This is a genomic window from Janibacter sp. Y6 (genome assembly GCF_040900765.1).
GTDB classification, from domain to species: domain Bacteria; phylum Actinomycetota; class Actinomycetes; order Actinomycetales; family Dermatophilaceae; genus Marihabitans; species Marihabitans melonis.
Window position 1 is genome coordinate 285,928 of record NZ_JAKLYZ010000001.1, and the last position, 112,731, is coordinate 398,658.

General features: G+C 73.7%; 102 protein-coding genes, 5 tRNA genes and 2 pseudogenes (1 of these 109 only partly in view). 42 read left to right on the forward strand and 67 right to left on the reverse strand.

Going from position 1 to position 112,731, the window contains the following annotated elements; genetic code table 11:
• The 6 genes and pseudogenes from L6241_RS01365 to L6241_RS01390 form a co-directional block, all read left to right on the forward strand.
• Positions 1–351, forward strand: partial view of a MalY/PatB family protein gene (locus L6241_RS01365; protein WP_368244462.1) — the 3' end only. It extends 792 nt beyond the left edge of the window; only the last 351 of its 1,143 coding nucleotides appear in the window; its start codon lies off the left edge, out of view; its stop codon occupies positions 349–351.
• Between the two features lie 255 nt (positions 352–606).
• Complete coding sequence (locus L6241_RS01370; RefSeq protein ID WP_068275687.1) at positions 607–696, forward strand: potassium-transporting ATPase subunit F; 90 nt, start codon at positions 607–609, stop codon at positions 694–696.
• A pseudogene (locus tag L6241_RS01375) lies at positions 696–1,403 on the forward strand (potassium-transporting ATPase subunit KdpA); the annotation flags it as partial. The gene L6241_RS01370 and the pseudogene L6241_RS01375, both read left to right, overlap by 1 nt.
• A gap of 11 nt (positions 1,404–1,414) precedes the next feature.
• Positions 1,415–2,314, forward strand: a complete 900-nt coding sequence (locus tag L6241_RS01380) for a sensor histidine kinase (protein ID WP_368244463.1) — start codon at positions 1,415–1,417, stop codon at positions 2,312–2,314.
• Positions 2,311–3,000 carry a response regulator gene (locus tag L6241_RS01385; RefSeq protein ID WP_368244464.1) on the forward strand — a complete coding sequence of 230 codons (690 nt, stop codon included), beginning with the start codon at positions 2,311–2,313 and terminating at the stop codon, positions 2,998–3,000. Before L6241_RS01380 ends, L6241_RS01385 begins: the two co-directional genes overlap by 4 nt.
• A gap of 101 nt (positions 3,001–3,101) precedes the next feature.
• On the forward strand, positions 3,102–3,350 hold the full coding sequence (locus tag L6241_RS01390) for a DUF3775 domain-containing protein (RefSeq protein ID WP_123091809.1): 249 nt from the start codon (positions 3,102–3,104) through the stop codon (positions 3,348–3,350).
• Between the two features lie 26 nt (positions 3,351–3,376).
• Here the strand turns inward: L6241_RS01390 and L6241_RS01395 are convergent, their stop codons facing one another.
• Entirely contained in the window at positions 3,377–3,952 is a 576-nt protein-coding gene (locus tag L6241_RS01395) for a TetR/AcrR family transcriptional regulator (RefSeq protein WP_368244465.1), read from the reverse strand.
• Between L6241_RS01395 and L6241_RS01400 the strand changes: the two genes are divergently transcribed.
• Entirely contained in the window at positions 3,923–5,107 is a 1,185-nt protein-coding gene (locus L6241_RS01400) for a YbfB/YjiJ family MFS transporter (RefSeq protein ID WP_368245129.1), read from the forward strand. The two genes, L6241_RS01395 and L6241_RS01400, sit on opposite strands and share 30 nt — an antisense overlap.
• A gap of 75 nt (positions 5,108–5,182) precedes the next feature.
• Here the strand turns inward: L6241_RS01400 and L6241_RS01405 are convergent.
• From L6241_RS01405 to ald, 10 genes are all read right to left on the reverse strand, one after another.
• Positions 5,183–5,256: transfer RNA gene (locus tag L6241_RS01405), tRNA-Pro, on the reverse strand.
• Between the two features lie 131 nt (positions 5,257–5,387).
• Positions 5,388–6,869 carry a ribosome biogenesis GTPase Der gene (gene der / locus L6241_RS01410; protein WP_368244466.1) on the reverse strand — a complete coding sequence of 494 codons (1,482 nt, stop codon included), beginning with the start codon at positions 6,867–6,869 and terminating at the stop codon, positions 5,388–5,390.
• 117 nt (positions 6,870–6,986) lie between these two features.
• Positions 6,987–7,679 carry a (d)CMP kinase gene (gene cmk, locus L6241_RS01415; RefSeq protein ID WP_368244467.1) on the reverse strand — a complete coding sequence of 231 codons (693 nt, stop codon included), beginning with the start codon at positions 7,677–7,679 and terminating at the stop codon, positions 6,987–6,989.
• A gap of 22 nt (positions 7,680–7,701) precedes the next feature.
• Positions 7,702–8,829, reverse strand: coding sequence for a prephenate dehydrogenase (locus tag L6241_RS01420; protein WP_368244468.1), 1,128 nt, complete (start codon positions 8,827–8,829; stop codon positions 7,702–7,704).
• Entirely contained in the window at positions 8,826–9,776 is a 951-nt protein-coding gene (locus L6241_RS01425) for a pseudouridine synthase (RefSeq protein WP_368244469.1), read from the reverse strand. Before L6241_RS01425 ends, L6241_RS01420 begins: the two co-directional genes overlap by 4 nt.
• On the reverse strand, positions 9,773–10,399 hold the full coding sequence (gene scpB / locus L6241_RS01430; RefSeq protein ID WP_068275644.1) for an SMC-Scp complex subunit ScpB: 627 nt from the start codon (positions 10,397–10,399) through the stop codon (positions 9,773–9,775). The genes L6241_RS01425 and scpB overlap by 4 nt, the downstream gene beginning before the upstream one ends.
• Complete coding sequence (locus tag L6241_RS01435; RefSeq protein ID WP_368244470.1) at positions 10,396–11,409, reverse strand: ScpA family protein; 1,014 nt, start codon at positions 11,407–11,409, stop codon at positions 10,396–10,398. The genes scpB and L6241_RS01435 overlap by 4 nt, the downstream gene beginning before the upstream one ends.
• A gap of 4 nt (positions 11,410–11,413) precedes the next feature.
• Positions 11,414–12,289, reverse strand: coding sequence for a ParA family protein (locus tag L6241_RS01440; RefSeq protein WP_368244471.1), 876 nt, complete (start codon positions 12,287–12,289; stop codon positions 11,414–11,416).
• Between the two features lie 145 nt (positions 12,290–12,434).
• Positions 12,435–13,346 carry a site-specific tyrosine recombinase XerD gene (xerD, locus tag L6241_RS01445; protein WP_368244472.1) on the reverse strand — a complete coding sequence of 304 codons (912 nt, stop codon included), beginning with the start codon at positions 13,344–13,346 and terminating at the stop codon, positions 12,435–12,437.
• Between the two features lie 32 nt (positions 13,347–13,378).
• On the reverse strand, positions 13,379–14,494 hold the full coding sequence (gene ald / locus L6241_RS01450; protein ID WP_368244473.1) for an alanine dehydrogenase: 1,116 nt from the start codon (positions 14,492–14,494) through the stop codon (positions 13,379–13,381).
• 82 nt (positions 14,495–14,576) lie between these two features.
• Between ald and L6241_RS01455 the strand changes: the two genes are divergently transcribed.
• Both L6241_RS01455 and L6241_RS01460 read left to right on the forward strand, forming a co-directional pair.
• Positions 14,577–15,284: a hypothetical protein gene (locus tag L6241_RS01455; RefSeq protein ID WP_368244474.1), complete on the forward strand. Its 708-nt coding sequence runs from the start codon at positions 14,577–14,579 to the stop codon at positions 15,282–15,284.
• Between the two features lie 268 nt (positions 15,285–15,552).
• Complete coding sequence (locus L6241_RS01460; RefSeq protein ID WP_368244475.1) at positions 15,553–16,185, forward strand: helix-turn-helix domain-containing protein; 633 nt, start codon at positions 15,553–15,555, stop codon at positions 16,183–16,185.
• Here L6241_RS01460 and hisS read toward each other — a convergent pair.
• Positions 16,130–17,485 (reverse strand): histidine--tRNA ligase, encoded by a 1,356-nt coding sequence (gene hisS / locus L6241_RS01465; protein ID WP_368245130.1) that lies wholly within the window; start codon positions 17,483–17,485, stop codon positions 16,130–16,132. The two genes, L6241_RS01460 and hisS, sit on opposite strands and share 56 nt — an antisense overlap.
• Before the next feature lie 2 nt (positions 17,486–17,487).
• Positions 17,488–18,192 carry an MBL fold metallo-hydrolase gene (locus L6241_RS01470; protein WP_368244476.1) on the reverse strand — a complete coding sequence of 235 codons (705 nt, stop codon included), beginning with the start codon at positions 18,190–18,192 and terminating at the stop codon, positions 17,488–17,490.
• Between the two features lie 48 nt (positions 18,193–18,240).
• Here L6241_RS01470 and L6241_RS01475 point away from each other — a divergent pair, with 48 nt between their 5' ends.
• Positions 18,241–19,650, forward strand: a complete 1,410-nt coding sequence (locus L6241_RS01475; RefSeq protein WP_229298970.1) for a DUF349 domain-containing protein — start codon at positions 18,241–18,243, stop codon at positions 19,648–19,650.
• Positions 19,651–19,655: 5 nt separating this feature from the next.
• On the opposite strand, the gene L6241_RS01480 is transcribed toward L6241_RS01475, so the two are convergent.
• The 9 genes from L6241_RS01480 to L6241_RS01520 form a co-directional block, all read right to left on the reverse strand.
• Complete coding sequence (locus tag L6241_RS01480; protein ID WP_368244477.1) at positions 19,656–21,977, reverse strand: bifunctional (p)ppGpp synthetase/guanosine-3',5'-bis(diphosphate) 3'-pyrophosphohydrolase; 2,322 nt, start codon at positions 21,975–21,977, stop codon at positions 19,656–19,658.
• 9 nt (positions 21,978–21,986) lie between these two features.
• Positions 21,987–22,538, reverse strand: coding sequence for an adenine phosphoribosyltransferase (locus tag L6241_RS01485; protein ID WP_229298972.1), 552 nt, complete (start codon positions 22,536–22,538; stop codon positions 21,987–21,989).
• Positions 22,535–23,758, reverse strand: a complete 1,224-nt coding sequence (secF, locus tag L6241_RS01490) for a protein translocase subunit SecF (protein ID WP_368244478.1) — start codon at positions 23,756–23,758, stop codon at positions 22,535–22,537. The genes L6241_RS01485 and secF overlap by 4 nt, the downstream gene beginning before the upstream one ends.
• Complete coding sequence (secD, locus tag L6241_RS01495) at positions 23,755–25,713, reverse strand: protein translocase subunit SecD (RefSeq protein ID WP_368245132.1); 1,959 nt, start codon at positions 25,711–25,713, stop codon at positions 23,755–23,757. The genes secF and secD overlap by 4 nt, the downstream gene beginning before the upstream one ends.
• Complete coding sequence (gene yajC, locus L6241_RS01500) at positions 25,713–26,102, reverse strand: preprotein translocase subunit YajC (protein ID WP_368244479.1); 390 nt, start codon at positions 26,100–26,102, stop codon at positions 25,713–25,715. The genes secD and yajC overlap by 1 nt, the downstream gene beginning before the upstream one ends.
• A 144-nt stretch (positions 26,103–26,246) precedes the next feature.
• Positions 26,247–27,416, reverse strand: coding sequence for a Holliday junction branch migration DNA helicase RuvB (ruvB, locus tag L6241_RS01505; protein ID WP_368244480.1), 1,170 nt, complete (start codon positions 27,414–27,416; stop codon positions 26,247–26,249).
• Positions 27,413–28,009 carry a Holliday junction branch migration protein RuvA gene (gene ruvA / locus L6241_RS01510; protein WP_368244481.1) on the reverse strand — a complete coding sequence of 199 codons (597 nt, stop codon included), beginning with the start codon at positions 28,007–28,009 and terminating at the stop codon, positions 27,413–27,415. Before ruvA ends, ruvB begins: the two co-directional genes overlap by 4 nt.
• Entirely contained in the window at positions 28,006–28,569 is a 564-nt protein-coding gene (gene ruvC, locus L6241_RS01515) for a crossover junction endodeoxyribonuclease RuvC (RefSeq protein ID WP_368244482.1), read from the reverse strand. The genes ruvA and ruvC overlap by 4 nt, the downstream gene beginning before the upstream one ends.
• A 113-nt stretch (positions 28,570–28,682) precedes the next feature.
• Positions 28,683–29,459 carry a YebC/PmpR family DNA-binding transcriptional regulator gene (locus L6241_RS01520; RefSeq protein ID WP_123091832.1) on the reverse strand — a complete coding sequence of 259 codons (777 nt, stop codon included), beginning with the start codon at positions 29,457–29,459 and terminating at the stop codon, positions 28,683–28,685.
• A gap of 93 nt (positions 29,460–29,552) precedes the next feature.
• Between L6241_RS01520 and L6241_RS01525 the strand changes: the two genes are divergently transcribed.
• Positions 29,553–30,071: a GNAT family N-acetyltransferase gene (locus L6241_RS01525; protein WP_368244483.1), complete on the forward strand. Its 519-nt coding sequence runs from the start codon at positions 29,553–29,555 to the stop codon at positions 30,069–30,071.
• A gap of 19 nt (positions 30,072–30,090) precedes the next feature.
• Here L6241_RS01525 and L6241_RS01530 read toward each other — a convergent pair whose 3' ends face one another.
• Positions 30,091–31,464: a hypothetical protein gene (locus tag L6241_RS01530; protein WP_368244484.1), complete on the reverse strand. Its 1,374-nt coding sequence runs from the start codon at positions 31,462–31,464 to the stop codon at positions 30,091–30,093.
• Positions 31,465–31,589: 125 nt separating this feature from the next.
• On the opposite strand from L6241_RS01530, the gene fdhD reads away from it, so the two are divergent.
• Positions 31,590–32,423 carry a formate dehydrogenase accessory sulfurtransferase FdhD gene (fdhD, locus tag L6241_RS01535; protein ID WP_368244485.1) on the forward strand — a complete coding sequence of 278 codons (834 nt, stop codon included), beginning with the start codon at positions 31,590–31,592 and terminating at the stop codon, positions 32,421–32,423.
• 50 nt (positions 32,424–32,473) lie between these two features.
• Here fdhD and L6241_RS01540 read toward each other — a convergent pair whose 3' ends face one another.
• The 4 genes from L6241_RS01540 to pgsA are packed head-to-tail and all read right to left on the reverse strand — an operon-like array spanning position 32,474 to position 35,779.
• Entirely contained in the window at positions 32,474–33,046 is a 573-nt protein-coding gene (locus tag L6241_RS01540; protein WP_191681819.1) for a hypothetical protein, read from the reverse strand.
• Positions 33,043–34,194: a glycosyltransferase family 4 protein gene (locus L6241_RS01545; RefSeq protein ID WP_368244486.1), complete on the reverse strand. Its 1,152-nt coding sequence runs from the start codon at positions 34,192–34,194 to the stop codon at positions 33,043–33,045. The genes L6241_RS01540 and L6241_RS01545 overlap by 4 nt, the downstream gene beginning before the upstream one ends.
• Entirely contained in the window at positions 34,191–35,141 is a 951-nt protein-coding gene (locus L6241_RS01550) for a phosphatidylinositol mannoside acyltransferase (protein WP_368244487.1), read from the reverse strand. The genes L6241_RS01545 and L6241_RS01550 overlap by 4 nt, the downstream gene beginning before the upstream one ends.
• 5 nt (positions 35,142–35,146) lie before the next feature.
• A complete protein-coding gene (pgsA, locus tag L6241_RS01555; RefSeq protein ID WP_123091838.1) occupies positions 35,147–35,779 on the reverse strand; it encodes a phosphatidylinositol phosphate synthase in 633 nt (210 codons plus the stop codon).
• 94 nt (positions 35,780–35,873) lie between these two features.
• Between pgsA and L6241_RS01560 the strand changes: the two genes are divergently transcribed.
• Positions 35,874–36,332 carry a hypothetical protein gene (locus L6241_RS01560; RefSeq protein ID WP_191564253.1) on the forward strand — a complete coding sequence of 153 codons (459 nt, stop codon included), beginning with the start codon at positions 35,874–35,876 and terminating at the stop codon, positions 36,330–36,332.
• Entirely contained in the window at positions 36,329–37,210 is an 882-nt protein-coding gene (locus L6241_RS01565; RefSeq protein WP_240341651.1) for a hypothetical protein, read from the forward strand. Before L6241_RS01560 ends, L6241_RS01565 begins: the two co-directional genes overlap by 4 nt.
• On the opposite strand, the gene L6241_RS01570 is transcribed toward L6241_RS01565, so the two are convergent.
• The 6 genes from L6241_RS01570 to L6241_RS01595 all read right to left on the reverse strand — a co-directional run bounded on the left by L6241_RS01570 (position 37,128) and on the right by L6241_RS01595 (position 43,466).
• A complete protein-coding gene (locus tag L6241_RS01570; protein WP_068275577.1) occupies positions 37,128–37,685 on the reverse strand; it encodes an HIT domain-containing protein in 558 nt (185 codons plus the stop codon). The two genes, L6241_RS01565 and L6241_RS01570, sit on opposite strands and share 83 nt — an antisense overlap.
• A gap of 33 nt (positions 37,686–37,718) precedes the next feature.
• The gene (locus L6241_RS01575; RefSeq protein ID WP_368244488.1) at positions 37,719–38,174 is read right to left on the reverse strand and encodes a GNAT family N-acetyltransferase; all 456 of its coding nucleotides are present in this window, start codon (positions 38,172–38,174) and stop codon (positions 37,719–37,721) included.
• Between the two features lie 113 nt (positions 38,175–38,287).
• Positions 38,288–40,282 carry a threonine--tRNA ligase gene (thrS, locus tag L6241_RS01580; RefSeq protein WP_368244489.1) on the reverse strand — a complete coding sequence of 665 codons (1,995 nt, stop codon included), beginning with the start codon at positions 40,280–40,282 and terminating at the stop codon, positions 38,288–38,290.
• Positions 40,283–40,400: 118 nt separating this feature from the next.
• On the reverse strand, positions 40,401–41,390 hold the full coding sequence (locus L6241_RS01585; RefSeq protein WP_368244490.1) for a phosphotransferase enzyme family protein: 990 nt from the start codon (positions 41,388–41,390) through the stop codon (positions 40,401–40,403).
• A complete protein-coding gene (locus L6241_RS01590) occupies positions 41,387–42,616 on the reverse strand; it encodes an aromatic acid exporter family protein (protein WP_368244491.1) in 1,230 nt (409 codons plus the stop codon). The genes L6241_RS01585 and L6241_RS01590 overlap by 4 nt, the downstream gene beginning before the upstream one ends.
• A gap of 82 nt (positions 42,617–42,698) precedes the next feature.
• Positions 42,699–43,466 carry an aspartate/glutamate racemase family protein gene (locus L6241_RS01595; protein ID WP_368244492.1) on the reverse strand — a complete coding sequence of 256 codons (768 nt, stop codon included), beginning with the start codon at positions 43,464–43,466 and terminating at the stop codon, positions 42,699–42,701.
• Positions 43,467–43,542: 76 nt separating this feature from the next.
• Here L6241_RS01595 and L6241_RS01600 point away from each other — a divergent pair, with 76 nt between their 5' ends.
• Positions 43,543–44,475 carry a LysR family transcriptional regulator gene (locus tag L6241_RS01600; RefSeq protein ID WP_368244493.1) on the forward strand — a complete coding sequence of 311 codons (933 nt, stop codon included), beginning with the start codon at positions 43,543–43,545 and terminating at the stop codon, positions 44,473–44,475.
• Here L6241_RS01600 and map read toward each other — a convergent pair.
• From map to L6241_RS01620, 4 genes are all read right to left on the reverse strand, one after another.
• Positions 44,456–45,229 (reverse strand): type I methionyl aminopeptidase, encoded by a 774-nt coding sequence (gene map, locus L6241_RS01605; protein WP_368244494.1) that lies wholly within the window; start codon positions 45,227–45,229, stop codon positions 44,456–44,458. The two genes, L6241_RS01600 and map, sit on opposite strands and share 20 nt — an antisense overlap.
• Positions 45,230–45,447: 218 nt before the next feature.
• A complete protein-coding gene (locus L6241_RS01610; protein WP_368244495.1) occupies positions 45,448–46,299 on the reverse strand; it encodes a MaoC/PaaZ C-terminal domain-containing protein in 852 nt (283 codons plus the stop codon).
• Positions 46,299–47,636: a 3-oxoacyl-ACP reductase gene (locus L6241_RS01615; protein ID WP_368244496.1), complete on the reverse strand. Its 1,338-nt coding sequence runs from the start codon at positions 47,634–47,636 to the stop codon at positions 46,299–46,301. Before L6241_RS01615 ends, L6241_RS01610 begins: the two co-directional genes overlap by 1 nt.
• Before the next feature lie 61 nt (positions 47,637–47,697).
• Positions 47,698–48,993, reverse strand: coding sequence for an acetyl-CoA C-acetyltransferase (locus L6241_RS01620; RefSeq protein ID WP_229298989.1), 1,296 nt, complete (start codon positions 48,991–48,993; stop codon positions 47,698–47,700).
• Between the two features lie 118 nt (positions 48,994–49,111).
• On the opposite strand from L6241_RS01620, the gene L6241_RS01625 reads away from it, so the two are divergent.
• Complete coding sequence (locus L6241_RS01625) at positions 49,112–49,795, forward strand: TetR/AcrR family transcriptional regulator (protein WP_068275547.1); 684 nt, start codon at positions 49,112–49,114, stop codon at positions 49,793–49,795.
• 31 nt (positions 49,796–49,826) lie between these two features.
• Positions 49,827–51,749 (forward strand): acyl-CoA dehydrogenase, encoded by a 1,923-nt coding sequence (locus L6241_RS01630; protein ID WP_368244497.1) that lies wholly within the window; start codon positions 49,827–49,829, stop codon positions 51,747–51,749.
• A 46-nt stretch (positions 51,750–51,795) separates the two neighbouring features.
• Here the strand turns inward: L6241_RS01630 and L6241_RS01635 are convergent, their stop codons facing one another.
• Positions 51,796–52,542 carry a flavodoxin family protein gene (locus L6241_RS01635; RefSeq protein ID WP_201467088.1) on the reverse strand — a complete coding sequence of 249 codons (747 nt, stop codon included), beginning with the start codon at positions 52,540–52,542 and terminating at the stop codon, positions 51,796–51,798.
• Between the two features lie 107 nt (positions 52,543–52,649).
• On the opposite strand from L6241_RS01635, the gene L6241_RS01640 reads away from it, so the two are divergent.
• Entirely contained in the window at positions 52,650–53,831 is a 1,182-nt protein-coding gene (locus L6241_RS01640) for a MarP family serine protease (protein WP_368244498.1), read from the forward strand.
• Positions 53,832–53,838: 7 nt separating this feature from the next.
• On the opposite strand, the gene L6241_RS01645 is transcribed toward L6241_RS01640, so the two are convergent.
• Positions 53,839–54,207, reverse strand: coding sequence for a winged helix-turn-helix transcriptional regulator (locus L6241_RS01645; protein ID WP_368244499.1), 369 nt, complete (start codon positions 54,205–54,207; stop codon positions 53,839–53,841).
• 230 nt (positions 54,208–54,437) lie between these two features.
• On the opposite strand from L6241_RS01645, the gene L6241_RS01650 reads away from it, so the two are divergent.
• The gene (locus L6241_RS01650) at positions 54,438–55,088 is read left to right on the forward strand and encodes an NAD(P)-dependent oxidoreductase (protein ID WP_368244500.1); all 651 of its coding nucleotides are present in this window, start codon (positions 54,438–54,440) and stop codon (positions 55,086–55,088) included.
• Between the two features lie 85 nt (positions 55,089–55,173).
• On the opposite strand, the gene L6241_RS01655 is transcribed toward L6241_RS01650, so the two are convergent.
• Complete coding sequence (locus tag L6241_RS01655; RefSeq protein WP_123091854.1) at positions 55,174–55,407, reverse strand: superinfection immunity protein; 234 nt, start codon at positions 55,405–55,407, stop codon at positions 55,174–55,176.
• A gap of 38 nt (positions 55,408–55,445) precedes the next feature.
• A complete protein-coding gene (locus L6241_RS01660) occupies positions 55,446–56,153 on the reverse strand; it encodes a response regulator (RefSeq protein WP_368244501.1) in 708 nt (235 codons plus the stop codon).
• Positions 56,154–56,201: 48 nt separating this feature from the next.
• Between L6241_RS01660 and L6241_RS01665 the strand changes: the two genes are divergently transcribed.
• Genes L6241_RS01665 through L6241_RS01680 form a run of 4 tightly spaced genes read left to right on the forward strand, consistent with a single transcriptional unit; the run spans position 56,202 to position 61,340 of the window.
• Positions 56,202–57,518: an NAD(P)/FAD-dependent oxidoreductase gene (locus L6241_RS01665; protein WP_368244502.1), complete on the forward strand. Its 1,317-nt coding sequence runs from the start codon at positions 56,202–56,204 to the stop codon at positions 57,516–57,518.
• Between the two features lie 42 nt (positions 57,519–57,560).
• Positions 57,561–58,787 carry an MFS transporter gene (locus L6241_RS01670; protein ID WP_368244503.1) on the forward strand — a complete coding sequence of 409 codons (1,227 nt, stop codon included), beginning with the start codon at positions 57,561–57,563 and terminating at the stop codon, positions 58,785–58,787.
• Positions 58,788–58,818: 31 nt separating this feature from the next.
• A complete protein-coding gene (locus tag L6241_RS01675; protein WP_368244504.1) occupies positions 58,819–59,751 on the forward strand; it encodes an ATP-binding cassette domain-containing protein in 933 nt (310 codons plus the stop codon).
• On the forward strand, positions 59,748–61,340 hold the full coding sequence (locus L6241_RS01680; RefSeq protein WP_368244505.1) for an ABC transporter permease: 1,593 nt from the start codon (positions 59,748–59,750) through the stop codon (positions 61,338–61,340). Before L6241_RS01675 ends, L6241_RS01680 begins: the two co-directional genes overlap by 4 nt.
• Positions 61,341–61,344: 4 nt before the next feature.
• On the opposite strand, the gene L6241_RS01685 is transcribed toward L6241_RS01680, so the two are convergent.
• Positions 61,345–61,950: a GNAT family N-acetyltransferase gene (locus L6241_RS01685; protein WP_368244506.1), complete on the reverse strand. Its 606-nt coding sequence runs from the start codon at positions 61,948–61,950 to the stop codon at positions 61,345–61,347.
• Between the two features lie 242 nt (positions 61,951–62,192).
• Positions 62,193–63,485 (reverse strand): DUF222 domain-containing protein, encoded by a 1,293-nt coding sequence (locus L6241_RS01690; RefSeq protein WP_368244507.1) that lies wholly within the window; start codon positions 63,483–63,485, stop codon positions 62,193–62,195.
• Between the two features lie 99 nt (positions 63,486–63,584).
• Between L6241_RS01690 and L6241_RS01695 the strand changes: the two are divergent.
• A pseudogene (locus L6241_RS01695) lies at positions 63,585–64,062 on the forward strand (N-acetyltransferase family protein).
• A gap of 345 nt (positions 64,063–64,407) precedes the next feature.
• On the opposite strand, the gene L6241_RS01700 reads toward L6241_RS01695, so the two are convergent.
• The 4 genes from L6241_RS01700 to L6241_RS01715 all read right to left on the reverse strand — a co-directional run bounded on the left by L6241_RS01700 (position 64,408) and on the right by L6241_RS01715 (position 66,980).
• Positions 64,408–64,481, reverse strand: a tRNA-Val gene (locus L6241_RS01700).
• 71 nt (positions 64,482–64,552) lie between these two features.
• Positions 64,553–65,119 (reverse strand): PGPGW domain-containing protein, encoded by a 567-nt coding sequence (locus L6241_RS01705; protein ID WP_368245133.1) that lies wholly within the window; start codon positions 65,117–65,119, stop codon positions 64,553–64,555.
• A 5-nt stretch (positions 65,120–65,124) separates the two neighbouring features.
• Positions 65,125–65,973 (reverse strand): aminotransferase class IV, encoded by an 849-nt coding sequence (locus tag L6241_RS01710; RefSeq protein ID WP_123091864.1) that lies wholly within the window; start codon positions 65,971–65,973, stop codon positions 65,125–65,127.
• The gene (locus L6241_RS01715; RefSeq protein ID WP_368244508.1) at positions 65,970–66,980 is read right to left on the reverse strand and encodes a chorismate-binding protein; all 1,011 of its coding nucleotides are present in this window, start codon (positions 66,978–66,980) and stop codon (positions 65,970–65,972) included. Before L6241_RS01715 ends, L6241_RS01710 begins: the two co-directional genes overlap by 4 nt.
• An 85-nt stretch (positions 66,981–67,065) precedes the next feature.
• Between L6241_RS01715 and L6241_RS01720 the strand changes: the two genes are divergently transcribed.
• The 3 genes from L6241_RS01720 to L6241_RS01730 are packed head-to-tail and all read left to right on the forward strand — an operon-like array spanning position 67,066 to position 70,324.
• Positions 67,066–68,079 (forward strand): TIGR03885 family FMN-dependent LLM class oxidoreductase, encoded by a 1,014-nt coding sequence (locus L6241_RS01720; protein WP_368244509.1) that lies wholly within the window; start codon positions 67,066–67,068, stop codon positions 68,077–68,079.
• On the forward strand, positions 68,076–69,761 hold the full coding sequence (locus L6241_RS01725; RefSeq protein WP_368244510.1) for an alpha-amylase family protein: 1,686 nt from the start codon (positions 68,076–68,078) through the stop codon (positions 69,759–69,761). The genes L6241_RS01720 and L6241_RS01725 overlap by 4 nt, the downstream gene beginning before the upstream one ends.
• The gene (locus L6241_RS01730) at positions 69,761–70,324 is read left to right on the forward strand and encodes a DUF6328 family protein (RefSeq protein WP_368244511.1); all 564 of its coding nucleotides are present in this window, start codon (positions 69,761–69,763) and stop codon (positions 70,322–70,324) included. Before L6241_RS01725 ends, L6241_RS01730 begins: the two co-directional genes overlap by 1 nt.
• 4 nt (positions 70,325–70,328) lie before the next feature.
• Here L6241_RS01730 and L6241_RS01735 read toward each other — a convergent pair whose 3' ends face one another.
• Positions 70,329–70,811, reverse strand: a complete 483-nt coding sequence (locus L6241_RS01735) for a hypothetical protein (RefSeq protein ID WP_368244512.1) — start codon at positions 70,809–70,811, stop codon at positions 70,329–70,331.
• Between the two features lie 89 nt (positions 70,812–70,900).
• Positions 70,901–71,986 carry a LuxR C-terminal-related transcriptional regulator gene (locus L6241_RS01740; protein ID WP_368244513.1) on the reverse strand — a complete coding sequence of 362 codons (1,086 nt, stop codon included), beginning with the start codon at positions 71,984–71,986 and terminating at the stop codon, positions 70,901–70,903.
• A gap of 211 nt (positions 71,987–72,197) precedes the next feature.
• Here L6241_RS01740 and L6241_RS01745 point away from each other — a divergent pair, with 211 nt between their 5' ends.
• Positions 72,198–73,367 carry a ScyD/ScyE family protein gene (locus L6241_RS01745; RefSeq protein ID WP_368244514.1) on the forward strand — a complete coding sequence of 390 codons (1,170 nt, stop codon included), beginning with the start codon at positions 72,198–72,200 and terminating at the stop codon, positions 73,365–73,367.
• Between the two features lie 84 nt (positions 73,368–73,451).
• On the opposite strand, the gene L6241_RS01750 is transcribed toward L6241_RS01745, so the two are convergent.
• From L6241_RS01750 to L6241_RS01765, 4 genes are all read right to left on the reverse strand, one after another.
• Positions 73,452–73,523 (reverse strand) — tRNA-Val (locus tag L6241_RS01750).
• Positions 73,524–73,547: 24 nt separating this feature from the next.
• Positions 73,548–73,618, reverse strand: a tRNA-Cys gene (locus L6241_RS01755).
• A 22-nt stretch (positions 73,619–73,640) separates the two neighbouring features.
• Positions 73,641–73,713, reverse strand: a tRNA-Gly gene (locus tag L6241_RS01760).
• 104 nt (positions 73,714–73,817) lie between these two features.
• A complete protein-coding gene (locus L6241_RS01765; RefSeq protein ID WP_123091989.1) occupies positions 73,818–74,726 on the reverse strand; it encodes a YihY/virulence factor BrkB family protein in 909 nt (302 codons plus the stop codon).
• A 176-nt stretch (positions 74,727–74,902) separates the two neighbouring features.
• Here L6241_RS01765 and L6241_RS01770 point away from each other — a divergent pair, with 176 nt between their 5' ends.
• Positions 74,903–76,561, forward strand: coding sequence for an acyl-CoA dehydrogenase family protein (locus tag L6241_RS01770; RefSeq protein WP_368244515.1), 1,659 nt, complete (start codon positions 74,903–74,905; stop codon positions 76,559–76,561).
• Between the two features lie 32 nt (positions 76,562–76,593).
• On the opposite strand, the gene L6241_RS01775 is transcribed toward L6241_RS01770, so the two are convergent.
• Positions 76,594–77,589, reverse strand: coding sequence for a polyphosphate kinase 2 family protein (locus L6241_RS01775; RefSeq protein WP_252974119.1), 996 nt, complete (start codon positions 77,587–77,589; stop codon positions 76,594–76,596).
• A 51-nt stretch (positions 77,590–77,640) separates the two neighbouring features.
• Here L6241_RS01775 and L6241_RS01780 point away from each other — a divergent pair, with 51 nt between their 5' ends.
• Positions 77,641–78,315, forward strand: a complete 675-nt coding sequence (locus L6241_RS01780; protein WP_123091874.1) for a dihydrofolate reductase family protein — start codon at positions 77,641–77,643, stop codon at positions 78,313–78,315.
• 70 nt (positions 78,316–78,385) lie between these two features.
• Here the strand turns inward: L6241_RS01780 and L6241_RS01785 are convergent, their stop codons facing one another.
• Positions 78,386–79,552 (reverse strand): S9 family peptidase, encoded by a 1,167-nt coding sequence (locus L6241_RS01785; RefSeq protein WP_191563813.1) that lies wholly within the window; start codon positions 79,550–79,552, stop codon positions 78,386–78,388.
• A 30-nt stretch (positions 79,553–79,582) separates the two neighbouring features.
• Here L6241_RS01785 and L6241_RS01790 point away from each other — a divergent pair, with 30 nt between their 5' ends.
• Positions 79,583–80,641: an ATP-dependent DNA ligase gene (locus tag L6241_RS01790; protein WP_368244516.1), complete on the forward strand. Its 1,059-nt coding sequence runs from the start codon at positions 79,583–79,585 to the stop codon at positions 80,639–80,641.
• On the opposite strand, the gene L6241_RS01795 is transcribed toward L6241_RS01790, so the two are convergent.
• The gene (locus L6241_RS01795; protein ID WP_191563810.1) at positions 80,638–81,720 is read right to left on the reverse strand and encodes a DNA polymerase domain-containing protein; all 1,083 of its coding nucleotides are present in this window, start codon (positions 81,718–81,720) and stop codon (positions 80,638–80,640) included. The two genes, L6241_RS01790 and L6241_RS01795, sit on opposite strands and share 4 nt — an antisense overlap.
• 163 nt (positions 81,721–81,883) lie before the next feature.
• Between L6241_RS01795 and L6241_RS01800 the strand changes: the two genes are divergently transcribed.
• On the forward strand, positions 81,884–84,337 hold the full coding sequence (locus L6241_RS01800) for a lamin tail domain-containing protein (protein ID WP_368244517.1): 2,454 nt from the start codon (positions 81,884–81,886) through the stop codon (positions 84,335–84,337).
• Positions 84,338–84,437: 100 nt separating this feature from the next.
• A complete protein-coding gene (gene msrB / locus L6241_RS01805) occupies positions 84,438–84,866 on the forward strand; it encodes a peptide-methionine (R)-S-oxide reductase MsrB (RefSeq protein WP_123091990.1) in 429 nt (142 codons plus the stop codon).
• A 106-nt stretch (positions 84,867–84,972) separates the two neighbouring features.
• On the opposite strand, the gene L6241_RS01810 is transcribed toward msrB, so the two are convergent.
• From L6241_RS01810 to hemG, 3 genes are all read right to left on the reverse strand, one after another.
• Positions 84,973–85,884 carry a type IV toxin-antitoxin system AbiEi family antitoxin domain-containing protein gene (locus L6241_RS01810; RefSeq protein WP_368244518.1) on the reverse strand — a complete coding sequence of 304 codons (912 nt, stop codon included), beginning with the start codon at positions 85,882–85,884 and terminating at the stop codon, positions 84,973–84,975.
• A 197-nt stretch (positions 85,885–86,081) separates the two neighbouring features.
• Positions 86,082–86,798: a hydrogen peroxide-dependent heme synthase gene (gene hemQ / locus L6241_RS01815; protein ID WP_368244519.1), complete on the reverse strand. Its 717-nt coding sequence runs from the start codon at positions 86,796–86,798 to the stop codon at positions 86,082–86,084.
• Complete coding sequence (gene hemG / locus L6241_RS01820) at positions 86,795–88,246, reverse strand: protoporphyrinogen oxidase (RefSeq protein ID WP_368244520.1); 1,452 nt, start codon at positions 88,244–88,246, stop codon at positions 86,795–86,797. The genes hemQ and hemG overlap by 4 nt, the downstream gene beginning before the upstream one ends.
• A gap of 128 nt (positions 88,247–88,374) precedes the next feature.
• Here hemG and L6241_RS01825 point away from each other — a divergent pair, with 128 nt between their 5' ends.
• Positions 88,375–89,370: a DUF4349 domain-containing protein gene (locus L6241_RS01825; protein WP_368244521.1), complete on the forward strand. Its 996-nt coding sequence runs from the start codon at positions 88,375–88,377 to the stop codon at positions 89,368–89,370.
• Here L6241_RS01825 and hemE read toward each other — a convergent pair.
• Together hemE and L6241_RS01835 are read right to left on the reverse strand one after the other, a co-directional pair.
• A complete protein-coding gene (gene hemE / locus L6241_RS01830) occupies positions 89,318–90,382 on the reverse strand; it encodes a uroporphyrinogen decarboxylase (protein WP_191563827.1) in 1,065 nt (354 codons plus the stop codon). The two genes, L6241_RS01825 and hemE, sit on opposite strands and share 53 nt — an antisense overlap.
• A 122-nt stretch (positions 90,383–90,504) precedes the next feature.
• A complete protein-coding gene (locus tag L6241_RS01835) occupies positions 90,505–91,341 on the reverse strand; it encodes an EamA family transporter (RefSeq protein ID WP_368244522.1) in 837 nt (278 codons plus the stop codon).
• Between the two features lie 102 nt (positions 91,342–91,443).
• On the opposite strand from L6241_RS01835, the gene L6241_RS01840 reads away from it, so the two are divergent.
• The 3 genes from L6241_RS01840 (at position 91,444) to L6241_RS01850 (ending at position 94,872) form a co-directional block, all read left to right on the forward strand.
• The gene (locus L6241_RS01840) at positions 91,444–92,910 is read left to right on the forward strand and encodes a hypothetical protein (protein ID WP_368244523.1); all 1,467 of its coding nucleotides are present in this window, start codon (positions 91,444–91,446) and stop codon (positions 92,908–92,910) included.
• 112 nt (positions 92,911–93,022) lie between these two features.
• A complete protein-coding gene (locus tag L6241_RS01845) occupies positions 93,023–93,604 on the forward strand; it encodes a DUF3000 domain-containing protein (RefSeq protein ID WP_068275439.1) in 582 nt (193 codons plus the stop codon).
• Positions 93,601–94,872 carry an HRDC domain-containing protein gene (locus L6241_RS01850; RefSeq protein ID WP_191563802.1) on the forward strand — a complete coding sequence of 424 codons (1,272 nt, stop codon included), beginning with the start codon at positions 93,601–93,603 and terminating at the stop codon, positions 94,870–94,872. Before L6241_RS01845 ends, L6241_RS01850 begins: the two co-directional genes overlap by 4 nt.
• 261 nt (positions 94,873–95,133) lie before the next feature.
• On the opposite strand, the gene L6241_RS01855 is transcribed toward L6241_RS01850, so the two are convergent.
• The gene (locus L6241_RS01855; protein WP_368244524.1) at positions 95,134–95,823 is read right to left on the reverse strand and encodes an alpha/beta hydrolase; all 690 of its coding nucleotides are present in this window, start codon (positions 95,821–95,823) and stop codon (positions 95,134–95,136) included.
• Between the two features lie 466 nt (positions 95,824–96,289).
• Between L6241_RS01855 and L6241_RS01860 the strand changes: the two genes are divergently transcribed.
• Both L6241_RS01860 and L6241_RS01865 read left to right on the forward strand, forming a co-directional pair.
• On the forward strand, positions 96,290–97,513 hold the full coding sequence (locus L6241_RS01860) for a thiolase family protein (protein ID WP_191564874.1): 1,224 nt from the start codon (positions 96,290–96,292) through the stop codon (positions 97,511–97,513).
• Between the two features lie 3 nt (positions 97,514–97,516).
• On the forward strand, positions 97,517–99,634 hold the full coding sequence (locus tag L6241_RS01865) for a 3-hydroxyacyl-CoA dehydrogenase NAD-binding domain-containing protein (protein ID WP_368244525.1): 2,118 nt from the start codon (positions 97,517–97,519) through the stop codon (positions 99,632–99,634).
• A 114-nt stretch (positions 99,635–99,748) separates the two neighbouring features.
• Here the strand turns inward: L6241_RS01865 and L6241_RS01870 are convergent, their stop codons facing one another.
• The gene (locus tag L6241_RS01870) at positions 99,749–101,596 is read right to left on the reverse strand and encodes an ABC transporter ATP-binding protein (protein ID WP_123091897.1); all 1,848 of its coding nucleotides are present in this window, start codon (positions 101,594–101,596) and stop codon (positions 99,749–99,751) included.
• Positions 101,597–101,706: 110 nt separating this feature from the next.
• Here L6241_RS01870 and L6241_RS01875 point away from each other — a divergent pair, with 110 nt between their 5' ends.
• From L6241_RS01875 to L6241_RS01885, 3 genes are all read left to right on the forward strand, one after another.
• Positions 101,707–103,569, forward strand: a complete 1,863-nt coding sequence (locus tag L6241_RS01875; protein WP_368244526.1) for a Na+/H+ antiporter — start codon at positions 101,707–101,709, stop codon at positions 103,567–103,569.
• 624 nt (positions 103,570–104,193) lie between these two features.
• A complete protein-coding gene (locus L6241_RS01880) occupies positions 104,194–104,853 on the forward strand; it encodes an NAD(P)/FAD-dependent oxidoreductase (RefSeq protein WP_368244527.1) in 660 nt (219 codons plus the stop codon).
• Between the two features lie 26 nt (positions 104,854–104,879).
• Positions 104,880–106,418 (forward strand): UDP-N-acetylglucosamine 1-carboxyvinyltransferase, encoded by a 1,539-nt coding sequence (locus L6241_RS01885; RefSeq protein WP_068276537.1) that lies wholly within the window; start codon positions 104,880–104,882, stop codon positions 106,416–106,418.
• A 91-nt stretch (positions 106,419–106,509) separates the two neighbouring features.
• Here the strand turns inward: L6241_RS01885 and dxs are convergent, their stop codons facing one another.
• The 4 genes from dxs to L6241_RS01905 form a co-directional block, all read right to left on the reverse strand.
• Entirely contained in the window at positions 106,510–108,372 is a 1,863-nt protein-coding gene (gene dxs / locus L6241_RS01890; RefSeq protein WP_368244528.1) for a 1-deoxy-D-xylulose-5-phosphate synthase, read from the reverse strand.
• Between the two features lie 117 nt (positions 108,373–108,489).
• Positions 108,490–108,858 (reverse strand): hypothetical protein, encoded by a 369-nt coding sequence (locus L6241_RS01895; protein WP_368244529.1) that lies wholly within the window; start codon positions 108,856–108,858, stop codon positions 108,490–108,492.
• A gap of 129 nt (positions 108,859–108,987) precedes the next feature.
• Entirely contained in the window at positions 108,988–109,713 is a 726-nt protein-coding gene (locus tag L6241_RS01900; protein ID WP_368244530.1) for an SDR family oxidoreductase, read from the reverse strand.
• An 84-nt stretch (positions 109,714–109,797) separates the two neighbouring features.
• On the reverse strand, positions 109,798–112,608 hold the full coding sequence (locus L6241_RS01905) for an aconitate hydratase (protein WP_368244531.1): 2,811 nt from the start codon (positions 112,606–112,608) through the stop codon (positions 109,798–109,800).
• Positions 112,609–112,731 lie beyond the last annotated feature (123 nt).

Below are 112,731 nucleotides of genomic sequence, written 5' to 3' on the forward strand. Positions count from 1 at the left end.
GCCGTCCTCGCCCACGTCGCCGCCCTCGACGACGGCCAGGACTGGCTCGGCGCGCTCGTCGACGACCTCGACGCCAACCGCGCGCTGCTCGGCGACCTCCTCGCGCAGCACCTCCCGCAGGTCACGTGGCGCCCGATGGAGGCGACCTACCTCGCGTGGCTCGACTGCTCGGCGCTGGGCTGGCCTGACCCCTCGGGGGTCTTCCTCGAGCAGGGCCGGGTGGCGCTCAACCGCGGCCGCGACTTCGGGCGGGGCGGCGCCGACCACGTGCGGCTCAACCTCGCCACCTCCCCCGAGGTCCTCGTCGAGGCGGTCGAGCGGATGGGGCGGGCTGCCGCGTCCGCGGGCTGACGCCGGTGGTGTGAGCAGGCCGTGAGCACGGCCCGGGGTCCATCGCCCCGGGCCGTATGGATGTCGTGAGGACGGGCGCGCAGGGGCGGCCCGCAGGCGTTGCATCGCAGGTGCGCCCGACCGGCGCCCGCCCGCCCCCGGCGAGCGGTCTCCCTTCGCCATCGGAGTCCTCACGGTGCTCGACCTCATCTACCTGGCGGCCGCGGTCGCCCTCTTCGCCCTCGTGGGCCTGCTCGCCCGGGCGGTGGAGCGGCTGTGATCGTCGTCGAGCTGCTCGCCGTCGTGCTCGGGGTCGCCGCGCTCGGCTACCTCCTGCTCGCCCTGCTCGCACCGGAGCGCTTCTGATGCAGGGCTGGCTCCTCCTCGCCTCCGTCGCGACCCTCGTCGTGGTCCTCGGCCTCCTCCACCGCCCCGTCGGCGACCACCTCGCTCGCACGTACACGAGCGAGCACGACTGGCGCGTCGAGCGCGCGGTCTACCGGGTCCTCGGCGTCGACCCCCGGCAGGGGCAGACCTGGCAGGCCTACCTGCGGGCCGTCCTCGCCTTCTCGCTCGTCGGGGTCCTCGGCCTGCACCTGCTGCTGCGCTCGCAGCAGTGGCTGCCGCTCTCGGAGGGGGCGACGACCCTCGACCCCGCGGTCGCGATGAACACGGCGATCTCCTTCGTGACGAACACGAACTGGCAGGCCTACTCGGGAGAGACGCTGTCGCCGACGATCCAGCTGCTCGGCCTCGTCGTGCAGAACTTCGTCTCCGCCGCCACGGGCATGGCGGTCGCGGTCGCGCTCGTGCGCGGCCTGGCCGGCGACCGGGTGAGCACCGTCGGCAACTTCTGGGTCGACCTCGTGCGCTCGTGCCTTCGGGTGCTGCTCCCGCTGGCCGTCGTCGGGGCCCTCGTCCTCGTCGCCGGCGGGGTGGTGCAGAACCTCGCGGGCTTCACCGACGTGACGACGCTGACCGGGGGTGCGCAGTCGGTCCCCGGCGGGCCGGTGGCATCGCAGGAGGCGATCAAGCTGCTCGGCACCAACGGCGGCGGGTACTACAACGCCTCGCGGGCGAGGAGGTGCTCGCGAGCGCGGGAGAGGTCGACCTCGCCGGCGCCGCACCCGTGAGCACCCTCGACCTCGCGCCGGGCACGACCCTCGAGCTCACCGGCGAGGTGGCCGCGAGCGAGCGACGGCTGCTCGGCGTCGTCGCCGCCCAGCTCACCGCGGCCCTCGAGCACCAGCGCCTCACCGAGACCGCCCGCGAGATCGAGCCCATCGCCGCCTCGGACCGGGTCCGCGGCGCCCTGCTGTCGGCCCTCAGCCACGACCTGCGCCGCCCGCTCGCAGCGGCTACCGCCGCGGTCGGCGGGGTGCGGGCAGCAGGGCCGGACCTGCGCGAGGAGGACCGCCGCGAGCTGCTCGACACCGCCGAGGAGAGCCTGGCCGCGCTGTCGGCGCTCATGTCCGACCTGCTCGACGTCAGCCGGCTCAGCTCGGGCGTGCTCACCATCGCGACAACGCCCACCGACCCGGCCGAGGCGATCGCGCCAGCGCTCGACGAGCTCGGTCTCGGCCCCGCGCAGGTGCGCCTCGCCCTGGCCCACGACGAGGTCGAGGTGCTCGCCGACCCCGTGCTCCTCCAGCGGGTCGTCGTCAACCTCCTCACCAACGCGGATCGGCACTCACCGCCGGACGAGCCCGTGCTCGTGTCGACGAGCACCTTCGGCGGGCGGCTGGAGATCCGCGTCGCCGACCGCGGCCCGGGCATCGCGCAGGACCGGCGCGACGAGGTCTTCCTGCCCTTCCAGCGGCTCGGCGACACCGACAACACGACGGGCCTCGGGCTCGGTCTGGCGCTCTCGCGCGGCTTCGTCGAGGGCATGCACGGCCGGCTCACGCCGGAGGACACGCCCGGCGGAGGCCTCACCATGGTCGTCTCGCTCCCCGTCCACGACCCCTCGCAGGAGGCCCGGTGAAGATCCTCGTCGCCGACGACGACCCGCAGATCCTGCGGGCGCTGCGCATCACCCTCACGGCGAAGGGGTACGACGTCGTCACCGCGCTCGACGGCGCCCAGGCGGTCGCCGCGGCCGTCGACCAGCAGCCCGATCTCGTCCTGCTCGACCTCGGGATGCCCCGGCTCGACGGGGTCGAGGTCATCCATGCCATCCGGGGGTGGTCGCAGGCCCCGATCCTCGTCGTCTCCGGCCGGGCCGGCTCGGCCGACAAGGTCGAGGCGCTCGACGCGGGCGCCGACGACTACGTCACCAAGCCCTTCGCCGTCGACGAGCTGCTCGCCCGGGTGCGCGCCCTCACCCGGCGCGTCCCCCAGGCCGCCGAGACCCCGGCGGTGCGCCTCGGCGAGGTGACGGTCGACCTCGCGGCCCGCAGCGTCGTGCGCGAAGGGGAGGGCGGCCGTCAGCACGTCCGCCTCACCCCCACCGAGTGGCAGGTCCTCGAGATCCTCGTGCGCAACCGCGGCCGCCTCGTCACCCGGCAGACCCTGCTGACGAGCATCTGGGGCAGCGAGCACGTCGCCGACACCGGGTACCTGCGCCTGTACGTCTCGCAGCTGCGCAAGAAGCTCGAGCCCGACCCGGCGCACCCGCGCCACCTGCTCACCGAGGCCGGCATGGGGTACCGCCTCGAGCTCGACGGCTGAGCACGGGTTCCGGCCCCCCCTGACGCCCCGCTGCGCCGCCGCACGCCCGTAGGGTCGGCAGCCCCGGGGCCACCGGGGCACCCGACCCGAAGGAGACAGACGTGAGCGAGTACAGCGCGGAAGAGCTCGACGCCGCACGCGAGGCCGCCCAGAACGCCGTGGACACCGCGACCTCCTGGGACTACAGCGCCGGTGAGACGAAGATCGCCGACAAGCTGCGCGAGGGGCTGGACGAGGCGCAGGTCGAGGTCGAGCCCGCCGAGCTCGAGCGGCTCGTCGCCGAGATCGATGCCCTGTCCACCGACGAGAGCGCCGGTCCCCCGACCGTGCGCGCCGCCACGCCGCGCTGACGGCCGTGCCCTGACCCCTCGAGGGGTCAGGCCGACGACGGGTCGACGAGCTCTGCGACGAGCTCGCCGGCCCGTCGCTGCATCCACGGGTCCACCCCACGGTGAGCCACTCCCCCTTCGAGGAGGAGGAAGACGTGCTCGGCCAGGCCGGCCGGGTCGTCCCCGCCGAGACCCTCCTCGCGCAGCAGCCGCTCGAGGAGCTCGCGCACGGCCCGCTTGTGCTCGCGCACGACGTCGAGACCGGGGTGGTCCGCGGGCAGCTCGGCCGCGGCGTTGAGGAACCCGCAGCCGCGGTCGACCGGGAGCGGGTCGTGCGCGTAGGCCTCGACGACGGCGAGCACCCGGGGGGCGTCGGCATCGGCCAGCCGCTCCTGCAGGCGCCCCCACCACTGCTCGTGGCGACCCCGCAGGTAGGCGACGACGAGCGCGTCCTTGGACCCGAAGCGGTCGTAGAGGGTGCGCTTGGTGACGCCCGACTCCGCGGCGATCGTGTCGACCCCGACGGCGTGGATCCCGCGCCGGTAGAAGAGCTCTGAGGCGGTCTGAAGGATCCGGCGGGCGCCCGGTGTCAGATCTGCGCTCGGGCTCGTCGTGGGTGCCATCGCTCCCCCTTCGTCGCTGGCCGGCCGTCCTCTCCTCGACCCCACCATCTCACAGACCGGTATAGTGTCGGGGTCTGCTACGGGTTGGCCCGCTTCGCCTACGGGCTCTTCGTGCCGGCCTTCCGCGAGGACTTCGACCTCGGACCCACGGCCACCGGAGCCGTCGCGTCCGGCTCCTACGTCGCGTACTGCCTCGCCGTGGTCGCCGCGACGGTGCTCACCCCGCGCCTCGGTGCCCGCGGGGTGGCCGTGGCCGCCGGGACGGTCGCCACGGCCGGGACGGCACTCGTCGCGCTGGCCCCGACCTCGGCGGTCCTCGGCGCCGGGGTGCTGCTCGCCGGCGCGAGCACGGGCGTCGCCTCTCCCCCGCTGGCCCACGCCGTCGCCCGCACCGTCCGCGCGGCGCGGCGCGATCGCACGCAGGCAGTCGTCAACGCCGGTACGGGGCTGGGTGTCGCCGTGGCCGGCCCCGTCGCGCTCGTCGCGCAGGACAGCTGGCGGGCTGCGTGGGCGGTCTTCGCCCTCCTCGCCGCGGCGACGACCTTCTGGGCGGCCCGGGTCGTCCCGCCGGCGCGCGACGACAGCGCGTCGGTGCCCTCCCTCCTCCCCCGCCCGCTCCTGCCGGTCGGGGCCGGACGACTGCTCCTCGGCGCTGCCGTCATGGGCCTGGCGAGCGCGGCGGTGTGGACCTTCGGGCTCGACCTCCTCGTGACTGAGGGCGGCACGGGCCCGACGACCGCCCGTCTCGCCTGGGTGCTGCTCGGCGCCCTCGGGGTGCTCGGCGCGGCCGCCGGCGACGTCGAGGCCCGGCTGGGCCCGGCGAGGGCGTGGACCACGACGACGGTCGCGCTGGCGGGCGCCACCGCCGTCCTCGCGCTCGCCCCCGGCACGCCCGCACTCACCCACCCCGCCGCCGCCGTCTTCGGGGGCTCCTACATCGCGATGTCCGGCCTGCTCCTCCTGGGCGGCACTCGGGTGTACTCCGACGAGCCGTCCGCGGGCGTCGGCATCGCCTTCCTCGTGCTCGCGCTCGGCCAGGCGACCGGCTCGCTCGCCCTCGGCGCGCTCGCCTCGGGCACGGGGCTGCGCACCGCCGTCCTCGTGGCCGCCGGGGTCGGGCTCATCGGCGCCCTCGCGCCGCCGCGGACGTCCTGAGATCGCGCCCGGGGACACGACGAGGCCCGGTGGACCATGTGGTCCACCGGGCCTCGTCTCGTGCTCTGCACGCCGTCGGGATGACAGGATTTGAACCTGCGACCCCTTGACCCCCAGTCAAGTGCGCTACCAAGCTGCGCCACATCCCGGTGTGCTGTGAAGCCGCCCCGTCGCCGGAGCGAAGTCACTCTAACTCAGCCGTCCCGCGTCTTCGTAATCGGCCCGGGTCGGGTCGCGGGCCGGCCCCCTTCGCCCGTGACGACGGGGGCCGCGGACCGGCTCAGCGCTCGCGACGACGACGCTCGCGCACCCGCACGGAGATCTCGACGGGCGTGCCCTCGAAGCCGAACTCCTCGCGCAGCCGGCGCTCGAGGAAGCGGCGGTACCCGGCCTCGATGAAGCCGGACGCAAAGACGACGAAGCGCGGCGGACGGGTCGAGGCCTGCGTCGCGAAGAGGATGCGGGGCTGCTTGCCCCCGCGCACCGGGTGCGGGTGCCCGGAGACGATCTCGCCCATGACGGCGTTGAGCCGACCGGTCGGCACGCGGGTGTCCCACGACGTCAGCGCGACGTCGAGGGCCGGCACGAGCTTGTCGACGTGGCGGCCGGTGCGCGCCGAGAGGTTGACGCGTGGCGCCCACTGCACCTGGACGAGCTCGCGCTCGATCTCCCGCTCGAGGTAGTAGCGCCGCTCCTCGTCGAGCAGGTCCCACTTGTTGTAGGCGATGACGAGCGCACGGCCGGTCTCGACGACCTGGCTGATGACGCGCAGGTCCTGCTCGGCGATGGCCTCCTCGGCGTCGATGAGCACGACGGCGACCTCGGCCTTCTCGAGCGCGGTCTGCGTGCGCAGCGAGGCGTAGAAGTCGGCGCCCCTCGTCTGGTGGACGCGGCGTCGGATGCCGGCGGTGTCGACGAAGCGCCAGGTGCGCCCGCCGAGCTCGACGAGCTCGTCGACCGGGTCGCGGGTCGTGCCCGCGACGTTGTCGACGACGACGCGCTCCTCGCCGGCGAGCTTGTTGAGCAGCGAGGACTTGCCGACGTTCGGGCGGCCGACGAGGGCGACGCGCCGGGGACCGCCGACCGGCATCGGCTCGGCGACCATCGAGCGGTCCGGGAGCACCTCGAGGACGGCGTCGAGGGCGTCACCGCTGCCGCGGCCGTGCAGGGCGGAGACGGGCCAGGGCTGACCGAGACCGAGGTTCCACAGCGCGGCGGCCTCGCCCTCCATGCGCATGTCGTCGACCTTGTTGGCGACGAGGACGACGGGCTTGCCGGCGCGGCGCAGCAGGCGCACGACGGCCTCGTCGTCGTCGGTCGCGCCGACGGTCGCGTCGACGACGAAGAGGACGACGTCGGCCATGTCGATGGCGACCTCGGCCTGCTCGGCGACCTTGAGGTGGATGCCGGTGGCGGTGGCCTCCCAGCCGCCGGTGTCGATCATCGTGAAGCGGCGCCCGGACCACTCGCCCTCGTAGGCGACGCGGTCACGGGTGACGCCGGGCACGTCCTCGACGACGGCCTCGCGGCGGCGCAGGATGCGGTTGACGAGGGTCGACTTGCCGACGTTCGGGCGGCCGACGATCGCGACGACGGGCAGCTCGCCCTCGTAGAGCTCGTCGGGCTGCTCCTGGAAGCCGTCGACGAGCGCCTGGTCCTCGGGCGTGAGCTCGAAGTCCTCGAGCCCCGCACGCAGCACGCGCTCGACGCCCTCGTCGTCGGCGGCGCCGAGGTCGGCGGGCTTCGGGCTCTGGCTGTCCACGGGCATCTCCTGGCGGGTCGAGGCGAAGGGGGCGGACCGGCCGGGTCGGCCCGTGTCCACCCCCATTGTCGCAGCCCCGTGGACCCCGGCGGTCCGCCCGGGCGCGTCGGCGCCCGGTCAGCCCGCGGAGCGCACCGCGTCGACGGCGGCGATCGCGGCCGCCACGCTCTCCTCGAAGGTCATCTCGCTGGTGTCCAGCGTGAGCACGCCGTCGGCGGCGACGAGGAACTGCGAGACCGACGAGTCGTCGCGGTCGCGCCGCACGACCTCGTCGCGGGTCGCCTCGAGGGCCTGCTCGTCGGCCGCGCCGTGCAGCTCGACGGTGCGGCGGCGCAGCCGGGCCTCCTCGCTCGCCGTGAGGAGCAGGCGCACGTCGGCGTCGGGGGCGACGACGGTCGTCACGTCGCGCCCCTCGGCGACGACGCTGCCCTGCTCGTCGCCGATGACGGTGATGAGGTCACGCTGCTGCTCCTGGAGCGCGACCCGGACCCCGGGGTTGGTCGCGACGGCCGAGACCTGCGCGCTGATCTGCGAGGTGCGGATCGCCTCGGTGACGTCGTCATCACCGACGAGGACCCCGGGCTCGGCCGGGTCGGCGCTCATGGCGAGCGGCAGCTCCTGGGCTGCCGCCGCGACGGCGTCGAGGTCATCGAGGTCGACCCCGGTCTCCAGGCACCACCAGGTGAGGGCGCGGTACATCGCCCCGGTGTCGAGGTAGCCGCCCCCGAGATGGGCGGCGACGGCCCGGGAGACGCTGGACTTGCCGGACCCGGAGGGACCGTCGACGGCGACGACGAAGGGGGCGCTCATGGGTGTCGATCCTAGGCGGGGCTCAGGAGTGCAGCTGCCAGCCCCGGGCGAGCAGGGCGTCCTCGAGCGGGCCGGCGGCGGCCGGCACGACGGAGACCTCGGCGACGCCGAAGGGCAGGCCGAGGCCGTGGTCGAGGCGCAGGTCCTCGAGGTTGATGCCCGCCTCGCCGATGTCGGCGAAGAGCCGCGCGAGCTCGCCGGGCCGGTCGTCAACGACGACGCTGACGAGCGTGTAGGCCGTCGGCGCGGCGCCGTGCTTGCCCGGGATCCGGGAGTGGCCCGCGTTGCCGTCGGCAATGGCGCGCGCGAGGACGGCGCGGGCACCCGGCGCGTCCTCGTCGAGGCCGTGCTCGAGGTCCCCGAGCGCGCCGATGACGCCGTCGAGCTCGTCGCGCAGGCTGGTGAGCACGGCCCGCACGGAGCCGGCGTTGCCGGCGAGGATTTGGGTCCACAGCCCGGGGTCGCTCGCCGCGATCCGGGTGACGTCGCGCACGCCCTGGCCGGCCAGGCCGACCGCGTGCTCGCTCAGCGGCTCGAGGCGGGCGGCGACGAGGCTCGCGGCGAGCTGGGGCACGTGCGAGACGGCGGCGACGGCGGCGTCGTGCTCGTCGGGCGTGAGCCGGCTGACGACCGACCCGACGGCCCGGGCGACGCGCTCGACGCGCTCGACCGCGGCGGGCTCGGTGCCCTCGTCGGCGCAGACGACCCAGGCCCGGCCCTCGAAGAGGTCGGGTCGCGCGGCGATGGCCCCGCTGCGCTCGCGCCCGGCCATCGGGTGCGAGCCGACGTAGCGCTCCAGGGGTGCGCCGAGACGCACGAGGTCGTGCCGGATGACGCCCTTGACCGAGGCGACGTCGGTGACCGTCGCCCTCGGCCAGCGGCGCAGGGCGTCGGCGACCACCGTCGGGGTGATGTCGGGCGGTGTCGCGACGACGACGAGGTCGGGCTCGGGGTGGCCGTCGTCGACGTAGCCCAGGCGCGGCCCGAGCCGGCCCGCGCCGAGATCCCGGGCGAGGGTCATCGCCGTCACCGACTGGTCCTGCAGGACCGGCTCGGCGCCGGCCCGGCGCAGGGCGAGACCGATCGACGCACCGATGAGACCGGTGCCGACGATCCAGACCTGCGGGAGCGCCTCGGCGCCGCTGCTCACAAGCCGACCGCCTTGTACAGCTGGCCGATCTCGCGCCGGCTGAGCGCCCGCCAGCGGCCGGACTTCGTCTGCCCGAGCTCGACGGGGCCGACCTGCACCCGGGTGAGGGTGAGCACGGGGTGCCCGACCTCCTCCATGAGCCGGCGCACGATGTGGTTGCGGCCCTCGTGCAGGACGATCTCGACGACCGCCTTGCCCGGGGTCGAGGCGACGACGGAGAAGGAGTCGACCTTCACCGGTCCGTCCTCGAGCTGCACGCCGGCGCGCAGCGTCTTGCCGAGGTCGCGGGGCACGGGGCCGGACACCTGGGCGACGTAGGTCTTGAGCACCCCGTAGCGGGGGTGCTGCAGGCGGTGGGCGAGGTCGCCGTCGTTGGTGAGGAGCAGCAGGCCCTCGGTGTCTGCGTCGAGCCGGCCGACGTGGAAGAGGCGCTCGGGGCGCTCCGCGACGTAGTCGCCCACCGAGGGACGGCCGAGGTCGTCCGACATCGTCGTGACGACGCCGAGGGGCTTGTTGAAGGCGAGGTAGACCCGGCTCTCGTCGAGCTGGACCCGCTCCCCGTCGACGTGGACGGTCTGGCTCGAGGGGTCGACGCGGATGCCGAGCTCGGTGACGACCTGGCCGTCCACCTGCACCCGGCCCGCTGCGATGAGCTCCTCGCAGGCGCGCCGCGAGCCGACGCCGGCCCCGGCGAGCAGCTTCTGCAGGCGCACGCCGTCGGGCGCGTGGACGTCGACCTCAGGTGCAGATCGAGGCTGCGGAGCGATCGTCGGCTGGCCCTGGCGCGAGCGCCCGGTCGTGCCGCGGTTGCCGCCGTCGGGTCGCCCACGGCGCGGGCCGCCACCCTGGCGCGAGCCCCCCTGACCACCCGGTCGGGAGCCCCCGGGGCCGCCCTGACGTCGGCCGCCGCCTCCGCCACCGCGGCGCTGTGCGTCGGCGGGGCTCATGCCCGGCCCTGCTCTGCGAGCTCGTCGATCATGTCTGCCTCCGGCAGGTAGGGAGCGATGGGCGGCAGGTCGTCGAGCGACTGCAGCCCCATCCGCTCGAGGAATGAGTCGGTGGTGCCGTACAGGGTCGAGCCGGACTCGCCGTCGTGGCTGACCTCGGTGATGAGCCCACGGGTGAGCAGGGTGCGCACGACGCCGTCGACGCTCACCCCGCGCACCGCGCTGATCCGGGCACGGGAGATGGGCTGGCGGTAGGCGATGACGGCGAGCGTCTCCAGCGAGGCCTGGGTGAGCCGGGCCTGCTGCCCGTCGAGGACGAAGCGCTCGACGACCGACGCGTACGCGGGGTGCGAGTACAGGCGCCAGCCGCCGGCGACGGAGCGGATCGTCCACCCGCGGGTGCCGTCGGCGAGCTCTGCCTCGATCTCGGCGAGGGCGTCGCGCACCGTCTCGACGGTCACCTCGAGGGCGGAGGCGAGGGCGACCTCGCTCACCGGCTCCTCGACGACCATGAGGACCGCCTCGACGGCCCCCTTCGCCCCACCGGGCAGCTCGTCGACGTCGAGGGCGAGCTGGCCGCCCTCGTCGGGTGCGTCCGGGGGGATCTCGTCGGTCGTGCTCATCGCGGGTCTCCTGCCTCGACGGGCCGAGGGCCGGCGTCGTCCTGCTCGGGGATGGTGCCGTCCGGGGTCTCCTCGGTGGTCGCACCGGCTGGGCTCTCCTGCGCGGCGGGCCGCTCGAGGTCGGCCTCGTCGAACTCGTCGCTCACCTGCACGTCGCCGTCCTGGGCGCCGACCCAGCGCACCGTGAGCTCGCCGAGCGCCTCGGGCTGTTCGAAGGTCACCGCCTGCTCGCGGAAGAGCTCGAGCAGGGCGAGGAAGCGGGCGACGACGACGAGCGTGGAGTCGGCGTCGCGCACGAGGGTGCGGAAGGACGCCGATCCGTGCTCTCGCAGCCGCTCGGCGACGATGCCCGCCTGCTCGACGACGCTCACCGTCGGCGCGTGGAGGTGGGCCAGGCCGACCGTCGGCTCCTCGCGCGGGGTGAGCGCACGGGCGGCGATCATCGCCAGCTGCTCGGGGGTGATCGTGATGACGAGCTCGGGCAGCAGACTGGCGAGCTGGGGCTCCAGCCCGGCCTGACGGGGCGTCATCCGCGCGCTGCGGCTCAGCTCGGCGGCGAAGCGACCGGCGACCTCGTTGAAGGCGCGGTACTGCAGCAGCCGGGCGAAGAGCAGGTCACGGGCCTCGATGAGCGCGAGGTCCTCCTCGTCGTCCTCGCGGCTCGTCGGCAGCAGCCGGGCGGCCTTGAGGTCGAGCAGGGTCGCGGCGACGAGGAGGAACTCCGAGGTCTGGCCGAGGTCGAGCTCGGCCTGGTTCTCGCGGATCGCCCGCAGGTGCATCATGAACTCGTCGGTGACCTTGGCCAGCGCGATCTCGGTGATGTCGAGCTGGTGCTTGCTGATGAGCCCGAGGAGGAGGTCGAAAGGACCCTCGTAGTTCTCGAGGTGGACGGTGAAGGCCTGCGAGGCGGCCCGCCGGGTGATCACTCCCCCCGGGACGGCCTCGGTCTCGGCGGGGACCGCCGCGGGCGGGTCGAGCAGCGCCGGGTCGAGTGCCGGGAGCTCGGTCATCGGCTCAGGCAGCCCCACCGCGGGCGATGAGCTCGCGGGCGAGCTGGCGGTAGGCGTTGGCGCCGTTGTGCGCCGTCGCGTACGTCGTGATCGGCTCCGCGGCGAGCGTGGCGTCGGGGAACTTCACGGTGCGCGAGATGACCGTGTGGAAGACGCGCTCGCTGAAGTGGTCGACGACGCTGCTGACGACCTCGCGGCTGTGCAGGGTCCGGCCGTCGTACATCGTCGCGAGGATGCCGTCGATCTCCAGGCGCGGGTTGAGCCGGTCCTGGATCTTCTCGATGGTCTCGACGAGCAGGGCGACGCCGCGCATCGCGAAGTACTCGGTCTCGAGCGGGATGATGACGCCGTGCGCCGCCGTCAGGGCGTTGACGGTGAGCAGCCCGAGGCTGGGCTGGCAGTCGATGAGCACGACGTCGTAGTCATCGAGGACGGGGCGCAGGACCCGGGCGAGGATCTGCTCGCGGGCGACCTCGCCGACGAGCTGCACCTCGGCCGCGGAGAGGTCGATGTTCGCCGGGACGACGTCGAGGCCCTGGACGTTCGTGCGCTGGATGACCTCGCGGATGTCGTGGCGCCGCTCGACGAGGAGGTTGTAGATCGTCACGTCGAGGGTGTGGGTCGGCACGCCGAGACCCACGGACAGCGCGCCCTGGGGGTCGAAGTCGACGAGGAGGACCTTGCGACCGAGCTCGGCGAGCGCGGCGCCGAGGTTGATCGTCGTCGTCGTCTTGCCGACGCCGCCCTTCTGGTTGCACATCGCGATGATGCGCGCCGGGCCGTGCGCGGTCAGCGGAGCGGGGTCCGGGAAGTCGGGGAGAGGTCGACCCGTGGGGCCGACCTGGACCGTGCCGTGCTCGAGCTCGAGCGGCGGCGTCACCTCTGGTGCCACGTGCTGATCACTCCATCGCCGTACGTCGGTCAGCCTCACGCTGATCGAGGCGACCCTACCAGCGGCGCCGGTGGGTCTCCTGGTCGGCGAGCGCCGGGGCCTTCCGTCCGCTCCGGCGCGGGAGAGCTGCGTGTCACCGGGCGCGGGGGTGGCTCTGCGCGTAGACCTCGCGGAGCTGCTGCACCGTGACCATCGTGTAGATCTGGGTCGTCGTCACCGAGGCGTGGCCGAGCAGCTCCTGGACGACCCGGACGTCGGCGCCCCCGTCGAGCAGGTGGGTGGCGAAGGAGTGGCGCAGGGTGTGCGGCGAGATCTCTCCCCGCAGCCGGGCCCGGCCGGCGGTCGCGCTGATGATCGCCCACGCGCTCTGCCGCGACAGCCGGGTGCCGCGGCGGTTGAGGAAGAGGGCGGGGCCACCGCGCCCCTTCGCCAGCATCTCGGGACGCCCGCGGACGAGCCACGCCGCGACCGCCTCGGTGGCGTAGCTGCCGAGCGGCACGACGCGTTCCTTGCTCCCCTTGCCGAAGAGCCGGACCGCCCCGGCCTCGAGGTCGACGTCGTCGACGTCGAGCCCGACCGCCTCGGAGATCCGAGCACCGCTGCCGTAGAGCACCTCGAGCAGGGCGCGGTCGCGCAGCGAGGACGAGCTGTCCCCCGGTCCGGTGGCGTCGATGAGCGCCGAGACCTCGGCGACGGAGATGGCCTTCGGCAGACGCGACGGGGGCCGCGGCGGTGCGACGTCGGCGGCCGGGTCGTCCACGGCGAGCCCCTCGAGCGCGAGGAAGCGGTGCAGCCCGCGCACGGCCACGAGGGTGCGTGCCGCCGAGGTCGCCGCGAGCGGCGGGTGCTCCTCGCTCCCCCGGCGCAGGTCGGCGAGGAAGGACGCGACGTGCTCCTCGCGCACCTCGTCGGGCGCGGTGACGCCCGCCGACTCGAGATGGCGCACGTAGCGCTGCGCGTCGCGGCGGTACGCGGCGAGGGTGTGCCGGCTGACACCGCGCTCGACGTCGAGGTGGGTCAGCCAGGTGCGCACCGCCCGCGCCATCGGAGTGGTCTCGGGCGGTGCTGACGACTGGGTCAGGCGAGGACCTCCGAGACGGGGGTGCACGCCATGTCGAAGGCGTCGGCGACGCCCTGGTAGATCACGGCACCGGCATGGGTGTTGAGACCGGCCGCGAGCGCCGGGTCGGCCCGCATCGCGTCGCGCCAGCCGTGGTCGGCGAGCGCGGCGGCGTAGGACAGGGTCGCGTTGGTCAGCGCCCAGGTCGACGTCGAGGGGACGGCGCCGGGCATGTTGGCCACGCAGTAGTACAGCGAGTCGTGGACCTCGAAGGTGGGGTCGGCGTGGGTCGTCGGGCGGCTGCCCTCGAAGCACCCGCCCTGGTCGATCGCGACGTCGACGAGGACCGAGCCGGGCTTCATCTGGCTGACCATCTCGTCGGTGACGAGCTTGGGGGCCTTCGCCCCGGGGATGAGCACCGTGCCGATGACGAGGTCGGCCCCGAGCACCTGCTCGCGGACGCTGAGCGCCGAGGAGGCGATCTGGTGCACGCGGTTGTCGTAGCGCCAGAAGCTCATCCGCAGCTTGTCGAGGTCGGTGTCGAGCAGGGTGACGTCGGCCCCCATGCCCAGGGCGATGTTCGCGGCGTTCTGGCCGGCGACACCGGCGCCGAGGACGACGACCTTGGCGTTGGCAACACCACCGACGCCACCGAGCAGGACCCCGCGGCCGCCGTGGGCGCGCATGAGCGCCGAGGCCCCGACCTGCGGGGCGAGGCAGCCGGCGACCTCGGACATCGGGTAGAGCAGGGGCAGCATCCCCGAGCGCAGCTGGACGGTCTCGTAGGCGACGGCGGTGACCCCCTTCGCGACGAGCTCGTCGGTGAGCGGCTGGTCGGCCGCGAGGTGGAGGTAGGTGAAGAGCAGCAGGCCCTCGCGCAGGCGGTGGTACTCCTCGGCGACGGGCTCCTTGACCTTCATCACCATGTCGGAGGCGCCCCAGAGCTCGTCCGCGTCGGCGATGATCGTCGCGCCCTGCGCGACGTAGTCCTCGTCGGGCAGCCCCGACCCGAGCCCCGCACCGGACTCGACGAGCACCTCGTGCCCTGCCGCAACCAGCTCGTGGACGCCGACCGGGGTGATCCCCACCCGGTACTCGTTGTTCTTGACCTCGCGGGGGATGCCGATCTTCACGGGATGTGAGCCCTTCGTCGTCGGTGAAGCCGGCAGGACGCCGTTGTCCGCCGGCGCGGCCGTGGCCGCAGGGTGGGATTCTATGCACGGCGCGCGGTGCTCCGTGCACGGCCCGACGCTCCTCGTCCCCCTTCGCCCCTCACCCGCCCCGGGAGCCCCGATGAAGCTCTACGCCGACCTGCCGGCCCGCCGCACCGCCCAGGTCGTCTCCGACCTGCTGATGATCGCGTGGGTGTGGGGCTGGGTCTGGGCCGGCCGCACCGTGCACGACGTGACGATGCGTCTCGCGGAGCCCGGACGACGGCTCGAGGGCGCCGGCTCGGGCTTCCGCGAGAAGATGACGAGCGCCGGCAACGGCGTCGACGACCTGCCGCTCGTCGACGACAAGGTCGCCACGCCCTTCCGCGAGGCGGCCGGCGCCGGAACGGACATCGAGTCCGCGGGACGCGACCTCGTCGACGCCGTCGAGCGCCTGTCCACCGCGCTCGGGCTCGTCACCGCCGTCGTCCCGATCGTCCTCGTCCTGCTCGTGTGGGGCACCCTGCGCTACCGCTTCGTGCGGCACGCGACGGCCGCCCAGCGCTTCATGGACTCCGACGCCGACCTCGACCTCTTCGCGCTGCGGGCGATGGCCGGCCAGCCGATGCCGCGGCTCGCCGCCATCTCGCCCGACCCCGTCGGCGCCTGGCGCCGCCGTGACCCCGACGTCGTGCGCGCCCTCGCCCTGCTCGAGCTGCGCGACGCAGGCCTGCGCCCGCCCCGCCCCACCGGCACCGACTCCGTGAGCTGAACCCGCTGCCCTCCCCCCTTCCTGCCCCCTTCGCCCCGCCCGCGCCGCGGGTCGTCCTGTCGCTGCACCCGGAGGAGGTCGTCGGCTGACTAGGGCGCTGCCCCGTCCGTACGGGGCAGCGCCCTAGCCACGCAGCCGTCCGACCTGGTGCGCACCCCCGGGAGGTGGCGCGGTCACGGCCCTCCACAGCCGGCCGTGCGTGGTGGCGCTCGTCCACAGGCGACCCGGGGCGGCGATCGAGGGTCGACGTGCGCCCCACGATGGGTCGATGGACGTCGATCTCGTGGCCTTGCTCGCCGGTCGGGGGCGCCCGGAGCCGGAGCCGGAGCCGGGGCTCGAGCCGTGCCCGTTCGACTGCGAGCTCTGCCCCGCACCGGGCGAGTGCGACGACTGCCTGGACTGCCTCTACGGCCCGGGCGTCGTCGACGAGCCGTCTGTCCTCGGCCCCCGGGTCGTGCGGGCCGGTCCTCACCTGCCGCTGCGCCACGACGAGCTCCTCGAGGTGCGGGCCCGGCTCAGCACGAGCGATGTCGTCGGTCTGGTCCTGCGTGACCATCGGCGGGCGCGGGGATGGAGTCAGCGCGAGCTCGCCGACGAGATCGGGTGGAGCAAGTCCGCCGTCGCCCGGGTCGAGGCAGGTGCAGGCCGGATGCGTCTGGCCTCCGTCGCAGAGATCCTGCAGCTGTGCGGGCACCGCCTCGTCGTCATGCCCGCCGGGGAGGTCGGTGGCCTGGAAGCGGCTCGCTGGGGCTTCGTCGACCTCCTCGCGCTCGGCGTCCGTGGCCGCCGACCCCCGCCGAGCGCCGACGTCGTCGTGCAGCGCGACGACTACGGCGCGGTGGTCGTCAGCCCGCGGCGACGACGCGGGGACGCAGGTCCTCGGGCGGGCACTGCCAGGTGACGGGGTCGGCGTCGACCTGCTCGCCCGAGCGGATGTCCTTGACCTGGTCGCCGCCCTCGCCGGCGTCGACGAACCACACGAAGGGGATGCCCCGCCGCTCGGCGTGCCGGATCTGCTTGCCGAGCTTGGCCGCCGAGGGGGCGACCTCGCAGGCGATGCCGCGCGAGCGCAGGGCGGTGGCGACGGCGACGGAGGCGGGGCGTGACCCCTCGTCGAGGACCGCGACGAGGACGGCCGCCGGCGACATGCGGGTGGCCGCGACGAGCCCCTCGCGCAGGAGCAGCGCGAGCAGGCGGGACAGGCCGATGGAGATCCCCACGCCCGGGTAGGTCGTGCGCCCGTCGGTGGCGAGGGTGTCGTAGCGCCCGCCGGAGCAGAAGCTGCCCCAGTCCTCGTGGCCGACGACCTGGGTCTCGTAGACCGTGCCCGTGTAGTAGTCCAGGCCGCGCGCGATCCGCAGGTCGGCGACCATCGCGCCGGGGGCGTTGGCCATCCCGGTCTCGATGACGGCCCGCAGCGCCGCCAGGCCCTCGTCGAGGACGGGGTGCTCGACGCCGAGCGCGCGCACCTGCTCGACGAAGGAGGCGTCCTCGGTGCGGATCTGGGCCAGGCGCAGCACGGCGTCGGCCTGCTCCTGGGACAGCCCGGCGTCGACGAGCAGGGCGGCGACCTTCGCCGGGCCGATCTTGTCGAGCTTGTCGACGACGCGCAGCGTGCCCGCGACGTCCTCGATGCCCAGCCCGCGGTAGAAGCCCTCGGGGATCATCCGGTTGTTCACCTGGATGACCATCGGCGGGACGGGCAGCGCGGCGAAGATCTCCGCCATGACGAGCGGCACCTCGGCCTCGAAGTGGGGCGCGAGCTCGCCGACGTCGACGACGTCGATGTCGCACTGCGTGAACTCCCGGAAGCGGCCCTCCTGGGGCCGCTCCCCGCGCCACACCTTCTGGATCTGGTGGCGGCGGAAGGGGAAGCTCAGCCGGCCCGCGTGCTCGACGACGTAACGGGCGAAGGGGACGGTGAGGTCGAAGTGCAGACCGAGCTCGGCGTCGCCGCGCTCCCCCGGCTCGCCGGCGAGCCGCGAGACCGCGTAGATCTCCTTGTCGGCGTCACCGCCCTTGCCGAGCAGCCGCTCGACCGGCTCGACCGCCCGGGTCTCGATGCCCGGGAAGCCGTGCAGCTCGAAGGTCGAGCGGATGACGTCGATGAAGTGCTGCTCGACGACCCGGTCCTGGGGCAGGTGCTCCGGGAAGCCCGACAGCGGGGTGATCTTGGTGGCTCGTGCGGTGGGGCCAGAAATGCTCACGCGATGTCCTGCAGGTAGGGGTTGGTGGCCTTCTCACGGCCGAGGGTGGTCGCCGGGCCGTGGCCCGGCAGGACGAGGCTGGAGTCGGCGCGCGGGGCGACGGCGTGGCGGAGGCTGCGCATCATCGCCTCGTGGCTGCCACCGGGCAGGTCCGTGCGCCCGATGGAGCCGGCGAAGAGGACGTCACCGGTGATGAGCGTGCAGTCGACCTGCGCCTCGTCGGGCACGCCGACCGGCACGCCGTCGAGGGCGAACATCACCGAGCCCTCGGTGTGACCGGGCGCGTGGACGACGTCGAGCTCGAGCCCGGCGACGCTCACCCGCTCCGCGTCGCGCACCTCGACGACATGCTCCGGCTCGCGCCACGTCGCCTGGGTGCCGAACTGCTGCTCGAGCATCCCGAGCAGGCCCGGACCGAGCGAGCTGCCGCCGAGCGGGTCGACGAGCCGGTAGCGGTCCTCGGAGTGGATGTAGGCGGCGAGCTCGCCCCCGCACACCGGGGTCACGGAGTACACGTGGTCGACGTGCCCGTGGGTGAGCAGGACGGCCGCGGGACGCAGCCGGTGCTCGGCGAGCACCTCGCGCAGGGTCTCCTCGACACCGATGCCCGGGTCGACGATCACGCACTCCTCGCCGGGCCCGGGGGCGACGACGTAGCAGTTGGTGCCGAAGGCGGCTGCAGGGAAGGTCACGGTCAGCACGAGGAGTGAGCCTACCCAGCGCGCGTCGTGCGGCTAGGCTCGCGTCTCGTGAGCGAGCAGACCCCTGAGCCGACTGACGCCCCGGACACCACGCCCGAGGTGCACGACGCCCCCAGCCCCACCCCTTCGGCCCCCTCCCCCGCCGCGATGGCACGGATGGCGCCCCGTCGACCCGCCGCGGTCCCGGTCCCCCCGGTGATCGAGACGGACCACTCGGCGTCGGCCGCCTTCGGCCGCGTCGACGACGAGGGCACGGTCTACGTCCGCGAGGGCGACGGCGAGCGCGCCGTCGGCTCCTACCCGGGCGCGACGCCGGAGCAGGCGCTGCTCTACTTCGCCCGCAAGTACGACGAGCTGCACGCCTCCGCCACCCTGCTGCGCCAGCGTCTCGACGCCCCGGAGGTCACCGCCAAGGAGATCGCCGACGGCCTGGGTGCCCTGAAGACCCACGCCGAGGGTGCCGACGTCGTCGGCGACCTGCCGGCGCTGGCCGCCCTCGTCGCCGAGGTCGAGACCGGGCTGGCCGACAAGCGCTCCCGCGAGAGCGCCCAGCGCGCCGAGGCCAAGAAGGCCGCCGCCGCCGAGCGCGAGGCGATCGTCGCCGAGGCCGAGTCCATCGCCGCCCAGCCCGTCGAGCGCATCCAGTGGAAGTCCTCGACCGCCCGCATGCGTGAGCTGCTCGACACGTGGAAGACCCACCAGAAGTCCGGCGTGCGCCTGGACAAGGACGTCGAGTCGGCGCTGTGGCAGCGCTTCTCGAAGGCCCGCAACTCCTTCGACAAGGGCCGTCGTCACCACTTCGCCGAGCTCGAGTCGAGCCGTGGCGAGGTCAAGGCGACCAAGGAGGCGCTCGTCGCCGAGGCCGAGCGCCTGTCGACGAGCACCGACTGGGGACAGACCGCCGGCGCCTACAAGCGCCTCATGGACCAGTGGCGTCACGCCGGCCGCGCCGGCCGCAAGGACGACGACGCCCTGTGGGAGCGCTTCCGCGCCGCCCAGGACGCCTTCTTCACCGCCAAGGACGAGGAGCAGGCCCGCGAGGACGAGAGCTTCCGTGGCAACCTCGAGGTCAAGGAGCGCCTCCTCGTCGAGGCCCAGGCCCTCCTGCCGATCAAGGACCTCGGCGCGACGAAGGGGGCGCTGCGCTCGATCCAGGAGCGCTGGGAGGCCGCCGGCAAGGTGCCCCGCGGCGACGTCGACCGGATGGAGAAAGGCCTGCGCGCCGTCGAGCAGTCCGTGCGCGACGCCGAGGACACCCGCTGGAAGAAGAGCAACCCCGAGTTGTCCGCCCGCGCGAACAGCCTCGTCAGCCAGCTCCAGGCCAAGATCGCCGAGCTCGAGGAGCAGGTCGCCGCGACCGACGACGCCGGTCGCCGCCGCCGCCTCGAGGGCGAGCTCGAGTCGAGCCGCTCGCTGCTCGCCATGGCCCAGGCCGGCGCCGACGAGCTCGGGGGCTGAGGGGGCTACTCCTCCTCGGCGCCCGGGCGCCCGCCGGTCAGCCGGTAGGCGTCGAAGACGCCGTCGATCCGCTTCACCTGGCCCAGGACATGGGCCAGGTGGGTCGGGTCGCCCATCTCGAAGGCGAAGCGCAGCTTGGCCACGCGGTCACGGCTCGTGTGCACCGTCGCCGAGAGGATGTTCACCGAGCTGTCGGAGAGCACCCGGGTGACGTCGGAGAGCAGCCGGCTGCGGTCGAGCGCCTCGACCTGGATCTGGACGAGGAAGAGGTTGTTGCTGCTCGACGTCCACTCGACGTCGATGAGCCGCTCGGCCTCGCGGCGCAGCGAGCCGGCGTTCGTGCAGTCGGTCCGGTGGACCGAGACGCCGTTGCCGCGGGTGATGAAGCCCATGATCTCGTCGCCGGGCACGGGCGTGCAGCAGCGCGCGAGCTTGACCCACACGTCGTCCATGCCCTTGACGACGACCCCGGGGTCGCCGGAGCTGCGGCGCCGCGTGGCGATCGGGCCGGGCATGGTCGCCTCGGCGAGGTCCTCGGTCGCGCCCTCGCGCCCGCCGGCCGACGCGATGAGCCGCGAGACGACGTGCTGGGCAGAGACGTGGCCCTCGCCGACCGCCGCGTAGAGGCCGTCGACGTCCGGGTGGCGCAGCTCGTCGGCGACGCTCGCGAGGCTCTCGTGGGTGAGCAGGCGCTGGAGCGGCAGGTTCTGCTTGCGGATGACCCGGGCGATCGACTCCTTGCCGGCCTCGGCCATCTCCTCCTTGCGCTCGCGCGAGAACCAGTGCCGGATCTTGTTGCGGGCGCGCGGCGAGCGCACGAAGCTCAGCCAGTCGCGCGACGGCCCGGCACCCTCGGCCTTGCTCGTGAGCACCTCGACGACGTCACCGGTCTCGAGCGTGGAGTCCAGGGGCACGAGACGGCCGTTGACCCGTCCGCCGATCGTGCGGTGCCCGACCTCGGTGTGGACCGCGTAGGCGAAGTCCACCGGCGTCGAGCCGGCCGGCAGGGCGATGACCTGCCCCTTCGGCGTGAAGACGTAGACCTCGCGGGCGTTGATCTCGTAGCGCAGCGAGTCGAGGAACTCGCCGGGGTCGGCGGTCTCGCGCTGCCAGTCGAGCAGCTGGCGCAGCCAGGCCATCTCCGAGACGGCCCCGGTGTCCTCGCTGCCGGCGGCGCCGGCGCGGGCGGTGGGGTCATCCTTGTACTTCCAGTGCGCGGCGACGCCGTACTCGGCGCGGCGGTGCATCGCGTGGGTGCGGATCTGGATCTCGACCGGCTTGCCCTGCGGCCCGATGACCGTCGTGTGCAACGACTGGTACATGTTGAACTTCGGCAGCGAGATGTAGTCCTTGAAGCGCCCCGGCAGGGGGTTCCACCGGGCGTGCAGCGCGCCCAGCGCGGCGTAGCAGTCGCGGACCGTGTCGACGAGCACGCGCACGGCGACGAGGTCGTAGATCTCGCCGAACTCGCGGCCGCCGACGATCATCTTCTGGTACACGGAGTAGTAGTGCTTCGGGCGGCCGGTGACCGTCGCGTTGATCCGCGCCTCGCGCAGGTCGAGGACGACCTGGGCGCGCACCGTCGCGAGGTACTCCTCGCGGGCGGGCGCGCGCTCGGCGACGAGGCGCACGATCTCGTCGTACACCTTCGGGTAGAGCGTGGCGAAGGAGAGGTCCTCGAGCTCCCACTTGATGGTGTTCATGCCGAGGCGGTGGGCCAGCGGCGCGTAGATCTCGAGGGTCTCCTGGGCCTTGCGCTGCGCCGAGCCGGGCGAGACGTACTTCCACGTGCGGGCGTTGTGGAGCCGGTCGGCGAGCTTGATGACGAGGACGCGGATGTCGCGGGCCATCGCGACGACCATCTTGCGCACCGTCTCGGCCTGCGCGGCGTCGCCGTAGGTGACCTTGTCGAGCTTGGTCACCCCGTCGACGAGCTTGGCGATCTCGGAGCCGAAGTCCTCCTCGAGCGCCTCGAGCGAGTACGAGGTGTCCTCGACGGTGTCGTGGAGCAGGGCCGCGGCGAGCGTCACCGGCGTCATGCCGAGCTCGGCGAGGATCGTCGTCACCGCGAGCGGGTGGGTGATGTAGGGGTCGCCGCTCTTGCGGCGCTGGCCCTCGTGGGCGCGCGCGGCGACCTGGTAGGCCTGCTCGATGATCGACAGGTCGGCCTTCGGGTGCGTCGAGCGCACGACCTGGAGCAGCGGCTCGAGCTCGGGAGTGCTCGTCGGCTGCGAGCGGGTGCCGATCCGGGCGAGCGAGGCGCGCGCGAGCTGACGCGGGGAGAAGCCCCCTCCGGCAGACCCCGACGACGCTCTCGGCTCGCTCATGCGCAGAGCCTAGACCGTCAGCAGGGCCCCGACCTCACGCCCCTCCAGACGGGAGCGGCCGGCGAGCGCCGCGAGCTCGACGACGACCTCGATCGCCACGACCTCGGCCCCCACCTGCTCGAGCAGCTCGGCCGCCGCAGCGGCGGTGCCGCCGGTCGCGAGCACGTCGTCGACGACGAGGACCCGCTCCCCCGGCGTGACGCAGTCCTCGTGGACCTCGATCCGGGCGGTGCCGTACTCGAGAGCGTAGTCGAGGCTCACCGTCGCGCCGGGCAGCTTGCCCGCCTTGCGCACCGGCACGAAGCCCGCGCCGAGGGCCAGGGCGACCGCGGTGCCGAAGATGAAGCCCCGCGCCTCGAGCCCGACGACCGTCGTGATCCCGGCGTCGCGGTACGGGGCGGCGAGCGCCTCGCACACCTGGGCCAGCGCAGGGCCGTCGGCGACGAGCGGGGTGATGTCCTTGAAGAGCACCCCCGGCTCGGGGAAGTCCGGGATGTCGCGCAGCAGGCCCGAGACCAGCTCAGCGGTCTGCTCGCGCGACGCGGACGCCGTCGAGCTCATCGCTTCGACCGCGGCGTGCGCCGGGGCTGGTTGCGCGGGCCGGACTGGGCGTAGCGGTGCACGGCGCGCCCGGTGACCGTCTGCTCGGCGTCGGGGTCGGGCGAAGGGGTGACCGGCGCCTCCGCGCCGTCCCCCCGCGTCGGCGTGGTCGCGCTCGAGGACCGCAGCGGGCTCGACGATGCGTCGGACGCACCGGCCCCCGCCGGTGCACCGACCGTGGCCGGCGTGCGGTCGCCGACCCGCTCGTGGTGCCTCGAGGCGACCTTGTCGAGCTCGACGATGTCGGCGTCGCGCCGGCGCAGGAGCACGAGCAGCGGCGTCGCGATGTAGACCGACGAGAAGGCACCGACGACCATGCCGACGAAGAGCGCGAGCGAGAGGTCGAGCAGCGTGCCGGGACCGACCCGCGCGAAGCCGACCGCGAGGACCGCGATGATCGGCAGCACGGCGATGACCGTCGTGTTGATCGAGCGCACGAGCGTCTGGTTGACGGCGAGGTTCGCCGACTCCGCGAAGGTCTGACGCCTCGTCTCGAAGGCGTCGGAGGTGTTCTCGCGGACCTTGTCGAAGACGACGACGGTGTCGTAGAGCGAGTACCCGAGGACGGTGAGGAAGCCGATGACCGTCGCTGGCGAGACCTCGAAGCCCGACCACGTGTAGATGCCGACGGTGATGAGCATGTCGTGCGCGAGCGCGACCATCGCCGCGAGCGACATCTTCCAGTTGCGGTAGTACACCGCCATGAGCGCGGCGGTGATGACGAGGAAGACGACGAGCGCGCGCAGCGCCTGCTGGCTCACCGACGCGCCCCACGACGCCCCGATCGTGTTCTGGGTGACGTCGGAGGCCTGCACGCCGAAGGTCTGCGCGAGCTGGGAGCCCACGTCGTTCATCTCGGTCTCGGGCAGCTTCTCGGTCTGCACGCGGACCTGGTTGCCGCCGATGAGCGTGACGTTCGCCGAGGCCGCCGGGCCGGCGACCTCGCGGACCGCGTCGGTCGCCTCCTGCTGGTAGTCGCCGCTCGTCTGCGTCGTCGAGACGCGGAACTCCGAGCCGCCCTCGAACTCGAGACCGAGGTTGAGCCCGCGCACGCCGAAGCCGGCGAGGGCGATGAGCATGATGACGGCACTGATCGCGTACCAGGTCTTCGCCTTGCCGACGAAGTCGATGGAGCGCTTGCCGGTGTACAGGTCGTTGCCGAAGTCGGCCATGCGGCTCATACGACCGCACCTCCGTCGCTCGTGACGCCGGGTCGGGCGGGCTTGCGCTCCTCCGGGACGTCGAACTGGCCGCGGCCCTTGTAGCGCACGCCGGCGTTGTGCAGGGACTCGACCTCGAAGCCGGACCACGGGTGGCCGGAGGCGAAGAACGTGCGGCGGGCGAGCAGGGTGAGCAGCGGGTGGGTGAAGAGCCAGAAGACCGCGAGGTCGATGGCCGTCGTCAGGCCCAGGGTGAAGGCGAAGCCGCGCACGCCGGAGCTCGCGAGGACGTACAGGACGATCGCGGCGATGAAGTTCACGCCGTCGGCCACGAGGATGGTGCGCTTGGCACGCGCCCAGCCGGCCTCGACCGCGGCCCGCAGGTTCCTCCCTTCGCGCAGCTCGTCACGGACTCTCTCGAAGTAGACGATGAAGGAGTCCGCGGTGACGCCGATCGCGATGATGAGCCCGGTGACCCCCGCCATGTCGAGACGGAAGTTGTAGCCCCACGCGAGCAGCGCGATGAAGAGGTACGTGAAGGCGAAGGCGACGACCATCGAGCCGATCGTCACGAGGGCGAGCGCCCGGTACTGCGCGACCGAGTAGACGATGACGAGGAGCAGACCGATGAGCCCGGCGATGATGCCGTAGCGCAGCTGCTCCGAGCCGAGCGTCGGGCTGATCGTCACGGCCTGGTTGGTCTCGAAGGTGATGGGCAGCGCGCCGAACTTCAGCGACTGGGCGAGGGCGCGCGCCTCCTCGATGGTGAAGTTGCCGGTGATCGAGGCGGTGCCGTTCGGGATCGCCTCGTTGAACCCTGGGGCGACGAGGACGGTGCCGTCGTAGACCGTCGCGAGGGCGTTGTACGACCCCGGCGGGTTGATCGGGCTGGCCTGCGACAGGCTCGGCAGGGCGAGGAGGTCGCGCGAGACCTGCGCGTAGCGCTGGACGCCGTCGCCGCCGAAGGTCAGCTGGATCTCGACGGTGTTGGTGACCTGACCCTGCTGGGTCGTCTGGTACCCGGCCGAGGCGTCCTTGATGTCGGCGCCGGCGACCATCTGCGGGCCGAGGACGTACTTCGTCGCGCCGTCCTCGGAGCAGGCGGTGATCGCCTTCTTCGGGTCGGTCGCGGGCCGCTCGTCGGAGCGCTGCGCGCAGTCGAGCTCGGTGAACTCGCGGTACAGACCGGTCGAGATGTTGTTCGGGTCGGTGGGGCCGTCGGGCTTGGCCGAAGGGGTCCACCCGCCCTGCGCGGGGGCCGTGGGCTCCCCGGTGGCCGAGGGGGTCGACGAGGCCGAGCCGGAGGCGGAGCCCCCCGAGGACGGCGTCGAGGAGGCGCTGCCGGAGGACGAGCCGCTGCCGGAGGGGGTGGTCGACGTCGTCGCGGCGCTCCCGGCGGGAGCCGTGCGGGCCTCGTCGCGGGACGCGGACGTCGGCGAGGCGTTGCTCGCCGAGGGGTTGGACCGGGTCGTCGAGCCGCTCGTGCTGCTCGAGGACGAGCCGGAGCCGGAGGTGGCCGAGCCCGAGGACGACCCGGTGCTGCCGGGGGCGGGCTCGGTCGTGCCGGGCGCGGTCGCGAGGACCGGGCGGAACTGCATCTGCGAGGCGCTCGTGATCGCCTGGCGCTGGGCCTCGGTGGGGCGACCGGCCATCGCGACGACGATGTTCTCGCCGCCGAGGGTGGTCACCTCGGCACCGCTCGTGCCCTGGGCGTCGATGCGCTGGACGATGATGTCGCGGGCCTGGTCGAGCTGCTGCGAGCTCACCCGCTGCCCGCCCTCGACGACGGGCTCGAGGATGAACTGCGTGCCGCCCTGGAGGTCGAGGCCGAGACGGGGCGCCCACGTCGCGTCGGAGCGGGCGACGCCGAAGCCGAGGACGGCGGTCAGAGCGGCGCCCATGACGAAGAGCGCGATGAGGGTGCGCTTGGCCGCGTCCTTGGCCTTCGCGGCGCGAGCCGCGCCGCGGTCGGCCATCACGGCCGGCCCCGCTGGCCCTCGTCGTCCACGGCGCTCTCAGCGGTCACGACGGGCTCCTGGACCGGGTCGTCGGCAGGCTCCTCGCCGCGCGCGGCGGCGGTGCCGGCGACCTGGCCGCGAGACATCTCGGCCTCGCGCACGCCGACGGCACGCCGGTCGACGCGGATGACCGTCCCTGGGGCGATCTCGAGGTGGAGGACCCCCTCGTCGGTGCCGGTGATGGTGCCGTAGACGCCCGAGGTCAGCACGACCTTCTCGCCGACGGCGAGGGAGCTCTGGAAGTCCTGCATCGTCCGCTGGCGCCGACGCCCCGAGAAGACCATGAAGACGATGAGCAGGAGCGGGAGCAGCAGGATGAGCAGGCTGGCGAACGAGCCGTCGTTCATGGGAGTTCAGCAGACCTTCGCAGACGGAGACAGGACACGCCGCCGGACGGCAGCACGGCCCGGGACACCCGGGCCGATCTCGCAGTGTAGGCCAGCGATCTGCGGACCGCCTGACCTGACGCGCCGAGCCCGCTGACCGGTGGCTCAGCCGCCGAAGCGCCCGGGCTCGTCGACCGGAAGCATCCCCTGGGCCAGCCCGTCGGGCACGGCGAGCCCGAGGTGGCGCCAGGCCAGCGCCGTGGCGACCCGGCCGCGGGGGGTGCGGGCGAGGTAGCCGGTGCGCACGAGATAGGGCTCGGCGACCGTCTCGACGGTGTCGGTCTCCTCGCCGACGGCGACGGCGAGCGTCGACAGACCGGTCGGGCCGCCGCCGAAGCGGGTGCACAGGACCTCGAGCACCCCGCGGTCGAGCCGGTCGAGACCGGCGTCGTCGACGTCGAAGAGGGTGAGCGCGGCCTGGGCGGAGCGGGCGTCGACGACGTGGTCGCCGTGCACCTGCGCCCAGTCCCGCACCCGGCGCAGCAGCCGGTTGGCGATGCGGGGCGTCCCCCGCGAGCGGCGGGCGATCTCGGCGATGCCGGCGGCGTCCGCGTCGACCTGGAGCAGCCCGGCCGAGCGGTGCAGGATCGTCTCGAGGTCGGCGGTCTCGTAATAGTCGAGATGGCCGGTGAAGCCGAAGCGGTCGCGCAGGGGCGCGGGCAGCAGCCCGGCCCGGGTCGTCGCGCCGACGACGGTGAAGGGCGGCAGCTCGAGCGGGATCGCGGTCGCCCCGGGCCCCTTGCCGACGACGACGTCGACGCGGAAGTCCTCCATCGCGAGGTAGAGCATCTCCTCGGCCGGGCGCGACATGCGGTGGATCTCGTCGAGGAAGAGCACCTCGCCCTCGGCGAGCGAGGACAGGATCGCCGCGAGGTCCCCCGCGTGCTGGATCGCCGGGCCGGAGGTGACCCGCACCGGCTGGCCGAGCTCGGCGCCGACGATCATCGCCAGCGTCGTCTTGCCCAGCCCGGGCGGGCCGGAGAGCAGGACGTGGTCCGGGGGCGCGGCACGGCGTCGTGCCGCCTCGAGGACGAGCCCGAGCTGGTCGCGCACCTTCGTCTGGCCGGGGAAGTCGACGAGCCGCTTCGGGCGCAGCGCCGCCTCGACCGCGGTGTCGTCCTCGGCCGCGGCGTCGACGATGCGCGCCGTCGCGTCGTACGACCCGTCGGGCAGGCTCGCCGGGCCGCCGGGCGGGCTCACGGGGCCGTCGGCCGGCCCGCCGCCGGCGGGCTCCTCGACCTCGCGGATCTCGGAGGTGAAGCCGTCGCGGCTCATCCGGCGAGCTCTCGCAGGGCGGCGCGCAGGGCGGCGGAGACGTCTGGCGCGTCGCCGAGACCGGCCGCTGCGCGGTCGAGCGCGCCCTCGGCCTGCGACGCCGAGTAGCCCAGGCCGACGAGGGCCTCGAGCACCTGGGTGCGCCACGGGGCGACGACCGGCTCGACCGGGGCCGACGCGACGGCACCGGGCACGACGCCGATCCTGTCGCGCAGCTCGAGCACGAGGCGCTCGGCGCCCTTCTTGCCGATGCCGGGGACTTTCGTCAGGGTGCGCACGTCCTCGCTGCCGACGGCGGCCGCGAGAGTGTCCGGGGTGAGCACGGACAGGATCGCGAGCGCGACGCGCGGCCCGACGCCCGAGACCGTCATGAGCAGCTCGAAGGTGTCGCGCGTGCCGTCCGCGTCGAAGCCGTAGAGGGTGAGCGAGTCCTCGCGCACGACGAGCGAGGTCGCGAGGGTCACCTCGGAGCCGGTGCGGCACGCGGCGGCGACGGCCGGCGGGGTGTGCACGAGCATGCCCACACCGCCGACGGAGACGACGACGCGGTCGAGGCCGACGTGCTGGGCGCTGCCGGTCACGGAGGCGATCACGCGCCGACCCCCTTCGCCGCGAGCCGGGCCCGCTCGGAGGCGACGGCCTGCTCGAGCCGGGCCGACCCCCCGCCGCGCCAGGCGTGGCAGATGGCGACGGCGAGCGCGTCGGCCGCGTCGGCCGGGCGGGGCGCCTCGGGCAGGCCGAGGACGCGGGTGATCATCGAGGTGACCTGCGCCTTGTCGGCGCGTCCCGAGCCGGTGACCGCGGCCTTGACCTCGGTCGGGGTGTGCTCGTGGGTGACGAGACCGCGGCGCGCGGCGGCGAGGTGCACCAGGCCGCTCGCCATCGCGGTCGTCATGACCGTCGGCACGTGCTCGGCGACGTAGACCCGCTCGATGGCGACGACATCGGGCTCGAAGCGGTCGAGCCACGTGTCGAGCTCGTCGGCGAGGTAGGCCAGCCGGTCGCCGGTCGCGCGCTCGGAGGTCGTGCGCACGACGCCGACGGCGACCATCCGCGGGCGGGCCCCGCTCGGTGCGAGGTCGCCCCGGACGCCGACGTCGACGACCGACAGCCCGCACCGGGTGAGACCGGGATCCACCCCGAGGACGCGCACGACATCTCCCTTCGACCGAACACCTGTTCGGGACCAACCTACGCAGACGGGCCGGACGGCGTCGTCAGCGACACGCGTCCGGCCCGGTGCGAGGACCTGCCCGGCGGGCGACCTCAGTCGTCGGACTCGAGCTCGGCGAGGACCTCGTCGGGGATGTCGCCGTTGACGTAGACGTCCTGGACGTCGTCGCTGTCCTCGAGGGCCTCGACGACGCGGATCATCTTGCGCGCGCCGTCGGCGTCGAGCGGGACCTGGAGGTTGGGCACCCACGAGGCCTCGGCCGAGTCGTAGTCGACCCCGGCGTCCTGGAGCGCGGTGCGCACGGCGATGAAGTCGGTGGCCTCGGAGACGACCTGGAAGACGTCGCCGTGGTCGTTGATCTCCTCGGCGCCGGCCTCGAGGACGATCTCGAGCAGGCCGTCCTCGGTCGCGTCGGGCTTGCCCTCGCCCTGGGCCTTGGGGACCATGACGACGCCCTTGCGGTCGAAGACGTAGGCCACCGAGCCCGGGTCGGCGAGCTGGCCGCCGTTGCGGGACAGCGCGGTGCGCACCTCGGCCGCGGCGCGGTTGCGGTTGTCGGTGAGGCACTCGACGAAGACGGCGACGCCGCCGGGCGCGTAGCCCTCGTAGACGATGGTCTCCCAGTCGGCCCCGCCCGCGGTGGCCCCCGACCCGCGCTTGACCGCGTTGTCGATGTTGTTGTTGGGGACCGAGGACTTCTTCGCCTTCTGGATGGCGTCGTAGAGCGTCGGGTTGCCCGCGGGGTCGCCACCGCCGGTGCGCGCGGCGACCTCGATGTTCTTGATGAGCTTGGCGAAGAGCTTGCCGCGCTTGGCGTCGATCGCCGCCTTCTTGTGCTTCGTGGTTGCCCACTTGGAGTGGCCGGACACTAAGACTCCCTCTGCTGCTGCTCGCGGTGACCTGATCGACGGCCAACTGTAGTCGCCGGGTGCGCCGTCGGCGGGCGTGCCTAGGCTGCGGCCATGGACCGACCCCTCGTCATGCGGCCGCGGGCGGCCGCAGACCTGCCCGCCCTCGTCGACCTCGTCGGCGAGCAGCAGCCGCAGAGCCGCTACCCCTACCGGTGGCCGCTGCCCTTCCCCGTCGAGGACTTCCTCGTGCGCCCGGGCGAGATCGAGACGTGGGTGGCCGAGGACGACGAGGGCCTGCTCGGGCACGTCTCGCTCACCCGGGCCGACGTCGACGAGCACGCGGCGGCGTGGTCGCAGGGCACCGGCCGACCGGCCGGGGAGCTCGCGGTCGTCTCGGTCCTCGTCGTCGCGAGCCGGGCCCGGCGTCGAGGCATCGGGCGCGCCCTCATCGGCGAGGCGGTCGCGCGCAGCCGTGCGCTCGACCTCCAGCCCGTGCTCGACGTCCTGCCGGTCAACGACGCCGCGCTGGCGATGTACCGCGGCCTTGGCTGGGTCGAGCTGTCGCGGGCCCGCGCGTCCTGGCAGCCCGACGACGCGCCCGACCTCGTCCTCATGACCCTGCCGGGCTAGCTCCCGGCGGGTGGCACGGCTAGCCCCTGGCAGGTACCGCCACCGGCACCGGGGCCGTCCGGCTCCAGCCGAGGACGACCGCTGCGTCCGTGCGTCGGAAGAGGTCGCGGTCGGCGGCCTTGCGCAGGTCCAGGGTGCGACCGAGCCGGATGCTGTAGAAGCGGTAGTCGGTGTCCCCCACGCCCCCCGAGGCGCCGGCCCGGATGCCGTAGTCGGCCGCGGAGCGGCTCGACACCGTCGTCGTCGTGATGATCGGACCCGACCTCCCCGCCGCGGCCACCACCCGCAGGGTGCCCCCGGGGCCCACGGACACGGACGCCGCGCCCGTGCAGCTGCTCGCGGACGTCGAGATGATCGACGGGTGCGCACCGGTGCCGCCGAAGCGCACCTCGCACCCGGTCTGGCGCACGCCGCCCGCGGGCGCCGAGCCGTGGACGAAGTCGCCGTACTTGTCCAGGGCGGGGGTCGTCGTCGCGTTGGCCAGCCCGGGTCGGGCGGTGGTCTTGGTCCAGGCGACCCACATGTTCGCGTAGGCACCCGCCATGACCTTGCGGTCGGCGGGACGGCGGAGGTCGATCCGCCGCTTCGAGCGCGTGTCGAAGAGGTCGACGTGCAGCTCGGTGGGCGAGGAGCTGATGCCGGTGATGATGCCGCGGCGCACGAGGGTCTCGTCGGCGTCGGCCGAGACGTTGACCGTGCTCCCCCGCTGCTCGTCGGAGTAGCGGATGCGCACCCGGCCCAGGCTGCTGATCCCGACGCTGCGCACCCCGGTGCAGTGGTGGCTGCTGTTGGCGTGGATCTTCGGCCCGGCGGAGCCGAAGCGGATGACGCACCCGCCGGCCACCGTCTGGTCGTCCGTCGCGAGCCGGTCGTGGTAGCGCCCGTACGCGTCGACACCGGGGTCGAGCTGTCGTGCGTCGACGGCGCTGCGGCCGAGCCAGCCGAAGGACGCGCCGCCGCGGACGACCCGGGCGCGCTGCGCCGTGCTGCGCATGTCGACCCGCTTGCCGCTCCTGGAGTCGAAGAAGCGCAGCGCAATCGAGCGGGGGCTGCGAGAGGCACCGACGGTGATCCCTCGTGAGGCCAGGGTCGTGTCGGCGCTAACCAGGAGCCGGGTCTGGGGGTACCGCGCCCCCGGGGCCAGCCGGACCTCGAGGTCTCCCAGACCGGTCCGGGTCACGGAGACGGCGCCGATGCACGGCCGGCCGAGCGACGGCGAGAGGAAGGGCGTGCCCGCCCCGTCGAAGCGCAGGAGACAGCCGCCGATGACGTTGCGGTCCGGCGGCGCCGGGTCGGCCGCGGACGCGGGTGCGGCGGCGCCCCACGCACCGGTGGACATGACGAGCACGGCGAGCAGCACAGCTGCCGCCCGCCGGACGAGCGAACGCATCACGATCCCCAACCCCTGCAACCCCTGCGACGTGGCATCGAGCGACGCCTGGGCGAGGATCGTGCATCACTGTGCATGGTGTCAACCAGATGATGGCATCCTGGGGAGGACGAGCACAGGAGGTGCCCATGGCAGGTCGCAGCGCACGACGCCCGGTGACCCGGTACCGCGCCGGCGAGGTCGACCGGCGGGTCGACACCCTCGCCGTCGAGGAGCCGCTGGAGATCCGGGTCGACGGCGAGCCCTTCACCCTGACGATGCGCACCCCGGGCGACGACGTCGAGCTCGCCCACGGGCTGCTGCGCTCCGAGGGCGTCATCACCTCGCGCGAGGACGTCCAGGTCATGCGGTACTGCTCGGACACCACGACCCTCAACGTCCTCGACGTCGCGCTCACCCGCGCCCCCGGCGTGCCCCTGAGCGGCCAGCGCAACCTCGCCTCTTACGGCGGCTGCGGGCTCTGCGGGTCGAGCACCATCGACGCCGTCGCGGAGCGGGTGCTCCTCGCCTCACGGGTCGAGCACGCCGACGTCGAGGTCGAGCCGGCGGCGATCACCCGGGCCCTCGACGGGCTGCGCGAGGCGCAGACCCTCTTCGGCAAGACCGGCGGCGTCCACGGCGCGGCCGTCGCGAGCGCGCAGGGCGAGGTGCTCCACGCCCGCGAGGACGTCGGCCGGCACAACGCCGTCGACAAGGTGCTCGGCCGGCTCGTCCTCGACGAGGCCCCGCCCGCTCCCCTACTCGTCGTCAGCTCGCGCGCGAGCTTCGAGATCGTCGCGAAGGCCGCCGTCGCCGGCGTCAGCGTGCTCGCCTGCGTCTCGGCGCCCTCGAGCCTGGCCGCGGACGCGGCCGACCAGCTCGGTCTCACGCTCGTCGCCTTCGCCCGCGACGACCGGCTCACCGTCGTCACCTCGCCCGAGCGCGTCCGCCAGGGCGCGGCCGACGCCCCCGCGGCCTCCTGAGGCCGGTCCCGACCGCCTCGACGGGACGACGGGGGCGGGGCCCGAAGGGGTCAGCGTGCGGCGAGCGCGTCGTCGAACTCGACGGTCTGCGGCAGCTCGGCATGACCGGCGAGGCGGAACCATCGCACGACACGCTTGCTGCGCACCCGCTGGACCTCCTTGACCGCGTCGTTGTGGAAGCGACGGGCCAGCTGCACCCGCAGCGCGGCCGCGTGGAGACGCTCGAGCGCCGCGGCGCCCGCTCCCCCGTCGGCCTGCACCTGCGCGACGACCTCGGGGCCGAGCGCCGCGCCCAGGGTCTCGGTGAGCTCGGACTCCACCCCTTCGCGCCCGGCGAAGTGCTGCCCCTCGAGGAGGTCGGTCTCGAAGGTCCGCTCCGTCGTGCGCTCGAGCGACTGGCTCGCCGCCGCCGCGACGAGGAAGCCCGTCGCCGGGTCGACGGCGCCGGAGTTGGCGACCTCGAGGGCGGCCTCGGCACGTCGCACGAGCGCGGCGTCGAGCGCCGACAGCGCGCCCTCGACCTTCGCGTGGAGGCGGTCGAGCCGGGCCGCGGAGTAGCTGAGGTACCAGGCGAGGAGGGAGACGACGGCTGCGGTGACCGCGACCCACTCGAGGACGCTCATCGGCGCTCCCGCAGCCGGGTCGGGACCTCGCGCAGCGGCCGCGCGTCGAGGACCGTCTCGTAGACGGCGGTGATCTCGGCGGCGACGACCGACCAGTCGAAGTCGGCCGCCCGCTCCCGCCCGCACGCCGCGAGCTCCTCGCGCCGGGCGGGGTCGCGCAGCAGGGCGACGAGCTGCTCGGCGAGGTCGTGCGTGCGCTCGTTGCGGAAGGTCGCCCCCGCGCGGCCCCCGTCGAGGACCCGGACGAAGGCGGGGAGGTCGCTCGCGAGCACGGGCGCTCCGGCGGCCATCGCCTCGACGAGGACGATGCCGAAGCTCTCTCCGCCCGTGTGGGGGGCGACGTAGACGTCCACCGAGGAGAAGAAGGCCGCCTTGTCCTCCTCGCTGAGCGCCCCGAGCATCTCGGTCGCCGCGGCGACGTCCTGCGGCAGGCGCGCGTGCGCGGTCTGGCTCGAGCCCGGGCCGACGACGAGCAGGCGGGCGCCGGGGATCGCGCGCAGCACCTCGCTCATCGCCTCCGCGAGGACCGGCAGCCCCTTGCGCGGCTCGTCGACCCGGCCGAGGAAGCCGATCGTCGGACGACCGGGCTCGCCCGACCACTGCGGCCGGCGCGAGGCGGCCGCGTAGGTCTGGGTCTCGACGCCGTTGGGGATGACGACGGCGTCGCCCCCGAGGTGGGTCGTCACCGTGCGGCGTGCGTCCTCGGAGACGGCGATGCGGGCGCTGATCTTCTCCAATGACGGGCGCAGCAGCGGGTAGGCCGCCTGCATCGCCCGGGAGCGCAGGTTCGAGGTGTGGAAGGTCGCGACGACCGGCTGGGTCGCCGCCCACAGCGCGAGGACGGAGACGCTCGGGGTCACCGGCTCGTGGATGTGCAGCAGGTCGAAGTCGCCGTCGGCGATCCACCGGCTCACGCGGGCGGCGGTGATCGGGCCGAAGTTGAGCCGGGCGACCGAGCCGTTGTAGCGGATGGGCACCGCGCGCCCGGCCGAGGTGACGTAGTCGGGCAGGACCGTGCCCTCGTCGGCCGGGGCGAGCACCTCGGCGTGGTGCCCGTCGGCGAGCAGCCGGTCGGCGAGGTCGCGGATGTGGAACTGCACCCCGCCGGGCACGTCGAAGGAGTACGGGCTGACGAGGCCGACCCTCATGCGGCCGCCTCGTCCGGGGCACGGCGTCGCGCCGAGAGGTCGGCGACGAAGACCCGCTGCATCATGTGCCAGTCCTGCGGGTGCTCGCGGATCGCCGCGCCGAGCGCGTCGGCGCAGGCCTGGGTCGCGGCGGCGACACGCTGCGTGCGGGTGCCCTCGGTGGGCACGTCGACGGCCGGGTGGACGGTGATGTCCAGGCCCCACCGGTGCCGTCCGCGGCGCACGTGACGCATCGTCACGGGGAAGAGCGGGACGCCGGTCTCGACGGCCAGGGCCGCGGGACCGGCGGCGACCCGGGCGCGCTCGCCGGCGAGGTCGACCTCGACCCCGCTCGCGGAGAGGTCGCGGTCGGAGAGCAGGGGCATGACGACCGGGTCGCCGGTGCGCAGCTGCGCGAGGAGGGCGCCGAAGGTGCCGCGCTCCGCCGGGTGGATCGTCATGCTGAGCTCGCCCTCGCGGAAGTCGAGGAAGGCCTGGAACATCTCCTCGGGCCGCAGCCGCTCCGCGACGGTGACGACGTGCCCGAGATGACGGGCGCACCATGCGCCGGCGAGGTCCCAGTTGCCCGTGTGGCCGAGGAAGGCGAGCACGGGGCGCCCCTGCTCGAGCTCGGCGAGCATCGGCTCGGTCCCCGTGATGTGCACGAGGTCGTCGACCTGCTCGCCCGACAGGGCCGGCAGGCGGAAGGCCTCGACGTAGTAGCGGAAGGCGCGGCGCACCCCGTCGGCCGTGAGCTCCTGCAGCTCGGCCGGACCGAGGTCGGGCCGCACGCGGGCGTAGTTGCTGCGCAGCCGCTGCACCGAGGAGCCGTCACGGCGGGTGACGACGGAGGCGACGGCGTCGAAGAGGGCGTAGGCGAGCGGCGCGGGCAGCAGGCGCAGCGCGCGCCACCCGGCCCGGAAGGCCAGGACGCTCGCCAGCTCCTGGAGGCGGGGCAGGGCGGGCACCGTGCTCAGCCCCGGGCGTCGAGCGCCGCGGCGGCGGCCATCGCCTGGCTGCGCACGACGAGCATGCGCTGGAGCACGGTGACGGCGCTGGCGACGGCGAGGAGCGCGAGGACGACGGTGAGGACGCGCTCGGGCAGGCCGAGGCCGACGAGACCGGCGGTGACGAGCGCGGTGACGAGCCGGTCGGCCCGCTCGGCGATGCCGACGTCGGCGCTCATGCCCAGCCCCTCGGCGCGGGCCTTCGCGTACGAGACGAGGCTGCCGAGGACCAGGCAGGCCAGGGCGAGGTAGCCGGTGAGCTGGTGCTCGCCGCCGGTGAAGTACCAGATCGCCAGGCCCGAGAAGATCGCCGCGTCGCCGAAGCGGTCGAGCGTGGAGTCGAGGTAGGCCCCCCACACGCCCTTGCGCCCCTGCATCCGCGCCATGACCCCGTCGAGGGTGTCGGAGAAGACGAAGGCGGTGATGACGAGGACGCCGACGAGCAGCTCTCCGCGCGGGAAGAAGAAGAGCGCGCCGAAGCACACCCCGAGGGTCCCCACGACGGTCACGACGTCCGGGCTGATGCCGAGCCGCAGGAGCAGCCGGGCCACGGGTGTGAAGATCGTGGTGAAGAAGGCGCGCGCGTATTTGTTGAGCATGGCCCTGCCAGCGTAGTGGCCCGCAGCCCGCCGCCCGACCACCTGCGGGGCGCGTCGCCTTGCCTGAGAGCGGCCCAGCGGCGAGGGTGGCGCCATGGGCGAAGGGGTGTCGAGGGGCTGGCGGCTGGCCGTCACCGGCCTCCTCGTCGGCGGGGTGGTCGCTGGCAGCCTCGTCGGCGACGACCGGTGGTGGCCCTTCTCGCCGATGTCGCAGTACGCCTTCCTCGTCGAGGACCAGGGCGGCGTCATCAGCTCTCCGTACCTCGAGGCGACGACCGTGCAGGGGCAGGACGTCCGGGTCCGCCTCGACCGCGAGAACCTCGGCATGGAGCGCTCGGAGATCGAGGGCCAGCTGCGCAGCCTGCAGGCCGAGCCCTCCCGGCTGCAGGCCGTCGCCGTGCTCCACGCCCGGCGTCAGCCCGAGCAGCCCCGGTGGTCGCAGGTGCGGCTCATGGACGACCGGCGGGTGCTCGGCGACGACCCGAGCCACGAGCAGGTGACGCTCGCCACGTGGGACGTCGAGCACCCCGAGGACCCGGAGCGCGGCCTGTGAGGGGCCTCGACCTCGCGATGCCCGAGGTGCCGCTCGCCCGGGTCGCCTGGATGCGGCGGCTCGTCTACCCCTTCGTCATCTTCGACGTCCTCGTCAATGTCACCGACCCGATCCCCCACGGCGACGTCCCCGCCGAGCTCTACCGCGAGCTGCCGGTGCGCGCCCTGCTCGGGCTGCCCGCCCCCTCCCCCGGCTACGTCAGGGTGCTCCTCGTCGTCATCGTGCTCAGCGCGCTCGTCGCGGCCCTCGGGCGGCTGCCGCGGCTCGCGGGCGCGGTGTGCGGCCTGGGGATGCTCGACTGGATGAGCAACGCCTTCTCGTACAGCAAGATCGACCACGACCACTTCGCGCTCATGGTCGCCCTCCTCGTGCTGCCGACCGTCGGCGCCGCGCGCGCCGGCGACCTCACCCCGAGCCGGGCCGCGGGCTGGGCGCTGCGGATGATCCAGATGGGCGTCGTCGCGACGTACTTCCTGTCGGCCGTGGCGAAGATGCGCTTCGGCACGTGGCTGTGGGCCAACGGCTCGACCTTCGTGTGGGCCTTCAGCCGGCGCGGCAACGACGTCGCGCAGTGGCTCGCCGGTCACCCCGCGCTCGTCCACCTCACCCAGTGGTCGCTGCTCGGGCTCGAGTTCGTCTCACCGGTGCTGCTGTGGCTGCGCGGGCGGGGTCTGGCGATCGGCATCGGCATCTGCTTCGCCTTCCACGCGACGACGGCCTACCTGCTGCACATCCACTTCCTGCCGCTCGTGGTCTGCCTCTTCGCCTTCCTGCCGCTCGAGCGGCTCGGCGAGCTCAGGCGGGGTCGGGCCAGGCCTGCGCGAGCCGGTCGCGCGCGTCCTCGAGCAGGATCGGCAGCGCCTTCGTCTGCGCGATGATCGGCAGGAAGTTCATGTCGCCGCCCCACCGCGGGATGACGTGCTGGTGCAGGTGCGCGGCGACACCGGCCCCGGCGACCTCGCCCTGGTTCATCCCGAGGTTGAAGCCGTGCGGCGCCGAGGTCGCCTCGAGCACCCGGATCGCCGTCTTCGTCATCGCGGTGAACTCCGCGGTCTCCTCGTCGGTGAGGTCGACGTAGAGGGAGACGTGGCGGTAGGGGCAGACGAGGACGTGGCCCGCGTTGTACGGGAAGAGGTTCATCACGACGAAGCAGTGCTCGCCGCGGGCGACGACGAGGCCCTCGGCGTCCCCCTTCGCCGGTGCCGCGCAGAAGGGGCAGCCGTCCCCGGCCTCGGCGCTCGGCCGCTCCCCCGTCACGTACGCCATGCGGTGCGGGGTCCACAGCCGGCCGAAGCCGTCGGGCACCCCGGCGAGGCCGCGCGCGTCCTCGGTCGGCAGCTCCTCGTGCGTCATGCGCCCGATCCTACGGAGCGCGACGGGGACCGCTCACGGGGTCCACTGCATGACGCGGGGCGAGGGGGCGCCGAAGCCCGTCGCCTCGAAGAGCTCGCGACCGGCGTCGCTGCTGCGCAGCTCGAGCCAGCGCACCCCTTCGTCGCGCGCCGCGCGCTGCAGGCTCGTCATGAGCGCGCGGCCGACGCCGGTGCGGCGGTGGGACGGGGTGACGAAGACGGACTGGACGTACCACCACTCCGGACGGCCCTCGGCCATGAGGGTCGGCAGCTTGCGCACGCGCAGGGCGAGCAGGCACCCGACCGGCGTCCCGTCGCCCAGCTCGGCGATCCACCCGCGGTAGCCGTCGATCTCGGCGAGGAGGGCGTCGGCGTACTCGGTGAGGAACCCCGCACGGGTCGCCCGCCCGACCTCGCGGTCGTGCTGGATCCGCAGCGCGGCCAGGGCGAAGGCGTCGCGGCGCTCGATCGGGCGGATGGTCGCGTCCATGCGCCGAAGACTAGGCCCTGGGCCGGGCGCGCTACGGCGCAGTACTGGTCGCGATCACGACCAGTACTGCGCCGTAGCAGGCGTCGGAGCCGGAGCCCGCGTCGGGGCCCCTGTCAGACCTGGGCGCGGGTGTCGATCGCCTCGCGGATCTTCGCGATCGCGTCGGCGACGGGCACGCCGTTCTCCTGCGAGCCGTCGCGGTAGCGGAAGGAGACCGCGCCGGCGGCCTGGTCCTCAGCGCCCGCGATGAGGGTGAAGGGGACCTTCGACTTGCTCGCGTTGCGGATCTTCTTCGGGAAGCGGTCGTCGCTGCGGTCCATGTCGACCCGCACGCCGGCGGCGCGCAGCTGGTCGAGCACCTCCTGCAGGTAGGGCTCGAAGTCCTCTGCCACGGGCACGCCGAGCGCCTGCACCGGAGAGAGCCACACGGGGAAGGCACCGGCGTAGTGCTCGACGAGCACCCCGAAGAAGCGCTCGATGGAGCCGAACTTCGCCGAGTGGATCATCACCGGCTGCTGACGGGTGCCGTCGGCGGCCTGGTACTCGAGACCGAAGCGCTCGGGCTGGTTGAAGTCGTACTGGATGGTGCTCATCTGCCACGTGCGCCCGATGGCGTCCTTGGCCTGCACCGAGATCTTCGGGCCGTAGAAGGCCGCGCCGCCCGGGTCGTCGACGAGCGCGACGCCGAAGCTCTCGGCCGTCTCGCGCAGCACCTGGGTCGCCGTCTCCCACTGCTCGTCGGAGCCGATGAACTTGTCCTTCTTCTCGCCCTCCGTCGCACGCGTCGACAGCTCGAAGTAGTAGTCGTCGAGCCCGAAGTCCGTGAGCAGACCGGTGACGAAGCGCAGCAGGTGCTCGATCTCGCCCGGCGCCTGCTCGGCGGTGACGTAGGAGTGGCTGTCGTCCTGCGTCATCGCGCGCACGCGGGTCAGGCCGTGCACGACGCCGGACTTCTCGAAGCGGTAGACCGACCCGAACTCGAAGAGGCGCAGCGGCAGCTCGCGGTAGGAGCGACCCCGGCTGCGGAAGATGAGGTTGTGCATCGGGCAGTTCATCGCCTTGAGGCGGTACTCCGCGTGCTCCATGTGCATCGCCGGGAACATCGTGTCCGCGTAGTACGGCAGGTGCCCCGAGGTGTGGAAGAGCCCGTCCTTGGAGATGTGGGGCGTCGAGACGTACTCGAAGCCCTCCTCGATGTGGCGCCGGCGGACGTAGTCCTCCATCTCGCGCTTGATGACGCCGCCCTTGGGGTGGAAGACGACCATCCCGGACCCGAGCTCGTCGGGGAAGGAGAAGAGGTCGAGCTCGGCGCCGAGCTTGCGGTGGTCGCGGCGCTCGGCCTCCGCGAGACGCTCGAGGTAGGCCTTGAGGTCGTCCTTGGTCGGCCACGCCGTGCCGTAGATGCGCTGCAGCTGGGGGTTCTTCTCCGAGCCGCGCCAGTACGCGGCGGCGCTGCGCATCACCTTGTAGGCGTTGCCGATGACCTTCGTCGTCGGCACGTGGGGGCCGCGGCACAGGTCGCCCCACGCGACGCTGCCGTCGCGGCGCACGTTGTCGTAGATCGTCAGCTGGGCGCCGCCGACCTCGACGGAGGCGCCCTCTGCCGCCTCGTCGACGTCGCCGCCGGCGCCGCCCTTGAGCCCGATGAGCTCGCACTTGTACGGCTCGTCGGCGAGCTCGGCGAGGGCGTCCTCGTCGGAGATCTCGCGGCGCACGAAGGTCTGGCCCTCGTTGATGATCCGCTGCATCGCCTTCTCGAGGGCCTTGAGGTCCTCGGGCGTGAAGGGCTCGGCGACGTCGAAGTCGTAGTAGAAGCCGTCGCGGATCGGCGGGCCGATGCCGAGCTTGGCGTCCGCGCGCGCCTGCTGCACCGCCTGGGCGAGGACGTGGGCCGTCGAGTGCCGCAGCACGTCGAGCCCGTCCTGCTCCTGCGCCGTCACCGGCTCGACGACGTCGCCGTCGACGAGGACGTGGGCGAGGTCGCGCAGCTCGCCGCCGACGCGGGCGACGAGGACGTCACGGCGGCCCTCGAAGAGGTCGGCGGCGGTGGTGCCCTGCTCGACCGCTCGCTCGTCTCCGGCGACGTGGACGGTGATCTGGGCTGGCACGGCGGCGCTCCTGGGGTGTGCGGGTACTCGGTCGGCGGTCCGGGGGCGCCGATGACGGCGCGGTGGACCGGGGTCGACTCTATCCGGGGCGAAGGGGTGTCCCCACCTCGCCGGGGCCTCACCCCTGCGCGGTGAGCCGGGGGTCGAGGACCCCGTCGTCGAGGAAGGTCCGCAGCCGCACGAGGGTCGCCGCGAGGTAGGCCTCGACCTCGGGGCGCAGCGCGCTCGTGCTGCTCGCGAGCAGCGAGCTCGTGAGGTGCAGCTGGCGGCCGGCGAGCAGCCCCTCGAAGGTCGCGTCGTCCAGCGGCGGGAGCGGGCGCACGGAGGCGTACCCGGCGAGCAGCGCCGTCGGCGCGTCGTCGTCGGGGCTGCGCCGCAGCGCGAAGGTGGCGACGGCCAGGTCGTGGGCGGCGGGGGCGAGCACCGCGTCGTCGAGGTCGACGACCCACGGGCGGTCGCGCCCGCTCTGCCACAGCAGCGCGTCGGGGCGCAGGTCGCCGTGGACGACGTGCACCTCGTGCTCGCGGGCTCGCGACAGCGCGGTCTGCGCGAGCCGCAGGCTCGTCTCGACGACGGCGACGTCGCGCGGGTCGCCGAGCGCACCGGTGAGCAGCTCGGGGTACCCGGCGAGCGGGTCGAGCAGCTCGGCGAAGGCGCCCTCGGGCGCCGCCCAGCCGCTCGCCTGCTCGTGCATGCGGGCCGCGGTCGTGCCGAGCGCCCGAGCCCGGTCGGCGTCGAGGTCGGTGACCCCTTCGCCCTCGCACCACCACGTCGCGCTCGCCCGCAGCTGCTCGTCGGGCGCGAGGCCGGGCAGGAGGACCTGCTCCTCCCCCGACGGACCGGTCCAGGGGGTCGCGACGTCGACCCCGGCCATGGCCAGGGCCTGCGCCCAGGCGGCGCGACCGTGGACCCGACCCTCGTCAGCGTCCACGACAAGCCGCAGCCGCAGCGCGAGGCGGCCACCGCCGACGAGGTCCACGGCGAAGGTGGTGGCACCCGGTGCCACCGGGCCCAGCCGCTCGGCCTCGATGCCGAGCAGCGGCAGCGCCCGCTCCGCGGCCTCGCGCAGCGCGACGTCCCCGGGAGGGCCGGCGCCGTCCGCGCTCACAGCGTGTCCCCCGAGCGCGGCGCCTCGGTGTCGTCGTCGGGGTCGGGGCCGATCGCCTCGACCGGCAGGGCGATGCCCGGCCGCGCGGCGTCGACGACCTGGAGCATCCGGGTCGCGTCGACGAGCAGCGAGCCGTAGGCGAAGACGCCCGCCCCGGCCTCGTACACCTCGTCGCCGAGCGTCGTGATGCGGTCCTGGCAGCGGTCGAGGATCTCGGTGAGCTCGTCGCGGGCGGCGTCGTCGGTGCGGTCGAGCAGCGACATGCCGCTCGCGAGGTCGAGGAGCACCTCGCCGAAGGCCTCGAGGTAGCGCTCGCTCGGCGGCTGCACGGGGTGCTCGGGGTCGCGCACCTCCGACAGCGTCGCCGCGATGCCGGCGATCTGGGCCTGGATGGCCCGCAGCGCACGGACGGCGTCGCGGTACCCGGTCCAGTCCGCGTCGGTGCGCTTGAGCACCATTCGAGGGTTCATCCGGGTGCTCTCCTGCCCGAGGTCGACGGCGGCGAGCACCGACGGCGCCTCGTCGGCGAGGCGCTCGCTGCGCTGGGCCCACTCCTGGGCCTCCTCGACGGTCCACGCCCCGCCCTTGAGGGCCTCGCCGACGTCGGTGACGAGCTCGTAGGCCTCGCCGGCGATGCGCCGCAGCCGTTGCCTCGAGGTCTCGATGTGGGCGGGCGGGGCGAGGACGGCGTTGACGAGGATGCCGATGGCGCCGCCCATGACGGTCTCGAGCATCGTCGCGACGGTGAAGTCGGTGTCGGTGCCGCCGGCGGTGATGAGCGAGAGCAGGGCCATCGTCGGCACCATCGAGCCGTGGTCGCCGAGCGCCGGGACGCGTCCGATCGCGACGGCCACGGCGAGGACGGGGAGCATCGTCCACCAGTGCAGCCCGACGCTGAGCCCCGCGCCGGCCGCCATGAGCATCCCGATGAGCACGGCGACGAGCCGCTGCACGCTGCCGCTCACCGAGCGGGCGATGGTGCGCTCGACGACGAGCATCGCGGCGAGCGGTGCGTACGTGGGGTTCGAGCTGTCGAAGACGTTGGAGGCGAGGGTCCACGCGGCGGTGCCCGCGACGGCGGCCTTGATCACCAGCATCACCGTGCCGCGGGCCCACGGGTCGCCCTCGCGGGCGTTGCGGGCCGTGACGACGACCGGGGTGACGACCTCGCCCTGCATCCGGCGGCGCCAGGCCGCCTGCTGGGCCGGCGTCGGTTCATCGCTCATGCGAGGGGACCGTAGTCCCCCGTCGCCCCGGTCACCGCATCGGCGTCCCCCCTCTGACCTGGGCGGACGCCCCGCCGACCGCTCAGCGCCCGGTGAGGCAGAAGTCGGCGACCCGGTCCGCATGGGCGCGCATCGAGTCGACGAGCGGCAGCGGCGCGGCGTGGCCGTCGCGGAAGAGGTGCTCGATCTCCGTGCACGCGAGGACGGCGGCCTGGGCCCCGCGGTCGGCGAGCTCTGCCATGACCCGGACGTGCTCGGCGCGGGAGGCGTCGGTGACGACCCCGCGCGTCAGCTCGTCGAAGACGACCCGGTCGACGAGCTCACGGTCGGCGGCGTCGGGGACGACGACCTCGACCCCCTTCGCCGCGAGGCACTGCGCGTAGAAGTCCTCCTCCATCACCCACCGGCTGCCGAGCAGCGCGGCGGTCGTCACGCCCTGCGCGACGAGCCGGTCGGCGACTGCGTCGGCGATGTGGAGCACGGGCACGTCGACGCGCGCCTGCACGGCCGGGGCGACCTTGTGCATGAGGTTGGTGCAGATGGCGATGGCGCGGGCGCCCGAGGCCTCGAGGCGCTCACCGGCCGCGGCGAGGGCGTCGCCGGCGCCGTCCCAGTCCTCGGCGAGCTGGGCGGCCCGCACCTGCTCGAAGTCGAGCGACTCGACCGCCAGGCGGGCGCTGCGGTGCCCGCCGAGGCGCTCCTGCACCCGCGCGTTGACGCAGCGGTAGTACTCGAGCGTGGAGTACCAGCTCATCCCGCCGATGAGACCGACCTTGTGCGTCGCCGGGGCGGCGGCGTCGGCGAAGGGGGACGCCGTCACGGCGTCGGGGGCGGCGGTGAGAGCACTCATGGGTCCATCGTCCCGATGCCGCGAGCTCTACGGAATCCGTCATCTCCTAGGAGGGCCCATAAGCCATGCTTGGGTCATGGACGACGTGCCTGACCTCGACCCCCGCCGGCTGCTCGTCTTCCGCGAGGTCGTCCGCGCCGGCTCGATCAGCGCCGGGGCGCGCCGTCTCGGGTGGACCCAGCCGGCGGTGAGCCAGCACCTCGCGGCCCTCGAGCGGGCCGCCGGGATGCCGTTGCTGCTGCGCGGGCCGCGCGGGGTCGAGCCGACCGAGCCCGGGCGGGCGCTCATGGCGCACGCCGACGCGGTCGCGGCCCGGCTGGCCGACGCGAGCGCCGAGCTCGCGGCCTTCGCCGACCGGGCGACGGGTCGGGTCCGGGTCGCGGCCTTCCCCTCCGGCGCCGCGGTCGTGCTGCCCCCGGCACTGCGGCGGCTCGCCGAGGCGCACCCAGCGATGCGCGTCGACCTCGTCGAGGCCGAGCCCCCGCAGGCCCTCGACCTCGTACGGGCGGGTGACGCCGACCTCGGTCTCGTCTTCGACTACGGCAGCACGGACGAGCCGGCGGGCGACCTCGTGGTCGTGCCGGTCGGCTCCGACGCGACGCGCCTCGTCCTGCCCCGCGACCACCCGCTGGCCGGCGCGAGCGGCCCGGCCGACCTCGGCGACCTCGCCGACGACACGTGGGTCGCCGGGTGCCCCCGGTGCAGCGCGCACCTCGTCGAGGCGGCGGGCGCGGCGGGCTTCGTGCCCGACGTGCGGCACACGACCGACGACTACGTGCTCGCGCAGGCGCTCGTCGCGCAGGGGCTCGGCGTCACGCTGCTGCCGGAGACGGCGCTGCAGGCCTACCGGCACCCCGACGTCGTCGTGCGGCCGGCACGGCGCACCCGGGCGCGCCGCCACCACCTCGTGCACCGCCCCGGGGCGCAGCACCTGCCCGCCGTGGCGGCCGTCGTCGCGGCGCTGCGGGAGTCAGTCCCTGCCGGGCCGGTCAGGCGGACGGCAGGGTGATGACCTGCACGCCGTCTTCGGTGATGGCGACCGTGTGCTCGCTGTGCGCGGTGCGCGCGCCCGTGGCGCTGCGCAGGGTCCAGCCGTCCTCGTCGGTGACGAGACGGGCCGTGTCGGCCATGACCCACGGCTCGATCGCGAGCATGAGGCCGGGGCGCAGCTGGTAGCCGCGACCGGGGCGCCCGTCGTTCGCCACGTGCGGGTCCTGGTGCATCGTCGAGCCGATGCCGTGACCGCCGAACTCGAGGTTGACCTCGTACCCGGCGTCCTTGAGGACCGTGCCGATGGCGTGCGAGATGTCGCCGATGCGCGCGCCGGGGGCAGCGGCCGAGATCGCGGCGGCGAGCGCCCGCTCGGTGGTCTCGATCATCGCGAGGTCCGCCGGGTCCTGGGTCGGGCCGACGACGAAGCTCAGCGCCGAGTCGGCCGCGACGCCGTCGAGGACGACGGCGAGGTCGAGCGAGACGAGGTCGCCGTCGGCGAGCTCGTAGTCGTGCGGCAGCCCGTGCAGGACGGCGTCGTTGACCGAGGTGCAGATGTAGTGCCCGAAGGGTCCCCGCCCGAAGGACGGCGCGTAGTCGACGTAGCACGACGTCGCACCCGCGCCGAGGATCATCTCCTTGGCCCACCGGTCGATGTCGAGCAGGTTGGTGCCGACGGTCGCGCGGTCGCGTGCGGTGCGCAGGATGTCGGCGACGAGCGCACCGGTCCGGCGCGCCCTCTCGACGTCGGCGCGGTCGAGGATCTCGATCATCGTGGGTCCCTCCAGGTCCGCGGCCGGTCGGCCGCCGCCCCCATCCTCTCCCACGGCTCCCCCACCCCTTCGCCGAACCCCGCTCCTGGTCCGCGAGCCCCGGTCGTCGCGGCCCCGCGAGGACCGGGCCTGACGGACGACGACCGGGCCTCGGCGAAGGGGGCGCCCACCTCAGCGGTGAGCGGCCGTCTGCGGGCGACGGGACGGGGCGAAGGGGGTCAGTCGAGCGTGAGGACGAGGTGCTCGACCTCGGGGCGGCGGGCCTTGCGCAGGGCGAGGACGGCCGTCGCGCCCGGCGCGGTGGGGCCCGCGACGAGCTCGACCCGGCCCGGCAGCAGCACCGGCTTCTTGAACCACACGTGGCTGGTCGACGGGCCGTTCACCCGCGGCCCGAGGGTCCCCAGGCACCGGGCGTAGGTCCACATCCCGTGCGCGATCGCCGACGGGAAGCCCATCGCCCGCGCGGTGAGCGCGCTCATGTGGATCGGGTTGACGTCGCCGGAGACCCGCGCGTACTGCCGACCGAGGTCACCGGGCAGCGACCACACCGCGGCGGGGTGACCGGTCGGCGTGGCCGGAGGGGCCTCGCCGCGCGGTGCGTCCGCGTCGCCGCGGCCGCGGGCGAGGTACGTCGAGCGCCCCTCCCAGACGACCTCACCGGCGACCTCGGTCACCGTGACGAGGTCGACCGTGCGCCCCTTCGGGTGCGGGGCGAGCCGCTCCGCGTGCACGGTGATGTCGAGGACGTCGTCGGCGGTCAGCCGGCGGTGCACGGTGATCGCGTTCTCGACGTGGACGAGCCCGACGAGCGGCAGCGAGAAGCCGCGCCGGCTCATGAGCTCCATCTGCAGCGGGAAGCCGAGGACGTGCGGGTAGGTGTGCGGCAGCGTGTCGTCGGCGGCGAAGCCGCACAGCCGCTGGTAGGTGCGCAGGTCGCCCCGGTCGACCCGCTGCTCGGCGAGCCGCAGGGAGACGTCGGGGAGGGTCTCCCCCTTCGCCCGGCCGCCGACCGCCGAGCGCAGGAAGACCGGACCCAGCCGCGGGGTGCGGGTCAGCGTCTCGGTCGCCATCAGGCGCCCAGGAGCATCTGGCCGCAGACCCGCACGACGTTGCCGGTGACGCCGCGGTTGGCGTCCCACGCGAACCAGCCGATGGTCTCGGCGACGTCGACGGTCTGCCCGCCCTGGCTCAGGCTGTTCGTCAGCCGGCCGATCTCGCGGGTGGCGAGCGGGATCTTCGCCGTCATCTCGGTCTCGATGAAGCCCGGCGCCACGGCGTTGACCGTGACCCCCTTCGCCCGGATCTGCTCGTCCTGCGCCAGCGCGGTCGTCATGCCGATGACACCGGCCTTGCTCGCCGCGTAGTTCGCCTGGCCGCGGTTGCCCGCGATGCCGGCGATCGACGCCACGTTGACGACATGGCCGCCCTCCCGGATCGCCGGGACGAGCGCCTCGTTCATCGCGAGGATCGACGTGAGGTTGACGTCGAGCACCGAGGCCCAGCGCTCCGCGTCGGTGTTGGCGAGCAGCTTGTCACGGGTGATGCCGGCGTTGTGGACGACGACGTCGAAGCCGCCGTGCCGGGCCTGGGCGTGCTCGACGATCTTCGCGCCCGCGTCGGGCGAGGTGACGTCGACCTGCAGCGCGGTGCCGCCGATGCGGTTGGCGACCTCGGCGAGCGGGCCGCCGGCGGCGGGGATGTCGACGCAGACGACGGTCGCGCCGTCGCGGGCGAGGACGTCGGCGATCGAGGCGCCGATGCCGCGCGCCGCACCGGTGACGACGGCCACCTTGCCGGCGAGCGGCTGGTCCCAGTCGGCCGGGGCCTCGACCGGCGCGACGGGCTCGCCGACGCGCACGACCTGGGCGTCGACGTAGGCCGAGCGCCCGGAGAGCAGGAAGCGGATCGTCGCGTCGACGCCCTCGTCGGCGCCCTCGGCGACGAGCACGAGGTTGGCCGTGCCCCCGCCGCGCATCTCCTTGCCGACCGAGCGCACGACGCCTTCGAGCGCACGGCGGGCCGCGGACTGGGCGACCGAGGTCGCCTCCTCGACGGGCCGGCCGACGACGACGACGCGGCCGGTCGGGGCGAGCGTCTTCAGCGCCGGCGAGAGCACGGCGCGCAGCGACTCGAGGTCGGCCGGGCTCTCCACCGAGGTCATGTCGACGACGACGCCGGCGACCGAGGTCGAGGCGCTCGTCGCCACGGGGATGCCCTCGGCCTCGAGCAGCCCGCGGACGCGGTCGGCGACCGGCGTCTGCCCGTGGCCGCCGAGCAGGACGGCCCCGTGGATGAGCGAGTCACCGACGCGGTGGCGCCGCAGCCGGGTCGGGCGGGGCAGCCCGAGCGAGGTGGCCAGCTGCTTGCCGATGCCGCCGCTGACGAGCTTGCCGTAGTCGAATGCCATGGAGGGGGTCTCCTCGTGTGTGGTGGGGCGAAGGGGGTGTGCGGCGCGGGCCGGGTGAGGCTCAGGCGCCCTCGAGGATCGCGACGACGCCCTGGCCGCCGGCGGCGCACACGGAGATCAGGCCTCGGCTGCCCGGGCCCTTCTCGTGGAGCATCTTGGCCAGGGCGGCGACGATCCGGCCACCGGTGGCGGCGAAGGGGTGACCCGCGGCGAGCGAGGAGCCGTTGACGTTGAGCCGGTCGCGGTCGATCGAGCCGAGCGGGGCGTCGAGACCGAGACGGTCGCGGCAGAAGTCCTCGTCCTCCCAGGCCGCGAGCGTCGACAGCACGGTTGCGGCGAAAGCCTCGTGGATCTCGTAGAAGTCGAAGTCCTGCAGCGTGAGGCCGTTGCGCGCCAGCAGGCGGGGCACCGCGTAGGCAGGGGCCATGAGCAGGCCCTCGGCACCGTGGACGTAGTCGACCGCGGCAGCCTCGCCGTCGACGAGGTAGGCCTGCACGGTGAGCCCGTGCTCGGCGGCCCACTCCTCGCTGCCGAGCAGGACGACGGACGCGCCGTCGGTGAGCGGGGTCGAGTTGCCGGCGGTCATCGTCGCCTGCTCGCCCTTGCCGAAAGCCGGCTTGAGTGTCGCGAGCTTCTCCATCGACGAGTCCGGGCGCAGGTTCTGGTCGCGGCTCAGACCGGCGAAGGAGGTCATGAGGTCGTCCATGAAGCCCTCGTCGTAGGCGCGCGCGAGGTTGCGGTGGCTCTTCATCGCCAGCTCGTCCTGGGCCTCGCGGGTGATGCCCCACGTCTTGGCGGTGATCGCCATGTGCTCGCCCATCGAGAGCCCGGTGCGCGGCTCGGTGTTCGCCGGCGTCTCGATGCCGATGTCGGTCGGACGGATCTTGCTCAGCGCGAGGGCCTGGTTCTTGGCCCCCTTCGCGCGGTTGACCGCGAGCAGCTTGGTCCGCAGCCGCTCGCTGATGGTGATCGGCGCGTCGGAGGCGGTGTCGACGCCGCCGGCGATGCCGGACTCGACCTGGCCGAGGCGGATCTTGTTGCTCACGAGGATCGCGGCCTCGAGACCGGTGCCGCACGCCTGCTGGATGTCGTAGGCGCTCGTGTGCGGGTCCAGGCTCGAGCCGAGGACCGCTTCACGGGTGAGGTTGAAGTCGCGGCTGTGCTTGACGACGGCGCCGGCGACCACCTCCCCGATGCGCTGCCCGCCGAGGTCGTAGCGGGCGACGAGGCCCTCGAGCGCGGCGGTGAGCATGTCCTGGTTGCTCGCCTGCGCGTACGGGCCGAACTGACGGGCGAAGGGGATCCGGTTGCCACCGAGGACGGCGGCGCGACGCGGGAGGTTCGGGGTGGACGTCACGAAGGACTCCTCGGTGTGTCGTGGGGTGCAGCGGGCCGCGACCGGGCTGCCCGGGGCGGGTCATTTATGCGATACGGACGGTAGCAGGTACTTCTGGTGCCTGCTAGCGTCGAGCGCTGTGAGCACGACCACCGACGGACGCAGCGCGCGCTGGGACGCGCACCGCCAGCAACGACGCGTCGAGCTCGTCGAGGCGGCGCTGCACGCCATCCGCGAGCACGGCGCCTCGGTCGGCATGGATGAGATCGCGACCTCGGCGGGCACGAGCAAGACGGTCTTCTACCGCCACTTCACCGACCGCTCGGGCCTCTACCGCGCCGTCGCCGAGCGGGTCGACGAGCTCATCCTGCGCGACGTCGGCCGGGTCGTCGGGCAGAGCCTGCGCGAGACCGATCTCGCCGAGCTGGACGAGGACCCCCGCTCGCTCATCGCCGCGGCCGTGCGTGCCTACCTCCACCTCGTCGAGCGCGACCCCGAGGTGTACCGCTTCATCGTCTCGGCGCCGATCGTCGTCGCCGAGCGCACCGGCAACGCCGCCGAGGTCGCCGCCGACACGACCGGCCGGATGGCCCTGCAGATCGGCGACCTCATCGCCCAGGGCCTCGTCGCCCGCGGCAGCGACCCCGCCCCCGCCCGGGTGTGGGGGCTCTCGCTCGTCGGCATGGTCCGCGCCGCCGCCGACGCCTGGCTCGCCGGCGAGGTCGGCGAGATCTCCGCCGACGAGCTCACCGAGCAGCTCACCGACCTCGCCTGGCACGGCGCGAAGACCGCGTGGTCACCGGCACACCGCTCCCGGGCCTGAGATCGCCCGTCGCCCTGCCAGGATGCGGCTCATGGGTACCGCCGAGCAGATCCGGACCGTCCTCGACGGTCGATGGGGCGAGGTGCGCCAGCAGGTGCGCACCGAGCTCGACCCCGCCGACTTCGCACCGCCGCGCGACCTGCTGCCGATGGACGAGCACCGCCAGCGCACCCTCGACGCCGTCCTGCGGCTCGCCGGGACGACCGACTTCGCGCGCAACGGGCTGACCCGTGAGCAGGGCGGGACCGACGACCACGGGGCGTCCGTCACCGCCTTCGAGATGCTCGGCCACGCCGACCTGTCGGTCTTCGTCAAGGCCGGGGTCCAGTTCGGTCTCTTCGGCGGCGCGATCGCCGGGCTCGGCACCCAGCGGCACTGGGACGCCTACCTGCCCGGGATGGCCGACGGCTCGCTGCTCGGGTGCTTCGCGATGACGGAGACCGGGCACGGCTCCGACGTGCAGTCCCTGCTGACGACCGCGACCTACCTGCCCGAGAGCGACGAGCTCGAGATCCACAGCCCCTCGCTCGCCGCGCGCAAGGACTACATCGGCGGCGCGGCGCGCGACGCCCGTCTCGCGGCGGTCTTCGCCCAGCTCGTCGTCGACGGCGAGCAGCACGGCGTGCACTGCGTCCTCGTGCCGATCCGCGACGAGGACGGCACCGTCCGCCCAGGGGTCACCGTCGGCGACTGCGGCGCGAAGATGGGGCTGCGCGGCGTCGACAACGGCCGGCTCAGCTTCGACCACGTCCGGGTGCCGCGGCACAACCTGCTCAACCGCTACGGCACGATCGACGACGACGGGCGCTACCACTCCCCGATCGAGAGCGCGTCGCGCCGCTTCTTCACCATGCTCGGCACGCTCGTGCGCGGGCGGATCTCCGTGGCCGGCGGCGCCGGTGCCGCGACCCGCACGGCGCTGACCCTCGCCATCACCTACGCCGAGCACCGCACGCAGTTCCACGTGCCGAGCGGCGAGCGCGAGGTGCACCTGCTCGACTACCGCGCCCACCAGGCCAAGCTGCTGCCCCGCCTGGCCCGCAGCTACGCGCTGATGCTCGCGCAGAACGCGCTCGTCGAGCAGATGCACCGCATCGCCACCGGCGAGGAGGACGGCGAGGACGCCCAGCGCGAGCTCGAGGCCCGGGCCGCCGGCATCAAGGCGCTGACGACCGAGCACGCGACCCAGACCATCCAGGTCTGCCGCGAGGCGTGCGGCGGGGCCGGGTACCTCTCGGTCAACCGCTTCGCCGACCTCAAGGCCGACACCGACGTCTTCACGACCTTCGAGGGCGACAACACCGTGCTCCTCCAGCTCGTCGCGAAGGGGATGCTCACGAGCTACTCCGACGCCTTCCACGAGCTCGACACCCGTGGGGCCTTCTTCTTCGGCGCGCGCCAGGTCACCGAGGCGGTCATCGAGCGCACCGTCGGCGGGTCGATCATCCAGCGCCTCATCAGCGGCAGCCCGGGCCGGGACGGCGACGCGGCGCTCGCCGACCGCGGCGGGCAGCTCGACCTCTTCGAGGACCGGGAGAAGCACCTGCTCGAGACCCTGGCGATGCGGCTGCGCCGTGCGGGCGACGACGGAGCCGACTCCTTCGCGATCTTCAACGACGCCCAGCCGCACCTGCTGCTCGCCGCCCGGGCGCACGTCGAGCGCGTCGTGCTCGAGGCCTTCGTCGCGGCCGTCGACGCGACGCCGCCGGGCGAGGCGCGCGAGCTGCTCGACACGGTCTGCGACCTCTACGCGCTGAGCACCATCGCGCAGGACCGCGCGTGGTTCGTCGAGCACGGGCGCCTCTCGGCCCAGCAGTCCAAGGACCTGCTCGGCGCGGTCGACCGGCGGTGCGCACAGCTGCGACCGCACGCGCAGACCCTCGTCGACGCCTTCGCCATCCCCATGGCGTGGCGCGAGACCGAGCTGCTCGAGGACCTCGGCGACGTCAGCTGATCCCCCTTCGCCCTCCTGCCGGGGACCGGGCGAAGGGGGACCCGGCTCAGCTGCTCGGGATGCTGCGGGTCGGAGCGACGTAGCCGAAGCGCTCGCCGTCGGACCACGCCTGGCGGTCGTTGCCGTACGTCGGCAGCCCGCCGGCGCGGCGCAGCATCGCGGCGGTGTGCATGAGGTTCCACGCCATGATCGTCGAGTTGTGGGCGGTGAAGTCGCTGTCGAAGCCGACCGGCTGATCACCTTCCTGCTCGTCGCCGAAGGACGGGCCGGGGCCGATCTCGCCGATCCAGCCGGCGTCGGCTTGGGGCGGGATCGTGTAGCCGAGGTGGCTCAGCGCGAAGAGCAACGACATCGCCGTGTGCTTCACCCCGTCCTCGTTGCCGGTGATGATCGCGCCGCCGGCGCGGCCGTAGAAGACCGACTGCCCCTGGTCGTTGAGCTCGCCGGACATCGCGTACAGCCGCTCGACCACCCGGCGGCACACCGAGCTCTCCTCGCCCAGCCACAGCGGGGTGCCGATGACGAGGATGTCGGCGCGCTCGACCCGCGGCCACAGGTCGGGCCAGGCGTCGTCGGGGAAGTCCTCGCGCATGTCGGGCTGCACGCCCGGGGCGATGGGGTGGTCCATGGCGTAGAGGGTGTCGACCTCGACGCCGGCGCCGCTCATGATGGCGCCGAGGCTCTCGAGCAGGACGCCGGTGTGGGACTGGGTGGAGTCCTTGGTCAGCGAGCAGTTGATCAGCAGCGCGCGCAGGTCGTCGTAGCGCGGCGCGGTGGGGGTGGTCTGGCTCATGACCTCAGGCTAGGGAGCATCCGCCCAGATGGGGCCCGTGTCGGCGCAGCACTTTCACAGCCGCGACACCTACGCTCCGGGGACCGCCCTCGACCTCAGGAGGCCTCATGGACGGCGCGCTGGTCGTCGACCTCCTCGTCGTGGTCACCCTGCTCACCGCCGTGCTCAGCGGGTGGGCCCGGGGCCTGGGCCGCACGGTCGGGGCGCTCGCGGGAGCCGTCGGCGGCGCGCTCCTCGCCCTCGCCGTCGTCGTCCCGTGGGCCGAGGAGCGGCTCGGGCCGCAGACCTCGCCCACCCTGCTCGTCGTCGTCGCCGGCATCCTGTGCGTCGTCACCGGCGCCGCGCTCGGCACCGCGCTCGGCGGCCTGCTCCACCGTGCGCTCGCCCGCATCAGGCTGGGCTGGCTCGACGCCGCCGGGGGCGCCCTCGCGGGGTCCGTCATCACCGCCGTCATCTGGGTGCTCGTCGCGGCGCTCGTGCCGGTCGTCGGGTCGGCGACCGTCACCGACAGCGTGTCCAGCTCGCGGGCGCTCGCCGCCCTCACCCGCGTCGTGCCCGACGAGCTGCAGGACCGCACCGCGCTCGCCCGCGCCCTCGAGCGCAGCCAGCCGTGGCTCGCGGAGGTCGCCGGCAGCCCGTCGCAGCCCCCCTCGATCCCCGCCGTGGACGTCGACTCGGCCGCCCTGCAGAGCTCGAGCGCCTCGGTCGTGCGCGTGAGCGGGGACGCCCGCGCCTGCCGCAGCGTCGTCACCGGCAGCGGCTTCGTCATCGCGCCCGACCGGGTGATGACCAACGCGCACGTCGTCGCCGGGGTGGACGCACCGGTCGTGCGGGCGCCGGGCGAGCTGCCGGTGACCGGCCGCGTCGTCTACGTCGACGAGCGCCAGGACCTCGCCGTCGTCGCGACCGACGGCCTCGACGCCCCCGCCCTCAGTCTGCGCACCGGGGCCCGGTCCGGCGACGTCGCCGTCGTCGCCGGGTACCCGCACGGGGTGCGTCAGCTCCAGCTCGAGGCGGCGCAGGTCGTCGGCCAGCGCAGCACGATCGTCACGACCGACGGCCAGTCGCGGCTGCGTCGCGTGCTCACGCTCGCCTCGGACATCGAGCAGGGCAACTCCGGTGGCCCGGTCCTCGGCTCCGACGGGCACGTCATCGGCGTCGTCTTCGCCAAGGCGGTCGCGGTCGACCGGGTGGCGTACGCGGTGCCGGCATCTGTCGCCGCGCCGGTCGTCGAGCGCGCGCCGGGGATGACCGAGGCGGTGCCGACGGGCAGCTGCACGGCCGCCTGATGGTGGGTCAGACGCGCTCGGCCACCCGCTGACGCGAGCCGAGCACCTCGTCCATGTGCTCCCGGGCCCAGTCCTCGAGGGCGAGCAGGGGGACGCGCAGCGAGTGACCGAGCGCGGTGAGCTCGTACTCGACCCGCGGCGGCACCTCGGCGAAGACGGTGCGGGTCACGAGCCCGTCGACCTCGAGCCCGCGCAGGGTCTGGGTGAGCATCTTCTGCGAGACGCCGTCGACCCGGCGCCGCAGCTGCGAGAAGCGCTGCGGCCCGTCGGCGAGGACCCCGATGACGAGCACCGTCCACCGGTCGCCGATGCGGTCGAGCAGCGCGCGCGAGGGGCACCCCTGGACGTAGGGGTCGTACTCCTGCGGTGTCGTCATGTCTCTCCTGCTCCTGCGGTGCGTGCTCTGGCCCCGCATGCTGCTGCTGTGCGTGCTGCTGCGGTGGGTCGGTGCGGCTCGAGCGGGGCGACGGCGGCGCGACGGTGACCGCCCGGTGACCTGGTCACCGCGAAGTGCCTTTTTCCCCTTCGATACCAGGTCACCTACGGTAACCAATGGAGCGACCCGGCACCAGGCCGGGCCGCGCTGACGCACCAAGGAGCACACCCATGACCCGCATCACCGTCCTCGGGGGCACCGGCTACACCGGTCGCCACATCGCCGTCACCGCCGCAGCGAAGGGGCACGACGTCACGACGTGGAGCCGCAGCGCCCCGGCCGAGCCGGTCGAGGGCGCCACCCACCGCACCGGCGACCTCTCCGACCCGGCCGTCGTCGCCGCCGCGGTCGAGGGCGCCGACGTCGTCATCTCGGCGGTCTCGCCGCGCGGCGAGCTCGCGGAGCAGGGCGCGCTGCGCGGGATCCTCGCGACCGCGGCGCGGCAGGCCCAGGAGCGCGGCGTCCGCCTCGGCGTCATCGGCGGCGCCGGGTCCTTGCACGTCGCCGAGGGCGGCCCGCTCCTCGTCGACACCCCGGACTTCCCGGAGGCCTTCGCCCCGGAGGCCCGCGAGCTCACCGCGGTTCTCGAGGACCTGCGCGCCTCCGACGAGGCGCTCGACTGGTTCTTCCTCTCCCCCGCCGCGGGCTTCGGCGCGTACGCCCCCGGAGAGGCGACGGGCAGCTACCGCACCGGCGGCGACGTGCTGCTCGCCGACGAGCAGGGCGAGTCCTTCATCTCCGGCGAGGACCTCGCGCTCGCCGTCGTCGACGAGATCGAGCAGCCGGCGCACCGCCGCGCCCGCTTCACCGTCGCGTACTGACCGACCGGGGTCCCCGGCGCGCGCCGTCCCGGTGCGCGCCGGCCCCGCGGTCGCAGGTCAGCGGTCGCAGGTCAGCGGTCGCAGGTCAGCGGACCCCGAGGACCCGGTGCTCGCGGATCGACATGACGAGAGCCACCACCCAGCCGACGACGGTCCAGCCGAGGAGCAGGTTCACCCAGAAGACGCTCCACATGTTGCGGTTGCCCCGCACCGCGGCGATCGCCCACGGCAGCATGTAGCCGGCCGTGACGACCGCGACGACGATCGCGACGAGCGAGCTCACGGGGCGGGACGTCCGGTCGGTGATGACGGTAGGCATGGGCCGACGCCAACGCCCGAGGGTGCGAGGAGGCTGGGTCAGCCCTCTCCCGTGTCCAGGCCCGGACGAGCAGGCTGCACGAGGTCGCGCCGGGACTCCAGGCCGAGCTTGCGCAGGATGCTGCGCATGTGGGTCCGCACGGTCGTCACCTCGATGCGCAGGCGCTGGGCCATCTGGGGGTTGGTCAGCCCGTCGAGGACGAGCTGGAGGATCTGCGCCTCCCGGTCGGTGAGCGGCTCGGCCGGCGTGAGACGCGGGGTCGGACGGTCGGCGCCGGGTCCGAGGTCGAGCACCTCTCCCCCGGCGCGCACCTGGCGCAGGGCGGCGAGGAGCGCGTCGGCCGAGACGGTCTTCGCGACGAGGGCGTCAGCGCCGGCGAGCATCGCCATCTGCACGTCGACGGTGCGGGTGAAGGACGTGAAGACGACGACCCGCGCGGTGCAGGCCGTCTTGATCGAGCGGCACAGCTCGATGCTGGCGCGGATGCCCCCGAGCCGCACCGGCAGGACGACGACGTCGGGCTGCAGCCGGGAGGCCTGCGACAACGCCTCGGCGGCGGTGCCCGCCTCGCCGACGACGGCGACGTCGTCGTGCTCGCGCAGCATCGCCTGCAGCCCGCGCAGCACGACGGGGTGGTCCTCGACGAGGAGGACGCGGATCGGCGGGCTCATGCCCTCACCCCCTTCGTCGACGCCGGTGCGCACCGAAGATCTCACGACGACCTCCGCGGTGCTCCCGATGATCATCCCGAAGGGAGGATGGCACCGGTCACGCGGGTGCCTAGCGTGAGGAGCATGGCCCAGCAGAGCGTCCCCAGCAGCATCTCCGGCCGACCCCGTCGGGTCGGCGTCGTCGTCGTCGGGGCGGGGGTGGTGGGCGCGAGCGTCGCCCGAGACCTCGCGCGGCGCGGCGCCGAGGTCGTCGTCGTGGACGGCGCGCCCGGCATCGGCGGCGGGTGCTCCTACGCCAACGCCGCGATCCTCGCGCCCGGCCACGTGACGCCCCTCGCGACGCCCGCGCTGCTGCGCGAGGCACCGGTGCAGATGCTGCGTCGCCCGGCGGCCGTCGCCGTGCGGCCCGCACGGGGTCTGGCGCCCTGGCTCGGGCGGCTCGCGGCGTCCGCCGCGCCGCACCGCTCCGGTCCCGGCGGCGAGCTCTTGCGCGCGCTGGCCAACGAGAGCACCACGCTGCACCGCGAGCTCGCCGACCGCGGTCTCAGCCCGACCCTGCGACGGACCGGCGCAGTCGACGTCTACCTCCGCGAGGCCCGGGGAGCGGCCCTCTCGCCGGAGCAGCTGCGCGCGCTCGAGCCGATGCTCGGTGAGGTCGCGGGCGGGTCGCACGACGAGGACGAGTGGACCGTCGAGAGCCGCAGCTACGTGAGCGCGACCCTCGAGGACGCCGTCGCGCACGGCGCCGAGCTGCACTTCGGCACCGACGTGCGCGCGCTCGTGCCGCACGCCGACGGCGGGCACCACGTCGTCACCGACCGCACCACCGTGCACGCGGAGCACGTCGTCCTCGCCGCGGGCGTCGAGTCCTCCGTCCTCGCCGCACAGGTCGGCGTCGAGCTCCCCCTTCGCGGCGGTCGCGGCTACGTCGTCGACGTCGCCGCGACCGAGTCGGACCTGCGCATGCCCGTGCGGATCAAGGAGCACCGCGTCGTCGTCACCCCGCTCGAGGACCGGGTGCGGGTGTGCGGGTCGATCGAGTTCGGCGACGAGTCCCGACCGGCCGACCTGCGCCGCGCCGACGCGCTGCTGGAGGTCGCGACGCGGGTGCTGCCGGACCTCGCCGGTCGAGAGGTGCTCGACCGGTGGGCCGGTGAGCGCCCGTGCACCCCGGACGGGATGCCGCTCGTCGGCACCTCGCGGGTCGCCCCGGGCCTGGCGGTCGCGACGGGCCACGGCATGTGGGGGATGATCCTCGCCCCCGTCACCGCACGCCTGATCACCGAGGCGCTCCTCAACGGCACCGCCCTGCCGACCGACGAGTGGCTGCACCCCGACCGCTTCACCCGCGGGTCCCACCGGCGGTCCCTCCCCGGTGGGGCGCGCGCGGGCCTGGCGCGACGCGGGCGGGTCGACGGCGGCGTCCGCGCCGCCTCCTAGACTGCGGACGCGGTGCGCCCCGGCACCCCCTGAGCGCGAGGTGTGAGGCCGACGTCCACGAGCCCCGACGCGTCCTGGCGCGGCCACGACCGCGGCAGCCGCGAGTACCGCCGCATCCTCGTCGCGCTGCTCGGGGCGGGTGTCGCGACCTTCGCCCAGCTGTACTCGCCGCAGGGCGTGCTCCCCCTCCTCGCGGGCGACCTCGACATCGACCCCGCGCGGGCCAGCCTGTCGATCTCCGCGGCGACAACCGGGCTGGCGCTGTCGGTGCTGCCGTGGTCGGTGCTCGCCGACCGCGTCGGTCGGGTGAGCGCGATGCGTCTCGCCCTCGTGAGCGCGACGGTCCTCGGGCTCGTCATGCCGTGGTGCCCGTGGTTCGAGGCGCTCGTCGTCGTCCGGGTGCTCGAAGGGGTGGCCCTCGGCGGCATCCCGGGCGTCGCCGTGACCTATCTCAGCGAGGAGGTCTCGGCCCGCTCCGCCGCCGTCGCCGCCGGGACGTACGTGTCGGGGACGACCGTCGGGGGGCTGCTCGGCCGGCTCGTCGCGGCACCCGTGGCCGACGTCGCGGGGTGGCGCGTGGGGACCTTCGCCGTCGCCGTGCTCGCAGCGGTGGCGACGGCGGTCTTCTTCGTCGTCACGCCCCCGCCGAAGGGGTTCCGCCCACGGCGCTCGTCGGTGGGGACGACCCTGCAGGCGGTGCGCCGGCACCTGCGCGACCGCCACCTCGTCGCGCTCTACGCGCAGGGGCTGCTCCTCATGGGCGGCTTCGTCGCCGTGTACAACTACCTCACCTTCCGTCTCGAGGCCCCGCCCTTCCTCGTGCCGGTGGGCGCGGCGAGCCTGCTCTTCCTCGCCTACCTCGCCGGCACCGTCAGCTCCCGTGTCGCCGCCGGGCTCGTCGCCCGGCTCGGACGACGCGCGGTCCTGCTCGCCTCGACCGGGGTCATGGTCGCGGGCACCCTCGTCACCCTCGCCGACTCGCTCGTCGTCGTCGTCATAGGCCTCGTCGTGCTCACCGCCGGGTTCTTCGGGGCCCACTCGGTGGCGTCGGGGTGGTCGGGCACGGCCGCTCGCGGCGACCGCTCGCAGTCCACCTCGTTGTACACGCTCTTCTACTACGGCGGGTCGAGCATCTTCGGCTACCTCGGCGGGCTGGCCTGGAGCGCGCTGGGCTGGGGCGGTCTCGTGACGATGGTCGTCGCGCTGTGCTGCGCCGCCGCCCTCTGGGCGGCGCTGGGCATCCGGGAGGTCCTGCCCCGATCGGGCTGACGCGGCGCCGGACCCGTGCCAGCATCGAGACATGGAGCTGGCCGTCGAGCTGAGCGACGTCGTCAAGACCTTCGGGCGGGCCCGGGCGCTCGACGGGCTGGACCTGCAGGTGCGCACGGGCGAGGTCCACGGCTTCCTCGGGCCGAACGGCGCGGGCAAGTCGACGACGATGCGCGTGCTCCTCGGCCTCATCCGCGTCGACAGCGGCAGGGCGCGCCTCCTCGGGTCCGACCCCTGGCCGGACCCGGCCGCGCTGCACCGGCGGGTCGCCTACGTCCCCGGCGACGTCACGCTGTGGCCGTCCCTCACCGGCGGCGAGGTCATCGACCTGCTCGGCCGGTTGCGCGGGGGCCTGGACCGACGACGGCTCGACGAGCTGCTCGAGCGCTTCGAGCTCGACCCGACGAAGCGCACGCGCACGTACTCGAAGGGCAACCGGCAGAAGGTCGCGCTCGTCGCCGCCCTCGCCGGCCACGCCGATCTCTACCTGCTCGACGAGCCGACGTCGGGGCTCGACCCGCTCAAGGAGGCGGAGTTCCAGCGGTGCGTGCGCGAGGCCGCCGCGGACGGCGCGACGGTCCTGCTGAGCAGCCACGTGCTCGCCCAGGCCGAGGCGCTGAGCGACCGGGTGAGCATCATCCGGGCCGGTCGGCTCGTGCGGTCGGGGAGCCTGGCCGAGCTGCGCCAGCTGACGCGCACGACGGTGAGCGCGCAGGTGACGTCGCCTCCCGGGGCGCTGGCCGACGTGGACGGTGTCCACCACCTGCGCGTCGACGGCGACCGCGTGAGCCTCGACGTCGACCCCGACCACCTCGACGACGTGCTCGCCGCGCTGTCCGCGCTCGGGGTGCGCTCCCTCGTCGCCCACCCGCCCACGCTCGAAGAGCTCTTCCTGCGTCAGTACTCGGACGCGGACGCGGACGCCCCGGGCGCCCCCGGCGACCGTCCCTCGGACCCGTCATGAACCTCGGGCTGACTGGCACCGGCGAGCTCGCCCGGCTCGTCCTGCGCCGTGACCGGGTGCGCCTGCCAGCGTGGGTGCTCGGCCTGGGCGGGCTCGTCGCCTGGAGCGCGGTCGGCGTGCAGTCCGTCTACGACACCCCGGCGAAGGTCGCCGGCTACGCCGCCACGGTCGGGACGAGCCCGGTGAGCCGGCTGATGTCCGGGCGTCAGGCCGGCATCGACACGATCGGCGGGATCACCGCCAACGAGATATCGCAGGTGGCCCAGCTCGGCGTGTGCCTCATGGTGATCTTCCTCGTCGTCCGGCACACGAGGGGAGACGAGGAGTCCGGTCGCTCCGAGCTCGTGCGCTCCGGGGTCGTCGGCCGCCACGCCGCGACCCTCGCCGCACTCATCCACACCGTCGCGGCCGCGCTCACCGTCGGCGGGATCACCGCGATCTCGATGCTCGGCGTGGGCCTGGGCACGGCGGGCAGCGTCGCCTACGCCGTCGGCCTGGTGCTGCTCGGCGGATGCTTCGCGGCCGCCGCGCTCGTCGCCGCCCAGCTGACGTCCTCGGCCCGCACCGCGCTGGCGCTCGCGGGCGCTGCCGTCGGCGTGGCGTACCTCGTCCGCGGTCTCGGGGCCATCCGCGACGACGCCCTCGTGTGGCTGTCCCCCTTCGGGTGGGCGCAGGAGATGCAGGCCTTCGGCACCGAGCGGTGGTGGCCGGCCGGGCTGCTCGCCGTCGCGACGGCCGCCCTGCTCGTCGGGGCGGCCTGGCTCGAGACCCGCCGCGACCACGGCGGCGCCCTCCTCCACCCCCGCCCCGGGCCGGCCCGCGCCTCGCGATGGCTTGCCTCCCCCCTCGCGCTCGTCCTGCGGGTCCAGCGAGGCGCGCTCGTCGGCTGGGTGGTCGGTCTCGCCGCCCTGGCCGTCATCTACGGGGCGGTCATCCCCACGATCCCCGACCTCCTCGCCTCGAACCCCGAGATCGGGCAGTACATCGGCGCGAGCGGGAGCGCGCAGGAGGCGCTCGTCGACGCCTTCGTGCGCTACGTCCTGCTCTTCCTCGCGGTCGTGTCGACGGCCTTCGGGGTGGCCTGCGTGACCCGGCTGCACGGCGAGGAGGAGTCGGACCGCGGCGAGCTCGTGCTCGCGGCGGCGGTCTCGCGCACCCGGTGGGTCGGCGCCACGGTCGCCGTCGCGTGCGCCGGCTCGATGCTGCTCCTCGCGGCGTCGGGTCTGGGCCTCGTCGTGGGGTACGTCCTCGGCGGCGGCGAAGGGGTGAGCCTCACCGAGGTCGTCGGCGGCCAGCTGAGCTATGTGCCGGCGGTCCTCGTCGTCGTCGGCGTGGCCGTCCTCCTCGTGGGTGCACGACCCCGTGCGGTCCCGCTCGCATGGGTCGTCGTGGCAGCGGTCGCCGTGCTCGCCCTCCTCGGGCAGAGCCTCGGGCTGCCGGAGGGCGTCGAGCGGGTGTCCCCCTTCGCGGTGCTGCCGGGGGTGCCGGTCGAGCCCTTCGACCCGGTGCCCGGGGCGGTCGAGCTCGTCGTCGTCGCGCTCCTCGTCGGTGGGGGCACGTGGGCGTACCGCCGGCGCGACCTCGGCTGATCGGTCAGCCCGCGGTGAGACCGGACCCTGTCACGGTGCCCGCCGGGCTGGTCGCCTCACGGCACATCGACCACACGACCGGCCCGTCCGGGATCTCGGTCGACCCGGTGACGACGAAGCCGTGCCGCTCGTACAGGCGCACGTTGCGCGCGTCCGAGGTCTCCAGCGCGACCGCCGACATCATGCCGTCGACCCGGCGCAGCCCCTCGGCGATCACCGCCGAGCCCAGACCGCGCCCGGCGCTGCCCGGACGCACCCCGAGAGTGGCGAGATCCCAGGCCCCCGCGGGCCGCGGGGGCAGGTCCGCGGACATGACGACAGCCAGGCGGTCGTCCATGAGCTCGGCGACCCGGGCCTGCGTCGCGTCGTCGGGGTCCGGCGCGCCCGGCGGCAGGAAGGCGCCCACCCCGTGCACCTCGTCGTCGACGAGCACGACCCCGTGGCGCAGCGCGTGCGCCAGGTAGAGCAGCTGGAGCTCTTCGAGCCGGGCGAGGTGGTCGTTCGCGGGGATCGACCACCGCGTCCACGGGTAGTGCTCGAAGGCCCGCACGAGGGTGAGGGCCGCCTCGGGCAGGTCGACGGGGGTCGCTGGCCGGACGTCATGACTCACGCGGGCGACCGTACCGAAAGAACGCTCAGCCGCCCTGACGACCCCGACCCAGCCTCCCGGCGCGACCACCCTGGTGCGACGACGCCAGCCGGGTCTGCCCGGCCATCGCGCCTGGTCCGTCTGACCACCGCACCCGGACCTCGTCGGCCCGACCACGACGTGCAGACCTCGCCGGCCCGACCATCACGAGCAGGTCTCCCCCAACCGCACCTCTCCGACCCACCTCTCGGACCGGGGCCGGGTCAGAGGTGCCAGGTCACCCCGGTGCTCGTCACCGTCGCCATGAGGTCGAGCTGGTGCACCCGGGTGTGGTGCCGCTGGCACAGGAGGGCGGCGTTGCTGACGTCCGTCAGGCCGCCACGGGACCACCAGCGGACGTGGTGCGCGTCGCACCACTGCGGCGGGACGGTGCACCCCGGGTAGGTGCACCCCTGGTCGCGGTGCCACAGGACACGCTGCTGGCCCGGGGTGAAGAGACGCACCACACGGCCCATGTCGAGCACCTCGCCGGAGCCGCCGAGCACGACGGGCACGATGCCGGCGTCGCAGGCCATCCGACGGACCACCGACGGTGCGAGGACCTGGCCGGTCGCGGTCGTCGCTCCCCCGTGGGCGTCGTCACCCAGGAGCGTGGAGAGCGGGATCAGCACGTGGACCTGCGCCTTGTCGGTGCGGGCCACCTCGCCGGGCGCGGAGACGCCGCGACGGATGATCTCGAGGAGCGCCTCGGCACGGCGCTGCGCCGGGCTGCGCTCGTCGCGCTCGCCCTCGGGCCCGGTCACCGGACCGGACAGCGCCGCGAGCGCGGCGTCGACGACGGCTGCTCCCTCGGGGTCGAGGACGACCCGGTAGGACGTGAGCCCTGCCGGTCCCTCGTGCCGGAAGAGCGCTCGTGCGGCACGCGCTCGGCGGTCGTCGTGCTCCAGGTCCTCGACCGGCCGCAGCAGGCGCCCGGTCCGGGTGACGGCCTGGGCGAGCTGACGCTCGGTGAGCCCGCTGATGCGCTCGTGCGGCCCGTGCCCGTCGGGCCCTGTCGGGACGACGTCGTCGCGAGCACCGTCGAGCAGGATGCGCATGGCCTCGGCGAGGGACTCGGGCTCGGCGACCGGCGCCACCTGCGTCTCGAGCCGGACGAGCTGGTCGGCCTTAGTCAGCGGGAGGTCTCCGGCCGTGAAGGCCGCGGTCACCTCGGGGACGCGGGTCCGCCCCTTCGCCACCCGCAGCACCCGGGCGACGTGGTGCACGTCGGGCGCGGGTGCTCGCGCTGCCTCGGATCGTGCCACCCAGTCGTGGGCTGACCACGACCGCTCGGCCGGCAAGCCGCGCTCGAGGCCCTCGCGGGCCACGGCGACCTCGGCCACGTCGACGAGCTGACGCAGCTGCCCGACGAGGGCGAGCGCGTCGTGCACCTCGTCGTCGGCGAGCCGCCACGTCTCGTCGCCGAGGTCGTGCTGCAGCTGCAACGACCGGAGGGCGTCGCGGAGCCCGGGGAGGACACCTGCTCCGCCCCACCGCGCCGTCGCGATCGCTGCCATGGAAGAACTCTGCCAGCGACCACCGACAGCGCTGAGCCCCGTCGCGGCGGCTGGCACGATGACGCGATGACCTCGGCAGCTGCGAGCCAGACCCGCCCGATGACCGCGGCCGACTGGCCCGACGTCGAGCGCATCGACCGCGAGGGCATCGCCACAGGCCTGGCGACCTTCGAGACGGAGCCGCCGACCTGGGAGCGCTTCGACGAGCACCGGCTGCACGCCCCCCGCCTCGTCGCGACAGGCGATCGGGGCGAGGGTGGTCGGCTGGGCTGCGGTGACGGCCGTGTCGACGCGCCAGGTCTACCGCGGGGTCGTCGAGCACTCGATCTACGTCGCGTCCGCGGCTCGCGGCCAGGGTGTCGGCGGGCGCCTCCTCGCAGACCTGCTCGCCGCGGCGGACGAGAGCGGGATCTGGACCGTCCAGGCGACGCTCTTCCCCCAGAACCTCTCCAGCCTGGCCCTGCACCACGCCCACGGCTTCCGCACCGTGGGCACGAGGGAGCGGATCGCCCTCATGACGCACGGCCCCCTCGCCGGCACCTGGCTCGACACGGTGCTCGTCGAGCGGAGGAGATGAGCGAAGGGGGGCGGGTGCAGGTGGTCTCGAGGCTCGCTGGCGCTCGCACCTCGACCAGCGAAGGTGGGGCGGGTGGTCTCGAGGCTCGCCGGCGCTCGTACCTCGACTAGCGAACGGGGCGAGATGAGCGCAGGCGCGGGAGGGTTCGCGGAGCATCAAGCGGACCGGACCGGAGCCGAGGGCGCGCAGCGCCCGAGCGAAGGGAGGACCAAGGCTCCGCGGGCCCTGCTGCGGCGGAGCGGTGGGGACGGGTGGTCTCAAGGCTCGCCGGCACTCGCACCTCGACCAGCAACGGCGCTCGCACCTCGACCAGCGAAGGGGGCGCGATCTCGGGGACGAAGAGGGTGGACGTAAAGGGACTCGAACCCCTGACCTCTCGCGTGTGAAGCGAGCGCTCTAACCAGCTGAGCTATACGTCCGTGGTGCTGCCGCGGTGAGGCGGTGAAGCCAGTGCAGAGTACCTGGCGCTCTCCCCCTTCGTCACATCGGGCTACGCACCCAGCCCGGGGAGCATCCGCAGGTACTCCTCGACGACGTCCGGGGTCCACCCCGGGAGCCCGGTGACGAGGAGCGCGAGGTAGAAGCACAGCCAGCCGATCGCGACCGAGACCATGACGAGCGGGATCTTCGCGGCGAGGGGCAGGTGACGGGCCCACTGCTCGAAGGACTTCACCTCGGCCTTGACGAACTGCGTGACCCGGCGGGCCCACATGTACTCCGTCGACCACAGGAAGAGGCCGACGAAGATGACGACCCAGCCCGGGCCGACGAGGGGGACCATGGGGATGCCGACGACGATGAGCGCGAGCCCGGCGACGAAGACCCCGATGCGGTAGACCGGGCCGAGCACCGGGTTGAGGCGCACCGCGCGCCGCCAACGGATCGAGTCCTCCTCGGGGTCGATCATCTGGTTCTCGCCGAAGCGCTCCAGCAGCTCCTCGCGCACGAGCTCGTGCTGGTCGCGCCGGATGGCTCGGTACGGACGACGGTGACCCTGCGCGTCGAGCCCGAGGCCCCGACGCTCCTCCTCCTGCTGCTCCCCCCGCGTGGCCTCCATCGAGGTCACGGGTCCATCCGCTCGGCGGAGCGGGTCGCGAAGATCGCCGCCGCCTGGTCGGTGACCGGGGTCTGCGTGGCCAGCGCACGTCCGTCGACGGTCGCGATCGGCTGGACGTCGCGCATCGTGTTCGTGAGGAAGGCCTCGTCGCTCGTCTCCATCGCGTCCGCCGGCAGGGTCTCCTCCCGGACCTCGAGACCGGCCTCACGGCACCACTCGATCGTCACGGCGCGGGTGATGCCGGCCAGGCAGCCCGACTCGAGCGGCGGGGTGAGGACGACGCCGTCGCGGACGACGAAGACGTTCGACCCCGTGCCCTCGCACAGCTCGCCGCGGGTGTTGAGGAAGATCGCCTCGTCGGCGCCCTGGCTCTTCGCCCGGGCGAGCGCGATGACGTTCTCCGCGTACGACGTCGTCTTCAGCCCCGCGGTCGCCGCGCGCTCGTTGCGGGTCCACGGCACGGTCGCGACGTGGGCGTGGCTGGGCAGCGGCGAGGCGGGCACGAGACCCACGACGTAGGTGAGCGGGGTGTCCGAGCGGTCCGATCCGAGCGGCCCGACTCCCCCGGTCACCGTCCAGCGCAGCCGGCCCAGCGGCATGGGGCCGCCGGCGGCGAGCACCGCCTCGACCCCCTCGTCGAGGTGGTCGGCGTCGAAGCCCGTGAGCCCGAGGCCCTCGAGCGTGCGCTCGAGCCGGCGCAGGTGACGGGTGCGCCCGAAGACGACCCCGTCGACGACCTTGCACGTCTCGAAGCCCCCGTCACCGACGGTCAGACCGTGGTCGAGCGCGGTGAGAGATGCCTGCCCCCCGTCCACGAGCTCGCCGTTGACCCAGACCGTGACACCCATGCTCATACCCCAACTCTTCCAGATGACAGACCGACGAGCCTGCCCGCCTTGAGCTCGGTCTCGCGCCACTCCTGGCCCGGGTCCGACCCCCACGTGATGCCGGCGCCCGTGCCGAAGCGCAGGACGCGCCCGGCGGGCCCCTGCTCGGCGTAGAACGTGCGGATGCCCACCGCGAGTTCCCCCCGTCCCGCGTCGGCGTCGACCCACCCGATCGCGCCGCAGTACGGACCCCTGCGGACCGGCTCGAGCTCGCGGATCACCTGCAGCGCAGAGGACTTGGGCGCACCGCTCACCGACCCGGGCGGGAAGGTCGCCCCGACGAGCTCGGCCCACCCGACACCCGGTCGCAGCCGGGCCGTGACGTCGCTCGTGAGGTGGAGCAGACCCGGGTGCTCCTCGAGCGCGCACAGCGCCTCGACGTCGACCGTGCCGGGGACGGCGACGTGGCTGAGGTCGTTGCGCACGAGGTCGGTGATCATGACGTTCTCGGCGTGGTCCTTCGCCCCGAGGTCCGAGGGCACCCGCCCGGTCCCCTTGATCGGGCGGCTCACCACCCGATCGCCGTCGCGCAGCAGGTAGGCCTCGGGCGAGGCGCACACGACGTCGAGCCCGGCGGAGGGCACGTGGACCAGCCCGGCGAAGGGGGCGGGGTTGCCCTCCTCGAGCACCGCCGCCAGGGCGGGGAGGTGGGCCTGCGGCGCCAGGGGCGCCGTGAGGACCCGGCAGAGGTTGACCTGGTAGACCGTGCCGGCCGCGACGTGCTCGCGGACACGCTCGACCCCGGCGAGGTACTCCCCCTTCGACATCGAGGACGACCACCGACCGGGCGGGACCCACGGACCCGTGGCCGGGGCGTCGGAGGTCTGCTCCGCCCGGGCGAAGCGGACCGCCGTCACCTCGCCCTCGAAGGTCACGACGACCGCCCACTGGCCGCCGTCGTCGAGGTCGGCGAGGTCGGTGCTCACCGCCACGGGGTCGGTGAGCAGCCGGCGGCCGAAGCGGGCGTACTCCACCGCCGCAGCATAGGGGCGCCCCCGAGGCTGGACGGCGCACGCCGCTAAGCCCCACGACGGGGCCGACGTGTGGTGGGTTGTCCCCATGCCGGTCATCGGACACCACTGCAGCCACGAGCAGATCAGCCCCCGCCAGCTCCTCCTCGACGTCCAGCACGCCGAGCGGGCCGGCTTCACCGCCGCGATGTCGAGCGACCACCTCGCGCCGTGGAGCGCGCGGCAGGGCGAGTCGGGCTTCGCGTGGAGCTGGCTCGGCGCCGCCCTCGCGACGACGGACCTCCCCTTCGGCGTCGTCAACGCCCCCGGTCAGCGCTACCACCCGGCGATCCTCGCCCAGGCGATCGCGACCCTCGGCCAGATGTACCCGGGCCGCTTCTGGGCGGCGCTCGGCTCCGGCGAGGCGGCCAACGAGCACGTCACCGGGCAGGGCTGGCCGCGCAAGGAGATCCGCGACGAGCGGCTGCGCGAGTGCGTCGACGTCATCCGCCGGCTCCTGCGCGGAGAGGTCGTCAGCCACGACGGCCACGTCGTCGTCGACCGCGCGCAGCTGTGGACCCTCGCCGACCCCGTGCCCCGTCTCGTTGGGCCGGCCGTCACGCCGCAGACCGCCGCCCGCCACGCCGACTGGGCCGACGGCCTCATCACCGTCAACCAGCCGGTGGAGCGCCTGCGCGAGGTGCTCGCCGCCTACCGCGACGCCGGCGGCCGCGGCCCGGCCCGGCTGCAGGTGCACCTGTCGTGGGCGCCCACGCAGGAGCAGGCCGAGGCGATCGCCCACGACCAGTGGCGCAGCAACACCGTCGGGCCGCCGATCGCGTGGGACGTCGACAGCGTCGAGGGCTTCGACGCCATCGGCGAGCACGTCACCCGCGAGTCCGTCGCCGGGGCCGTGCGCATCTCGGCCGACCCGGGTCAGCACGTCGAGTGGCTGCAGGAGTACCTCGAGATCGGCTACGACGAGCTCTACCTCCACTTCGTTGGGCAGGACCAGCGCGAGTACCTCGACACCTTCGCCGAGCAGGTGCTCCCGCACCTGGGGCCGACCCGCCCCGAGACGACACCCGGCACGACCCAGCCCGACCCGAAGGGAGCCCGGTGAACCTCACCGACACCGCCGACCTGTGGTGGAAGCACGCCGTCCTCTACTGCGCCGACGTGCAGACCTTCGTCGACTCCGACGGCGACGGCTGCGGCGACCTCACCGGCATGGCCGAGCGTGTCGACTACCTCGCCGATCTCGGGATCACCTGCCTGTGGCTCATGCCCTTCTACCCGACGGCCGACCGGGACGACGGCTACGACATCACCGACTTCTACGGCGTGGACCCGCGGGCCGGCACACCCGGCCACATGGTCGAGCTCGTCCACCTCGCCCGCTCGCGCGGCATCCGGGTCATCGTCGACTTCGTCATGAACCACACGAGCGACCAGCACCCGTGGTTCAAGGAGTCGCGCAAGAGCACCGACAACCCCTACCGCGACTGGTACGTCTGGCGCTCCTCGACGCCCCCGGACACCTCCGACCAGGTGGTCTTCCCCGACCAGGAGGACTCGATCTGGGAGCTCGACGAGCGCACCGGCGAGTACTACCTGCACAACTTCTACAAGACCCAGCCCGACCTCAACATCGCCAACCCCGCCGTGCGCGACGAGATCGCCCGCACCATGGGCTACTGGCTCCAGATGGGCGTGAGCGGCTTCCGCGTCGACGCCGTGCCCTTCCTCTTCGCCGAGGACACCCTCCCCGAGTCCGAGCGGAAGTTCCCCACCTACGACCCGCACGAGTACCTGCGCAGCCTGCGCCGCTTCGTCTCGCGGCGCGGGGGCAACGTCATGCTGCTCGGCGAGGTCAACCTCCCCTACCCGGAGCAGAAGCTCTTCTTCGGGGGCACCGACGCCGACCAGCTGACGACGCAGTTCGACTTCGTCGGCATGCAGGCGACCTACCTCTCCCTCGCCCGTCACGACGCCCGCCCGCTGGCCAAGGCGCTGCGATCCCGCCCGCGGCTGTCCGACGAGAGCCAGTGGGCGAGCTTCATGCGCAACCACGACGAGCTCACCCTCGACAAGCTCACCGACGACGAGCGGCAGGAGGTCTTCGACGCCTTCGGCCCCGAGCCGCAGATGCAGCTCTTCGACCGCGGGCTGCGCCGCCGGCTGCCGACGATGCTCGGCGGCGACATGCGCCGCATCCGGATGGCGTACTCGCTGATGTTCTCGCTCCCGGGCACCCCGGTGCTCTTCTACGGCGAGGAGATCGGCATGGGCGAGAACCTCGACATCCCCGGCCGGCTGGCCGTGCGCAGCCCGATGCAGTGGGACCCCTCGGGCGGCTTCAGCCAGGCGCCCGAGCGTCAGCAGGTCCGCCCGATGACCTCGGGCCCGTGGGGGCCGGAACGGATCAACGTCGCCGACCAGCGCGGCGACGTCGACTCGCTGTGGCGCTTCGTCTCCCGGCTCATCCAGCGCTACCGCCAGAGCCCGGAGATCGGCTGGTCGCAGGTCGAGGTGCTGCGCGGCACGCCGCACTCGGTCCTCGCGCACGTGTGCCGCAAGGACGAGTGGCGGATGGTCGCCCTGCACAACTTCTCCGGCGAGCCGGTCGAGATCTCGGTCACCGTGCCCGACCTGCCGGACGAGTGCTCCTTCGTCGACCTGCTCACGCCGGGCGCGCCCCGTCGCATCGAGCCTGGGCCGAAGGGGGTCCTCGAGACGACGATCGACGGCTACGGCTTCCTCTGGCTGCGGATCTGCTCCGCGCAGGACACCCGGGTGGCGTGATGGCGACGGGGGACGACGAGCGGACGGACGGCGAGCGGACCGACGACGGGCGGGACGTCGCCCCGGGCGACGGGCGGGACGAGACGGCGACCGAACGCTTCGACCGCAACTGGGAGGAGCTCCTCCAGGAGCTGCGGGTCGTCCAGACCGGCGTGCAGATCCTCGCCGGCTTCCTGCTCACCCTGCCCTTCCAGGCCCGTTTCACGGTGCTCGAGCCGCACCACCGGGTGATCTACCTCGTCGCCTTCTGCCTCGCGCTCCTCGCGACGGCGCTGCTCGCCGCACCGGTGAGCGCGCACCGGCTGCTCTTCCGCCGGCACGCGAAGCGCGAGCTCGTCGCCTTCGGCAACCGGTGCGCCCAGGGCGGCATGGTCTCGCTCGCCCTCAGCCTGCTCGCCGTGCTCTACCTCATCGTCGAGGTGCTGCTCGGCACTCCGGCCGCGGTCACCGCGATCGTCGTCGGTGCCGCCGTCTTCCTCGCCCTGTGGGTCATGCTGCCCATGCGGATGGGGCGGGCCGCCGGTCATGCCGGCAGCCCGCCCCCTTCGCGGTCCTCGTCCTGATCGCTCAGGTGTAGAAGGGTCGGTCCTCGTGGGCCGGGTCGGTGACGTTGGGGTGGACGCGCTCGACCTCGTCGGCCGGCGCGTCGTAGACGCCGAGGACGGCGCCGTCGTCGGTCTCGATGACCAGCCGCGAGCGGATGCCGCGCTGGATCGCCTCGGCGACCGAGCGGGCGACGACCGTGGGCTGGTCCCCGGCACCGGTCGCGGCCATCGCCTCGTGGACGCGCTCGGTGAGCTCGTCCTGGGTGAGCCCGCCGGCCTCGCCGACGACGCGGAGCAGGGCCGCGGCCTGGGCCCGGACCGCCTCGGTGCCGTCCTCGCCGGCGATGGTGTTGATGACGACCCGCTCGCCGGACTTCGAGACGTGCGGGTGCACCTCGGTGTCGTGCTCGGGGCCGTGGGTGGGGGCGACCTCGACGGTCTCGCCGTCGCGGGTCCCGCGCTCGTCGTGCGCCGCGAGCTCCTCGCGGCGTGGGTCCTGCGTCATCGCTTCACTCCCTTGTCGACGGTGTCAGGCCAGGCTATCCGCGCAGGTGCACGGATCGGCTCCGCGGAGCCCGGCTGTCCAGGGTGGCCTCACCACGCGGGGTCGAGCTGGTCCCCGAGGACGAGGGCGGTGAGCTCGCGGCGGCTGTGCACCCCCGCCTTGGCGAAGATCGCCTTGAGGTGGTCCTGCACCGTGTGGCTGCTCATGTGCAGCTGCTCGGCCACCGACCGCGTGTCCGCGCCCCGCACGACGAGCACGAGGACGTCGCGCTCGCGCGGGGTCATGCCCAGGGCGTCGACGACGAGCGGGAGCAGCTCGCGGGGGCGCGACTCCGTGATCGTCACGCCGACGAGGTCCCCGTCGGGCGAGCCCAGCGGCGTCGCGTGCACCGTGCACCACCGTCCGTCGGCCAGGCGCACCCTCGTCGTCGGGTGGTGCGCCCCCTTCGTCGCCCGGGTCGCCGCGGCCGCCGCGGCGAGCGACGCGAGCAGCCCCTCGCTCGCCTCGGCCCCGTCGCCGTGGTGGAGCGAGACGAGCTGCTCGACGCCCCCGGGCGAGGACAGGACCACCTCCCCCCGCGCGTCGAGGACGACCATCGTGGGGGTGGAGTCGTCGGTCACCGTGCGCCGACCGGCCCACATCCCGAGGACCCCACGGCGCACCGCGCGGGCGAAGGAGGGGCACAGGGCCTCGACGAGCGCGACCTCCCACGGCTCGAAGTGCCCGCGGAGCCGGTAGAGGAAGACGGCCCCCCACGACCGGTGCCCGTCGGTGGCGAGCGCGCGCAGCTCGTCGGCGCAGCCGAGGACGGGGCTCATGAGGTCGCGCATGCGAGGTGAGCGGGAGAGGTCTCCCCCGGTGACGTCGTGCACGCCGAGCGCGGCGCAGCCGGAGCGCGCCATGGCGAGCACCGAGGTGGGGTCGTCCTGGCCGTACTCGAGACGCGCCCACTCGCGGTCGTGCGCCGACCAGGCCACCGCGCAGCCCTCGCGCAGGCAGACCCCCGTGGGCATGAGCGACGCCGGGTCGAGGGTGCCGAGAGACCAGCCGTCGTGCGGCACCGCGCGCTGCAGCGACTGCATCGCCTCGTGCGCGAAGGTCTCGAGGTCGACCTGGGCCCGCGCGAGGACGGCGACATCTGCCACCACGCGGTCGCGCACCAGATCTCTGTCCATCGACGACCACCTCCCGAACGGCGTCACCGGACCCCCAGCATTGTGGGGCAGGTCACCCTCCGCCGGGGCGGAATCGGACAAAGCCGCGGCTCGGGGATGGGCAGGCCCCGGGGGCCTGCACGACCCTTCATGGGATCCGAGCACCGTCGCGAGGCGAGCCCGCCGGGGAGGGCGGGCGCGTGGTCGGACCCCACGTCACGAGGAGCAGCCCATGTCATCGAGCCGTCTGAGAGCCCGTCACCAGCACCCGGGTCGCCGTCGAGGACTCCGACCCGTCCTCGCCGCCGCCGCGGCAGCCGTCCTGGGTCTGAGCCTCGCGCCGCCGACGTCCGCAGCACGACCCCCCGGGGACCCCCAGGGGCACCCGCGCTGGGTCTCGACGATCGACGACAGCGTCCTCGCACCCTTCCAGCTCGCCGTCGAGGGGCGCGACGTCTACGCGACCGACGGCTTCCTCGGCACCCTGACGAAGTACTCCCGCTCGGGCACCAAGACCGTGCTCGCGCGGGTCGAGGGTGGCGAGATCGCCGGCGTCGACGTGGCGAAGGGGGGCCGCACGTGGGCGTACGCCAGCACCTCGTCCGACGGGCGCAGCACCCTGACGATCCAGTCGAAGGGACGGCCGGACGTCGTCGCCGACCTCGGCGCGTTCGAGCAGACCGTCAACCCGGACCAGGGGGTCACCTACGGCATCATCGCCGGCGGCAACCCCTGCGCCGAGGAGGTCTTCGGCGGGCTCACCGGCGGCCAGGCCACGTACACGGGCATCGTCGAGTCGCACCCCTACGCCGTCGCGGCCCTGCCCGACGGGTCCTGGGCCGTCGCCGACGCCGCGGGCAACTCCGTGCTGCGGGTCGACCGCCGAGGACGCATCTCGACGCTCGCCCTCGCGCCGCGCCGGCCGCTGCTCATCACGACGGAGATCGCCGCGTCGATCGGGCTGCCCGACTGCACCGTGGGCGTGACCTACGCCTTCGAGGGTGTCCCCACCGATGTCGAGGTGGGCCCGCGCGGTCGGCTCTACATGAGCTCGCTGCCCGGCGGCCCCGAGGACCCGAGCCTGGGTGCCCGTGGCGCCGTCTTCACGATCGGGCACCACGGCGCGGTGACGAAGGTCGCCTCCGGATTCCTCGGGGCGACGAACCTCGCGGTGCAGGGCGACACGCTCTACGTCGCCGAGCTCTTCGGCGGCCAGGTGACGGCCGTGCACGGCAGGCACCGCTGGGCCGCCTACCGGATGGAGCGGCCCCTGGCCGTCGAGGTGAGCGGGCGCACGATGTACCTCGGCCAGCTCGCGGACATCGACTTCGAGACGGGCACGCCCCGGGCCCCGGGGTCGATCGTCAAGGTGTCCCTGAGGCACCACCATCACCACCACTGATCGCGGTGGGGGGACGCCGGCGGCGCGAGCCCCGGTGGCATGACGAAGGGCCCCGACCTGGTGGTCGGGGCCCTTCGTCTGCGGTGGGCGATACTGGGTTTGAACCAGTGACCTCTTCCGTGTCAAGGAAGCGCGCTACCGCTGCGCCAATCGCCCGGGGTCTTGCTAGGTCCTGCGTCGAGGTGGAGACGGGATTTGAACCCGTGTAGACGGCTTTGCAGGCCGTTGCCTCGCCTCTCGGCCACTCCACCAATGGAGGCGGTGAACCTTCCGAGCGGATGACCGGCCTCGAACCGGCGACCTCAACCTTGGCAAGGTTGCGCTCTACCAACTGAGCTACATCCGCACTTCCGCTCCGGGCTTCCTTGCCCCTTGCGTGCGGTGTGACAGTAGCCCAGACGGACGGTGAACTCCAAACCGACTCCTGGGGCGGTCCTCGCACCCCCGTCGTCAGGCCTGCGCGATGGACCGGTCGGCCGCCGAGTGGGGCCACAGGGAGCGCACGGCGGCGTTGAGCGCGGCCCCGACGAGCACGGAGATCGCGATCGCGTAGAGGCCGACGATGAGGATGATCGGGGTGCTCAGCGGGCCGTAGATCGAGGTGCCGCCGAGGGAGCCGGCGACGAGGGTGCGCACGAGCCAGGCCGACAGGACCCACAGCACGAGGGTGAGGGCGGCGCCGGGCAGGTCGCGGCGCCAGGGGTCGCGCTGCGGGGTCGAGAGGTGGAAGAGGGTCGTGACACCGGCGAGCACGAGGACGGACACGACCGGCCAGTAGAGGGCCACGAGCCAGTCCGCGGGGTCGGGCAGCAGGGAGCCGATCGCGCTCGGCCCGACGAGGACGAGCGGCATCATGACGACGCCGAAGAGCAGCCCGAGGGTGTAGATCGACAGGCTCATCGCCCGCGTGCGCACGATCCCGCGGATGCCGGACTGCCCGTACATGATCGAGATGGTGTCGATGAAGACGTTGAGCACCCGCGAGCCCGACCACACCGACAGCAGGAAGCCGATGGAGATCAGCTCGCCGCGCCCGGCGCGGAAGACCTCGTCGACCGTCGGCAGCAGCAGGTCGTCGATGACCTGCGGGGTGAGGAAGCTGCCGGCATAGCTGGCGATCCGCTCGGTGAAGTCGTCGACACCGCTCTGCCCCACCGCGCTGCCGACGTAGCCGACCCCGCCGAAGAGCCCGAGGACGAGCGGCGGGAGGGACAGCAGCGCGAAGAAGCCGGCCTCCGCGGCCAGCCCGGTGACCCGGTAGCGCAGGCAGATGCGGACCGTCTCGCGCACGAGCCGGACGAGGGCGAGGGCGAAGGGGACGCTCTCGAGCCCGTCGCGCACCCTCACCCGTGTGCTCACGCTCTGCACCGTAGAGCCCGCACGGCCCGACCGGCGTGACCCACGCGGGAGGAGCGGCTCGTCGGGCTGGCCTCGTCCCTCGCACCTCGACCGGCGAAGGGACATCGGTGGTTGAGGTGCGAAGGCCGCCAGGCCCGTGCCTCGAGACCACCGGACCGGCCCCCTATCCTCGCGCCATGCCGACCCACGACGTGACGAACCAGCCGCCCCCCTTCGTCGGGGTCGACGTCTACGGCAGCGACCCGACCCTCATCGAGGCCGTCGAGCGCTGGGTCCCCGGGACCGGGCGGGCCGACGCCCACGCAGCCCTGCACGCGCTCGGCGAGCGGGCGGGCAGCGCGGAGGCGGCCGAGCTCGCGGATCGGGCCGAGCGCAACGCCCCCCGGCTGCGCACCCACGACCGCTGGGGGCACCGCGTCGACGAGGTCGACTACGACCCCGCCTGGCACGACCTCATGCGCGTCGCCGTCGGTGCCGGGCTCACCGCTGGCACCTGGGCGGCCGGACGGGGCGCGGGCGCTCACGTACGGCGGGCGGCCGGCTTCGTCACCTGGTCGCAGGTCGACGCCGGCCACATCTGCCCGGTGACGATGACCCACGCCGCCGTGCCCGCGCTGCGCCACTCCCCCGAGCTCGCGACGCGCTACGAGCCCGGTCTCGCGTCGCGCGAGTACGACCCGGGTCTGCGGGCGCCGGCGCTCAAGGCGGGGCTCGTCGCCGGCATGGGGATGACGGAGAAGCAGGGCGGCTCCGACGTGCGCGCCAACCGCACGCTCGCGACGCCGGCGCCGGACGGGCCGCTGCCCGGGCGCACCTACCGGCTCACCGGGCACAAGTGGTTCTGCTCGGCCCCGATGAGCGACCTCTTCCTCGTCCTCGCCCGCACCGACGGGCAGGACGCGCCGAGCTGCTTCGCCGTGCCGCGCGTCCTCGACGACGAGACGCGCAACCCCTTCGCCCTCCAGCGCCTCAAGGACAAGCTGGGCGACCGCTCGAACGCCTCCTCCGAGGTCGAGCTCGACGGCACGTGGGGCTCGCTCGTCGGCGAGGAGGGGCGAGGGGTGCGCACGATCATCGACATGGTCGCCGCGACCCGTCTCGACTGCGTCCTCGGGTCGGCCGCGACCACCCGCGCCGCCCTCGCCCGGGCCGTGCACCACGCCCGGCACCGTCGCGCCTTCGGCGCGCTGCTCGTCGACCAGCCGCTCATGCGCTCGGTGCTCACCGATCTCGCGCTCGAGTCGGAGGCGGCCACCCTGCTCGGCATGCGGCTGGCCCACGCGGTCGACACCGGCGAGGTCGAGCTGGCCCGCCTCGGCGTCGCCGTCGGCAAGTACTGGGTGTGCAAGCGCACGCCGACCCTCGTCGCCGAGGCGCTGGAGTGCCTCGGCGGGGCGGGCTACGTCGAGGAGAACGGACTGGCCCGTCTCTACCGCCAGGCCCCCCTCAACTCGATCTGGGAGGGCTCGGGCAACGTCAACGCGCTCGACGTCGTCCGGGCGATCAGCCGCGAGCCCGCGAGCCTCAAGGCCCTCCTCGAGGAGGCCGCCGTCGCGCGGGGCACCTCGTCGACGCTCGACCGGGCGCTCGACGCCGTCGAGACCGCCTGCGCCGCCGTCGCGCTCGACCCGCTCGCGGCCCAGGCCGGCGCCCGGCGCCTCGTCGAGGACCTCGCCCTGGTGCTCCAGGGCAGCCTCATGACGCGGTACGCGCCACCGGAGCTCGCCGAGGCCTTCGTCGAGTCACGCCTGGGCGGGGGAGCCCGTCTCGGGCTCGGGTCGATCGACCCCGGTCTCGCGTCGCTCGCGGCGCCCGTCGCGCTCGGACGCTGCTGACGGTGCGCGTCCCGCCTGGTCGCCGCTGACGCTCAGGTGTGCTCGAGGCGCTCCTGCTCGACCTCGACGTCGAAGTCGGCAGCCGGCCACCGCGGGTCCATCGCCTCGAGGTGCTCCTTGAGCAGCTGCATGACGGCCAGACGGGCGTACCACTTGCGGTCGGCGGGCACGACGTACCACGGCGCGCTCTCGGTGGAGGTGCGCTCGAGGACGCTCTGGTAGGCCTCCATGTACTCGTCCCAGTGCTCGCGCTCGTCGATGTCGCCGGGGTTGTACTTCCAGTGCTTGTCGGGGCGGGCGAGACGCTCGGCGAGGCGGGCGCGCTGCTCGTCCTTGCTGATGTGGAGCATCACCTTGATGACCGTCGTGCCGCTCTCGACGAGACCGCGCTCGAAGGTCGCGATCTGGCCGTACCGGCGCGACCACTGCGCGCGCGGCACGAGGTCGTGGACGCGCACGACGAGGACGTCCTCGTAGTGGCTGCGGTCGAAGACGCCGATCTCGCCGGGCCGCGGCAGCGCGCGCCGGATCCGCCACAGGAAGGGGTGACGCCGCTCCTCGTCGCTCGGCACCTTGAAGCTCGTGAGCGCGACGCCCTGCGGGTCCATGGCCCCGACGACGTGGCGCATGATGCCGCCCTTGCCCGAGGTGTCCATGCCCTGGATGACGAGCAGGACGCTGCGCTGACCGCCGCCCTTGGACTCGGCGTACAACCGCTCCTGCAGCTCGCTGACGACGTCCGCGAGCTCGGGCATGAGCTCGGCAGCCGCGGCCTTGTCGCCGTCGAAGCCCGGCGTGCCACGCGTGTCGATCTCGTCGACCCGTGTCGTCGGACCGGCGCGCAGCGCCTCGCCGAAGGTCTGGGGCACGGGTGCCCCCTTCGGCACCGTCGTCTGCACGGGCTCGTCGGCAGCTGACTTCTTCGGACCTGAGCCCGTGCGACCCGCCCCCTTCGGGCGCTTGCCCTTCGAGCGCTCGTCCTTCGCGCTCTTCGCCGACGTCCTCGTCTTCTTCGACCCCTTCGCCATCGGCCCATCATGCCCACCGGTCCGGGCCCGTGGGGCTGCGAGGATGCCGCCATGCGTGCCCTCATCGCTCCCCCGCACGTCGACCTGCCCGACGGGACCCTCGACGACGCCGCCGTCGACGCGCTCTACGCCCACGACGGCGAGCTGCTGCGCCTCAGCTTCGTCTCCACCCTCGACGGCGCCGCGACGGGCGGCGACGGGGTGTCGGGCTCGATCAACACCGAGGCCGACGGCCGTGGGTACCGGGCGATGGGCCGGGCGGCCGACGTCGTGCTCGTCGGTGCCGGCACGGCCCGGGCGGAGGAGTACGGGTCCCGCTCGACACCGCTCGTCGTCGTCAGCCGCCGCGGCGAGCTGCCCGAATCGGTCCGCGAGGGCGACGGCACCGTCGTCCTCGCCACGGTGGCGGCCTCGGGAGTGCCCGAGGGCGAGCACGTGTGGCACGTCGGGCAGGACGAGGTCGATCTCGTGGCCCTCGTGCAGCGGTGCCGCGCGGCCTTCGGCCCGCACGTCCTGTGCGAAGGGGGACCGAGCCTGGCCGGCGACCTCGTCGCCGCGGGCCTGGTCGACGAGCTCGGCCTGTCGTGGGCGCCCTCGCTCGTCGTCGGGTCGCCGGAGGACCACCCCCGGATCCTGCGCGGTCCCGCCGCCGAGGTCGCGCTCGAGCCGGTGCACCTCCTCGAGGAGGACGGCACCCTCGTCGGGCTGTGGCGCGTGCGCCGCTGACGCACCGCGGTCAGAGCACCGGGGCCGGTGCGGGCGCGGGGTGGGGCGCCGGTGCGAGCGCCGGACGACCTCAGCGCACGAAGTCGCCGACGACCCGGTCCCACCGGTGCGGGTCGACGTTCCACTCCTTGCAGTGCCGGGCGAGCGACCACGGCTCGAAGGTCACGAGGTCGGGCCGGGCGGCGGCGAGACGTTCGGAGGGCCCGACCGGCACGAACTCGTCGTCACGGGAGTGGATGAGCAGCAGCGGGTGGTGCAGCTCGTCGGCGCGGCGCACCCAGTCGGTGCGGGTGACGTCGACGGACTCGGTGAGCCCGACGAGACCGCGCGCCCAGCGCTGACCCATGAGGCTGCGTCCGAGGCTGCCGACCGCCCGGGGCACCGAGTGCAGCCGGGCGTGGTGGGCGAGGACGTCGGCCCAGTCGACGACCGGGCCGTCGAGCACGGCCCGGCTGACGAGCGGGGCGAGCTCGGAGCGGTCGAGCACCTGGAGCACGATCGCCCCGCCCATCGACCAGCCGACGAGGACGATCTCCTGGGCCCCTCGGGCGACGGCCAGGCGCATCGCGGCCTCGACGTCACGCCACTCCGACAGGCCGAGGTTGTAGCGCCCGTCGGGGCCCAGGGGGGCCTCGGTGTCGTTGCGATAGCTCGGCACGAGCACGTCGAGACCGGCGGCGTGCAGCGCGGGCACGGCCCGCAGGGTCTCGTAGCGCCGGGCACCGCGCCCGTGGACGAGGACCGCCCAGCGCGAGTGGTCGGCTCCCTCGCTGGGCACCACCCACGCCGGCATCGGCCCGACCTCGCCGTCGACGACGACGTCCTCGTGGTGCAGGCCCAGGTCCTCGCGGGGGTTGCGCGCGTAGTAGTAGCCGTTGACGCGCACCGGCCCGGGTCGGGCGGTGCCCCAGTCGACGCCGACCAGCCGCCGGCGCACCCGCTGGAGGCGATGGTCGTGCTCGAGGACCTCGCCCACCCGGACGTGGCCACCGTCGCCGTCGACCCACAGGCCGTACAGGCCCGGCACGGTCGTCTCCGGCGTGGCGTCGAGGGTGACCGAGTCGTGGTGGAGCACCCGGATCCGCGCGTCGTCGGGCCGGTAGGGGTCGGGCGTGAGCACGCGCCGGGCGAAGTAGGCCGCGGCGCCGAGCCACACCGAGCCGGCACCGGCCAGGGCGCCGCCCACGGCGGCACCGCCGTACGTCGCGGCGCGTCGGGTGGTCGTGCTGGGGCTCACGAGGCGATCCTCTCAGGTCATGATGGCCAGGTGAGGCAACCCATCGCGCTCCCCGTCGACCCCATGCTCGCCAAGGCCGCCGCCGCGGTGCCCGCCGCCGACGCGGTCGACGGGGGGTACGCCTACGAGCCGAAGTGGGACGGCTTCCGCTGCGTCGTCCTGCGCGACGGCGACGAGGTCGAGCTCGCGAGCCGCGGCAAGAAGCCGCTCACCCGCTACTTCCCCGAGGTCGTCGCGGCCTGCCTGGAGCACCTGCCCGAGCGGGTCGTCCTCGACGGTGAGATCGTCGTGCGCTCCGGCGAGCCGGGAGCCCAGCGGCTGCAGTGGGAGGCGCTCTCGCAGCGCATCCACCCCGCGGCGTCGCGCGTGACGAAGCTCTCGCAGGAGACCCCGGCCGAGGTCGTCGTCTTCGACCTCCTCGCCGTCGGCGACGAGGACCTCATGTCCTCCCCCTTCGCCGAGCGCCGTGCGCGCCTCGAGGAGCTCTTCGCGCAGGTCTCTCCCGAGGCGCCGATCCACCTGACCCGCGTCACCCGCGACCCGGACGAGGCGACGGACTGGTTCACCCGCTTCGAGGGGGCCGGGCTCGACGGCGTCGTCGCCAAGGCGCTCGCCTCGCCCTACTCCCCCGGCAAGCGCACGATGATCAAGGTCAAGCACAAGCGCACCGCCGAGGCCGTCGTCATCGGCTACCGCGTGCACAAGTCGGGGCAGGGCGTCGGCTCGCTCCTGCTCGGGCTGCACCACGAGGGGCAGCTCATCGGGGTCGGGGGGATCGCCGCCTTCACGACCGCGCGCCGCCTCGAGCTCGTCGACGAGCTCGAGCCCTACGTGCGCCGAGACGAGGAGGGCGAGGTCGTGCAGGCCGAGACCGACCGCTCGCGCTTCTCCTCGAGCAAGGACGTCTCGTACGTGCCGCTGCGCCCGGAGCTCGTCGTCGAGGTCGCCTTCGACCAGCTCGAGGGGTGGCGCTTCCGGCACGCCGTGCAGCTCGTGCGCTGGCGGCCCGACCGCGACCCGGAGTCGTGCACCCTCGACCAGATCGACCGCGCACCGGCCTACGACCTCGGCGAGGTGCTCCTCGACTAGCCCTCGACCCGGTTGCCGTCCTCGTCCCAGTGCGACGCCACCTTCTTGCTGGGCTGCACCCGCGGGGGCTCGCCGGGCATCTTGGGGTAGTCGGGCGGGAAATTCAGCTCGCCGCCGGGCAGCTCCTCCCACAGCCGCAGGAGCGGCTCCAGGGGGTGGGCCGTGCCGTCCATGTCGGCCCACGGGTCGCCGTCGGCGAGCCGCTCGGGGACGGACAGCAGGTGCAGGCCCGCGGGGTCGTCGACCTCGGCGAGCTGCTCCCACGTCAGCGGGGTGCTCACCGGCGCCCCGGGGCGGGCGCGCAGGCTCCACGCGCTCGCGATCGTGCGGTCGCGGTTGTTCTGGTTGAAGTCGACGAAGATCCGCTCCCCGCGCTCCTCCTTCCACCACGCCGTCGTCACCCCGTCGTCACGGCGCTCGAGCTCGCGCCCGAAGCCGATCGCCGCGTGGCGCAGATCCTCGAAGGAGTGCGTCGGCTCGACCCGGACGTAGACGTGGATGCCGCGGTTGCCGCTCGTCTTGGGGTAGCCGCGCATGCCGAGCTCCTCGAGCAGCTCGCGGGCCACGCCGGCGACGCGCCGCGCGTCGGCGAAGGTCGTGCCGGGCTGGGGGTCGAGGTCGATCCGCAGCTCGTCGGGGTGGTCGACGTCGGGTCGGCGCACCGGCCACGGGTGGAGCGTCAGCGCACCCATCTGCGCGGCCCACACGACCGAGGCGGGCTCGGTGGGGCACAGCTCGGCCGCGGTCCGTCCGCTGGGGAAGGTGATCTCGACGGTCTCGACGTAGTCGGGCGCGCCTCGCGGCAACCGCTTCTGGTAGAAGCCGTCGGCGCCCTTGTCCTGGGGGCCGACGGCCAGGCGCATGCCCTCGCGCCACCCGTCGGGCCAGCGCTCCATCGCCGTCGGTCGCTCGCCGACCGCGCGCATCATCGCCTCGCCGACGTCTGCGAAGTACTGGCACACCTCGAGCTTGGTGATCGGCGGCGTGCGCTCGGTCGCCTCGTAGATCACCCGGTCCGGGCTGGAGACGCGGACCTCGCGCTCACCGGCGGTGACGCTGCCCGCGGGGGTCTTGGCCATGCGCTCACGGTAGTGGCGAGAGGGGACAGCGCGGTCCCCCTTCGCCCCCTGACGAAGTCCTGACCTGGTCTTGGCCAGAGGTTTACCCCGGACGCGGCGTGGCGTCACCCAGGGGTGCCTACCGTCTCTCTCGCCCCCTCTCTCCAGCTCAGGAGCAACCCCCGTGCCCACTCGTCACACCTCGCCCCGACGCCGGCGCGCGCTCGCGGCGCTCACCGCCGTCCCGCTCGTCACCGCCGCCCTCGCCGTCACCGCGCCGAGCGCCACCGCCGTCTCCACGACGGTCGTCATCTCCGAGGCCTACGGCGGCGGCGGCAACTCCGGCGCCCCCTTCCGCAGCGACTTCGTCGAGCTCGCCAACCGCTCCGGCGCGGCCGTCGACCTCAGCGGCTGGAGCCTGGCCTACTACTCCGCGAGCGGCACGACCGCGCAGACGACGCCGCTGAGCGGCAGCATCGCCGCGGGTGGTCGCTACCTCGTCAAGCAGGCCGACGGCGCGAGCACGACCGCCCCCGCGCTGCCCACCCCCGACGCGACCGGCACGGTCCCGATGTCCTCGAGCGGCGCCCGGGTCGTCCTGCGCGACGCGAGCGGGGGCGAGGTCGACCTCCTCGGCTGGGGCTCGGCGACGACCTTCGAGGGCGCGCCGGCCGGGGCGACGAGCAACACGACGTCCGTCGCGCGCCGGGACATCTGCAGCGACACGGATAACAACGCAGGCGACTTCGTCGTCGGGGCACCGACGCCGCAGTCCTCGACGACCCCGGTGACGACGTGCGAAGGGGGCGAGGAGCCGCCGGTCGACGAGCCCGAGACCATCGCGCAGATCCAGGGCGCGGCTCACCTCTCCCCGCTCGACGGGCAGCGGGTCAACGGCGTCGAAGGGGTCGTGATTGCGGTCAGCCGCAACGGCTTCTGGATGCAGTCGACCACCCCGGACGACGACCCCGCGACGTCCGAGGCGATCCTCGTGTACACCCGCACGGCGCCGACCGCGACGGTCGGCGACACCGTGAGCGTCGACGGCGCCGTCGACGAGTTCCGTCCCGGTGGGTCCAGCGGGTGGGACAACCTCACGACGACGCAGGTCGTCGGCCCGCGGGTGACCGTGACCGGCACGGCGCCCGTCCCGGCCCCGGTCGCCCTCGGCGAGGACCGCACCGCCCCGCAGCAGAGCGTCGACGCGGCAGACCCGAAGAACGTCGAGTACGACGGGGCCGAGTTCCGGCCCGAGCGCGACGCCATCGACTTCTACGAGTCGCTCGAGGGCATGCGCCTCGGGGTGCGCGACGCGACCGCCGTCGGCCCGACGAACTCCTTCGGCGAGCTCCCCGTCGTGCCCGGCAGCGGCGTGCAGGCCACCCGCACCGCCTGGGGCGGCGTCGTCTACTCCGGCTACGACCGGCCCAACACGATGCGCGTCATCCTCGACGACTACCTCACCGGCGCCCTCCCGGCGGCCGACCAGGGCGACACCCTGCCGGGGCTCGTCACCGGCGTCCTCGACTACGACTTCGGCAACTTCAAGCTCCACGTCCAGGAGCAGCCGACGGTCGTCGACGGCCCGGCGGAGCGCGAGGTCGCGCCCGTCCAGCGTGACCGCGAGCTGAGCGTCGCGTCCTTCAACGTCGAGAACCTCGCGCCGACGAACCCGCAGGAGAAGTTCGACCGGCTCGCGGCGCAGGTCGTGACGAACCTGCGCTCCCCCGACGTCATCGCCGTCGAGGAGGTCCAGGACGACAACGGCGCCGTCGACGACGGCACCGTCGACTCGACCGCGACGACCGACAAGCTCGCGGCGGCGATCCTCGCCCAGGGCGGACCGCAGTACACGGCGCACTGGGTCAACCCGAAGGACAAGGCCGACGGCGGCCAGCCCGGCGGCAACATCCGCAACGTCCTGCTCGTGCGGGCCGACCGCGACGTCGACGTCATCACCCGCGACGCGGGCGACCCCGAGCACGAGGCACTCGTCGAGACGCGGCGCAAGGGCAAGCGGACCGAGCCCTACCTCACGACCTCACCCGGTCGCGTCGACCCGACGAACCCCGCCTTCGAGAGCTCGCGCAAGCCGCTCGTCACCGAGCTGCGCTACCGCGGCGAGAGCGTCTTCGTCGTCGCCGTGCACCTGAGCAGCAAGGGCGGCGACGACCCGCTCTTCGGGCGCTGGCAGCAGCCGGTGCGCTCCAGCGAGGACGACAGGCACGCCCAGGCGCGCGCGGTGCGCTCCTTCGTCGACGACCTGCTCGAGGCCGACAGCCAGGCCAAGGTCGTCGTCGCCGGCGACGTCAACGACTTCGAGTTCTCGACGACCGCCGACATCCTCGTCGACACCCTCGAGGGCAGCGGCTCGACGGCGCTGACCGACCTGCCGCGCACCCTGCCCGCCGGTGAGCGCTGGACCTACGTCTTCGACGGCAACAGCCAGGTCCTCGACCACATCCTGCTCAGCCCCTCGCTGGTGACGCGGGAGAAGGTCAACGGCCCGTGGCGGCCGGGCAAGCACAAGCACGGCGAGCCGGTCTTCCGCTACGACATCGTCCACACGAATTCCGCCTTCTCCGACCAGGACAGCGACCACGACCCGCAGGTCGTGCACCTGGACCTCAAGAAGTAGGGCTCTGCCCCCTTCGCACCGACGCCCTCACGCCCCGGGAACATCTGGGGCGTGAGGGCGTTGGCATGATGTGATCCACCCCCGACCCGCGAAGGAGACCATCGTGGAGCCCACCGGCCGGCAGTACTCCGTGTCCAAGGACGACGCCCAGTGGCGGTCCGAGCTCAGCGCCGACGAGTACTCGGTGCTGCGTCAGGCCGGCACGGAGCGTCCCTTCACCGGCGAGTACACCGACACGACGACCGAAGGGGTGTACGCCTGCCGCGCGTGCGGCGCGGAGCTCTTCACCTCGACGGAGAAGTTCGAGAGCCACTGCGGCTGGCCGTCCTTCTTCGCCCCGCTCGCGCAGGACCGCGTCGAGTACATCCAGGACGACTCGCTCCCGGGCCGCCCCCGCGTCGAGGTCCGCTGCGGCAGCTGCGGCAGCCACCTCGGGCACGTCTTCGAGGGCGAGGGCTACGAGACCCCCACCGACCAGCGGTACTGCATCAACTCGATCGCCATGACCCTGCGCCCCGCCCAGGGCTGACCCCCCTTCGCCCCACCCGTCACCCGTTTCTCGGGTGACCCGATAAACCCCGGCTTGGCACCAGTAAGAAACTCGTGCGAAGCCGGGGTTTGTCATGCTCAGCGGGTCACGCGGCGACGGCGAGGGCTGCCGTGACGGCGGCGATGATGCGATCGGTGTGGAAGAGGTCGGCCCAGGTCAGCCGCACGACGACGTAGCCGAGGGCGCGGAGCCGGTCCTCACGCTTCTTCTCACGGAAGAGGGCGTCCGTCCCGCCATCGGTGTACTTGACCTTGCCGTCGAACTCCAGCAGCACCCGGGTGCCCTTGATGCGCAGGTCGACCCGCCCGACGAAGACCCCGTCCTGGTCGGCGATGTCCACCTGCGACTCCACCTCGAGCCCCGCACCACGAAGGGCGACCCGGGTCACGCTCTCGCCGAGGGACTCGGCCGCGGCGTCGGCCCACGCGAGCGCGCACGTGAGTCGGGACGAGCGCGGGGTGCCGGCCATGGCCTCTCGGACGGCCTCGAGCTCGTGCATCGAGACCTTCCGCTCGTGGAGGGCGGCGTCGATCGACGCGACGCCGGCGGGGATCCCGTGGTCGACGGCCGTCTGGGCGAGCGCGTCGGGCAGGGGCACCGCCGGACCCCAGGGCGTGGCGACCGGCTCCTGGCGAAGGGGGCGGATGCGCAGCTGCTCGGTGAAGGCCTCGCGGGCGATGGGCCGGCAGATGTCGGTCCGGATCACCGCCACCTCGAAGGTCGGCACGCCATGAGCCTCGACGGCGGTGCCGCTCGCGAGGACGGCGTCCGGGTAGACCCGCAGGGCCGCCCGGGCGAGGAGGCGACGGTGCTCCCCCTTCGTCCACTCCCCGGGTCGGGTGTAGGCGCCCCGGCAGATCCTCACGATGACACCGCGGCGGCACCCGGCGGTGAGGACCTCGTCGCTCATGCCCGTCCGCAGGGCGTCCTGGCGGGTGAAGATGCCGTCCGGCATCGCGAGCAGGCTGCTGAAGATGTCTGGGGTGACGAGATGCATGCGTCACGGTCGCGCTCTGTGCCCTGTCGGCGCCGTGGTCGACCCCGGGCTGTGGACGAGGTTCCCGAGCGGTCGGTGCCTGGGGACAACCACGTCGAGGGCACTGAGCAAGACAAACCCCGGCTCGGCAGGAGTTCGGGACTCGTGCTGAGCCGGGGTTTATCGGGTGACCCGAGAAACTTGGGGCAGGTGGGGCGTCAGCGCAGACGCTCGACGAAGTCGGCCATCTCGACCCTCGGGCCGGTGTAAAAGGGGATCTCCTCGCGGACGTGGAGGCGGGCCTTGGAGGCGCGCAGCTCGCGCATGAGGTCGACGATCCGGTGCAGCTCGTCGGCCTCGAAGGCCAGCACCCACTCGTAGTCGCCGAGGGCGAAGGAGCTGATGGTGTTCGCGCGCACGTCCGGGTAGTCGCGGGCCATGGCGCCGTGCTCGGCGAGCATCGAGCGGCGCTCGGTCTCGTCCATGACGTACCAGTCGTAGGAGCGCACGAAGGGGTAGACGCACAGGTAGGCGCGGGGGTCCTCGCCGGCCATGAAGGCCGGGATGTGGCTGCGGTTGAACTCCGCCTGGCGGTGCAGCGCGGCGACCGACCACACGGGCTCGAGGTGCTGGCCGAGCGAGGTGCGCAAGAAGCGGTGGTAGGCGCCCTGCAGCTGCTCGATGGTGTCGGCGTGCCACCAGATCATGAGGTCGGCGTCGGCGCGCAGACCGGCGACGTCGTACGTCCCGCGGATGCGCACCCCGTCCGCCTCGAGCTCGGCGAAGAGCTTGGCGACCTCGGCCGCCGCGCCCTCGCGGTCCTCGCCGAGCGGGCTCACCGCGGCGAAGACGGAGAACATCGCGTAGTGCACCGAGGAGTTGATCGCCTCGAGCTGCTCGCGCGACGGCTTGGACGGGGACGGACGGGTGCTCATGCGATCTCCTTGGTGTGGCTGAGCTGGTCGTGGGTGGTGTCTGCGGTGGCCCGGGCGTGGGCGATGACGGCGGCGATGCCGACCCCCTCGTAGGTCGCGCCGGTGACGGCGAGCCCGGGCACGTCGGCGAGCCCGGAGACGACGCGGGCGACACGGGCGCGGTGGCCGACCGTGTACTGCGGCAGCCCCCCGCCCCAGCGCTGCACGTGGCTGTCGGCGACCTGCGGCACGGGCCGACCCAGCGCGGTCGCGACGTCGGCGAGGGCACCGCGGACGAGCTCGGCGTCCTCGCGCTGCAGGCTCGTGACGTCGCCGGCGCGGCCGACGGAGGCCCGCAGCAGGAGCAGCCCGTGCTCGCGCGCCGCCTGCGCCGCCCACGCCCACTTCGTGCTGACGAAGGTGCTCGCCTTGATGAGCCGCCCGTCGACTGCGGGCACGAGGAAGCCCGACCCCGGCAGGTCGTCCCACCCGTCCCGACCTGCAGGCACGGCGATCGTCACGACGGCCATCGAGGCGGTCTCGACCTCGGCGAGCGCGTCGGCGGCGCCGGGGGCGACGTCGCGCAGGAGACGGGTCGCGGCGGGTGCGGGGGTCGCGACGACGACCGCGTCCGCGTCGATCGCCTCGGACGCGGTCGTCGGGCCGACGACGACGCGCCAGCCCTGCGCGGTGCGCTCGACGCCGCGGCTGATCGTGCCGAGACGGATCTGCCCGCCGTGCGCGCGCACCCGGTCCGCGAGCGCGAGCGGCAGCTGGTGGACTCCCCCGTCGACGCCGAGCAGGGCGGGTCCGCGCCGGCCGGTCGCCCCGCCTGCGCCCGAAGCGGGTGCCGCCGCGGGGTCGGCAGGAGGAACGAGCGCGCGGGCGCCGGCGGCGAGCGAGCCGTGCTCGCGCGCGGCCTGCCACAGCCCGCCCATCGTCGAGGGGAGCGAGAGCTCGTCGACCCGACCGGCGTAGACCCCGCCGAGGAGCGGCTCGACGAGCCGGTCGACGACGGCGCGGCCGTACTCGGCGGAGATGCCCGCGGCCACGGAGACGTCGGCGTCGGGCCCCTCGCCGAGGGCTGCTGCTCCCCCCTTCGCCGCCCGCTCCTGCTCCTGCTCGGTGAGGACGCCGCCGGTCGTCGCGGCGTCCGCAGGGACACCCATGTAGGTCCGGGTGGGCAGCGGCACGAGCCGGCCGCGGTCCCACAGCTGTGCGGGGACGGGCTCGGGGCGCACCTGGCGCTGCGCGAGGCCGACGCGCTCCAGCGCCGCCGTCGCGTCGTCGGTGATCCGCACGGACTCGGCGCCGACGTCGAGGCGCACCCCGGCGACCTCGGCCGGCGCCACGACGCCGCCCACGCGGTCGCGACCCTCGACGACGAGCACGTCGTGCCCGCGCGCGGCGAGCGACTCCGCGGTGGTCAGACCGGCGATCCCGGCCCCGATGACGACGACTCGAGCCATGCCCCCAACTCTGCCACCCGCGCGTGACCCGATCGTGACCGCCCCGGCCGGAACCCCCCGCCCCGCCGACCCCGTCCCATCCCCGACGGCGCCGCACCCGGCGGTGCCGAGAGAGCAGGGGGCAGACGATGAGCACGCAGGCGAGCAGGACGCACGACGAGGAGAGCACGAAGGGGTGGCGCCGCCCGGCCGTCGGGACGGCCGCCGCGGCGCTGGTGGCGGCGGTGACGCTCGCGGGGTGCGGCTTCGGCGGGTCGTCCTCCGACTCCGGCGTCCCGCGGTCCGAGGGCGCGACGGCCCAGGGCGAGGGAGGCGCCGCCGAGGACTCCTCGGTCGCCGACGACCAGGACGCGAGCCGACCGGCCACCGGGGCGAAGGGGGCGACGGGCGCGCGCTCCCAGCAGCGCACCGTCGTCTCGCAGCAGCGCCTGGCCCGGAGCGCGACCCTCGACCTCACCGTCGCCGACGTCGACCAGGCCGCGGCGAAGGTCCGCAGCGCGGCCGCCCGGGTCGACGGCGCGGTGACCTCGGAGGAGGTCTCCTCGGACGAGGGTCACGCGTGGGGCGAGGTGGTCGTCACCGTGCCGAGCTCACGTCTCGACACGACCCTCGACGCGCTGTCCGAGCTCGGGACCGTCGAGCGGCGCACGACCTCGACGAGCGACGAGAGCTCGACCTACACCGACACCGCCTCGCGCATCAAGACCATGCGGGCCTCCATCGCCCGCGTCCAGCGGCTCATCGCGAGCACGGACGACATCGACCAGCTCGTCACCCTCGAGAGCGACCTGTCGACCCGCCAGGCGGACCTCGAGTCGCACCTGGCCCAGCTCAAGGACCTGGAGCGGCGCACGAGCACCTCGCCGGTGACGGTCAGCCTGTCGCAGGAGGGCGCGCCGGAGCGTGAGGACGAGGACGCGACGGGCTTCCTCGCGGGGCTGTCGGCCGGCTGGGACGCCTTCGGCAGCTCGGCGGCCGTGCTGCTCACGGTCCTGGGGGCGCTCACCCCCTTCGTCGCGCTCGGGCTGCTCGTCACCGCGCCGCTCGTGTGGTGGTGGCGGCGCCGGCGGGTCAGCGCGCCGCTCGTACCGGCTGCTGGTGGACCAGCTCGACGACACGGGTGAGGACGTCGGGGTCGGTGGTGGGCAGCACGCCGTGGCCGAGGTTGAAGATGTGGCCCGGCGCGGCGTGGCCCTCGGCCACGATGCGCTCGACCGCCGCCGCCAGCGGCTCCCACGGGGCGAAGAGGAGGGCGGGGTCGAGGTTGCCCTGGACGGCGTGGCGGCCCTCGAGCCGCTCGATCGCGTCGGCCAGCGAGGTCCGGTAGTCGACGCCGACGACGTCGGCCCCCGCCGCGCCCATGTCGCGCAGCAGCTCGCCGGTGCCGACCCCGAAGTGGATCGTCGGGACGTCGAGGTCGGCGACCATCGCCAGGGCCGCGGCCGAGTGGGGCTGCACGTGCGTCACGTAGTCGGCCCGCGAGAGGAAGCCGGCCCAGGAGTCGAAGAGCTGGACGACGCTCGCGCCGGCCTCGACCTGCACCCTCAGGAAGGCGCCCGCGATCCGCGCGAGACGCTCGCACAGGTCGTGCCACAGCTGGGGGTCGCCGTGCATGAGCGCCTTGGTGCGCTCGTGGTTCTTGCTCGGCCCGCCCTCGACGAGATAGCTGGCGAGGGTGAAGGGCGCCCCGGCGAAGCCGATGAGCGGGACCGGGCCGAGCTCGGCGACGAGGCGGCGCACCGACTCGGTGATGTCCGGGACGTGCTCGGGCGTCAGCTCGGGCAGCCGGTCGAGGTCGGCGCGGGTGCGGAAGGGCTCGGCGACCACCGGACCCCGGCCCGGCACGATGTCGAGGTCGACGCCCACGGCGTGCACCGGCACGACGATGTCGGAGAAGAAGATCGCCCCGTCGACGCCGTGACGGCGCACCGGCTGCATCGTGATCTCGGTGACGAGGTCGGGCGTGCGGCACGCGGCGAGCATCTCGTTGCCCTCGCGCAGCGCGCGGTACTCGGGCAGCGAGCGGCCGGCCTGACGCATGAACCACACGGGCGTGCGGCGCACGGGCAGCCCCCGGGCCGCGCGGACGAGGTCGCTGTCCGCCGAGGTCGTCGCCGCCTCGAGCGGCTGCTGCAGGCCCGGTGCGGCACCGGTGCGGTCGGCGCGGGCGTCGGCGGTGGGGTCGGCGGTGCTCACGCCCCGATCCTCCCCCACGGCCGGGCCGGTGACGAAACCCTCGTCCCCCCTTCGCCCGGGGCTCAGCCGGCGGCGAGCAGGACGACGCCGAGGAGGGCGAGGACGACCCCGATCCCCTGGACCGGCCGCAGCCGCTCGTGCAGCACGAGGGTCGCGAGCGCCACCGTCGCGACCGGGTAGAGCGAGGCGAGGACGCTGACGACCGACAGCGGGCCGCGCGTCGCGGCGAGCGCGTAGAGGACGTTGGCCCCGAGGTCGGCGACACCGACGAGCAGGATCCCGGGCAGGGTCGCGCGGGGCGGCACCCCCACCCGGCGCACGGCGAGCGCGCCGAGGAGCACGACGAGCGCGCCGACGACCTTGAGCGACCACAGGGTGTGCAGGACCGAGCTGTGCGACCCGCGCTCGACGAGCACGAGCGAGGCCCCCAGGCCGAGCGCCGCGAGGAGCGCGAGGAGGACCGGGAGGCCGGCGCGCTCCCCCCTCGCCCCCGTCCGCAGCTCAGGACCGCTCGCGAGGACGATGCCGACGACCGCGCAGAGGAGGCCGATGACGACGAGGACGCCGACCGGGTCGCCGCCGAGCAGCCCGACGACGACGGGGACGACGACGCCGCACGCGGCGACCGGCGCGACGACGCCCATGCGGCCCGCCGCGAGCCCCGCGTACAGCGCGCACAGGCCGAGGGTGCCGACGACCCCCGACAGGCTCCCCCACAGCCACCAGCGACCGGGCGGCAGCGGCCCGGCGGAGAGGACGGCGACGCTCGTGAGCACCGCGGCGACCGCCAGGCTCCACCCGAGGACGACCCCCGCGGGCGTGCGCCGCGACGTCAGCCCGGCGACGAAGTCCGAGCTGCCCCACACCACCGCCGCGAGGAGGCCGAGGACGAGGGTCACCCCGCGAGGTTAGGCGAAGGGGGAGGCCCCGGCCTGGCACCGCGGGGTCCCTGCGACGGGAGCGGGCTCCCTGACGCAGGCCCGGCAGGAGAGGATCGGCAGGTGAGCACTCGCACCGGACCCAGCCGGACGCCGGACCAGCGGTGGTTCGTCGAGGTCGCACGCCGGCCGAGCCTCGGGGTCGAGGTGACCAGCGGGCGAGCGTGGGTCGGCGTGGACCAGCAGGTAGGTCACGGGTCGGCCGACGCGCTGTACGCGCTGACCGACGAGCAGTACCGCACGGGGCTGGCCGAGCCCGACGCGCTGCGACCCTTCCTGGGTGAGTGCTGGTCCGGTCATCGCCCGGACCGGCTGCTCTTCAGCCCGGCGGGCGGTCGGTGGCGTCCCGAGCGCTGGTCGCCGTGGGTCGAGCGGACCGTGCCGCCCCGGGTCGCCGGAGAGATCTGGTGCCATCTCGACGCGCTGGGCGCGGCGGTCCACGACGACGCCGTCGCCCGGTCACGTGCCCTGGCCGGCGGCACGGCCCGGGCCGTCGAGCGCGACGGCGTGCTCGTCGGGGTCGAGCTCGACCTGGCCGGTGAGGCCGCACATCCGCGGACGGGAGCGCTGGTCGTCGGCCTGGACGCCGGCAGCGATCGCGCGCAGGTGGCCGCGGTCCTCGGCGACCCGGTCGGCGACGGGCCCGACGTCCATCGTCTCGAGGGCGATCGACTCACCGCACGCTACGACGACGCCGGCGGGCTCGTCGGCCTGAGGCTCTCCCGTCCGGCTCCGCCCACGGCACCCGTCGGGGCCATCGGGGTCATGCTCCACGCGCTCGGTCAGGACGAGGGCAGCGCGCCGCTCGGGGCGTTGATCGCCCTGCTCGGCGAGCCGCGTCGTCGGTGGACGGACTCGCTGCTGGGGTCGCGGCGCATGATCGAGCTCGCCGGTGGGGTCGAGGTGCTGCTCGAGGACCGGCGCGTGACCGAGGTCCGCACGCCCGCGCTGCACCCCGACGAGGGCCGACCCGCCCTGCTGCCCGGTCTGACCCGACCGCCGTCCCGGGGCGAGGTGGCCGGCGCCCTGGGGCACCCGGTGATGACCACCGCGGACCTGGACCTCTTCCGGTCCCCGGTCGGTGACGTGGTGGTCGGCTACGGAGCCCTCGGGACCGCGGTCGCCCCGAGATCGGTCTCGGTCCGGGCTCGGGGCGGTCACGCGGTCCCCGACCGCCGGTGGCGGGTGAGCGGCGACCTGGTGACCTTCCTCGACACCCTCGGCCGCGGCCGTGACCACCCTCTGGTCGACCGGGTGCGCGCGCTGCCCGGGGTGCGCGTCGGGTTCCGGGCCAACCGGGTCGACGAGATCGAGCTGGGCGGGCGCCATGGCGAGCACCGGTTCGCCGCGGCTGTCGACGGTCTGCCGCCGCAGCCGACGCGGGCAGACCTGCGCGCCCTGCGCCAGGGACTTGCGCCGGCGCGCTCCAATCCTCAGCGGGTCGAGCAGCGACCCGTGGACGGCGGGGTGTGGACCGTCCGCTACGACGACGCCGACCGGGTGACCAGCATGGTCGTCAGCCGGGACTGATCGGCCCGGCGTGGGAAGGCCGAGGACGAGGGTCATCCCGCGAGGCCAGGCGAAGGGGGAGCCCCCGGCGTGGCAACTCCCGCGGGGTCACCGGTCGACCTACCCTCGCGACGTGGCCACCCGACCGACCTCCGCGCAGGGCGCGGACGACTTCGAGCACGCTCTCAGCGCGCTGCACGCGGCGAGCGTGCGGCCCGAGGTGCGGCTCACCGAGGTCCCCGCACCCACCCGGATCGCCCCGCACGCCGTGGCGATGACCGGAGACGTGCTCGACGCGAACGGCGAGGACGAGCTCGCCACCGGACGCTTCGTGCTGCTGCACGACCCCTCCGAGCCCGAGCCGTGGGGCGGCCCGTGGCGGGTCGTCACCTACGCACGCGCCGAGCTCGAGCCCGAGGTCGCGACCGACCCGGTGCTCGGCGAGGTGGGCTGGTCCTGGCTCGTCGACGCCCTGGAGGAGCGTGGTGTCGAGCTCGTCGCCGAGGCCGGCACGGTGACGCGCGTCGTCTCGGAGTCCTACGGCGACCTCGAGGACCGCTCGGTGAGCGTCGAGATGGAGATCCGCGCGTCGTGGAGCCCGCAGGACGCCCAGGTCGGGGAGCACCTCGAGGCGTGGGTCGACCTGCTGTGCACGATCGGCGGGCTGCCCCCGCTGCCCGACGGCGTCGTCGCCCTGCCGGGGAGGCGCCGATGAGCACCGCCGGAGGCGGACCGGACGAGAGCGGTCCCTCCGAGGTCCGTGACCTCGAGGAGGCCGCCGAGCAGCCCACCCCTGCTCCTCTGCCCGTGCTCTCCGAGCCGGCCGAGGGTGTGCCCGACGTCGTGACGACCGAGCGCGGTCTGCTCGAGTGCGCCGAGGCGATCGCCCGCGGCAGCGGCCCCGTGGCCCTCGACGCCGAGCGGGCCTCGGGCTACCGCTACGGCCAGCGCGCCTACCTCGTGCAGGTGCGCCGCGACGACGCCGGCACCTGGCTGCTCGACCCGATGGCCGTGCCCGACCTCTCTCCGCTCGACCGCGCGATCGGCAGCGGCGAGTGGCTGCTGCACGCCGCGACCCAGGACCTCGCCTGCCTCGCCGAGGTCGGCCTGCGGCCGCGCCAGCTCTTCGACACCGAGCTCGCCGCCCGTCTGCTCGGGCTGCCCCGCGTCGGCCTGGCCGCCGTCGTCGAGCACTACCTCGGGCTGAGCCTGGCCAAGGAGCACTCGGCGGTCGACTGGTCGACCCGCCCGCTGCCCGAGCCGTGGCTGCGCTACGCGGCGCTCGACGTCGAGGTGCTCGGCGAGGTGCGCAACCTCATGGGCATCGACCTCGCCGTGCAGGGCAAGGCCGAGTGGGCGCGCCAGGAGTTCGAGGCGCTGCTCACCTGGCAGCCGGCCGTCAAGGACGACCCGTGGCGGCGCACCTCGGGGATGCACAAGATCCGCAAGCCGCGCGTCCTCGCGACCGTGCGCGAGCTCTGGTACGCCCGCGACGCCATCGCCCAGGAGCGCGACATCTCCCCCGGCCGGGTCGTCCCGGACGCGGCGCTCGTCGCCATCGCCATGGAGTCCCCGACGACAGCGGCCGACCTGCCGACCTCGCCGCGCAGCGTGCCGCGCTACGGCCGGCACTGGCTCGCCGCGGTCGAGCGGGCCGCGGCGCTGCCCGACTCCGAGCTGCCCCCGGTGTCCGTGCGCACCGACGCCCCGCCGCCGCAGCGCAGCTGGCCCGACCGCAACCCCGTCGCCGCGGCCCGGCTCACGACGACCCGCGAGATGCTCACGGCCTTCGCCGAGGCGCACACGATCCCGGTCGAGAACGTCTGCGCGCCCGACCCGCTGCGTCGCGTCGTGTGGACCCCCCCGGAGCAGACCGACGCCGCCGGCTTCGAGGCGGCGCTCGCCGCGCACGGCGTGCGGCCCTGGCAGCGAGAGGTCGTCGCCCCGATGCTGGCGGCAGCCTTCGAGGAGCACACGGGCTGACCCCGCTCGGCCGCCGCTCGTCCCCCTTCGCTCCCGCTCTGACGCGCGCTACGACGCAGTAGTGGTCGTGGTCGCGACCAGTACTGCGTCGTAGCGCGCGTCGAAGGGGGCACCGTCACCCGGCGGCGAAGGGGGCACCGTCACCCGGCGGCGAAGGGGGCACCGTCACCCGGCGGCGAAGGGGGCACCGTCACCCCGCGGCGACGGGGTACCGCCATCCGGCGGCGAAGGGGACACCGTCAGCCGGCGCGACGGGGCGCGTCAGCGGGCGCGGGCGGCCAGGTCCGCGAGCAGGTCGGCGACCTCGCCGGGAGCCTCCTCGGCCATGTGGTGGCCCGACCCGACGACGACCTCGACGACGTCGTCGGCCCAGTCCTGCCAGATCCGCACCGGCTCGCCGTACAGCTCGGCGAGGTCGTCGTCGCGGCTGCGGGCGAAGGTCGTCGGCATGCGCAGCCGCCTCCCCGCGGCCTGGTCGGCCTCCTCGTCCGCGCGGTCGACGCCCAGTCCCGCGCGGTAGTCCTCGAGCATCGCCCGCACGACCTGCGGACGCACGAGCGCCTCCTCGAGCTCGGCGAGCGCCACGGCGCCCATGTGCTGCGAGGACGGCGCGTACCAGGCGAGCGGGTCGGCGAGGATCGCGCGCTCGGGCTTGTCGGGCATCGCGAAGAAGAACCAGTGCGGCCACGCCGCGGCGAAGCGTGCGTCGCACCGCGCCAGCGCCTCGCTGATCGGCACCCCGTCGAGCACCCCGAGGGCGGCGACGCGGTCGGGGTGGTCGAGGGCCAGCCGCAGCGCGACGTAGCAGCCGCGGTCGTGCCCGGCGAGCACGACGCGAGGCACGTCGAGGACGTCGAGCAGCCGCACGAGGTCGCCCGCGACGGCGCGCTTGGACTGCTGCCGGTGGTCAGGCAGCGGGTCCGGCGAGGTCGAGGCGCCGTAGCCGCGCATGTCGGGACGACGACGTCGTGCCCGCGCTCGACGAGCCGACGGGCCACCTCGTGCCACGTCGCGCCGGTGCGCGGGTGTCCGTGGACGAGGAGCACCGGCGAGCGCGCGGGGTCGGTGAGCCGGTGACGCACCCGCAGGACGACCTCGCCGACGTCGACCCGCTCGTCGGCGAAGCCCTCGAACATCTCGGCGCCGCTCATCCGCCCACCCTGCCGCACCCCCTTCGCCCCGGCGGTCCCCGCGCTCCCCCGTCGTCCCCCATCCCTGTCCACCCACCCGCCCAGACCCCCACCTACCCCGCCGTACTGGTGGTGATCGCCCCACCGACGGGGTGGTTGGCGGGGGTCTCGGCGGGGCGGGGTGGGACAACTCACCCCACCACCCCTCGTGCGGTGAGCGCTCGCTTAGTAGCCTGACGTCACCCCGCCATCCCGGTGGGGACCCCCGAGCGAAAGTGAAGGCCGCCGTGCCCCGCACCCCGCGTGAGGTCGTCTTCGTCGATGGCGTGCGTACGCCATTCGGCAAGGCCGGTGAGAAGGGCATGTACGCCCAGACCCGTGCCGACGACCTGGTCATCAAGTGCATCCGTGAGCTCCTGCGTCGCAACCCCGACCTGCCGCCGGAGCGCGTCGAGGAGGTCGCCATCGCCGCGACCACCCAGATCGGCGACCAGGGCCTGACCCTCGGCCGGATGGCCGCCCTGCTGTCCGGGCTGCCGAAGACCACCCCCGGCTACAGCGTCGACCGCATGTGCGCGGGCGCGATGACGGCGGTGACCAACGTCGCCGGCGCGATCTCCTTCGGCGCGATCGACGTCGCCGTCGCCGGTGGCGTCGAGCACATGGGGCGTCACCCCATGGGCGAAGGGGTCGACCCCAACCCCCGCGTCGTCGCCGAGAAGCTCGTCGACCCCAGCGCGCTCGTCATGGGCAAGACGGCCGAGAACCTCCACGACCGCTACCCGAGCCTGACCAAGGAGCGCAGCGACGCCTACGCCCTGGGCAGCCAGCGCAAGCTCGCGCAGGCCTACGAGGACGGCAAGATCCAGCCCGACCTCGTCGAGGTCGCGACCCGGCACGCCGAGAAGGGCTGGGGGCTCGCGACGGCCGACGAGCCGCCGCGCCCGCAGACCACCCTCGAGGACCTCGCCGGGCTGAAGACCCCCTTCCGCCCCCACGGCAACGTCACCGCCGGCAACGCCGCCGGTCTCAACGACGGCGCGACCGCGTGCCTCATCGCCTCCGAGCAGGCCGCCGCCGAGCTCGGCCTGCCGGTGCGCATGCGTCTCGTGGACTTCGCCTTCGTCGGCGTCGAGCCGGAGGTCATGGGCTACGGCCCGGTCCCCGCGGCCGAGAAGGCCCTGGCCAAGGCCGGTCTGAGCATCGACGACATCGGCCTCTTCGAGCTCAACGAGGCGTTCGCCGTGCAGGTGCTCGCCTTCCTCGAGCACTTCGGCATCGCCGACGACGACGAGCGCGTCAACCGCTACGGCGGCGCCATCGCCACCGGGCACCCCCTCGCGAGCTCCGGCGTGCGTCTCATGACCCAGCTCGCGCGTCAGTTCGAGGAGGACCCGAGCGTGCGCTACGGCATGACCGCGATGTGCATCGGCATCGGCATGGGTGGCGCCGTCATCTGGGAGAACCCCCACCACGCCGACTACGGCTCCGACACGACGAGCGAGGCCTGAGCCATGACGACCACCGCAGCCCCGACGACCGCGCACGACGAGGTCGTCACCCACGCCCCCGCCCAGGACGTCACCCTCCCCGGCGGCGCCGGGACGATGGCCCTCATCACCCTCGACAACGGCCTCGACCACACCCGGCCGAGCACCTTCGGCCCCCAGGGCCTCGCCGAGCTCTCGCAGACCGTCGCCGAGGCGCGGCGCCGCGCCGAGGCCGGCGAGATCCAGGCCGTCGGCATCACCGGCAAGCCCTTCGTCTTCGCCGTCGGCGCCGACCTCTCCGGGGTCCCGCACGTCACCTCCCGTGACGAGGCGCGCGAGATCGCCCGAGCCGGCCACGCAGCCTTCGCCGCGGTCATGGACCTGCCGGTGCCGACCTTCGCGTTCGTCAACGGCGCCGCGATGGGCGGCGGCGTCGAGATCGCGCTCGCGTGCGACTACCGCACGATCTCCGCGGGTGTCCCCGCGATCGCCCTGCCCGAGGTCTTCCTCGGTCTCGTGCCCGGGTGGGGCGGCTGCTACCTGCTGCCCCGCCTCGTCGGGCCCGAGGCGGCCCTCAAGGTCGTCGTCGAGAACCCCCTCAGCCAGAACCGCATGCTCTCCGGCCCGCAGGCCGCGAAGCTCGGCATGGCCGACACGATCTTCGCCCCCGTCGACTTCCTCGAGGACTCGATCCGCTGGGCCGCCTCGGTCCTGCGCGGCGAGACCACCGTCGAGCGCGCCCCGGTGAGCGACGACGAAGGGGTGTGGGCCGCGGCCTGCGACGCCGCCCGGGCTCTCGCCGACGCGAAGACCTCGCGCACCTCTCCGGCGCCGTACCGCGCCATCGACCTCGTCCAGGCGGCCCGCACGGCCGGCCGCGACGAGGCCTTCGCCGCGGAGGACGAGGCCCTCTCCGATCTCGTCATGGGTGACGAGCTGCGCGCCGGGCTCTACGCCTTCGACCTCGTGCAGAAGCGCGCGAAGCGTCCCGCCGGCGCCCCGGACAAGTCGCTGGCCCGTCCCGTGGGCAAGGTCGGCATCGTCGGCGCGGGCCTCATGGCCAGCCAGCTCGCGATGCTCGTCATCCGCTCGCTCAAGGTGCCGGTCGTCATGACCGACCTCGACCAGGACCGCGTCGACAAGGGCGTCGGCTACGTCCACGCCGAGATCGAGAAGTCGCTGGCCAAGGGCAAGATCAGCCAGGACAAGGCCAACCAGCTGCGCGGCCTCGTGACCGGCTCGACGAGCAAGGACGGCTTCGCCGACGCCGACCTCGTCATCGAGGCGGTCTTCGAGGAGATCTCGGTCAAGAAGCAGGTGTGGGCCGAGGTCGAGGCCGTCGTGCGCCCCGAGTGCGTGCTGGCCTCGAACACCTCGTCGTTGTCGATCACGGAGATGGCCGCCGACCTCGAGCACCCCGAGCGGGTCGTCGGCTTCCACTTCTTCAACCCCGTCGCCGTCATGCCGCTGCTGGAGATCATCCCCGGCGAGCGCACCGACGACGCGACCCTCGCGACGGCCTTCGCCGCCGGCAAGGGCCTGAAGAAGACGTGCATCCTCGTGGGGGACAGCCCGTCCTTCATCACCAACCGCCTGCTGGGCCGATTCATGGGCGAGTTCAGCCGGGTCGTCGACGAGGGCACCCCAGTCGAGGTCGCCGAGCGCGGCGTCGCCGGGCTCGCGCCGATGCCCCCCTTCGTCCTGCTCGGTCTCGTCGGCCCGCCGATCGCGCTGCACAACAGCGAGACCCTGCACCGGGCCCTCGGTGACCGCTTCTACGTCTCGCCGAACCTGCAGACCATGGTCGAGATGAAGAAGCCGGGCTACTACCTGTGGCAGGACGGCACGCCCGTCGCCGACCCGGAGCTGCTCGCCGCCCAGGTCGCGCCGGAGCAGCCCGTCGAGCTCACCGTCGAGCAGGTCCGCGAGCGCGTCCTCGGGGTCATCGCCGAGGAGGTGCGCCTCATGCTCGACGAGGGCGTCGCGCAGGCCCCGATGGACATCGACCTCGCGATGATCACCGGCGCCGGCTTCCAGTTCTGGAACGGCGGGATCACCCCGCTGCTCGACCGCGAGGGCGTGTCCGAGCGCGTCACCGGGCAGCGCTTCCTGCCGCCGGGCGTCGCCTCCGTCCCGGCCTGACCACGCGCTACGGCGCAGTACTGGTCGTGATGACGACCAGTACTGCGCCGTAGCAGGAGCCCGAAGGGGGACCCGCGCACCTCGCGCGGGTCCCCCTTCGTCGTGCCGTCGGGGCTACCCCGCGACGGGGGCGTCGCCGGTCTGCACCGCCCACAGCGCGGCGTAGAGGCCGCCCTGCTCGACGAGCTCGTCGTGGCTGCCGGCCTCGACGACCCGTCCCGAGTCCATGACCCAGATGCGGTCTGCGTGCCGCACGGTCGACAGGCGGTGCGCGACGACGACCGCCGTGCGCCCGCGCGTCGCGGTGCGCAGCGAGCGCTGGATCGCGGCCTCGGTCTCGTTGTCGACCGCGCTCGTCGCCTCGTCGAGCACGAGGATCGAGGGGTCGCGCAGGAGCGCTCGGGCGAGGGCGATGCGCTGGCGCTGGCCGCCCGAGAGCGTCACGCCGCGCTCCCCCACCCACGTGTCGAGCCCCTCGGGCAGCGCGTCGACGACGTCGAGCGCGGCGGCGGCGTCGGCGGCCGCGCGGATCTGCTCACGGGTCGCGTCGGGCCGCCCGTAGGCGATGTTCTCGCCGATCGTCCCGGCGAAGAGGTAGATGTCCTGGGCGACGTAGCCGATGGACCCGCGCAGCGAGTCCCAGTCGAGCTCGCGCACGTCACGGCCGTCGAGGAGCACCCGGCCGGCGCGCGGGTCGTCGAAGCGCAGCAGGTGGCGCAGCACGGTCGACTTGCCCGACCCCGTCGCCCCGACGAGCGCGTGCGTCTGCCCGGCGGGGATGACGAGGTCGATGCCGTGGAGCACGTCGGGGCCGTCGGCGTAGCCCGCCCGCACGCCCTGCAGCTCGATGCGCCCCTCCGCGGGGCCCTCGACCTCCTGCGCACCCGGGCGCACCCCCACCGGCTCCTGCAGCAGCCCGAGCACCCGCACGACGGAGGCCCGCCCGCGCTGGTAGAGGTCGAGCACCTCGGCGACGTCGGTGAGCGGCCACAGCAGGCGCTGCGTCATGAAGACGAGCACCGAGTACAGCCCGACGGCGAGGTCGCCGTCGAGCACCTGCCACCCGCCGACGAGCAGGGTGCACGTGAAGCCGGCGAGGATCGCCATGCGCACGAGGGGCACGAAGGCGGCCGAGGACCGGATGGCCGTGATGTTGGCCTGGCGGTAGGCGTCCGAGCTCGCGCTGATCCGCTCGGTCTCGCGGGGCTCGGCGGTGAAGGCCTTGATCGTCGCCAGCCCGGCGAGGTTGGCCGAGAGCGCGCCGGAGAGGTCGGCGACGGCCTCGCGGACGCGGGCGTAGAGCGGCTGCAGCCGCCGCTGGAAGACGAGAGCGCCGCCGATGACGAGCGGGATGGGCAGGAAGGCGAGGACGAGCAGCTGCCACGACGCGACCGCGAAGACCGCCCCGACGAGCACGACGTTGAGCGCGGTCTGCAGGATCGAGGGCACGCCGACGTCGAGGAAGCGCTCGAGCTGGTTGATGTCGTCGTTGACGACCGCCAGGGTCGCGCCCTGCGGGCGGCGCTCGTGCCAGCCGAGGTCGAGGCGCTGCGCGTGGTCGTAGGCCTCGACCCTCAGGTCGTGCTCGACGGCCTGCGAGAGCCCGCGGAAGAGCACCGCGGCGAGGTACTCCGTGAGCGACTCGACGACCCAGACGACGACGTTGATCGCCGCCAGCCACGCGAGCTGGCCGTAGCGCGACTCGACGCCGAGGAGCTCGCCGACGAAGGACCGGTCGCCCCGCACCACGACGTCGATCGCGGCGCCGATGAGCAGCTCGGGCACGACGTCGGCGATCTTGTTGAGCGTCGACATGAGCAGCGCGAGGACGAAGCGTCCCCGGTAGGCGCGGTAGCGCTCCCACAGCGCGCGAAGGGGGCGGCTCGGGTCGTCGGCGGGCCGCGGGGCGGCCGTCGGGTCGGCCGCGGTCTGCGGCGGGCGGGTGCTCGTGCTGCTGCTCACGGAGGTGATGCGCTCCCATCGGGGGTCGTCAGGTAAGGGTCACCTTAGGGGGCAGCTTGCGGGCGACCGGCAGCGGTGCGCTGCGGCCCGGACAGGCCTACCCTCCCCTGGTGGAGACCGCGATCACCCTCGTGCTGCTCGCCGTGACCGTCCTCGCCGGCACCGCGGTGAGCGAGCGGCTCCGGGTGCCGGCACCACTGCTCCTCGTCCTCGTCGGCGCGCTGGGGTCGCTGCTCCCCTTCGCCCCCACGATCGAGCTGAGCCCCGAGGTCGTGCTGCTCGGGCTGCTGCCACCGCTGCTGTACTCGGCGGCGCTGCAGACCTCGCTCGTCGACTTCCGCGCCAACCGTGGCGCGATCCTCGCCCTGTCCGTCGGGCTGGTCCTCGCGACGACCGCCGTCGTCGCCGTCGTCGTGCGCCAGCTCGTGCCCGACCTCTCCTGGCCCGCGGCCGTGGCCATCGGCGCCGTCGTCGCCCCGCCCGACGCCGTCGCGGCGACCGCCGTCGCCCGCCGGATCGGGCTGCCCCGGCGGGTCGTGACGATCCTCGAGGGCGAGTCGCTCTTCAACGACGCGACCGCCCTCGTCGCGCTGCGCACCGCCATCGCCGCGACCGCCGGCGGCGTCGCGGTCCTCGACGTCGCCCTCGACTTCGTCGTCGCCGCCGGCGGCGGCGCCCTCGTCGGCCTGCTCGCCTTCGTCGTCGTCGCGAAGGTCCGCCGGCGCGTCACCGACCCCCTCCTCGACACGGCGATCTCGCTCGTCACCCCCTTCGCCGCCTACATCTGCGCCGAGGAGATCGAGGCCTCCGGCGTCATCGCCGTCGTCGTCGCCGGGCTGCTCCTCGGCCACAAGGCACCCCTCGTGCAGACCGCCCGCTCCCGGATCACCGAGCAGATGACGTGGGCGAGCATCGCCTTCGTCCTCGAGGGCGCGGTCTTCCTGCTCATCGGCCTCCAGGCGAGCGCCCTCGTCGACGAGGTGCGCCGCAGCGACATCGGCGTCGGCCGGGTCGTCCTCGTGTGCCTCGCGGTGCTCGCGACCGTCGTCGTCGTGCGCGTCGCGTGGGTCTTCAGCACCCGGGCGCTGCTCGGCCGCACCCGGCGGGCCGCGGCCCTGCCGCCCCGCCAGGCCCTCCTCGTCGGCTGGGCCGGCATGCGCGGCGTCGTCACCCTCGCGGCCGCCTACGTCATCCCCGACGACACGCCGCACCGCGAGGTCGTGCTCATGATCGCCTTCACCACGGTGGCCGGCACGCTCTTCGCCCAGGGGCTCACCCTGCCCCTGCTCACCCGTCTGCTCGGCGTGCCGCCGCCCGACCCCGCCTCCGACGCGCTCGCCCGCGCGACGGTCCTGCAGCAGGCCGGCGAGGCCGGCTTCGCCCGGCTCGACGAGCTCGACCCGGCCGAGCTCGGCCCGGAGGAGCACGGGGTCGCCGAGATGGTCCGCACCCGGGTCGAGCAGCGCAGCTTCGCCGCGTGGGAGCGGCTCGGCACGCGTGACGGCGCGCAGAGCCCGGCCGCCCTCTACGCCAGGGTGCGCCAGGAGATGCTCGCCGCCGAGCGGGAGCGGGTGCTCCAGATCCGCAGCGAGGGCGAGATGCCCTCGCAGGTCATCCGCGAGGTCCTCGCGATGCTCGACATCGAAGAGTCGATGGTCGAGGCCGCGCGTCAGGACGAGCCCGCCCCCGCCCCCACCGCCGACACCGTCGCCGCCGGCGCCTCGTGCGACGACCTCGACGCCCATCCCGCGCTCGACGAGGCGACGGCGCAGACCTGCCCGGCGTGCGAGGCCGAGGGCACGCCGTGGGTGACCCTGCGGCGCTGCCTCGGGTGCGGCGAGGTCGGCTGCTGCGACTCCTCGCCGCAGCGGCACGCGTCGCGCCACTTCGAGCACACCCAGCACCCCGTCATGCAGTCCGCCGAGCCGGACGAGTCGTGGCGGTGGTGCTTCGTCCACCAGCTGAGCGGCTGAGAGCAGGCACGTCATGAGCGACCCCGCGATCATCGTCATCGCCCCCGAGCACGGCGACGAGCTGCGTACCCAGTTCCGGCGCTACGAGGGCGAGTACACCGTCGTCGTCGCCCCCGACCTCGCCTCCGCGGAGGCGCACGGACGCGCGCTCCAGGACGCCGGCACCCCGGTGGCGCTCTTCGTCACCGAGTCGCTCGTCCCCGGCACCGACATCCACGCCCTGCTCGTCAAGCTCCGCGGTGTCGTGCCGACGGCGCGCCGGGTCGTCCTCTCGCCGTGGGAGCGCTTCCGCGCCGAGGCCCCGGCGCTGCGCCCCGGGCTGGCGAAGGGGGTGTACGACGCCTTCCTCCTCCTGCCGCGCGGGGTGCGCGACGAGGAGTTCCACAGCGCGGTCGGCGAGCTGCTCAACGACTGGAACGCGACCGTCGGCGCGCCGGTCGTCGAGACGGTCTCGATCATCGCCCCGTCGCTCACCGGCGTCGCCCTCGACGTCCGCGGGCTGCTCGAGCGCACTGGTCTGCCCGTCGGGGTGCACACGCCCGACAGCCCCCGGGGGCGCGAGGTGCCGGCGTCGACTACCGGCGCCTCGGGGTGCCCTCGGTCGAGGCCTTCGTCGGTCGGGGCGTGCACTACGGCGCCGCGATGGCGGTCGCCCGCGAGATGGAGGGGCTCGACGCCTACGTCGTCGGCGGCGGCAACTCCGCCGGCCAGGCCGCCGTCCACCTCGCCCGGTACGCACGCTCCGTGACCGTCGTCGTCCGACGGCCCGACCTCTCCTCGACGATGTCCTCCTACCTCGTCGGCGAGATCCGGCACAACCCGCGCATCACCGTCCTCGGGCGCACCGAGATCACCGACGCCGGTGCGCAGGACGCCGACGACGCGGCCCGGCTCGAGTGGCTGGAGCTCACCGACTGCGACACCGGGCAGAGCCGGCGCGTCCCCGCCGGCGGCCTCTTCCTCCTGCTGGGCGCGCGGACGGCGTGCGACTGGGTGCCCGATGCCCTCGCCCGTGACGAGCGCGGCTTCGTCCTCACCGGTCGCGACGTGCCCCGCGACGCCTGGGTCGACGACCTCCCGCCGGCCGACCTAACGACGACGGTGCCGGGCGTCTTCGCCGTCGGGGACATCCGCGCCGGCTCGATGAAGAGGGTCACCTCCGCCGCCGGCGAAGGGGCGTCCGTCGTCCCCCAGGTGCACCTCCACCTCTCCCCGGAGGCTCCCCCTTCGCCCGGGATGCCCACCGACGGCAGCCGCGCCACGCCGGACGTCGACTTGAGTTAACTCATATATGAGTTACCTTGGACGACGTGAGTGACGACTACCTGAACCGCATCGGCCTGCTGATCCGCGACGCCCGCGTCAAGCGCGGCATGTCCCAGTCCGAGCTGGCCGGCGTCCTGGAGACCAGCCAGGGCGCCGTGACCCGCGTCGAGTCCGGCAAGCAGAACCTCACGCTGGACTCCCTGGCCAAGATCAGCGAGGCCCTCGACACCGAGTTCCTCTCCTTCGGCAAGTCCGGCGTCGACGGCGCCGTGCACCTGCGCATCGAGGGCGGGCGGCAGCTGTCGGGCGCCATCGACGTCAAGACGAGCAAGAACGCCGCCGTCGCGCTGCTGTGCGCCTCGCTGCTCAACAAGGGCACGACGACCCTGCGCAGCCTGGCCCGCATCGAGGAGGTCAACCGCATCCTCGAGGTGCTGCACTCCATCGGCGTGCAGACGCAGTGGCTGCCCGACTCCAACGACCTGCGGATCACCCCGCCGGCCCGTCTCGACCTCGCGAGCATGGACGAGGCCGCGGCCCGCCGCACCCGCACGGTCATCATGTTCCTCGGCCCGCTGCTGCACGACATGCCGCAGTTCCGCCTGCCCTACGCCGGTGGCTGCGACCTCGGCACCCGCACGGTCGAGCCGCACCTCGCCTCGCTCAAGCACTTCGGGCTCGACGTCGAGGCCACCCAGGGCTTCTACGAGGCCCGCGTGAGCGACGCCGTCGGCACCGACAAGACGATCGTGCTCACCGAGCGCGGCGACACCGTCACCGAGAACGCCCTCATGGCCGCTGCCCGCGACACCGGCACGACGACCATCCGCAACGCCAGCCCCAACTACATGGTCCAGGACCTGTGCTTCTTCCTCGAGAAGCTCGGCGTGAGCATCGAGGGCATCGGCACGACGACGCTGCGGGTGCGTGGCGTCGCCGAGATCGACGTCGACGTCGAGTACAGCCCGAGCGAGGACCCGATCGAGGCGATGAGCCTCATCGCGGCCGCGGTCGTCACCGGCAGCGAGATCACCATCCGCCGCTCCCCCATCGAGTTCCTCGAGATCGAGCTGGCGACGCTCGAGCAGATGGGCATGCGCTACACGCTCTCGCCGGAGTACACGGCCGCCAACGGCCGCACGCGCCTCGTCGACATCACGACCCACCCCGGGCCGCTCAAGGCGCCGATCGACAAGATCCACCCGCTGCCCTTCCCGGGTCTGAACATCGACAACCTGCCCTTCTTCGCGCTCATCGCGGCGTGCGCCGAGGGCACGACGACGATCCACGACTGGGTCTACGAGAACCGCGCGATCTACCTCACCGAGCTGACGAAGATCGGCGGGCACGTCACCCTGCTCGACCCGCACCGCGTGCAGATCACCGGTCCGACCCGGTGGCGCGCGAACGAGGTCGCCTGCCCGCCGGCGCTGCGCCCCGGCGTCGTCGTCCTGCTCGCGATGCTCGCCGCGCCGGGCGTGAGCTTCCTGCGCAACGTCTACGTCATCAACCGCGGCTACGAAGACCTCGCCGAGCGCCTCAACGCCCTGGGCGCCGACGTGCGCCCCTTCCGGGACATCTGAGCCCGGTCCACCCGCGCCACTCGCACGAAGGGAGGGCCCGTCACCTCGTGGTGACGGGCCCTCCCTTCGTCGCCGGTGGGGCGACCGCCGGTCAGCGGCTGCGGAGCAGCTCTTCGACGATCGGCTCCGGGGTGAGGCCGACGGCCTCGAGCACCTGGCCGCGCGACGCGTGCTGGATGAACTCCTTGGGCAGGCCGAAGCGGTGCACGGGCACGCCGACCCCGCCGTCCTGCAGCGCGCGAGCGACCTCGGAGCCGACACCGCCGGCGACCGAGTTGTCCTCGAGCACGGCGACGCGGCCGCTGCGGGCGGCGAGCGCGACGAGCGCCTCCGGCACGGGGAGCACCCAGCGCGGGTCGACGACGAGGGTGGTCAGCCCCTCGGCCGCGAGCTTCTCGGCGACGGTCGTCGAGGTCCCCGCCATCGCGCCCACCGAGACGACGAGGACGTCGGGGTCGACGTCGGGGTCGCCGAGCAGGACGTCGAGACCCTCGTGGGTCGCCACCGCCTCGATCGGGTCGGCGACGCTGCCCTTGGGGAAGCGCACGACGGTCGGGCCGTCGGTGACGTCGACCGCCTCGCGGACCGCTCGGCGGATCTGCTGGCCGTCGCGGGGAGCGGCGAGGCGCAGCCCGGGGACGATCGCGGCGAGCGACATGTCCCACATGCCGTGGTGGCTCGCGCCGTCCGGTCCGGTGACCCCGGAGCGGTCGAGCACGAAGGTGACGCCGGCGCGGTGCATCGCGCAGTCCATGAGGAGCTGGTCGAAGGCGCGGTTCAAGAAGGTCGCGTAGATCGCGACGACGGGGTGCAGGCCCGCGTACGCGAGGCCGGCGGCCATCGTCGTCGCGTGCTGCTCGGCGATGCCGACGTCGAAGATGCGGTCGGGGTAGGCGTCGGCGAAGGGCTGCAGGCCGACCGGCATCATCATCGCCGCGGTGATCGCGACGACGTCCTCGCGCTCGGCGCCGAGGGCGACCATCTCGTCGCTGAACTCGTCGGTCCAGCTCCGCCCGGCGATCTCGAGCGGCAGGCCCGTCTCGGGGTTGATCTTGCCGACGGCGTGGAACTGGTCGGCGACGTCGTCGACGGCGTGGTCGTAGCCACGTCCCTTCTGCGTGATGCAGTGGACGAGCACCGGTCCGCCGAAGGCCTTGGCGCGGCGCAGCGCCTGCTCGAGCGCACCGAGGTCGTGCCCGTCGACCGGGCCGAGGTACTTGATGCCGAGGTCCTCGAACATCCCCTGCGGCGCCCAGAAGTCCTTCGCGCCCTTCTTCATCGAGTGGAAGGCCTGGTAGGCGGTCCGCCCGACGACGGGGGTGCGGGTCAGCTTGTCCTTGCCCCAGTCGAGGACCTGCTCGTACTGGCGGTTGGTGCGCAGCATCGCGAGGTGGTCGGCGAGCCCGCCGATCGTCGGGGCGTAGCTGCGCTCGTTGTCGTTGACGACGATGACGAGGGGCAGGTCCTTCTCGGAGGCGATGTTGTTCAGCGCCTCCCAGGCCATGCCGCCGGTGAGGGCCCCGTCGCCGATGACGGCGACGACGTGACGGTCCTCGCCGCGCAGCCGGTAGCCGGACGCGATGCCCTCGGCCCACGACAGCGAGGTCGAGGCATGGCTGTTCTCGACGACGTCGTGCGGGGACTCGGCGCGGCTCGGGTACCCCGAGAGGCCGTCCTTGACGCGCAGGGCGGAGAAGTCGCTGCGGCCGGTGAGGATCTTGTGCACGTAGGACTGGTGCCCGGTGTCGAAGACGAGCGTGTCGCTCGGGCTGTCGAAGACGCGGTGCAGCGCCATGGTCAGCTCGACGACCCCGAGATTCGGACCGAGGTGACCGCCGGTGCGCGACACCTCGCGCACGAGGAAGGCCCGGATGTCGGCGGCGAGCGTGTCGAGCTCCTCCGGCGTCATCTCGTCGAGGTCGCGAGGACCGCTGATGCGCTCCAGGTCCGTCACCGGCTGTGTCCTTCCGAGGGGTGGGCGCACGGGTGCGTGCACACGAGCGACCAGTCTAGGTGTCCTCGGCTGGGCGCTCCCTGCGAGGCGGGCTCGGCGTGGCGGGTGCCGCCGACGTCACATCCGCGGCACGTAGGTGCGTCCGGCGAGGGCGTCGCGGACCAGCTCGACCCCGCGCTCGGCGGTGCGCAGCCGGCGCCCCTCCGCCTCGAGCGCGGCGAGCAACGGCTCGAGGGTGCCCGCGGGCAGCTCGGCGACCATGGCGACCCGGGCCTCGCGGTAGGCCTGCCGCGTCGCGTCGACCTGCGCGCGCACGTGGAGCCGGGCGAGCCAGGCGAGGGCGACGGGGTGGCGACGCAGCACCTCGTGCCCGCGGTAGTCCGGCGGGCACTGGTCGAGCAGCCAGCCGGCGACGTCGCCCTGCCAGCCCGTCGTGCCCGGCGGGCGCACGCCTGGTGGCCACCCCGGGGGCAGGTGCTCGAACATGCGTTCGATGCTACTCGCCACCCCCGACGACGCCTCGCCCCTCCCCCTTCGCCCCTCCCCCTTCGCCGAGGTATGGAGATCGGTCGCCCGGACGGGGTCCGTGGCGACCGATCTCCATACCTCGCGGGGTCAGGGGTGGACGGGGCGGATGCTCAGCTCCTCGACCATCGCCTCGGGGCTCGCGTCGACGGCCAGACGGACGGTCGCGGCCACAGAGTCGGCCCGCAGGTGCTCGTCCGGGTCGTAGGCGCGACCCTTCGAGCGCTGGAGGTCGACCTGCATGTCGGTGTCGACCCGCCCCGGGTGGATCGAGCACACCCGCACCTGGCCGCGCTCCTCCTCGCGCAGGGCGTCGGTGAGCGCGCGGACGGCGAACTTCGAGGCGGAGTACGACCCACCCCCGGCACGGGAGACGAAGCCGGACCCGGAGTTGATGACGACGACCTGCCCGCGAGCCTCGCGCAGCGCCGGGAGCAGCCGGCGCGTGAGGTCGGCGACCGCGACGACGTTGACCTCGAGCTGCACCCGCCAGTCCTCACGGGTGAGCTCCGCGAGCGGTCCGCCGCGGGCGATCCCCGCGCTGTGGACGAGCACGTCGAGCCGCCCGTCGAGGACCTCGGCGGCGCGCTCGACCGCGGCCGCGGTCTGCGCGTCGTCGGTCAGCTCGGCGACGAAGGGGTGAGCCGTGCACCCCTTCGTCGACAGGGCGGCGACCGTCTCGGCGACGGAGGCCTCGTCACGCCCGCCGACGAGCAGGTCGTGGGTCGGGGCGAGGACCTCGCAGATCGCGCGGCCGATGCCGCGGGTGCCGCCGGTGACGAGGGCGAGGGGACGTCGGGTGGGCTCGGTGGTCATGGACCCACCCTAGGGACGCCGGCGGCCCGGCCCCCACGAAGGGGGACCGGGCCGTCGGGCGTCGGGCGTCGGACGCAGGTCTCGTCAGGCGACGAGCGAGCGCAGGACGTACTGCAGGATGCCGCCGTTGCGGTAGTACTCCGCCTCGCCGGGGGTGTCGATGCGCACGACCGCGTCGAAGGAGACGGGCTCGCCGCCGTCCTTCGTCGCCGTGACCTTGACGGTCTTGGGCGTCGTGCCCTCGTTGAGCGCGGTGATCCCCTCGAAGTCAAAGGTCTCCGTGCCGTCGAGGCCGAGGCTCTCGGCGCTCTCGCCCTGCGGGAACTGCAGCGGGATGACCCCCATGCCGATGAGGTTGCTGCGGTGGATCCGCTCGTAGGACTGCGCGATGACGGCGCGGACGCCGAGCAGGCGCGTGCCCTTCGCGGCCCAGTCGCGCGAGCTGCCCGAGCCGTACTCCTTGCCGGCGAGGACGACGAGCGGGGTGCCCTGCTCGGCGTAGGACTCCGAGGCCTCGAAGATCGAGGTCTGCTCGCCGCCGTTGGTGAAGTCGCGCGTGAAGCTGCCCTCGACGCCGTCCAGCAGCAGGTTGCGCAGCCGGATGTTGGCGAAGGTGCCGCGGATCATCACCTCGTGGTTGCCACGGCGCGAGCCGTAGGAGTTGAAGTCCTTCTTGTCCACGCCGTGCTCGGCGAGGTAGCGGCCCGCCGGGCTGTCGGCCTTGATCGAGCCGGCCGGGCTGATGTGGTCGGTGGTCACCGAGTCACCGAGCCAGGCCAGGACGCGGGCGCCGGAGATCTCCTCGACCGGCTCGGGCTCGCGGCCCATCCCGTCGAAGTAGGGCGCCTTGCGCACGTAGGTCGAGTCCTGCGCCCACTCGAAGGTGTTGCCCTCCGGGGTGGGCAGGCCCTTCCAGCGCTCGTCGCCGGCGAAGACGTCGGCGTACTTGCTCGAGAACATCTCGGTGCTGATCGCGTGGTCGATCGTGCTCTGCACGTCCTGCGGGCTGGGCCAGATGTCCTTGAGGTAGACGTCCGTGCCGTCGCTGCCCTGACCGATGGGGTCGGCCTCGAAGTCGAAGTCCATCGTCCCGGCGAGCGCATAGGCGATGACGAGCGGCGGCGAGGCGAGGTAGTTCATCTTGACGTCGGGGTTGATCCGGCCCTCGAAGTTGCGGTTGCCGGAGAGCACCGCGGTGACGGCGAGGTCGCCCTGCGCGACGGCCTCGGAGACCTCGGGCACGATCGGGCCCGAGTTGCCGATGCACGTCGTGCAGCCGTAGCCGACGAGGTGGTAGCCGAGCTTCTCGAGGTAGGGCCACATGCCGGCCTTCTCGTAGTACTCGGTGACGACCTTGCTGCCCGGGGCCATCGAGGTCTTGACCCACGGCTTGACCTGCAGGCCACGCTCGACGGCGTTCTTGGCGAGCATCGCGGCCGCCATCATCACCGACGGGTTCGAGGTGTTCGTGCAGCTCGTGATCGAGGCGATCGCGACGTGGCCGTGGTCGATGGTGACGTCCTGGCCGTCGATGCTCACCTGGACCGGGTTGCTCGAGCGACCGTCGGCGACGCCGCCGGAGTGGGTCGGGCGACCGGCCTCCTGCGACTCCTCACGCGCGTCGTGCGACGGCGCGTCGGAGGCGGGGAAGGTCTCGGCGAGCTCGGCGTCGACGGCGCTCTTGTCGATGCCGTTGCCCTCGACGACGTAGTTGCGCAGGTCCTTGCGGAACTGCGGCTTGGCCTCGGTGAGCGAGATGCGGTCCTGCGGACGCTTCGGGCCGGCGATCGAGGGGACGACCGTCGACAGGTCGAGCTCGAGGCGCTCGGAGTAGCGGGCCTCGACGCTCGCGTCGAGCCACATGCCCTGCTCCTTGGCGTAGGCCTCGACGAGGTCGAGCTGCTCCTGGGGGCGACCGGTGAGACGCAGGTAGTCCATCGTCACGTCGTCGATCGGGAAGATCGCGCAGGTGGAGCCGAACTCGGGGCTCATGTTGCCGATCGTCGCGCGGTTCGCGAGCGGGACCGCCGAGACGCCCTCGCCGTAGAACTCGACGAACTTGCCGACGACGCCGTGGTCGCGGAGCATCTCGGTGATCGTGAGGACGACGTCGGTGGCCGTCGCACCCTGGGGGATCTCACCGGTGAGCTTGAAGCCGACGACGCGCGGGATGAGCATCGAGATGGGCTGGCCGAGCATCGCGGCCTCGGCCTCGATGCCGCCGACGCCCCAGCCGAGCACGCCGAGGCCGTTCTCCATCGTCGTGTGGCTGTCGGTGCCGACGCAGGTGTCGGGGTAGGCCTGCAGCGAGCCCTCGACCTCACGGGTCATCGTCACGCGCGCGAGGTGCTCGATGTTGACCTGGTGGACGATGCCGGTGCCCGGGGGGACGACCTTGAAGTCCTCGAAGGCGGTCTGGCCCCAGCGCAGGAACTGGTAGCGCTCCTCGTTGCGCTCGTACTCGAAGTCGACGTTGCGCTCGAAGGCGTCGCGCTGGCCGAAGACGTCGATGATCACCGAGTGGTCGATGACGAGCTCGGCCGGGGCGAGCGGGTTGATCTTCGTCGGGTCGCCGCCGAGGTCGGCGACGGCCTCGCGCATCGTCGCGAGGTCGACGACGCAGGGGACGCCGGTGAAGTCCTGCATGATGACGCGGGCAGGGGTGAACTGGATCTCGGTGTCGGGCTCCGCGGTCTCGTCCCACTGCCCGAGGGCGTTGATGTGGTCCGCCGTGACGTTCGCGCCGTCCTCGGTCCGCAGGAGGTTCTCGAGCAGGACCTTGAGGCTGTAGGGCAGCGTCTGCGAGCCCTCCACCTGCGCCAGTCGGAAGATCTCGTAGGACGCGTCACCGACGCTGAGCTCGCCCTTCGCACCGAAGGTGTTCGCACTGGGCACTGTCGACTCCTCTGTCGTGGTTTTTATCTTGACGTCAAGATAAACCTATCACAGCCCCCGTCCGTCACGGGGTCCGGTTCCGCTCCCACTGTCTCGCACACGGGGCCGCTCTGCGCGCCGAGC

What these genes read in the sequence shown, in the direction of transcription:
- L6241_RS01545 (WP_368244486.1), bottom strand. Translation starts at nt 34,194, where the DNA reads ATGAGGGTCGGCCTCGTCAGCCCGTACTCCTTCGACGTGCCCGGCGGG.
- L6241_RS01395 (WP_368244465.1), bottom strand. Translation starts at nt 3,952, where the DNA reads ATGGCACCCACGACGAGCCCGAGCGCAGATCTGACACCGGGCGCCCGC.
- L6241_RS01720 (WP_368244509.1), top strand. Translation starts at nt 67,066, where the DNA reads ATGCCGGTCATCGGACACCACTGCAGCCACGAGCAGATCAGCCCCCGC.
- L6241_RS01610 (WP_368244495.1), bottom strand. Translation starts at nt 46,299, where the DNA reads ATGGCGACCGAGACGCTGACCCGCACCCCGCGGCTGGGTCCGGTCTTC.
- hemG (WP_368244520.1), bottom strand. Translation starts at nt 88,246, where the DNA reads ATGGCTCGAGTCGTCGTCATCGGGGCCGGGATCGCCGGTCTGACCACC.
- L6241_RS01595 (WP_368244492.1), bottom strand. Translation starts at nt 43,466, where the DNA reads ATGAGTGCTCTCACCGCCGCCCCCGACGCCGTGACGGCGTCCCCCTTC.
- L6241_RS01865 (WP_368244525.1), top strand. Translation starts at nt 97,517, where the DNA reads ATGACGACCACCGCAGCCCCGACGACCGCGCACGACGAGGTCGTCACC.
- secD (WP_368245132.1), bottom strand. Translation starts at nt 25,713, where the DNA reads ATGGCCGACCGCGGCGCGGCTCGCGCCGCGAAGGCCAAGGACGCGGCC.
- L6241_RS01740 (WP_368244513.1), bottom strand. Translation starts at nt 71,986, where the DNA reads ATGGACAGAGATCTGGTGCGCGACCGCGTGGTGGCAGATGTCGCCGTC.
- ruvB (WP_368244480.1), bottom strand. Translation starts at nt 27,416, where the DNA reads ATGAGCCGCGACGGCTTCACCTCCGAGATCCGCGAGGTCGAGGAGCCC.
- L6241_RS01425 (WP_368244469.1), bottom strand. Translation starts at nt 9,776, where the DNA reads ATGAGCCCCGCCGACGCACAGCGCCGCGGTGGCGGAGGCGGCGGCCGA.
- L6241_RS01795 (WP_191563810.1), bottom strand. Translation starts at nt 81,720, where the DNA reads ATGGCCAAGACCCCCGCGGGCAGCGTCACCGCCGGTGAGCGCGAGGTC.
- L6241_RS01705 (WP_368245133.1), bottom strand. Translation starts at nt 65,119, where the DNA reads ATGGAGGCCACGCGGGGGGAGCAGCAGGAGGAGGAGCGTCGGGGCCTC.
- L6241_RS01900 (WP_368244530.1), bottom strand. Translation starts at nt 109,713, where the DNA reads ATGACCACCGAGCCCACCCGACGTCCCCTCGCCCTCGTCACCGGCGGC.
- L6241_RS01485 (WP_229298972.1), bottom strand. Translation starts at nt 22,538, where the DNA reads ATGAGCTCGACGGCGTCCGCGTCGCGCGAGCAGACCGCTGAGCTGGTC.
- L6241_RS01690 (WP_368244507.1), bottom strand. Translation starts at nt 63,485, where the DNA reads ATGGCAGCGATCGCGACGGCGCGGTGGGGCGGAGCAGGTGTCCTCCCC.
- L6241_RS01635 (WP_201467088.1), bottom strand. Translation starts at nt 52,542, where the DNA reads ATGAGCCAGACCACCCCCACCGCGCCGCGCTACGACGACCTGCGCGCG.
- secF (WP_368244478.1), bottom strand. Translation starts at nt 23,758, where the DNA reads ATGAGCCGCATGGCCGACTTCGGCAACGACCTGTACACCGGCAAGCGC.
- L6241_RS01540 (WP_191681819.1), bottom strand. Translation starts at nt 33,046, where the DNA reads ATGAGCGTCCTCGAGTGGGTCGCGGTCACCGCAGCCGTCGTCTCCCTC.
- L6241_RS01480 (WP_368244477.1), bottom strand. Translation starts at nt 21,977, where the DNA reads ATGAGCGAGCCGAGAGCGTCGTCGGGGTCTGCCGGAGGGGGCTTCTCC.
- L6241_RS01680 (WP_368244505.1), top strand. Translation starts at nt 59,748, where the DNA reads ATGAACCTCGGGCTGACTGGCACCGGCGAGCTCGCCCGGCTCGTCCTG.
- yajC (WP_368244479.1), bottom strand. Translation starts at nt 26,102, where the DNA reads ATGAACGACGGCTCGTTCGCCAGCCTGCTCATCCTGCTGCTCCCGCTC.
- L6241_RS01460 (WP_368244475.1), top strand. Translation starts at nt 15,553, where the DNA reads ATGGACGTCGATCTCGTGGCCTTGCTCGCCGGTCGGGGGCGCCCGGAG.
- L6241_RS01810 (WP_368244518.1), bottom strand. Translation starts at nt 85,884, where the DNA reads ATGCATCTCGTCACCCCAGACATCTTCAGCAGCCTGCTCGCGATGCCG.
- L6241_RS01575 (WP_368244488.1), bottom strand. Translation starts at nt 38,174, where the DNA reads ATGGACGCGACCATCCGCCCGATCGAGCGCCGCGACGCCTTCGCCCTG.
- L6241_RS01660 (WP_368244501.1), bottom strand. Translation starts at nt 56,153, where the DNA reads ATGATCATCGGGAGCACCGCGGAGGTCGTCGTGAGATCTTCGGTGCGC.
- scpB (WP_068275644.1), bottom strand. Translation starts at nt 10,399, where the DNA reads ATGAGCACGACCGACGAGATCCCCCCGGACGCACCCGACGAGGGCGGC.
- L6241_RS01645 (WP_368244499.1), bottom strand. Translation starts at nt 54,207, where the DNA reads ATGACGACACCGCAGGAGTACGACCCCTACGTCCAGGGGTGCCCCTCG.
- L6241_RS01655 (WP_123091854.1), bottom strand. Translation starts at nt 55,407, where the DNA reads ATGCCTACCGTCATCACCGACCGGACGTCCCGCCCCGTGAGCTCGCTC.
- L6241_RS01825 (WP_368244521.1), top strand. Translation starts at nt 88,375, where the DNA reads ATGAGCACGCAGGCGAGCAGGACGCACGACGAGGAGAGCACGAAGGGG.
- L6241_RS01895 (WP_368244529.1), bottom strand. Translation starts at nt 108,858, where the DNA reads ATGTTCGAGCACCTGCCCCCGGGGTGGCCACCAGGCGTGCGCCCGCCG.
- map (WP_368244494.1), bottom strand. Translation starts at nt 45,229, where the DNA reads ATGATCGAGATCCTCGACCGCGCCGACGTCGAGAGGGCGCGCCGGACC.
- pgsA (WP_123091838.1), bottom strand. Translation starts at nt 35,779, where the DNA reads ATGCTCAACAAATACGCGCGCGCCTTCTTCACCACGATCTTCACACCC.
- L6241_RS01710 (WP_123091864.1), bottom strand. Translation starts at nt 65,973, where the DNA reads ATGAGCATGGGTGTCACGGTCTGGGTCAACGGCGAGCTCGTGGACGGG.
- L6241_RS01730 (WP_368244511.1), top strand. Translation starts at nt 69,761, where the DNA reads ATGGCGACGGGGGACGACGAGCGGACGGACGGCGAGCGGACCGACGAC.
- cmk (WP_368244467.1), bottom strand. Translation starts at nt 7,679, where the DNA reads ATGAGCGCCCCCTTCGTCGTCGCCGTCGACGGTCCCTCCGGGTCCGGC.
- L6241_RS01650 (WP_368244500.1), top strand. Translation starts at nt 54,438, where the DNA reads ATGACCCGCATCACCGTCCTCGGGGGCACCGGCTACACCGGTCGCCAC.
- L6241_RS01640 (WP_368244498.1), top strand. Translation starts at nt 52,650, where the DNA reads ATGGACGGCGCGCTGGTCGTCGACCTCCTCGTCGTGGTCACCCTGCTC.
- L6241_RS01780 (WP_123091874.1), top strand. Translation starts at nt 77,641, where the DNA reads ATGCGTGCCCTCATCGCTCCCCCGCACGTCGACCTGCCCGACGGGACC.
- L6241_RS01855 (WP_368244524.1), bottom strand. Translation starts at nt 95,823, where the DNA reads ATGCGCGGCTACGGCGCCTCGACCTCGCCGGACCCGCTGCCTGACCAC.
- xerD (WP_368244472.1), bottom strand. Translation starts at nt 13,346, where the DNA reads ATGGCGCGGGCGGTGCGCACCTGGCTGACCCACCTCGACGTCGAGCGC.
- L6241_RS01745 (WP_368244514.1), top strand. Translation starts at nt 72,198, where the DNA reads ATGTCATCGAGCCGTCTGAGAGCCCGTCACCAGCACCCGGGTCGCCGT.
- L6241_RS01735 (WP_368244512.1), bottom strand. Translation starts at nt 70,811, where the DNA reads ATGACGCAGGACCCACGCCGCGAGGAGCTCGCGGCGCACGACGAGCGC.
- L6241_RS01600 (WP_368244493.1), top strand. Translation starts at nt 43,543, where the DNA reads ATGGACGACGTGCCTGACCTCGACCCCCGCCGGCTGCTCGTCTTCCGC.
- hemQ (WP_368244519.1), bottom strand. Translation starts at nt 86,798, where the DNA reads ATGAGCACCCGTCCGTCCCCGTCCAAGCCGTCGCGCGAGCAGCTCGAG.
- L6241_RS01590 (WP_368244491.1), bottom strand. Translation starts at nt 42,616, where the DNA reads ATGAGCGATGAACCGACGCCGGCCCAGCAGGCGGCCTGGCGCCGCCGG.
- L6241_RS01665 (WP_368244502.1), top strand. Translation starts at nt 56,202, where the DNA reads ATGGCCCAGCAGAGCGTCCCCAGCAGCATCTCCGGCCGACCCCGTCGG.
- L6241_RS01435 (WP_368244470.1), bottom strand. Translation starts at nt 11,409, where the DNA reads ATGACCGAGCTCCCGGCACTCGACCCGGCGCTGCTCGACCCGCCCGCG.
- L6241_RS01455 (WP_368244474.1), top strand. Translation starts at nt 14,577, where the DNA reads ATGCACGGCGCGCGGTGCTCCGTGCACGGCCCGACGCTCCTCGTCCCC.
- L6241_RS01775 (WP_252974119.1), bottom strand. Translation starts at nt 77,589, where the DNA reads ATGGCGAAGGGGTCGAAGAAGACGAGGACGTCGGCGAAGAGCGCGAAG.
- L6241_RS01525 (WP_368244483.1), top strand. Translation starts at nt 29,553, where the DNA reads ATGGACCGACCCCTCGTCATGCGGCCGCGGGCGGCCGCAGACCTGCCC.
- L6241_RS01560 (WP_191564253.1), top strand. Translation starts at nt 35,874, where the DNA reads ATGGGCGAAGGGGTGTCGAGGGGCTGGCGGCTGGCCGTCACCGGCCTC.
- L6241_RS01570 (WP_068275577.1), bottom strand. Translation starts at nt 37,685, where the DNA reads ATGACGCACGAGGAGCTGCCGACCGAGGACGCGCGCGGCCTCGCCGGG.
- L6241_RS01675 (WP_368244504.1), top strand. Translation starts at nt 58,819, where the DNA reads ATGGAGCTGGCCGTCGAGCTGAGCGACGTCGTCAAGACCTTCGGGCGG.
- L6241_RS01770 (WP_368244515.1), top strand. Translation starts at nt 74,903, where the DNA reads ATGCCGACCCACGACGTGACGAACCAGCCGCCCCCCTTCGTCGGGGTC.
- L6241_RS01630 (WP_368244497.1), top strand. Translation starts at nt 49,827, where the DNA reads ATGGGTACCGCCGAGCAGATCCGGACCGTCCTCGACGGTCGATGGGGC.
- L6241_RS01615 (WP_368244496.1), bottom strand. Translation starts at nt 47,636, where the DNA reads ATGGCATTCGACTACGGCAAGCTCGTCAGCGGCGGCATCGGCAAGCAG.
- fdhD (WP_368244485.1), top strand. Translation starts at nt 31,590, where the DNA reads ATGGCAGGTCGCAGCGCACGACGCCCGGTGACCCGGTACCGCGCCGGC.
- L6241_RS01850 (WP_191563802.1), top strand. Translation starts at nt 93,601, where the DNA reads ATGAGCACCGCCGGAGGCGGACCGGACGAGAGCGGTCCCTCCGAGGTC.